102 protein-coding genes, 1 tRNA gene and 1 pseudogene (1 of these 104 cut by a window edge) are annotated in these 114,205 nt (G+C 64.6%); 73 read left to right on the top strand and 31 right to left on the bottom strand.

Annotated elements, in window-relative coordinates; all coding sequences use genetic code 11:
• A protein-coding gene (locus E4K65_RS09255; protein WP_135173886.1) for an efflux RND transporter periplasmic adaptor subunit crosses the window boundary here: on the top strand, window positions 1–660 show its 3' portion. The gene continues 207 nt to the left of window position 1, outside the view; 660 of the gene's 867 nt are visible here — the last part of the coding sequence; its start codon lies beyond the left edge, outside the window; its stop codon occupies window positions 658–660.
• Window positions 661–1,330: 670 nt separating this feature from the next.
• Here E4K65_RS09255 and E4K65_RS09250 read toward each other — a convergent pair.
• Both E4K65_RS09250 and E4K65_RS09245 read right to left on the bottom strand, forming a co-directional pair.
• A complete protein-coding gene (locus E4K65_RS09250; RefSeq protein WP_135173885.1) occupies window positions 1,331–2,542 on the bottom strand; it encodes an acyl-CoA dehydrogenase family protein in 1,212 nt (403 codons plus the stop codon).
• Window positions 2,543–2,597: 55 nt separating this feature from the next.
• Window positions 2,598–4,223: a long-chain fatty acid--CoA ligase gene (locus tag E4K65_RS09245; protein WP_135173884.1), complete on the bottom strand. Its 1,626-nt coding sequence runs from the start codon at window positions 4,221–4,223 to the stop codon at window positions 2,598–2,600.
• Window positions 4,224–4,397: 174 nt separating this feature from the next.
• Here E4K65_RS09245 and E4K65_RS09240 point away from each other — a divergent pair, with 174 nt between their 5' ends.
• From E4K65_RS09240 to E4K65_RS09165, 16 genes are all read left to right on the top strand, one after another.
• Window positions 4,398–6,215, top strand: a complete 1,818-nt coding sequence (locus E4K65_RS09240; RefSeq protein WP_135173883.1) for a flavin-containing monooxygenase — start codon at window positions 4,398–4,400, stop codon at window positions 6,213–6,215.
• Window positions 6,216–6,457: 242 nt separating this feature from the next.
• Window positions 6,458–7,270 (top strand): lytic murein transglycosylase, encoded by an 813-nt coding sequence (locus E4K65_RS09235; protein WP_135173882.1) that lies wholly within the window; start codon window positions 6,458–6,460, stop codon window positions 7,268–7,270.
• 110 nt (window positions 7,271–7,380) lie between these two features.
• A complete protein-coding gene (locus E4K65_RS09230; RefSeq protein ID WP_027543198.1) occupies window positions 7,381–7,602 on the top strand; it encodes a hypothetical protein in 222 nt (73 codons plus the stop codon).
• 12 nt (window positions 7,603–7,614) lie between these two features.
• Window positions 7,615–8,037, top strand: coding sequence for a hypothetical protein (locus E4K65_RS09225; RefSeq protein WP_027543197.1), 423 nt, complete (start codon window positions 7,615–7,617; stop codon window positions 8,035–8,037).
• Between the two features lie 387 nt (window positions 8,038–8,424).
• Entirely contained in the window at window positions 8,425–8,871 is a 447-nt protein-coding gene (locus E4K65_RS09220; RefSeq protein WP_135173881.1) for a MaoC family dehydratase, read from the top strand.
• Window positions 8,872–8,972: 101 nt separating this feature from the next.
• The gene (locus E4K65_RS09215) at window positions 8,973–9,470 is read left to right on the top strand and encodes a hypothetical protein (protein ID WP_135173880.1); all 498 of its coding nucleotides are present in this window, start codon (window positions 8,973–8,975) and stop codon (window positions 9,468–9,470) included.
• A 296-nt stretch (window positions 9,471–9,766) separates the two neighbouring features.
• Entirely contained in the window at window positions 9,767–10,921 is a 1,155-nt protein-coding gene (locus tag E4K65_RS09210; RefSeq protein WP_135173879.1) for a helix-turn-helix transcriptional regulator, read from the top strand.
• A 230-nt stretch (window positions 10,922–11,151) separates the two neighbouring features.
• The gene (locus tag E4K65_RS09205) at window positions 11,152–12,126 is read left to right on the top strand and encodes a helix-turn-helix transcriptional regulator (protein ID WP_135173878.1); all 975 of its coding nucleotides are present in this window, start codon (window positions 11,152–11,154) and stop codon (window positions 12,124–12,126) included.
• Between the two features lie 78 nt (window positions 12,127–12,204).
• On the top strand, window positions 12,205–12,738 hold the full coding sequence (locus E4K65_RS09200; RefSeq protein WP_235885542.1) for a DUF3455 domain-containing protein: 534 nt from the start codon (window positions 12,205–12,207) through the stop codon (window positions 12,736–12,738).
• 45 nt (window positions 12,739–12,783) lie between these two features.
• Window positions 12,784–13,032, top strand: coding sequence for a DUF6894 family protein (locus E4K65_RS09195; RefSeq protein WP_135173876.1), 249 nt, complete (start codon window positions 12,784–12,786; stop codon window positions 13,030–13,032).
• Window positions 13,033–13,332: 300 nt separating this feature from the next.
• Window positions 13,333–15,414 (top strand): autotransporter family protein, encoded by a 2,082-nt coding sequence (locus E4K65_RS09190; RefSeq protein ID WP_167770670.1) that lies wholly within the window; start codon window positions 13,333–13,335, stop codon window positions 15,412–15,414.
• 144 nt (window positions 15,415–15,558) lie between these two features.
• The gene (locus E4K65_RS09185; protein ID WP_135173874.1) at window positions 15,559–16,677 is read left to right on the top strand and encodes a helix-turn-helix transcriptional regulator; all 1,119 of its coding nucleotides are present in this window, start codon (window positions 15,559–15,561) and stop codon (window positions 16,675–16,677) included.
• 110 nt (window positions 16,678–16,787) lie between these two features.
• The gene (locus tag E4K65_RS09180; RefSeq protein WP_135173873.1) at window positions 16,788–17,906 is read left to right on the top strand and encodes a helix-turn-helix transcriptional regulator; all 1,119 of its coding nucleotides are present in this window, start codon (window positions 16,788–16,790) and stop codon (window positions 17,904–17,906) included.
• 225 nt (window positions 17,907–18,131) lie between these two features.
• Entirely contained in the window at window positions 18,132–18,389 is a 258-nt protein-coding gene (locus E4K65_RS47085) for a hypothetical protein (protein WP_167770669.1), read from the top strand.
• On the top strand, window positions 18,328–18,561 hold the full coding sequence (locus E4K65_RS09170; RefSeq protein WP_027543188.1) for a hypothetical protein: 234 nt from the start codon (window positions 18,328–18,330) through the stop codon (window positions 18,559–18,561). Before E4K65_RS47085 ends, E4K65_RS09170 begins: the two co-directional genes overlap by 62 nt.
• Before the next feature lie 14 nt (window positions 18,562–18,575).
• Window positions 18,576–19,304 (top strand): sulfite exporter TauE/SafE family protein, encoded by a 729-nt coding sequence (locus tag E4K65_RS09165; protein WP_135173872.1) that lies wholly within the window; start codon window positions 18,576–18,578, stop codon window positions 19,302–19,304.
• Here E4K65_RS09165 and E4K65_RS09160 read toward each other — a convergent pair.
• Window positions 19,301–22,504: an efflux RND transporter permease subunit gene (locus tag E4K65_RS09160; RefSeq protein ID WP_135173871.1), complete on the bottom strand. Its 3,204-nt coding sequence runs from the start codon at window positions 22,502–22,504 to the stop codon at window positions 19,301–19,303. The genes E4K65_RS09165 and E4K65_RS09160 overlap by 4 nt on opposite strands.
• A gap of 185 nt (window positions 22,505–22,689) precedes the next feature.
• On the bottom strand, window positions 22,690–23,934 hold the full coding sequence (locus E4K65_RS09155; protein ID WP_135173870.1) for an efflux RND transporter periplasmic adaptor subunit: 1,245 nt from the start codon (window positions 23,932–23,934) through the stop codon (window positions 22,690–22,692).
• 201 nt (window positions 23,935–24,135) lie between these two features.
• Between E4K65_RS09155 and E4K65_RS09150 the strand changes: the two genes are divergently transcribed.
• The gene (locus E4K65_RS09150) at window positions 24,136–24,741 is read left to right on the top strand and encodes a TetR/AcrR family transcriptional regulator (RefSeq protein ID WP_135173869.1); all 606 of its coding nucleotides are present in this window, start codon (window positions 24,136–24,138) and stop codon (window positions 24,739–24,741) included.
• Window position 24,742: 1 nt separating this feature from the next.
• On the opposite strand, the gene E4K65_RS09145 is transcribed toward E4K65_RS09150, so the two are convergent.
• Window positions 24,743–26,275 (bottom strand): amidase, encoded by a 1,533-nt coding sequence (locus E4K65_RS09145; RefSeq protein WP_167770668.1) that lies wholly within the window; start codon window positions 26,273–26,275, stop codon window positions 24,743–24,745.
• Between the two features lie 544 nt (window positions 26,276–26,819).
• Here E4K65_RS09145 and E4K65_RS09140 point away from each other — a divergent pair.
• The 4 genes from E4K65_RS09140 to rnz all read left to right on the top strand — a co-directional run bounded on the left by E4K65_RS09140 (window position 26,820) and on the right by rnz (window position 31,417).
• A complete protein-coding gene (locus E4K65_RS09140) occupies window positions 26,820–28,037 on the top strand; it encodes a multidrug effflux MFS transporter (protein ID WP_135173867.1) in 1,218 nt (405 codons plus the stop codon).
• Window positions 28,038–28,052: 15 nt separating this feature from the next.
• On the top strand, window positions 28,053–29,450 hold the full coding sequence (gene guaD, locus E4K65_RS09135; protein WP_135173866.1) for a guanine deaminase: 1,398 nt from the start codon (window positions 28,053–28,055) through the stop codon (window positions 29,448–29,450).
• Between the two features lie 10 nt (window positions 29,451–29,460).
• Entirely contained in the window at window positions 29,461–30,444 is a 984-nt protein-coding gene (locus E4K65_RS09130) for an antibiotic biosynthesis monooxygenase (RefSeq protein WP_135173865.1), read from the top strand.
• Between the two features lie 67 nt (window positions 30,445–30,511).
• The gene (gene rnz / locus E4K65_RS09125) at window positions 30,512–31,417 is read left to right on the top strand and encodes a ribonuclease Z (RefSeq protein ID WP_135173864.1); all 906 of its coding nucleotides are present in this window, start codon (window positions 30,512–30,514) and stop codon (window positions 31,415–31,417) included.
• Between the two features lie 9 nt (window positions 31,418–31,426).
• On the opposite strand, the gene E4K65_RS09120 is transcribed toward rnz, so the two are convergent.
• Window positions 31,427–32,260, bottom strand: a complete 834-nt coding sequence (locus E4K65_RS09120) for an IclR family transcriptional regulator (RefSeq protein WP_135173863.1) — start codon at window positions 32,258–32,260, stop codon at window positions 31,427–31,429.
• A 125-nt stretch (window positions 32,261–32,385) separates the two neighbouring features.
• Between E4K65_RS09120 and E4K65_RS09115 the strand changes: the two genes are divergently transcribed.
• From E4K65_RS09115 to E4K65_RS09090, 6 genes are read left to right on the top strand one after another with little or no spacing between them, the layout of a single operon-like run.
• Window positions 32,386–33,309, top strand: coding sequence for a dihydrodipicolinate synthase family protein (locus tag E4K65_RS09115; protein ID WP_167770667.1), 924 nt, complete (start codon window positions 32,386–32,388; stop codon window positions 33,307–33,309).
• Between the two features lie 27 nt (window positions 33,310–33,336).
• Window positions 33,337–34,782, top strand: a complete 1,446-nt coding sequence (locus E4K65_RS09110; RefSeq protein ID WP_135173862.1) for an FAD-binding oxidoreductase — start codon at window positions 33,337–33,339, stop codon at window positions 34,780–34,782.
• On the top strand, window positions 34,779–35,885 hold the full coding sequence (locus E4K65_RS09105) for a four-carbon acid sugar kinase family protein (RefSeq protein ID WP_135173861.1): 1,107 nt from the start codon (window positions 34,779–34,781) through the stop codon (window positions 35,883–35,885). The genes E4K65_RS09110 and E4K65_RS09105 overlap by 4 nt, the downstream gene beginning before the upstream one ends.
• Window positions 35,882–36,919 (top strand): 4-hydroxythreonine-4-phosphate dehydrogenase PdxA, encoded by a 1,038-nt coding sequence (pdxA, locus tag E4K65_RS09100; protein ID WP_135173860.1) that lies wholly within the window; start codon window positions 35,882–35,884, stop codon window positions 36,917–36,919. The genes E4K65_RS09105 and pdxA overlap by 4 nt, the downstream gene beginning before the upstream one ends.
• Window positions 36,876–38,063 carry an iron-containing alcohol dehydrogenase gene (locus tag E4K65_RS09095; protein WP_135173859.1) on the top strand — a complete coding sequence of 396 codons (1,188 nt, stop codon included), beginning with the start codon at window positions 36,876–36,878 and terminating at the stop codon, window positions 38,061–38,063. Before pdxA ends, E4K65_RS09095 begins: the two co-directional genes overlap by 44 nt.
• 56 nt (window positions 38,064–38,119) lie before the next feature.
• A complete protein-coding gene (locus E4K65_RS09090) occupies window positions 38,120–39,091 on the top strand; it encodes a Bug family tripartite tricarboxylate transporter substrate binding protein (RefSeq protein WP_135173858.1) in 972 nt (323 codons plus the stop codon).
• A gap of 22 nt (window positions 39,092–39,113) precedes the next feature.
• On the opposite strand, the gene E4K65_RS09085 is transcribed toward E4K65_RS09090, so the two are convergent.
• Window positions 39,114–39,500 (bottom strand): G1 family glutamic endopeptidase, encoded by a 387-nt coding sequence (locus E4K65_RS09085; RefSeq protein WP_135173857.1) that lies wholly within the window; start codon window positions 39,498–39,500, stop codon window positions 39,114–39,116.
• Between the two features lie 266 nt (window positions 39,501–39,766).
• Between E4K65_RS09085 and E4K65_RS09080 the strand changes: the two genes are divergently transcribed.
• The 7 genes from E4K65_RS09080 (at window position 39,767) to E4K65_RS09050 (ending at window position 45,302) form a co-directional block, all read left to right on the top strand.
• A tRNA-Gln gene (locus E4K65_RS09080) sits at window positions 39,767–39,840 on the top strand.
• A gap of 171 nt (window positions 39,841–40,011) precedes the next feature.
• Window positions 40,012–40,374 carry a DUF1428 domain-containing protein gene (locus tag E4K65_RS09075; protein ID WP_167770666.1) on the top strand — a complete coding sequence of 121 codons (363 nt, stop codon included), beginning with the start codon at window positions 40,012–40,014 and terminating at the stop codon, window positions 40,372–40,374.
• 300 nt (window positions 40,375–40,674) lie between these two features.
• A complete protein-coding gene (locus tag E4K65_RS09070; protein WP_135173855.1) occupies window positions 40,675–41,928 on the top strand; it encodes an ABC transporter substrate-binding protein in 1,254 nt (417 codons plus the stop codon).
• A 66-nt stretch (window positions 41,929–41,994) separates the two neighbouring features.
• Window positions 41,995–42,858, top strand: a complete 864-nt coding sequence (locus E4K65_RS09065; RefSeq protein ID WP_135173854.1) for a branched-chain amino acid ABC transporter permease — start codon at window positions 41,995–41,997, stop codon at window positions 42,856–42,858.
• Window positions 42,858–43,829 carry a branched-chain amino acid ABC transporter permease gene (locus tag E4K65_RS09060; protein ID WP_135173853.1) on the top strand — a complete coding sequence of 324 codons (972 nt, stop codon included), beginning with the start codon at window positions 42,858–42,860 and terminating at the stop codon, window positions 43,827–43,829. Before E4K65_RS09065 ends, E4K65_RS09060 begins: the two co-directional genes overlap by 1 nt.
• Window positions 43,819–44,586: an ABC transporter ATP-binding protein gene (locus E4K65_RS09055; RefSeq protein WP_135173852.1), complete on the top strand. Its 768-nt coding sequence runs from the start codon at window positions 43,819–43,821 to the stop codon at window positions 44,584–44,586. Before E4K65_RS09060 ends, E4K65_RS09055 begins: the two co-directional genes overlap by 11 nt.
• Window positions 44,583–45,302 (top strand): ABC transporter ATP-binding protein, encoded by a 720-nt coding sequence (locus E4K65_RS09050; protein WP_135173851.1) that lies wholly within the window; start codon window positions 44,583–44,585, stop codon window positions 45,300–45,302. The genes E4K65_RS09055 and E4K65_RS09050 overlap by 4 nt, the downstream gene beginning before the upstream one ends.
• On the opposite strand, the gene E4K65_RS09045 is transcribed toward E4K65_RS09050, so the two are convergent.
• From E4K65_RS09045 to E4K65_RS09030, 4 genes are all read right to left on the bottom strand, one after another.
• A complete protein-coding gene (locus E4K65_RS09045; protein ID WP_235885538.1) occupies window positions 45,284–45,589 on the bottom strand; it encodes a hypothetical protein in 306 nt (101 codons plus the stop codon). The genes E4K65_RS09050 and E4K65_RS09045 overlap by 19 nt on opposite strands.
• Before the next feature lie 37 nt (window positions 45,590–45,626).
• Window positions 45,627–46,199 (bottom strand): invasion associated locus B family protein, encoded by a 573-nt coding sequence (locus tag E4K65_RS09040; RefSeq protein WP_167770665.1) that lies wholly within the window; start codon window positions 46,197–46,199, stop codon window positions 45,627–45,629.
• Between the two features lie 64 nt (window positions 46,200–46,263).
• A complete protein-coding gene (locus E4K65_RS09035) occupies window positions 46,264–49,410 on the bottom strand; it encodes a multidrug efflux RND transporter permease subunit (RefSeq protein ID WP_135173850.1) in 3,147 nt (1,048 codons plus the stop codon).
• The gene (locus E4K65_RS09030) at window positions 49,407–50,579 is read right to left on the bottom strand and encodes an efflux RND transporter periplasmic adaptor subunit (protein WP_167770664.1); all 1,173 of its coding nucleotides are present in this window, start codon (window positions 50,577–50,579) and stop codon (window positions 49,407–49,409) included. The genes E4K65_RS09035 and E4K65_RS09030 overlap by 4 nt, the downstream gene beginning before the upstream one ends.
• Window positions 50,580–50,977: 398 nt before the next feature.
• Between E4K65_RS09030 and E4K65_RS09025 the strand changes: the two genes are divergently transcribed.
• From E4K65_RS09025 to E4K65_RS09000, 6 genes are all read left to right on the top strand, one after another.
• The gene (locus E4K65_RS09025) at window positions 50,978–51,217 is read left to right on the top strand and encodes a hypothetical protein (protein ID WP_027543164.1); all 240 of its coding nucleotides are present in this window, start codon (window positions 50,978–50,980) and stop codon (window positions 51,215–51,217) included.
• Between the two features lie 227 nt (window positions 51,218–51,444).
• The gene (locus E4K65_RS09020; protein ID WP_135174110.1) at window positions 51,445–53,847 is read left to right on the top strand and encodes a TonB-dependent receptor; all 2,403 of its coding nucleotides are present in this window, start codon (window positions 51,445–51,447) and stop codon (window positions 53,845–53,847) included.
• Window positions 53,848–53,849: 2 nt separating this feature from the next.
• Window positions 53,850–54,539: a Fe2+-dependent dioxygenase gene (locus E4K65_RS09015; RefSeq protein ID WP_135173848.1), complete on the top strand. Its 690-nt coding sequence runs from the start codon at window positions 53,850–53,852 to the stop codon at window positions 54,537–54,539.
• Window positions 54,536–55,516 (top strand): tonB-system energizer ExbB, encoded by a 981-nt coding sequence (gene exbB, locus E4K65_RS09010; RefSeq protein WP_135173847.1) that lies wholly within the window; start codon window positions 54,536–54,538, stop codon window positions 55,514–55,516. Before E4K65_RS09015 ends, exbB begins: the two co-directional genes overlap by 4 nt.
• Before the next feature lie 3 nt (window positions 55,517–55,519).
• On the top strand, window positions 55,520–55,984 hold the full coding sequence (gene exbD / locus E4K65_RS09005) for a TonB system transport protein ExbD (protein WP_135173846.1): 465 nt from the start codon (window positions 55,520–55,522) through the stop codon (window positions 55,982–55,984).
• Between the two features lie 20 nt (window positions 55,985–56,004).
• Window positions 56,005–56,832 carry a TonB family protein gene (locus tag E4K65_RS09000; protein ID WP_135173845.1) on the top strand — a complete coding sequence of 276 codons (828 nt, stop codon included), beginning with the start codon at window positions 56,005–56,007 and terminating at the stop codon, window positions 56,830–56,832.
• Here E4K65_RS09000 and E4K65_RS08995 read toward each other — a convergent pair.
• The 8 genes from E4K65_RS08995 to gntR form a co-directional block, all read right to left on the bottom strand.
• On the bottom strand, window positions 56,820–57,242 hold the full coding sequence (locus E4K65_RS08995) for a hypothetical protein (protein ID WP_135174109.1): 423 nt from the start codon (window positions 57,240–57,242) through the stop codon (window positions 56,820–56,822). The genes E4K65_RS09000 and E4K65_RS08995 overlap by 13 nt on opposite strands.
• A gap of 72 nt (window positions 57,243–57,314) precedes the next feature.
• Window positions 57,315–57,995, bottom strand: a complete 681-nt coding sequence (locus E4K65_RS08990) for a site-2 protease family protein (RefSeq protein WP_135173844.1) — start codon at window positions 57,993–57,995, stop codon at window positions 57,315–57,317.
• A gap of 151 nt (window positions 57,996–58,146) precedes the next feature.
• Window positions 58,147–58,539: a GFA family protein gene (locus E4K65_RS08985; protein ID WP_135173843.1), complete on the bottom strand. Its 393-nt coding sequence runs from the start codon at window positions 58,537–58,539 to the stop codon at window positions 58,147–58,149.
• A 3-nt stretch (window positions 58,540–58,542) separates the two neighbouring features.
• The gene (locus tag E4K65_RS08980; protein ID WP_235885537.1) at window positions 58,543–59,676 is read right to left on the bottom strand and encodes a serine hydrolase domain-containing protein; all 1,134 of its coding nucleotides are present in this window, start codon (window positions 59,674–59,676) and stop codon (window positions 58,543–58,545) included.
• A gap of 69 nt (window positions 59,677–59,745) precedes the next feature.
• Window positions 59,746–60,492, bottom strand: coding sequence for an SDR family NAD(P)-dependent oxidoreductase (locus E4K65_RS08975; RefSeq protein WP_135173841.1), 747 nt, complete (start codon window positions 60,490–60,492; stop codon window positions 59,746–59,748).
• A gap of 123 nt (window positions 60,493–60,615) precedes the next feature.
• Window positions 60,616–61,347: an SDR family oxidoreductase gene (locus E4K65_RS08970; protein ID WP_135173840.1), complete on the bottom strand. Its 732-nt coding sequence runs from the start codon at window positions 61,345–61,347 to the stop codon at window positions 60,616–60,618.
• 115 nt (window positions 61,348–61,462) lie between these two features.
• Complete coding sequence (locus tag E4K65_RS08965) at window positions 61,463–63,292, bottom strand: IlvD/Edd family dehydratase (protein WP_135173839.1); 1,830 nt, start codon at window positions 63,290–63,292, stop codon at window positions 61,463–61,465.
• Window positions 63,293–63,424: 132 nt separating this feature from the next.
• Window positions 63,425–64,525 carry an HTH-type transcriptional regulator GntR gene (gene gntR / locus E4K65_RS08960; RefSeq protein ID WP_167770663.1) on the bottom strand — a complete coding sequence of 367 codons (1,101 nt, stop codon included), beginning with the start codon at window positions 64,523–64,525 and terminating at the stop codon, window positions 63,425–63,427.
• A 200-nt stretch (window positions 64,526–64,725) separates the two neighbouring features.
• Here gntR and E4K65_RS08955 point away from each other — a divergent pair, with 200 nt between their 5' ends.
• The 12 genes from E4K65_RS08955 (at window position 64,726) to E4K65_RS08900 (ending at window position 76,318) form a co-directional block, all read left to right on the top strand.
• Window positions 64,726–65,793, top strand: coding sequence for an ABC transporter ATP-binding protein (locus tag E4K65_RS08955; RefSeq protein WP_135173837.1), 1,068 nt, complete (start codon window positions 64,726–64,728; stop codon window positions 65,791–65,793).
• Between the two features lie 42 nt (window positions 65,794–65,835).
• Window positions 65,836–67,155: an ABC transporter substrate-binding protein gene (locus E4K65_RS08950; protein ID WP_135173836.1), complete on the top strand. Its 1,320-nt coding sequence runs from the start codon at window positions 65,836–65,838 to the stop codon at window positions 67,153–67,155.
• A 64-nt stretch (window positions 67,156–67,219) separates the two neighbouring features.
• A complete protein-coding gene (locus E4K65_RS08945; RefSeq protein WP_027543148.1) occupies window positions 67,220–68,170 on the top strand; it encodes a carbohydrate ABC transporter permease in 951 nt (316 codons plus the stop codon).
• Window positions 68,163–69,086, top strand: coding sequence for a carbohydrate ABC transporter permease (locus tag E4K65_RS08940; RefSeq protein ID WP_027543147.1), 924 nt, complete (start codon window positions 68,163–68,165; stop codon window positions 69,084–69,086). Before E4K65_RS08945 ends, E4K65_RS08940 begins: the two co-directional genes overlap by 8 nt.
• A 64-nt stretch (window positions 69,087–69,150) precedes the next feature.
• On the top strand, window positions 69,151–70,137 hold the full coding sequence (denD, locus tag E4K65_RS08935) for a D-erythronate dehydrogenase (RefSeq protein WP_027543146.1): 987 nt from the start codon (window positions 69,151–69,153) through the stop codon (window positions 70,135–70,137).
• A gap of 29 nt (window positions 70,138–70,166) precedes the next feature.
• Entirely contained in the window at window positions 70,167–71,159 is a 993-nt protein-coding gene (locus E4K65_RS08930) for a sugar kinase (protein ID WP_167770705.1), read from the top strand.
• A 13-nt stretch (window positions 71,160–71,172) separates the two neighbouring features.
• A complete protein-coding gene (gene eda / locus E4K65_RS08925) occupies window positions 71,173–71,823 on the top strand; it encodes a bifunctional 4-hydroxy-2-oxoglutarate aldolase/2-dehydro-3-deoxy-phosphogluconate aldolase (RefSeq protein WP_167770662.1) in 651 nt (216 codons plus the stop codon).
• A 59-nt stretch (window positions 71,824–71,882) separates the two neighbouring features.
• Entirely contained in the window at window positions 71,883–73,052 is a 1,170-nt protein-coding gene (locus E4K65_RS08920) for an acetyl-CoA acetyltransferase (RefSeq protein ID WP_135173833.1), read from the top strand.
• A 115-nt stretch (window positions 73,053–73,167) separates the two neighbouring features.
• Window positions 73,168–73,374 carry a hypothetical protein gene (locus tag E4K65_RS08915; protein WP_027543142.1) on the top strand — a complete coding sequence of 69 codons (207 nt, stop codon included), beginning with the start codon at window positions 73,168–73,170 and terminating at the stop codon, window positions 73,372–73,374.
• A gap of 126 nt (window positions 73,375–73,500) precedes the next feature.
• Window positions 73,501–74,700, top strand: coding sequence for a CaiB/BaiF CoA transferase family protein (locus E4K65_RS08910; RefSeq protein WP_135173832.1), 1,200 nt, complete (start codon window positions 73,501–73,503; stop codon window positions 74,698–74,700).
• A 125-nt stretch (window positions 74,701–74,825) separates the two neighbouring features.
• Entirely contained in the window at window positions 74,826–75,962 is a 1,137-nt protein-coding gene (locus E4K65_RS08905; protein ID WP_135173831.1) for a thiolase family protein, read from the top strand.
• A complete protein-coding gene (locus tag E4K65_RS08900; protein ID WP_135173830.1) occupies window positions 75,959–76,318 on the top strand; it encodes a Zn-ribbon domain-containing OB-fold protein in 360 nt (119 codons plus the stop codon). Before E4K65_RS08905 ends, E4K65_RS08900 begins: the two co-directional genes overlap by 4 nt.
• A gap of 457 nt (window positions 76,319–76,775) precedes the next feature.
• On the opposite strand, the gene E4K65_RS08895 is transcribed toward E4K65_RS08900, so the two are convergent.
• On the bottom strand, window positions 76,776–77,522 hold the full coding sequence (locus E4K65_RS08895; protein WP_235885536.1) for a FadR/GntR family transcriptional regulator: 747 nt from the start codon (window positions 77,520–77,522) through the stop codon (window positions 76,776–76,778).
• 125 nt (window positions 77,523–77,647) lie between these two features.
• On the opposite strand from E4K65_RS08895, the gene E4K65_RS08890 reads away from it, so the two are divergent.
• From E4K65_RS08890 to E4K65_RS08870, 5 genes are all read left to right on the top strand, one after another.
• A complete protein-coding gene (locus E4K65_RS08890) occupies window positions 77,648–79,054 on the top strand; it encodes an aspartate aminotransferase family protein (RefSeq protein ID WP_135173828.1) in 1,407 nt (468 codons plus the stop codon).
• A 20-nt stretch (window positions 79,055–79,074) separates the two neighbouring features.
• Entirely contained in the window at window positions 79,075–80,679 is a 1,605-nt protein-coding gene (locus tag E4K65_RS08885) for an ABC transporter substrate-binding protein (RefSeq protein WP_135173827.1), read from the top strand.
• A gap of 13 nt (window positions 80,680–80,692) precedes the next feature.
• A complete protein-coding gene (locus E4K65_RS08880; RefSeq protein ID WP_135173826.1) occupies window positions 80,693–82,924 on the top strand; it encodes a N,N-dimethylformamidase beta subunit family domain-containing protein in 2,232 nt (743 codons plus the stop codon).
• A gap of 90 nt (window positions 82,925–83,014) precedes the next feature.
• Window positions 83,015–83,542, top strand: coding sequence for a carboxymuconolactone decarboxylase family protein (locus E4K65_RS08875; protein WP_135173825.1), 528 nt, complete (start codon window positions 83,015–83,017; stop codon window positions 83,540–83,542).
• Window positions 83,543–83,567: 25 nt separating this feature from the next.
• A complete protein-coding gene (locus E4K65_RS08870; protein WP_167770661.1) occupies window positions 83,568–83,870 on the top strand; it encodes a nucleoside triphosphate pyrophosphohydrolase family protein in 303 nt (100 codons plus the stop codon).
• 16 nt (window positions 83,871–83,886) lie between these two features.
• On the opposite strand, the gene glsA is transcribed toward E4K65_RS08870, so the two are convergent.
• The 4 genes from glsA to E4K65_RS08850 all read right to left on the bottom strand — a co-directional run bounded on the left by glsA (window position 83,887) and on the right by E4K65_RS08850 (window position 89,577).
• Window positions 83,887–85,728, bottom strand: coding sequence for a glutaminase A (gene glsA, locus E4K65_RS08865; protein ID WP_135173824.1), 1,842 nt, complete (start codon window positions 85,726–85,728; stop codon window positions 83,887–83,889).
• Between the two features lie 20 nt (window positions 85,729–85,748).
• Window positions 85,749–87,821 carry a TRAP transporter permease gene (locus E4K65_RS08860; RefSeq protein ID WP_167770660.1) on the bottom strand — a complete coding sequence of 691 codons (2,073 nt, stop codon included), beginning with the start codon at window positions 87,819–87,821 and terminating at the stop codon, window positions 85,749–85,751.
• Window positions 87,822–87,857: 36 nt separating this feature from the next.
• On the bottom strand, window positions 87,858–89,024 hold the full coding sequence (locus tag E4K65_RS08855; protein WP_135173822.1) for a TAXI family TRAP transporter solute-binding subunit: 1,167 nt from the start codon (window positions 89,022–89,024) through the stop codon (window positions 87,858–87,860).
• Between the two features lie 331 nt (window positions 89,025–89,355).
• Window positions 89,356–89,577, bottom strand: coding sequence for a biotin/lipoyl-containing protein (locus E4K65_RS08850; protein ID WP_135173821.1), 222 nt, complete (start codon window positions 89,575–89,577; stop codon window positions 89,356–89,358).
• Window positions 89,578–89,671: 94 nt separating this feature from the next.
• Here E4K65_RS08850 and E4K65_RS08845 point away from each other — a divergent pair, with 94 nt between their 5' ends.
• The 5 genes from E4K65_RS08845 (at window position 89,672) to E4K65_RS08825 (ending at window position 95,230) form a co-directional block, all read left to right on the top strand.
• Window positions 89,672–90,646, top strand: coding sequence for an IclR family transcriptional regulator (locus E4K65_RS08845; protein WP_167770659.1), 975 nt, complete (start codon window positions 89,672–89,674; stop codon window positions 90,644–90,646).
• Entirely contained in the window at window positions 90,576–92,135 is a 1,560-nt protein-coding gene (locus tag E4K65_RS08840; protein WP_135173819.1) for an acyl-CoA carboxylase subunit beta, read from the top strand. Before E4K65_RS08845 ends, E4K65_RS08840 begins: the two co-directional genes overlap by 71 nt.
• A gap of 431 nt (window positions 92,136–92,566) precedes the next feature.
• Window positions 92,567–93,994, top strand: a complete 1,428-nt coding sequence (locus tag E4K65_RS08835) for a TadE/TadG family type IV pilus assembly protein (protein WP_135173818.1) — start codon at window positions 92,567–92,569, stop codon at window positions 93,992–93,994.
• Between the two features lie 10 nt (window positions 93,995–94,004).
• Window positions 94,005–94,565 carry a TadE/TadG family type IV pilus assembly protein gene (locus E4K65_RS08830; protein WP_135173817.1) on the top strand — a complete coding sequence of 187 codons (561 nt, stop codon included), beginning with the start codon at window positions 94,005–94,007 and terminating at the stop codon, window positions 94,563–94,565.
• A complete protein-coding gene (locus tag E4K65_RS08825) occupies window positions 94,565–95,230 on the top strand; it encodes a TadE/TadG family type IV pilus assembly protein (protein ID WP_135173816.1) in 666 nt (221 codons plus the stop codon). The genes E4K65_RS08830 and E4K65_RS08825 overlap by 1 nt, the downstream gene beginning before the upstream one ends.
• A gap of 97 nt (window positions 95,231–95,327) precedes the next feature.
• On the opposite strand, the gene E4K65_RS08820 is transcribed toward E4K65_RS08825, so the two are convergent.
• Complete coding sequence (locus E4K65_RS08820) at window positions 95,328–95,969, bottom strand: glutathione S-transferase family protein (protein ID WP_135173815.1); 642 nt, start codon at window positions 95,967–95,969, stop codon at window positions 95,328–95,330.
• A 363-nt stretch (window positions 95,970–96,332) separates the two neighbouring features.
• Between E4K65_RS08820 and E4K65_RS08815 the strand changes: the two genes are divergently transcribed.
• Complete coding sequence (locus E4K65_RS08815; RefSeq protein WP_167770658.1) at window positions 96,333–96,878, top strand: hypothetical protein; 546 nt, start codon at window positions 96,333–96,335, stop codon at window positions 96,876–96,878.
• Window positions 96,879–96,995: 117 nt separating this feature from the next.
• Here E4K65_RS08815 and E4K65_RS08810 read toward each other — a convergent pair whose 3' ends face one another.
• Both E4K65_RS08810 and E4K65_RS08805 read right to left on the bottom strand, forming a co-directional pair.
• Window positions 96,996–98,072, bottom strand: coding sequence for a hypothetical protein (locus E4K65_RS08810; RefSeq protein ID WP_135173813.1), 1,077 nt, complete (start codon window positions 98,070–98,072; stop codon window positions 96,996–96,998).
• Between the two features lie 499 nt (window positions 98,073–98,571).
• A complete protein-coding gene (locus E4K65_RS08805; protein WP_135173812.1) occupies window positions 98,572–99,738 on the bottom strand; it encodes a patatin-like phospholipase family protein in 1,167 nt (388 codons plus the stop codon).
• Window positions 99,739–99,965: 227 nt separating this feature from the next.
• Here E4K65_RS08805 and E4K65_RS08800 point away from each other — a divergent pair, with 227 nt between their 5' ends.
• The 3 genes from E4K65_RS08800 (at window position 99,966) to E4K65_RS08790 (ending at window position 103,292) form a co-directional block, all read left to right on the top strand.
• Window positions 99,966–100,748: an acetoacetate decarboxylase gene (locus E4K65_RS08800; RefSeq protein WP_135173811.1), complete on the top strand. Its 783-nt coding sequence runs from the start codon at window positions 99,966–99,968 to the stop codon at window positions 100,746–100,748.
• 113 nt (window positions 100,749–100,861) lie between these two features.
• Window positions 100,862–101,878, top strand: a complete 1,017-nt coding sequence (locus E4K65_RS08795) for a transporter (protein WP_135173810.1) — start codon at window positions 100,862–100,864, stop codon at window positions 101,876–101,878.
• A gap of 10 nt (window positions 101,879–101,888) precedes the next feature.
• Window positions 101,889–103,292, top strand: coding sequence for a carbohydrate porin (locus E4K65_RS08790; RefSeq protein WP_135173809.1), 1,404 nt, complete (start codon window positions 101,889–101,891; stop codon window positions 103,290–103,292).
• 6 nt (window positions 103,293–103,298) lie between these two features.
• On the opposite strand, the gene E4K65_RS08785 is transcribed toward E4K65_RS08790, so the two are convergent.
• The 3 genes from E4K65_RS08785 to E4K65_RS08775 all read right to left on the bottom strand — a co-directional run bounded on the left by E4K65_RS08785 (window position 103,299) and on the right by E4K65_RS08775 (window position 107,009).
• Window positions 103,299–104,594: an MFS transporter gene (locus E4K65_RS08785; protein ID WP_027543118.1), complete on the bottom strand. Its 1,296-nt coding sequence runs from the start codon at window positions 104,592–104,594 to the stop codon at window positions 103,299–103,301.
• A 112-nt stretch (window positions 104,595–104,706) separates the two neighbouring features.
• On the bottom strand, window positions 104,707–105,903 hold the full coding sequence (locus E4K65_RS08780; RefSeq protein WP_135173808.1) for an acetyl-CoA C-acyltransferase: 1,197 nt from the start codon (window positions 105,901–105,903) through the stop codon (window positions 104,707–104,709).
• A 335-nt stretch (window positions 105,904–106,238) separates the two neighbouring features.
• A complete protein-coding gene (locus tag E4K65_RS08775) occupies window positions 106,239–107,009 on the bottom strand; it encodes an enoyl-CoA hydratase (protein ID WP_167770657.1) in 771 nt (256 codons plus the stop codon).
• A 153-nt stretch (window positions 107,010–107,162) separates the two neighbouring features.
• Here E4K65_RS08775 and E4K65_RS08770 point away from each other — a divergent pair, with 153 nt between their 5' ends.
• Window positions 107,163–107,696: a PaaI family thioesterase gene (locus E4K65_RS08770; RefSeq protein ID WP_135173806.1), complete on the top strand. Its 534-nt coding sequence runs from the start codon at window positions 107,163–107,165 to the stop codon at window positions 107,694–107,696.
• Window positions 107,697–107,760: 64 nt separating this feature from the next.
• Window positions 107,761–108,378, top strand: coding sequence for a TetR/AcrR family transcriptional regulator (locus E4K65_RS08765; protein WP_135173805.1), 618 nt, complete (start codon window positions 107,761–107,763; stop codon window positions 108,376–108,378).
• 129 nt (window positions 108,379–108,507) lie between these two features.
• Here the strand turns inward: E4K65_RS08765 and E4K65_RS08760 are convergent, their stop codons facing one another.
• Window positions 108,508–109,431: a LysR family transcriptional regulator gene (locus E4K65_RS08760; RefSeq protein WP_135173804.1), complete on the bottom strand. Its 924-nt coding sequence runs from the start codon at window positions 109,429–109,431 to the stop codon at window positions 108,508–108,510.
• Window positions 109,432–109,534: 103 nt separating this feature from the next.
• Between E4K65_RS08760 and E4K65_RS08755 the strand changes: the two genes are divergently transcribed.
• The 4 genes and pseudogenes from E4K65_RS08755 to mmsB all read left to right on the top strand — a co-directional run.
• Window positions 109,535–111,031, top strand: a complete 1,497-nt coding sequence (locus E4K65_RS08755) for a CoA-acylating methylmalonate-semialdehyde dehydrogenase (protein ID WP_027543112.1) — start codon at window positions 109,535–109,537, stop codon at window positions 111,029–111,031.
• A 22-nt stretch (window positions 111,032–111,053) separates the two neighbouring features.
• Window positions 111,054–112,199: an isobutyryl-CoA dehydrogenase gene (locus E4K65_RS08750; protein ID WP_135173803.1), complete on the top strand. Its 1,146-nt coding sequence runs from the start codon at window positions 111,054–111,056 to the stop codon at window positions 112,197–112,199.
• Window positions 112,196–113,263, top strand: coding sequence for an enoyl-CoA hydratase/isomerase family protein (locus E4K65_RS08745; protein ID WP_135173802.1), 1,068 nt, complete (start codon window positions 112,196–112,198; stop codon window positions 113,261–113,263). Before E4K65_RS08750 ends, E4K65_RS08745 begins: the two co-directional genes overlap by 4 nt.
• 21 nt (window positions 113,264–113,284) lie before the next feature.
• Window positions 113,285–114,181, top strand: a pseudogene (gene mmsB, locus E4K65_RS08740) (3-hydroxyisobutyrate dehydrogenase); the annotation flags it as partial.
• Window positions 114,182–114,205 lie beyond the last annotated feature (24 nt).

The raw sequence follows: 114,205 nt of genomic DNA, 5'->3' as shown, positions 1-114,205 counted from the left end.
CGCCGCGGTGACGTGCTGTTCCGGATCGATCGCGAACGTTTTGCGCTGGCGCTACGCCAGGCCGATGCGTCGGTGGCCGGTCATCAGGCAACGCTCGATCAGGCCAATGCGGACCTGAAGCGCTACAGCGCGTTGACGACGGATGCTGTGTCGCAGCAGAAGCAGGAACAGGTGCTGGCAACCCAGCTCCAGGCCAAGGCGGCCTTCGATCAAGCCGTCGCCGACCGTGCCGTCGCCCAGCTCAACCTCGATCGCAGCGAGGTCCATGCCTCCGTGAACGGCGTGATCACCAACATGGACCTGCGCCCCGGCGCCTACGTCACGGCCGGGAAGGGCGTGATGGCGCTGGTCGACACCGACACGCTGCATGTGGAAGGCTATTTCGAGGAGACAAAACTCGCGCGCATCCGCGTCGGCGACAAGGTGCGGGTCCGCCTGATGGGCGAGACGGCCACGCTGTCAGGCCACGTCGAGAGCATCGCCGCCGGCATCGAGGACCGTGACCGCGCCGACGGCGCCAACCTGCTCGCCAACGTCAACCCGACCTTCAGTTGGGTGCGCCTGGCCCAGCGGGTGCCGGTGCGCATCGCGCTGGATCCTGTTCCCGACGCGATGTCGCTGGTTGCGGGACGTTCGGCGACGGTGGAGGTATTGGACTAACGCGAGCGCAGATGGAGTCGCGTTTGGGTTGGGGAAAAACCGGCAACGACCGTTTCAATACCAAATGGTGGAGCTAATCCTGCCTCGCGTGTGTGAGTCGGGGGAGTTGCTTTGGGCGTTTGGTTTTTAGTCCTAGCGGCATGCGTGGTTGGCGCGTTGCTCCTTTTGGCGTTCTGCCGATAGGACCGACAGCGGATGCACTTGTTGCTGCGAAGCATCAGCGAGCCGCTGAATAGCGGTTCCGGTCGGATGGTTTTTGACTGTGCAAGGATGACCGCGTTCACTCCCGGCGTTGGAGGCGGACGTGAGTTGGTTGCTTGTGTTTCTCATCGCCGCGAGCGCGATGGTGTTGATCGCTCATGCGATTGACGCGATGCGTTCCTGAGACTCTTCGAGACTTGGTTTCGTCGGTAGCCAAGTAAGCCACGAGAATGTTCCGAGGCCGGCGAGTGTCAATTCGAGGAACTTGGCCCTGTAAGCCGAGGTTGTCACAGCAGGAGGAATACGATCATGCTTATGTTTTACCTGCCGATCATAATCTTCAACGCGTTGCTCGAAGCAGCTACGAAGCAGAAGGATGTGCCGGTATCCATCGATGAGCCGCCAAGCTTCGATTAGACGCCGATTCCATTGCGTTGGCTTCGATGCTTACTGATGGGCCAACGCCTGCTCAGGCATTTGAATATTTCCTCAACTCCAACCGCGCGATCTGGTTTCTGTGTACCTCGTCCGGGCCGTCGGCGAGGCGCAGCAGACGCGCGGTGGCATAGGCCTGCGTCAGGCCAAAATCGTTCGAGGTGCCGCCGCCGCCATGGGCCTGGATCGCCCAGTCGATGATCTGGCAGGCCATGTTGGGTACGGCGACCTTGATCATCGCGATCTCGCTCTTCGCGACCTTGTTGCCGACCGTGTCCATTGCGTAGGCGGCGTTCAGCGTCAGCAGCCGGGCCTGTTCGATCATGATACGGGATTCCGCGATGCGCTCCTGCGTCACCGTCTGCTCGGAGACCGGCTTGCCGAAGGCGACGCGGCTGCGGACGCGGCGGCACATCTTTTCCAGCGTGCGTTCGGCCAGTCCAATCAGGCGCATGCAGTGGTGGATGCGGCCGGGGCCGAGGCGACCCTGCGCGATCTCGAAGCCGCGGCCCTCGCCGAGCAGCATGTTCTCCTTCGGGACCCGCACATTGGTGAAGACGACCTCGGAAGCGCGGTCGGGCACGCCGTAGAAGCCGAACACGGGGAGGGGACGCTTCACCTCGATGCCTGGCGTGTCCATCGGCACGAGGATCATGGATTGCTGCTCGTGGCGGTCCGGATTGTCGGGGTCGGTCTTGCCCATGAAGATGCAGATCATGCAGCGCGGATCGGTCGCGTTGGTGGTGTACCATTTGCGCCCGTTGATGACGTAATGGTCGCCGTCGCGTACGATCGAGCTCTCGATGTTGGTCGCGTCGGACGAGGCGACCGCAGGCTCGGTCATGGCAAAGCAGGAGCGGATTTCACCCGCGAGCAGCGGCTTCAGCCAGCGCTCCTTGTCCTCTTTCGTGCCGTAGCGCTCCAGCACCTCCATGTTGCCGGTGTCCGGCGCCGAGCAGTTGAACACTTCGGGCGCAAGATGCGAACGGCCCATCACTTCGCAGAGCGGGGCATATTCGAGATTGGTGAGGCCCGCGCCGTGACTGGACTGCGGCAGGAACAGGTTCCAGAGGCCCTCCGCGCGTGCGAGCGGCTTCAATTCTTCGACGACGGGATAAACCTTCCAGGGCCCGAGCTCTTCGGCCTCGCGATAGAACCGCTCCTCATTGGGATAGATGTGCCGGTCCATGAAACTTTCGAGCTTGCGCTTGAGCTCGACGACTTTGGCCGACATCGGGTACAGCATCTTTCGTCTCCTTGAGCGATGGACGGCGCGGACGTCAGCGTGATCGCGTGCCGCCTCAAGCGACGCGGTAGTCCCTGAACTTCTCGCGCAACGCGGATTTGAGCACCTTTCCGGTGCCGGTCATCGGGAATTCGTCCAGGAACTCGACGGCATCAGGCATCCACCAGTTCGCGATCTTCGGGCGCATGTGGTCGAGCAGGGTCTTGCCGTCGACGGTCGCGCCCTTCTTGCGAACCACGAGGAGCAGGGGGCGCTCCTGCCACTTCTCATGCGCAATCGCGACCACGGCAGCCTGCAGCACGTCGGGATGCGACAAGGCGACGTCCTCGAGCTGGATCGAGGAAATCCACTCGCCGCCGGACTTGATCACGTCCTTGGAGCGGTCGGTGAGCGTGACGTGGCCCTGCGGGTCGATCACGGCCATATCGCCGGTGATCAGCCAGCCGTCGCGGTCGAGGCCTTCGTCGAGCTTCATATAGCCCGAGGCGACCCAGGGACCACGCGCGCGCAGATGACCGACGGACTTGCCATCACGCGGCAGCTCGTTGCCGCCATCGTCGACGATGCGCAAGGTGGTGCCGAAACAGGCGCGGCCCGAGACCTGGCGTCGGTCGAATTTCTCCTTGTCGCCGAGATGCTCGGAGCCCGGCCGCAAGCCAGGCATCGAGCAACCGAGGGCCTCGGTCATGCCCCAGGCCTGGACGTAGTCGATGTTGTAATCGCGCTTCAGCTTCTCGACCATGGCGCGCGGCGGGGCCGATCCTGACGACAGCGTTGCACGCAACGTGGAGAATTTGTTGCCGGTGCGGCCCAGCCAGTCGAGCAGGATCAGCCAGAAACTCGGCACCCCCGCCGACAGCGTCACCTTCTCGCCTTCGAGCAGTTCATACAGCTTGTCGGGCTCATAGTTGCGGCCGGGCAGCACCAGTTTCGAGCCGGTATAGGGCGCGGTGAACGGCATATTCCAGCCATTGCCGTGGAACAGCGGCGCCATCGGCATCATCACCTCGCGCACCCCTTCGGCGTGTCCCGGCAGGAAGTCGAAATTGCAACAGGTCATGGTCTGCAGGATCGCGGCGCGGTGCGAATAGATCACCCCCTTGGGATTTCCCGTCGTCCCCGAGGTGTAGCAGATGGTGGAGGCGGATTTTTCGTCGAACTCCGGCCAGGTGAAACCGGCGTCGTTCTCCCGTCCCAGAAGCTCCTCGTAGCAATGGACGTTCGCAAGCTTCGTCTCCGGCATCCGCTCGCGCGAGGACATCACGACGTAAGCCTCGATCGTCTTCAATTGCGGCGCGATCGCCTCGACGATCGGCAGCGTGGCGCGGTCGATGAACAGCAGGCGATCTTCGGCGTGGTTGATGATGTAGACGAGCTGCTCGGGAAACAGCCGCGGATTGACGGTGTGCAGCACATAGCCCATGCCCGGCGCGGCGTAGAACATCTCGAAATGGCGGTGGGTATTCCAGGCCAGCGTGCCGATACGGTCGCCAGGAGTCATGCCGAGACGCTTCAAGGCCAGCGCCATGCGCTTGATGCGCGGATGAGCATCCGCATAGGTGTAGCGATGGATGTCGCCCTCGATCTCGCGCGCGACGATTTCCGCCTCGCCATGATAGTCGGCGGCGTACTGGATCAGGCCGCTGATCAGCAGCGGCATGTCCATCATCAATCCCTGCATCATTTCCTCCGGATGGCCATGTCGTTGCATGGTGCTTGTGATTTGCGCGCGAGGTTACCGGAACGTCACGCGCCGTTCACGCAAAAAACGGCGGACGCGATTGCGTGCGTCACTTTTTCAGGGCTAACGTGAGGTGAGCTGCCGGCGAAGCAGCGTCTGCCGTGGAGGAAATGGATGTCAGCGGAAAGACACAAGACCGGCGCAGCCGGCACATCTACGATCGACATTTCCGCACTCCGCGCGCGCTATCGCGACGAGCGCGATCGCCGTCTGCGCGCCGAGGGCAAGGCGCAATATGTCGAGGTATCAGGCGATTTCGGCCGCTATCTCGACGATCCCTGGGCCGATCCGGGATTTGCGCGCGAGGCTGTCAGCGAAGAGACCGAAGTGCTCATCGTCGGCGGCGGCTTTGGCGGCCTTCTCTGCAGCGCGCGCCTGCGCGAAGCCGGCATCGCGGATTTCCGCATCGTGGAAAAGGCCGCCGATTTTGGTGGCACCTGGTACTGGAATCGCTACCCCGGCGCGGCCTGCGATACCGAGAGCTACATCTATCTGCCGCTGCTGGAGGAGACCGGCTACATGCCGGTGCGCAAATATGCGCGGGCGCCGGAGATCTACGAACATTCCCGCCGTATCGGCCGTCACTTCGGACTTTACGAGCGCGCGCTGTTTCAGACCGTCATCTCGCGGATGGAATGGCAGGAGCCGGAGGCGCGTTGGCTGGTCGAGACCGATCGCGGCGATCGCATCCGCGCGCGCTTCGTCATCCTGGCCGGCGGCCCGCTGAGCCGGCCGAAGCTGCCGGGCATTCCCGGCATCGAAAGTTTTGCCGGACACAGCTTTCACACCAGCCGCTGGGACTACGCCTACACCGGCGGTACGGCTGAAGGTGGTCTCGCCGGCCTTGCCGACAAGCGCGTCGGCATCATCGGCACCGGCGCCACCGCCGTGCAATGCGTGCCGCATCTCGGCCGCTCGGCGAAGGAGCTCTACGTCTTCCAGCGCACACCGTCGGCGATCGGCGTGCGCGACGACCGGCCGACGGATCAGAGCTGGGCGCAGAGCCTCAAGCCCGGCTGGCAACGAGAGCGCATGGACAATTTCACCGCCGTGATCTCGGGCGAGCCGTTCGAGCAGGATCTGGTGCGGGACGGCTGGACCGGCCTGCTTGGCGAGATCCTGCTGGCGCCGCGCCGCCAGCCGCAGCCGGTGACCTCGCTGGAGGAGGCGCTGAAGGTCATCGAGCAGGCCGACTACCGCAAGATGGCGGAGATCCGCGCGCGCGTCGATGCCGTGGTGAAGGACGAGGCAGCCGCGGCCGCGCTCAAGCCTTGGTACAAGGCGTTCTGCAAGCGGCCATGCTTCCACGACGAATATCTCGACACTTTTAATCAATCCAACGTGCATCTCGTCGACACCAGGGGGCAGGGCGTCGAGCGCATCACGGAGAAAGCCGTGATCGTCGATGGCACGGCCTATGAGCTCGACTGCCTGATCTATGCCAGCGGCTTCGAGGTCGGCACCGATTATGCCCGCCGCATGGGTTTTGAGGTCTATGGCCGCGACGGCATGAGCCTGTCCGAGCGCTGGCGCGACGGCGTCAAGACGATGCACGGCTTCTATAGCCGCGGTTTCCCGAACTGCTTCCTGATCGTCACGGTGCAGGCCGGCCAGAGCGCCAACTTCCCGCACATCATCGACGAGCAGTCGCAGCACATCGCCTATGTCATCGATCAGGCGCGCAAGCGTGGCGCCAGAACGCTGGAGCCGACGCTCGCTGCCGAGGGCGCCTGGGTCGACGAGGTCGTCAAGGCCGCGCTCGGTCGCCAGACCTATCTCGCCGAATGCACGCCCGGCTACTACAACAATGAAGGCGTGTTCGACCCGATTGCGGCAAGAAACAGCCAGTACTGGCGCGGGCCGGTGGCGTTCCTGCGGCTGCTCGACAAATGGCGCAAGGAGGGCAGCCTGGATGGATTGGAATTGACTTAGGGGACGGCCGCGGAGGCGGGCGGCGCCCCGTCCCGGCTTGAGCGGCGTGATCCAGCAGCACCAGAGCATCAAGGTGAACTTCCTGGCGGGAACGGGGGCTGCGTGACTTGCGGGCGTCGCGACTTGCCGGTGTCAAGAGCTTTGCTTGGATCGATTGTACCTGTCGGGACTTGAGCGATCGCAACCGACGTAGGATCATGCGCTCGCGCGAGCCGGTCGCGCCGTAAGGAGAGGAACGAGCAATGATCATGGGCAGGACAGTCGCGACGGCGGTGATCGGCGCGGCCGCGCTGCTTCTCTCTCTGCCCGCGGCCGAGGCGGCGCAATGCGGCAGCACGCCGGCCGGGTTCGAAGGCTGGAAGCGCGAGTTCAGTGCAGAGGCGCAGGGCAAGGGCATCGGCCAGACCGCGATCTCCGCCCTGATGCAGACGAATTACGCCAGCGCGACCATCGCAGCCGACCGCGGCCAGCGCAGCTTCTCGCTGTCGCTCGATCAGTTCCTCGCCAAGCGCGGGGCCACCACCATCGTCGCCAAGGGACGGCAGCTCAAGCAGTCGCAGGCGGCCTTGTTCGCCTCGATCCAGCAGCGCTATGGCGTCCCGCCCGGGCCGCTGATCGCGATCTGGGGCATGGAGACCGGCTTCGGCAGTCAGCGCGGCAACCAGAACATGCTGTCGTCGATCGCGACCCTTGCCTATGACTGCCGCCGCCCTGAGTTCTTCACCGACCAGCTCTATGCGGCGCTGAAGCTGATCGACCGCGGCACCCTGTCGGGAGCGACCCGCGGCTCCATGCATGGCGAGGTCGGCCAGACCCAGTTCATGCCCAAGAACATCCTGGCCTACGGCACCGGCAATCTAGAGGTTGCCGCCAATGCGTTGAACTCGACCGCGAATTTCCTGAAGGCCCATGGCTGGCGTGCGGGAGCCGGTTACCAGCCGGGTGAGCCGAATTTCGCCGCGATCGAGGCCTGGAATGCGGCCGGCGTCTATCAGAAGGCAATCGCGCTGATGGGACGGCAGATCGACGAAGGGGGGACCGCCGCTTCACGCTGACCAGCTCAGCAAGGCGTGATGCGCTCGCGCGAGAAAGTTGTTGCTATCAGGAACCGACGGCATGAGGTTTGCTTTGATCAGATTCAGGGCTGGGCATGAGGAGGCTCAACATGGCAACCCAGATCGTGATGGACCAGACTGGCGACACACGCCACGAGTTTGACCCCGACAATGCCGAAGCGCTGGCGCGGGCCGAACAGCGCTTTCGGGAGCTGACCGGAGCCGGCTTTACCGCCGCCTTCCGAACCGGGCCCGGCGAAGTAACCCGTATCAAGTCCTTCGACCCGACCGCGCAGGAAACGCTATTCTATCCCCGCTTGGTCGGCGGCTGATCTGAGCTGCTCATGTTCGCGGCACTCAGGTTCCGCGCGCCGGCGCGTGCGCGCTTGCATGCGCTGCGCGAACTCTACCGTCGCTTCTTCGGCGAGAATACGCCGGATGCGCGCGGTCGCCGGCTTCTGGCCGAGTGGCTGACACCGGAGCAGCGCGCCCAGTTCGAGCAGTACCGGTATTTCGACGTGATCGGCTGCGATACCGGCAAGAGGTATCGCATCCACTACGGCACGGCCGCCAATGTCCACGAAATCGACGATGCCGGCATGGCAATGATGGGGTGGTGCTTCGTCCCGTCAGGCTTCCTGGTACCCGGCGACGTGATGCTCGCGCAGAAGATTGCGCTCGAGACGGACGAAAAGTCCGCGCTGGCGCTAGCCAACAGGTTTCCGCCGGCAACGCATTCGGAGCATTTTTACCGGCGGCCGTTCTAACGCGACGAGCGCAGGGCGCTCAGGAATGCGTGGTGCGATAGGCATCCAGCGCATGCGCCGCGAAGACGCCGATGCTGCAAAGAGCGAGGATGGCGGAGATCAGCTCGATCATAGCTCATCCTCCCGCAGCGGCCGGGCGACGAGGTTTTGGCAGCAGGAATAATCCAGGATCAGATCAAGAAGGAATTGCATGGTGGCCGTCCCTGTATGATTTTGACAACTAGATAACCGGCCAACTGTTTCAGGCGTGTTTCGTCGCACCGGGAAAGGGGTTTCTTGGGGAACCCTGGGCTGGTTTGTGCGCCGCGGACCCGCTACATCGCGCATTTAGCTCAATTTCTTTGGCCGCGCGTCTTCGCAAGCGGTCTTGCATGACGAGGCAAAATCATGGCGCAGGTCGAGTGGTTCGACGATCTCAGCATCGGAATGCGGTTCAAATCCCCCGAAGTTCGGGTCACCGAAGCCGACATCAAGCGCTTCGCGGCCGAGTTCGATCCGCAGCCGATGCATCTTGACCACGAAGCCGCCAGGGGGACCCTGTTCAATGGGCTCGCCGCGTCAGGATGGCACACCGCCGCGATTGCCATGAACCTCGCGATCCAGACCCGTCCTTTCGGCCCGCATCCGCTGATCGGCGCAGGCGTCGACGGGTTGCGCTGGACCATTCCGGTGCGGCCCAATGACCGTCTGCATCTGGTCGGTGAGGTTATGAGCCTGACGCCGTCGAAGTCGAAGCCGCAGGGCATCGCGCTGGTGAAATGGACGATGTTCAACCAGAACGGCGAGGAGGTTTACACCTTCACTCCGATCGCGATCGTGCCGCGGCGGGGTTAGGATGGAAGCCGCTTGCCGCTGCCTTGCCCGCGGCCTGAAGCTCTTGCGGGCCGTCGGCAGAGGTGATCATCTCGGCTCCGGGGAATACGCCGGAGGCTGACATGAGACGATTCCTTCTCGTCGCCGGAATGCTCGCAGGCGCCTGGAGCGCCGGGCCCGCGCTAGCGCAACAATCCAAGGTCGGCGACTGGACCATCGAGAAGCGCACGCAGGATACGCATTGCAATGCGAGCCGCGGCTACAAGGACAAGGAGGACGAGAACCGCGACTACGTCATCGTCATCACCTATTCCGAGAAGGCCATCGTGATCGTGATGATCTACGACGGCTGGGAGTGGGACAAGGTCGGCGAGGTCCTCCGGGCCGACGTCGCCACCGATGACGCCGACATCATGAAGAAGGCGAAGTGGGAGGTGATGGACAAGACCACGGTACGCGGCATCTTCGAATTCGACCAGTCGATCATGGATCGCCTCTCGAAGGCCAAGCGCCTCACGCTCGATTTCGAGGACGATGACGACGACAGCATCGAGATGCAGGTCCCGCGCGCCGGCGAGGCGCTCGCTGCACTGAAATTTTGCGAGGAGAACCGGAAGTAGGCCGCGGAGGCGGGTCCGCAAGCCGGGCAGGCGACAGCAGCCGATCGTCGCGAGTGGGCGCGTGACGCTTCGCACACCGTCCGACTGCTGTTCGCATTAATCCTAGTCTTTGGCGAAAACGTCCAAGCCGCATCCTGCGGTTGACGTTACGCAAGGACGATGTTCGATATTCCAGCATTGCGCTGTCGCATTTTTTCCCCGTCCAAGGCGGCGATCGGCCGGCCGGCCTGCTTCAGTTCCCGACGCGCTCGCCCCTATCGCCACCGGGGTAATACGCAGATCCCGTCGTTCGTCCGATGACGATCCTCCAGGCAAACCGATTCTCGTCGCTCGTCGGCGAGATCTACGATGCAGCGGCTAATCCCGCGCTACGCAGCGCCGCATTGGAGCAGGTTTCGAATTTCGTCGGCGGATGTGCCGCCACCATCCTGTCCAGGGATGCAGCCGGGCTTTCAATCGAGATCCACGAGCATTTTGGCACGGATACCCGGTTCCGCCAGCTCTATCGCGACAGATATGTAGAACTTGATCCGTTGCTCGATCGTCATCTCGATCTCGCCGCAGGCCAGACGGTCGGCGTGACCGACGTCATGCCCCATTCCGACTTCGTGGCGACCAGTTTCTATCGAGAATGGGTGGAGCCGCAGGGAGCGATAGATCTCGCAACCGTCATGCTCGAAAAATCGGACGCGCGCACCACGATCTTGCAGGTGTTGCGTCACCGGTCCCGCGGGATCGTCGACGACGCGATGCGTGAGCGTATGTGCCTGCTCGCGCCCCACATCCAGCGATCGCGGGTGATGGGTCGCCAGATCAGGGCGCGCTCGCATACCGTAGACGATCTTGCCGATGTCCTGGACGGACTGAGCACGGCGATTTGCCTGCTCGACGCGGAGGGGAGAGTCGTCCATGCCAATGCGGCGTGCCGTCAGCTCTTCGCCGACGCCAATCTCCTCGCCATGGTCGGCGACAGACTCGTCGCCCGCAACACCCAGGTGGATAAAATATTCCGCAGCCTGTTCGAAATTTCCGCGGATGCAGGAATTCATTCGACCGGTCGTCGTCAGATCGAGCTCGTAACATCGTCCGAAGGACATCACTATCTGCTCCACGCTTTTCTCTTGAGGCGGGAACGCCATCTGCCGCGTGATGTAGCTGCCACCGTGCTGTTCGTTCAAAGGGCCACGATGGTGTCATCGCTCGTGCCCGATGCAATCGCGGCGGCGTTCAGGCTGACGCCGTCAGAATTGCGCGTTCTGATGGCGATTGTCGAGATCGGCGGGGTTCCCGACATTGCGGCCAAGCTCGGTATCGCCGAGACGACGGTGAAGACGCATCTCGGCCGGCTGTTCGAAAAGACCGGCGCCGGCAGGCAGGCCGACCTCGTCAAGATCGCCGCCGGATTTGCGGCACCGTTTGCCCAGCGGACCGGCGGCGACGACACGGTGTGATCCAATTCACATCGCGAAGCGCGCGAACGCGCAATCTCAATCCATTGTGATGAGCAAGGTGCGCGAGTCCTCCGAACGTATGACGCGTGTCATTTGATACTTTCGTATATGGCCGTCACTTGAAATGAGGAGGGCAGCGTGCGCCACGGAACAATGCGCGCCGGCACCGAACGCGGGTGCGGGAGACAACAGCGCGTGGTCGAGCCTGCTCGTTGGGTGGAGAGATTGCAGTGAGCGGCAAGGATGAATTTTCCATTTTCAATGTTTCAACGGACCACATTCCCGAAGACGAGCGCGTGCCGCTCCTGCGCGAATTCTACTGCCGCGGCGTGCTGAAGGCGGAGGTCGAGGCAAGGGACGGAAAGCCGGCCGCGGCGAGCTTCACGTCCCACGTCCTGCCGGAAGCCCAGTTGCTGATCGGGGGACTGTGCGGAGCGCGGGTCATTCGCACGAAGCAGCTGGTTGCAGATGGCGACGACAGTCTCGGCCTGATCGTGAACAGGTCCGGCGTTCTCGGCATATCCGAGCGCGGACACGATTTGAGGCTTCAGGCAGGAGAGGCGGTCCTGACCAGCGCGGAGGACGTCACGACCTTCGAGCGGCTCTCGCTGGGAAGTGGCTTCTCGCTGCGCGTGCCGCGACGGGTGCTGGCCCCGATGATCGTGGATGTCGACGATGCGGTGATGCGCGTCATCCCGGAGCGCACCACCGGGCTTCGGCTGCTCGTCGACTACGCGATGGCGCTGGTGCACGAAAAGGCGCTGGCGGTACCGGCGATGCGGCAGCTCGGCGTCGCGCATCTGCATGATCTGCTGGCGCTCGTTCTCGGTGCCACCGATCACGCCCGGGAATCGACCGGACGGCGCGGTATCAAGGCGGCGCGACTCCAGAAGGCGAAATTTCTCATCGTCAACAATTGCTGGCAGCAGGATATTTCGGTGGCAAATGTTGCGCATGAACTCGGCGTGACCCCGCGCTATCTCCAACGATTGTTCGAGGCCGACGGCAAGACCTTTTCGTCCTTCCTGACCGAGCAACGCCTCAAGCGTGCCCATCGCATGCTGCGCGAGCCTGACTTCGCCGAGCGGCCCGTGAGTTCGATCGCCTACGACGTCGGCTTCGGCGATCTCTCTTATTTCAACCGTTGCTTCCGTCGGGCCTATGGCGCGACGCCAAGCAACGTCAGGAGCGGCGAGGCGCTGTAACCGGCCCCGACCGAATTTCAAAGAGCTGCCATTTCAAACAGGCGAAAGGGATTTGACATGATCCTTGATCGAAAAGTCATGACCATGAAAAGGGCGTTGTACCGCAGTCTCGTTCTCGCAAGCGTGCTGCACGGATCGTCCGCGCTGGCGGGAATGCCCGACGAGATCGGGGTCCCGGGCGAAATTCCCGGCGCCGCGCTCCGCGCCGAGGGCGCGCAGATCTACGAGTGCCAGCTCGACGCCGCGAACCGGCTCGTCTGGCAGGCGCGCGAGCCTGCCGCCACGCTCATGGACGGCGACAATTCGGTGGGGCACCACTACGCCGCCCTGCGTTGGGAAGCGGTCGACGCGCGCACGCTGGTGTGGGAGCACAAGGACGGCAGCTCGGTCAAAGCCAGGATCGTGGCGCGCGCCGCGGGCCGCACGGAGGACGATCTTCCCTGGCTGAAGTTCGGTGTCATCACCCAGAGCGGCAATGGCCTGCTCTACGGCGTGACCCACGTCCAGCGCATCAACACGCAAGGGGGCGTCGTGAGAGGGCCCTGCAGCCAGGCGGGCACCTTTCGCAGCGTGCCGTATTCGGCCGACTACGTGTTCTGGCGCGCGGAATAGATCATGACCCAGTGTTGCGTGCGGCAACGGCGGCCGGAGTGTTGAATGCACCGTTTCTTCTTTGATCTCCTGGTCGGCAATATCGTGAAGATCGACCCGGGCGGCATGGTGTTCGAACATGCCAAGGCGACTTTCGTGGTGGCCGACGAGATGGCGCGGCATCTCTTCGTCTGGCGCGACGATCTGCGCGATCGCGATGCGTGGATCCGCGTCAGGGACAACACCGGGCGCGAGATCTATCGCGCAGCGGTGTGGGCCGAGAGCGCGGAGAGGGCGGGCTGGGACCAGGTGTAAGCGGCGCGGGTGGTGTCACAACTCTGCACCACCTCCCGGCGATGCGCGTTTGGTTCGTTCTGAGCCGCGACCCGGTCGCCTCCGTCCAAGTCCAATACGGCGGACATTTCTACTTTAGCGCTCGGCGAATCCAATTCGCAGCGACAGCCTCCTCCATTTGGAGGGGCTGCCGACAACGTGCCTGTGCGCCGGTGGGGCGAGATGGTGGCGACTGAGGGACTGGAAATGAATGTGACGGGTCTGGACGGTGTTTCACAATGGAGTTTGGCCTGGCGGTCGATGCGCCTTTTGGTGCCGGCCATGATCGCCATGCCATTCTTCGCGGTCGAGCGGGCCGTCGCCGCTTGCACGCCGGTGGCGCCCGTCAGCAACGCGACGATTGTCTGTTCGGGCGACGTCGACACGCAGCAGGGCGGCCGTACCGGCTATGGTACGGTCGTTGACGACAACAATACCTACAAGATCGAAGCTGGCGCCAACGTTCACGGTTTTGCGTTTGGCATCAAGAGCCGCGACGGCGGTGTATTCATCAATGCCGGCACGATCGACGGAGCTACTTCGGCCGGGATCGCGTCGGGGAGCGGTGTGACCGTCTCCAATCTTGCCAGGGCCACGATCGTGGGTTTCCACGGCATTACCGGGGCTTCCGCGACGATCGACAATGCAGGCACGATCAAGAGTGAGGCCGGCGGGCGCGGGAGCGGGATCGAGGTCAGGAATGTCACCGTGACCAATTCCGGCACGATCGCTGGAGTGGGTCCTGACACCGTCGGAATCAATGGCGACACGGTGAATCTGACCTCGAACACCGGAACGATCTCGGGAGATGCGAGCGGCATTACCGGCGGTACCCTCAACATCACCAATAATCGCTCCGGTGTCATCTCGCAGATCGCGGCAAGCGGAGGTGCCATCCAGGCCTCCGGTCTGGCGACAGTGGCAAACGCCGGCGACATCACCGGTCACGCGTTTGGCGTATCGGGACAGAACGTCAACCTGACTAATCTTGCCTCCGGCACCATCCTCGCCAGGATCGGCATCTCTTCGAGCGACGGATCGAACATCACGAACTCCGGCACCATCACCGGCACCAGCGGGACGGCGATCCAGCTTTCCAACAAGGCCGATACGCTGACGCTGCTGCCGGGCTCGAAGATCAACGGTGTGGTCGATTTCGGCTTCGGGGCCGACGTCGTCAACATCAATCTCGCGCCGAGCAGCAGGGTGTCGTCGTTGACGACGATCAGTCTGCCGACCTTCAGAAACTTCGAGGGCACCATCAATACAATCACGTCGGGAGGCGCCTTCAACGGTCCTTCGGTCGCCGCCGGCACGACCCTCGCGACGCTCGATCCGACCGCGCTTGCGCAGACCGACCGCACGCTGATGGATTTTACCAGCGGCGTCTCCTCGCTGGTGCAGGGGCGCCTGAACGGTGGCACTGGCACGGCCGGCAGCAACATGATGGCGATGGCCTATGCGCCGGAGACGGCACAGGCCGGCCCCTTCACCAAGGCGCCACGCAGCCTCTGGACCGATCCGGCGCCGATTACGGTCTGGGTCAACAGCTTTGGCGGCCAGCGCATCCAGGACGAGACGGCCTCGACCTTGCGCGCGACCTCGACGGCGTGGGGCGGAGCCGTCGGCATCGATCGCAAGGTGCAGCCGAACTGGCTGGTCGGCGCGTTCCTTGGCGGCGGGCAGGGCGGTCTCTCGGTTGCTCTCAACTCGCAGTCGGTCGACACCAACTACGTGTTCGGCGGCGCCTACAGCCGCCTCGAATGGGCCGCGCAGTTCTTCGACTTCACGATCCAGGGCGGCAATGCCGACAACAAATCGCGCCGCCTGGTGCTGAACAACGCCGCCGTCGGCGGCATGGAGACAGCGACGGCCAACTACAGCGGCTGGTACGTCAGCCCCGAGGTCGCCTACGGCTACAAGCTCGAGGTCGGCAACGGTTATGTGCTGACGCCGACGGCACGGCTGCGTTACGTCGCCGGCCGGTTCGACGGCTATAGCGAGACCGGCTCGGCACAGGGACTGTCGGTCGGTGGCCGCACGCTGCAGGATTTCGAGGAGCGCGGCGAGGTGGACCTGTCGCGCGTGACAAGCCTTGCCGGCGGCGAGCTCAAGACCAACATCCATGGCGGCGTCATCGCGCTCCAGCGCGTGGGCGACAGCACCGTCAACACCGTGCTGCTCGGACAGAACCTGTCGTTTGTCACGCCGGGCAGCCGCAGCACCGTCGGCGCGGTGGCGGGTTTCGGCTTCGATTACCGCACGACGAAGAACGTATCCGTGTTCGGCGCGGTCGAGGGCATGATGATGTCCGACCAGAGCCGCACCGGCACGGCGAAGGGCGGCGTTCGCGTCACGTTCTGAGCCGGCATTAGCCCCGGCGGCTTGAACGCGACGCCCGCCGGCCGGGCTCCATCCGCCCGGCCGGCGCGTCCTCCGATCGGAGGATGCCGCGTGTCGTGGCTGTGCTACGCTTGGTGATATTGATCACTCAGGCCATTTAAAGCGATGCACGGACCACGAAAGCTGCCCGACCTGGTCGAGTCCATCTACGACGCCGGGCTCGATCCCTCGTTGTGGAACGACGTCGTCACCGGCATCCGCGATTTCGTCGGCGGTCAGGCCTGCGGGCTGTTTTCCAAGGATTCCATCAGCAAATTCGGCGTCACGCACTACTATTGCGGGGCGGACCCGCACTACATCCAGCTCTATTCCGAGACCCACTCGAAGTTCGATCCGCTGACGGTGCTGCCGCCGCACGGCCGGATTGTCAGCATTCCGGACCTCGTCGATTTCGATGAGTATCGCCGCGGGCGCTTCTACCAGGAATGGATGCGGCCGCAGGGGTGCAGCGATGCGGCCAACGTCGTGCTCGACACGTCGAATGCGAGCTGCCCGGTGATGATGACGGTGCTGTCGGGGCGGCGCATGGTCGATCCCGCGATGAAGCGCCGTCTCTCGTTCATCGTCCCGCACGCCAGCCGCGCGCTGCTGATCAATCGCGCCATCGATGCAAAGCTGACCCTGGCGACGGCGCTGGCCGATGTTCTGGACAATCTGACATCCGGCGTCTTCCTGCTCGATGCCTGCTGCCGGGTGGTGCATGCCAATTCCGCCGGTCATGCCCTGCTCGCGGCGGACGACGTCGTCCGGTCCGTTGCCGGGCGGCTCGTAACCAGCAGCAATGAAGCCAATCAGAGGCTGCGCGAGGCATTTGCAACCGGCGGCGACATTGCCCTGCTGGCCGCAAGGGCCCACGCGATTCCGTTGATTTCGCTCCACGGCGAGCACTATGTCGCGCACATTCTGCCGCTGTCCTCGGTGCTGCGCAACGGCAGCGAACGCGTCGGTGATGCCGTCGGCGCGCTGCTGCTGCGCGCGGTGTCGCTTCGAGGGCAGTCCTACGGCGAACTGATCGCGCGGACCTTCGATCTCACGCCGGCCGAGCTCCGCGTGCTCCTGTCGATCGTGGAGGTCGGCGGTGTTCCCGAGACGGCGGCTGCGCTGGGTATCGCGGAAACGACGGCGAAGACGCATCTGCACCGCGTCTTTGCCAAGACAGGCGTGTCCCGGCAGGCCGACCTCGTCAAGCTCGCGGCGGGGTTCGCGAATCCGCTCATCAACTGATTGGTAAATCACGGTCGGAGTTGAACCTTTTGCTCCCGTGATAGACTCAACTAGGCCGCCGGGCATGAAGAACATTCCACGATCTCGATGTTTGACCACTGGCTCTTCCCATGCCCCGACCTCCGAAACATTCCGAGTTGATCGAGAGCATCTATGACGCCGGTCTCCACCCTGAGTTGTGGAGCGCGGTGATCGTCAAGGTTAATGCGTTCATCGGCAGCCAGGCCTGCGGCCTGATCTCGAAGGATCCCGTCAGCAAATCGGGCGCGACGCATTTCTATTGCGGGGTCGATCCGCACTACATCCAGCTCTATGCCGAGACCTACGCGCAGTATGATCCGCTCGCCAGGCTTCCCCGTTATGGCGAGGTGCGCAACATCCCGGATCTCGTGGACTTCGAGGAATATCGCCGCGGGCGCTTCTATCAGGAATGGTTGCGCCCACAGGGTTGTGCCGACGTCGCGAACGTGGTGCTGGAGCAGTCGCAGTCGCCGTGTCCGATGCTGCTGACGGTGATCCCGGGCAGGGAGATGCTCGATGCCGGGCAGCGCGCGCGAATGCAGTCACTGGTCGCACACGCAAGCCGTGCGCTGCTGATCAACCGGGCGATCGAGCGAAAGCAGCAGCGGGCGATCGCGCTGGCCGATGTCGTTGACCGGCTCAGTGCCGGCGTCATCCTGCTCGATGCCGCCTGCAATATCGTCCACGGCAATCCCGCCGCGAAGACGATGCTGGCCGCGGCCGACGTCCTGCGGTCGGTCTCGGGCCGGCTCGTGGCGCGATCCTCCGAGGCAAATCTGGCCCTGCGCGATATCTTCCGCGATGCGGGGCAGGTTGCAATGGCTGCGGCGGCCGGTCGAAAGATCTCGCTGATCTCCCATGGCGGTTCCTACTATATCGCGAACGTCATCGCGCTGCCGTCGCTGCTGCGCGACGGAGCGACGGAGCGGACGTCGGCCGTCGGAGCCTTGTTCGTCTGGAAGGCGGAACTCGACGGCCGCTCGTGTGCCGGCCTCATTGACCGCACGTTCGACCTCACTCCGGCGGAATTGAGGGTCTTGCAGTCGATCGTCGAGGTCGGCGGCGTGCCGGAGACGGCGATTGCGCTCGGCATCGCAGAGACGACGGTGAAAACGCATCTGCATCGCGTCTTCGCCAAGACCGGCGTTTCTCGTCAGGCGGATCTCGTGAAGCTTGCGGCGGGATTTTCCAATCCGCTCGTGCACTGACGCGCATTCGCGGCGCGGGACGAGTCGCTGCAGCCCGCAATAGGTTCAAACAGAGACATCATTAGAAAGTTATCGCGGGTCATTCGATCGAATGACGCGGTTTGCCGCGATCCCTTCTAGGAGATGTCACACGATCTCTTATTCGACGCGTTCGTATTCATGCGAAGCAACTCACAGCGGGCGCAAGTGAATCCAGTCAATGTGGAAGGTCGAGAGGAGATTGTCATGCGAATGACGTCACCGGCTCCGGCTCGCAAACTCCGCGACATCGCCGCGCGCATCGGTGCGGCGTTCCGTGAGCAGCGCGCGATCGACGCGCGGCGCGAGTTGCTGCGCTATCGCCATCTGCTGGAGCAGCCGCACGACCCATTGCCTTTGAATGAATTCATTCCGTTCAGCAGCAAAGAGGATATTTCAGGAAATGCCCACGGATCTGATGCGGGCGAGCGCGCCGCCGGCCACACCACGTTCGAATGTGCGTAACGTCAACATCGTCGCGATCGCCGTGACCGCGGCACTCGTCACTCTCCAACTGGTTGGCCTCGCGATGCTGGAACGCTCTCACGCGCACGCGATGCATGTGTCGTTTCCACGCGAACCGCAGGTTTGCTCCGAGAACGTCGACGCTGCCGTCTCGCAAATTCCCTACGATTGACCGGAGGTCGGTCCGTGCCTGATGTCACGACACTGGTTCTGCTCAGCGTTGCCGTATTCGCCGGCGCCTTCGTTTCGGGTCTGTCGGGATTCGCATTCTCGGCCGTAGCGGGCGCCATTCTGCTCCGGGTGTTTCAGCCGCTGGAGGCCGTGCCGCTGATGATGGCGTGCAGCATCGGCGTGCAGGCGACCAATCTGTGGGCGCTTCGGCGCAGCATCCGCTGGGAGGGCAGCCTGCTGCTGATCGTCGGCGGATTGATCGGCGTTCCCATCGCGGTGTCGCTGTTGCAGTCCACCGATACGCATCTGCTCAGGCGGGGCTTCGGCATCATCGTCGCGCTCTATGCCGCCTACATGATGCTGCGGCCGACGCTGGTGACGGCCGGCGAGGCCGTCGGCCGGCACTGGGTCGCGCTGATCGGGTTCGGGGGAGGGCTGGTCGGCGGGCTGACCGCCATGCCCGGCGCGATCCCGACGATCTGGTGCGACATGCGCGGCATGCCCAAGAGCGAGCAGCGTGGCCTGGTGCAGCCGTTCATCGCTGCGATGCAGGTCTTCGCCATCGCGCTGCTGGTCGGACACCAGGACCTGTCGTCAAAGGTCTTCGTCGATCTCGCGGTCAGCCTGCCGGCGCTGTTCGCCGGTTCCGCGCTCGGTGTGATCGCCTTTCGCCGCGTCAACGAGACGGTCTTTCGCAAGACCGTGCTCGCTCTGCTGCTGGTGTCGGGGATTTCCCTGATCTAGTGGCCGGCGCCTTCGTGATGAAGCCCCTGGACCGGCGCGGCGCTGATGTCGCTGCTGTGATGTACCAGCGGCTTGTTGCCGGTGATGGTTCTGAGCAGCACGTAGAACACCGGCGTCAGGAACAGGCCGAACACGGTGACGCCGATCATGCCGGAGAACACGGCAACGCCCATGGCGCGCCGCATCTCGGAGCCCGCGCCGGTCGAGAGCACCAGCGGCAAGACGCCCATGATGAACGCCATCGAGGTCATCAGGATCGGACGTAGCCGCAGCCGGCTCGCCTCGATCGCGGCCCGGATCGGCGTGCGCCCGGCGAATTCGAGCTCGCGCGCGAATTCGACGATCAGGATCGCATTCTTGGCCGAGAGTCCGACGAGAACGATGAGGCCGATCTGGGTGAAGACGTTGTTGTCGCCCTTGGACATCCAGACGCCGAACATCGCCGCCAGCAGACCCATCGGCACGATCATGATGATCGAGAGCGGCAGGGTCAGGCTCTCGTAGAGCGCGGCCAGCACCAGGAACACCAGCAGGATCGCCAGCGGGAACACCCAGAGCCCGGAATTGCCGGCGATGAATTCCTGATAGGTCAGGTCGGTCCATTCGAAGGCAAAGCCGGGCGGTAGCGTTTCCGCCGCGATCCGCGTCGCTGCCTCCTGCGCCTGGCCGGATGAGAAGCCGGGGGCAGCCGCCGCGTTGATGTCGGACGACAGGAAGCCGTTGTATCGGATCGCGCGCTCCGGACCCGCGCTCTGGCGGATCTTGAGCAGTGCGGACAACGGCACCATGTCGCCGGAGGACGAACGCACCTTCAGCTGCCGGATGTCGTCGGCCCGGGCGCGGAACGGCGCGTCGGCCTGGACGCGGACGGAGTAGGTGCGGCCAAACTTGTTGAAGTCGTTGACGTAGTAGGAGCCGAGGTAGATCTGGAGTGTGTTGAACACCTCCGTCACGGGCACCCCGAGCTGGAGCGCCTTGGTACGGTCGATGTCGGCGAAGAGCTGGGGCACGTTGACCTGGAAGCTCGAGAACACGCCGGCGATCTCCGGCGCCTTCTGCATCGCCGCCATGAACGCCTTGGTCGCCTCGTTCAGGGCCTCGTAGCCGAGGCCGGCGCGGTCCTCGATCTGCAGCTTGAAGCCGCCGATGGTGCCGAGGCCGTTGACCGGCGGCGGCGGGAACATGGCGATGAAGGCTTCCTGGATGCCGGCGTATTTCTTGTTGAGATCGGCCGCGATGGCATTGCCGCTCAGGGCCGGGCTCTTGCGCTCGTCGAACGGCTTCAGCGTCGAGAACACGATGCCGGCATTGGAGGAGTTGGTGAAGCCGGAGATCGACAGGCCCGGGAAGGCGACAGAGCTCTCGACACCGGGCTGGGTCAGCGCGACGTCGCTCATCTTGCGGATCACCTCTTCGGTGCGGTCGAGCGTTGCACCGTCAGGCAGCCGCGAGAAGCCGACCAGATATTGCTTGTCCTGGCCCGGCACGAAGCCGCTGGGCACCTGCTGGAACAGGAAGGCGGTGAGGCCGACCAGCACGATGTAAAGGCCCATCACCGCGGCCTTGCCGGAGATCACCTTTGTGACGGTGCCGCTGTAATTCTCGGATGAACGCGTGAAGGCGCGGTTGAAGCCACGGAAGAACCAGCCAAGGCTCTTTTCCATGATGATCGTCAGCCGGTCCTTCGGCTCATTGTGGCCCTTGAGCAGCAGCGCCGACAACGCCGGGGACAGCGTCAGCGAGTTGACCGCCGAAATCACGGTCGAGATCGCGATCGTCAGCGCGAACTGCTTGTAGAACTGCCCGGTGAGGCCGGAGATGAAGGCGAGCGGCACGAAGACCGCGATCAGCACCATCGCGATTGCGATGATCGGACCTGAAACCTCGCGCATCGCCTGATAGGTGGCATCGCGCGGCGACAGCCCGGCCTCGATGTTGCGCTCGACGTTCTCGACCACGACGATGGCGTCGTCGACGACGATGCCGATCGCGAGCACGAGGCCGAACAGGCTGAGCGCGTTGATGGAGAAGCCGAACATGTGCATCACGGCAAAGGTGCCGACGATCGACACGGGCACCGCGAGCAGCGGGATGATGGAAGCTCGCCAGGTCTGGAGGAACAGGATCACGACCAGCACCACCAGCGCGATCGCCTCCAGCAGCGTGTGGATCACAGCCTCGATCGAAGAGCGCACGAACTGGGTCGGGTCGTAGACGATCTGGTAGGACACGCCCTCCGGCATGTTCTTCTTGATCTCGGCCATGGTGGCGCGGACGTGGTCGGAAATCTGGAGCGCATTGGAGCCCGGCGCCTGGAAGATCGGGATCGCCACCGCCTGCTTGTTGTCGAGCAGCGAGCGCAGGCCGTATTCGGACGCGCCAAGCTCGATGCGCGCGACGTCGCGTAAGCGCACCACTTCGCCGCGCGCGCCGGTCTTGACCACGATGTCGCCGAACTGCTCCTCGTTCGCGAGCCGCCCTTCCGCGTTGACGGAGAGCTGGAGGTCGATGCCCTTGACGTTCGGGGAGGAGCCGACCACGCCGGCGGCGGCCTCGACGTTCTGCGCCTGGATCGATTTGACGATATCGCTCGCGGTCAGCCCGTGTTCCGCCGCCTTCTGCGGATCGACCCAGACCCGCATCGAATAGTCGCCGGCACCGTAGAGCTGGACGTCACCGACGCCGTCGATCCGCGCCAGCCGGTCCTTGACGTTGAGCACCGCGTAGTTGCGCAAATACGTCATGTCGTAGCGACCGTTCGGCGACAGCAGATGTACGACCATGGTGAGGTCGGGCGACGACTTCTTGGTGATGATGCCGAGCTGGCGCACCACGGCCGGCAGGCGCGGCTCGGCCTGCTGCACCCGGTTCTGCACCAGCTGCGTCGCCTTGTCGGGGTCGGTGCCGAGGCGGAACGTCACCGTCAGCGTCATGGCGCCGTCGGTGGTGGCCTGGCTCGACATGTAGAGCATGCCTTCGACGCCGTTGATCTGTTCCTCGATCGGGGTCGCCACCGTCTCCGCGATCACCTTCGGATTGGCGCCGGGATAGGTCGCGCGCACGAGGACCGAGGGCGGCACCACGTCCGGGTATTCCGAGATCGGCATCGCGAACAGCGAGATCAGGCCGGCAAGGAAGATCAGGACCGACAGCACGCCGGCGAAAATCGGACGATCAATGAAGAACTTTGAGAGATTCATGGCTTTGCCCCTGGGCAATATTCTGCGGTGCTCCGACCGCCCCACCGTCATCCCGGGGCGCGGGCGAAGCCCGCGAACCCGGAATCTAGAGGTGAAGTGGTCGGAGTTCAGTAACTTCGAGATTCTCAGGTGCACAATTGCGCACCGTAGTTCGCGCTACGCGCGCCCCGGAATGACAGAGGATGTCAGCGTTGCACGACGTCCTGGTTGCTGTGGTTGGATGCCTGCTGCGGCCCGCGCGCTCCCATCGCCGCCACCTCCGTCTTGAGGAGGGCGCCGGGACGCACGCGCTGGAGGCCGTTGACGACGATGCGGTCGCCCGGCTTCAGGCCCGCGGTGACGATGCGCAAGCCGTCGACGGCGCCGCCAAGCGTGACCGGACGGTAGACCGCGCGGCTGTCGTCGCCGACCGCCATCACGAACTTCTTGTCCTGGTCGGTGCCGATCGCGCGCTCGTCGATCATCACCAGCGTCTGCTGCTTCGGCTGGCCCATGCGCACGCGGGCGAACTGGCCGGGGATCAGGCGCCCGTCCGCGTTCTGGAACACCGCGCGGACGCGGATGGTGCCGCTCTGGCCGTTGACCTGGTTGTCGATGAGCTGGATATGGCCTTTCGCCGATAGACCGCCGGAGGTCGCCATCCCCACCGGGATCTGGTCGAGATTGCCGCGCTTGCCGGAAGCATCTGCGATCGAGTTCAGCGCGTGCAGCACGACCTCTTCATCCGCATCGAACGACGCGTAGATCGGATTAACGGAAACCAGCGAGGTCAGCACCGGGGAGGCGGTGCCGGCGGCGACGAGATTGCCGACGGTGACCTCGATCTTGCCGACGCGGCCGTCCACGGGCGCGCGCACCTCGGTGTAATCGAGATTGAGCCTTGCGGTCTGGAGCGTCGCTTCGGCCGCCTTGACGTTGGCGATGGCCTCGCGATTGGCATTGTCGCGCTGGTCGTAATCGCGCCGCGTGACGACGGCATTGCCGACGAGCTGCGCACCGCGCTCGAGCTCGCTCTGGGTGAACACCACGCGCGCCTTCGCCGCCTCGAGCTGGGCGTTGGCCTTGTCCACCTCGGCCGCGTAGGGCGCCGGATCGATCTTGAACAAGACGTCGCCCGCTTTCACCAGCGCGCCTTCGGTGAAGTTGGCCGACATGATCGCGCCCGCCACGCGCGGGCGAAGCTCGACGCGGTGGATGGCTTCGAGCCGGCCGGAGAAATCGTCCCACAGCACAGTCGGCCGCGGTTCGATCAGCGCGACCGTAACGGGGACGGCCTGCTCGGCCGCGGCCGCCGTTGCGGTTGCCTGTGCGGCACGGAAGTAATGGCCGGTCGCGATCGAACCGGCCACGGCGAGGGCGCCCACGATAGCGACGCCGCCGAGAAGGCGGCGGATACGGCCAGGGCGAGAGGTGTTTTGGGAGGGGGGCATTTGCGCGCTCCAGATATGTAGTGTTCACTACAGATGTGGAGCTGGATACCGCAGCGCAAGATACTTATGTACCGTTCGCTAAGAAAATTGTAGCCGCTTACCGCAAGAATTGGAAGGCGGAAGAGAAAATAAAGCCAGAACAAATAGATAGGATCAGGCGTTAAGCCTCAGGCAGAACGTGAATTCCGAGGAGACAGGCACATGGGCATGGGACGCCCCCGCGAGTTCGACGCCGATGTGGCGTTGGATCAGGCGATGGAAGTGTTTTGGCGCCATGGCTATGAGGGCGCCACGATTGCCCAGCTCACCGAGGCGATGGGCATCAACCCGCCGAGCCTTTATGCCTGTTTCGGCAACAAGGAAGGTCTGCTGAAGGCCGCGCTCGATCGCTACACCAAATTGCGCGACGTCTGGATGGACGAAGTGGTCGCGGCGCCGACCGCCCGCGACGTCGCCGAGCGGATGCTGATGGGTATCGCCGAGAAGCAGACCGATCCCGCCAATCCGCCCGGATGCCTGCTCGTGCAGGGCGGCATCGCCTGCGGCAGCGGCTCCGAGAACGTCCCCTTCGAACTCGCCGCCCGCCGCGGCCAGAACGAGGACCAGCTCCGAGACCGATTTGTCCGCGCCAAGGCGGAAGGCGATCTGAAGCCGAGTTCTGATCCCGCAGCGCTCGCGCGTTATGTGTCGGCGGTGTCCGTCGGCATGGGCGTGATGGCGTCTTCGGGCGCGGATCGCGAAGCGCTGCGGCAAGTGGCGAACGTCGCGGTACAGGCGGTCGAGGCGCAGTCGGCCGAGAGAACCTGATTCATTTCGCGGATGACGTTGCCGGCAGCGACGGCGGTGGGACAAACCCACCGATCTCGCGCTCGATCAGCCCGGCCAGCGCAATCGTTGTCCGGTCCTCGAGATAAGGCCCGATGATCTGCACGCCGATCGGCAGGCCCGAAGGCGTGCGCTCGATCGGAACGGCGGTTGCCGGCAGGCCGCAGGTCGATGCGGGATCAGCCCAGATGAAGCACGCATCGGAGTAATTGTAGAGCTTGCCATCGATGTCGAGCTGCCGTGCGTCGAACGGCTCGGACTGGTCATGTGGAAACGCCGGCACGGCGGCGGCCGGGTAGATCACCGCATCGAACTCGCGAAAGAGCTGCTGCCACTTCTGTTGCAGTTGCAGGCGGGCCGCGTCGGTCGCCAGCCACTCACGATGGATCATGCCCCAGCCGCGGGCGCGCTCGGCCTGCAGGCTGCGGTCGTCGGGCGAGAGTGTCGCGGCAACTTCTTGCGCCTCCGCGAGGGTGGCCTGGGTCAGGCGCGGACTTCGCGCGGCGTTCAACAGCTTCATGTACAGCCGCGCGGATTCGGCGAGATCAGGTAGCAGCGTGCTCGAGCGCGCGACCCGCGCCTCCGATTTGTCGAGCCGGTCTGCCAATCGTCCAATGGCTGAACGCACGGCGTCACCCGTCGGCATCAACGGATGCGTATCGATCACGAGGATCCTGAAATTCATGAGCTGGTCATGTCGCGGCGCCGGCAGTGCAAGGCGATAGCCGATCCCGTCCCGCGTCTCGTCGGGGCCGGCAATCACGTCGAGCGCCAGGGCGAGATCCGAGGCCGTGCGCGCCATCGGTCCAACGACAGCCAGATCGCCCTGACCAGGGACGGGTAGCGCCGGCGGCAGGCTGTATCCGCGCAGCGGGACCAGCCCGAGGCTCGGCTTGTGTCCGAACACACCGCAGAAATGCGAAGGCACCCGGATCGAGCCGCCGATATCCGAGCCGATCGAGAGCGGACCGAAGCCCGCGGCCAGCGCCGCCCCTGATCCGCCCGAGGAGCCGCCGGGTGATCGGCCGAGATCCCACGGGTTGTTCGTCGTGCCGTGGATGTCGTTGTAGCTCTGGAAATCCCGCAGCCCGATCGGGATATTGGTCTTGCCGATGATGACGGCGCCCGCCGCCTTCAACCGCGAGACGACGAGGGCATCCTCCGCCGGTTGGAAATCCCTGAAATGCGGAAAGCCCCATGTTGTCGGCAGGCCGGCGACGTTGAACGGTTCCTTGAGGGTCACGGGAATGCCGAGCAATGGCTGGCGCTCGCCGCGGCCAAGCGCCGCGTCGGCCGCGCGCGCGGCGTCTCTTGCGCGATCGAAATCGCGAACGATGACGGCATTGATCCGCCCGTCCAGCACCTCGATCCGCGCGATCGTATGCTCGAGCAGCTCCGACGCAGAGATCTTGCGGGCGTGCAGGGCAGCCAGAAGTGTGCTGATCGAGCCGTAGTCCAAGTCAACTTCCAAGTCAGCGGCATCCGAGGCCAGCCCGCGCTGCATCACGATCTCCATTGTGTGACTGCTGATACTTCGTAGCCCGGATGGAGCGTAGCGCAATCCGGGACATATCCCAATGCGGATGCAGGACCCGGATTACGCTGCGCTCCATCCAGGCTACGAAGCTGCAATTCGCGTGAGGAGGCCGCGCAGCGGTCACCAGACCTGCTTGCCAATTGGGGGGAGTACCGTCCGAAAACAGCGATGCCTTCCGAACGGTTAATGGCGTCGGCTCGACGGCGAGTTCCCAAGCGGCGATCATGCAATCCTGCGCCTGTCTTGCCCGACGTGTCAAACGTCTGCGCTGGCGGGGCTCGCGCCGCGCGGGGCGAAATTCTTCAATGATTTGTACTGTGCATGGGGTTGTTTTCGCGTTTTTTGTCTGAGCGTTCCAACAGAGACAGAACAACCCGCCAGAGTCCGTATTCAACCGGAACTCCTAAGAATTTTTACACACAGTTCTGGCACGCTCCGCGCGTCAATATCCGCAGCCTGCATCGCCGCATCGCATTGCGCGCACGAAAAGACAGGAGCCGCGGGCATCGAGGGGGCGTAACCCATGACTGCACTTGCATCTGACGCCGGTCGCGCGAAGGGTGGGATCGTGCCGATCCTGTTGTGCGTCGTGCCGTTCAGCCAGATTCCACTCGATGCCTACACGCCCGGCCTGCCGCAGATGGTGGTGGATCTTTCCGCCGATCCGGCGTCGATGCAGAACACCGTCACCGCCTACATGCTCGGCATGAGTCTGGCACTCGTGCCAGTCGGCATCGCCTCCGATACGCTGGGGCGCCGCAACGTCCTGCTCGCAGGGCTATCGGTGCTCATCGCGATGAGCATTGCCTGTGCGCTCGCCGCCAGCGCCTCGCTGCTGCTCGCGCTGCGCTTCCTGCAAGGCGTCGGCGGCTGCACCTGTCTCGTCGTCGCCTACGCGGTCGCGGCCGATTGCTTTCGCGGCCGCGAGCTCACCGCAATCTCCGGCCTGCTTGGCGCGGCTTGGGGGCTCGCGCCCGTGCTTGCGCCGGCGGCCGGCGGCTTCATCGTCGAGCTGACGTCGTGGCGCGGAGTGTTCGTCATCATCGCCATTGCCGCGGCGATCGTCGCCGCGATCGTCGTGCTGCTGCTGCCCGAAACCTTGCCGGCGGATCGCCGCGCGCCGTTCGATCCGCGCCGCACCGCCGGCATCCTCCGCGAGGCGCTGGTCCGTCCGGGCTTCCTGGCCTTCGTGCTGGTCTTTGCCGCTACCGCCAGCGCGCAGCTGGCGTTCGGCGTCGTCGCGCCGTTCTTCTACCAGACCGGCCTCGGTTATTCGGCGGCCATCTACGGCCTCGTCGCGCTCGGCCTTGGCGGCGTCAATCTCGCCGGCGAGCTCGGTTGCGCGCATTTCGCGCGCGTCATGCCGGCGCGCGCGCTGGGCTTCGGCGCCTTCGCGCTGTTTCTCGCAGGCTCCGCGGTCCTGACCGCGACCGGCATGACCATCGGTCTCGATTTCGCGTCGATCACGATTGGCGGCGCGCTGGTGCTCGGCGGCTGCGGCGTCCTGTGCCCGATGATGTACGGCATGGCGCTCGGCCTGTTCGAGCGTGATCACGGCCTGATCGGCGGCCTCATCAGCGCGCTCTGCTACCTCGCGGTGAGCGGTGCCATGGCGATCGCAGCTGTGCTGCCTGAAGCAACGCAGGCGCCGATCGGCTGGCTCTATCTCGGCCTCTGCACTGTTGCGGGCACGCTGCTCGCGATCTCGCTGCCCGCTGCGCGCCACGCCACACAGACTTAAGGAAGGAACCAGTTCATGACCACCGTCGGTATTCGCGGCACGTTCTTCGACTTCGTCGACGATCCCTGGAAGCACATCGGCAACGAGCAGGCCGCCGCGCGCTTTCACCAGGACGGCCTCATGGTCGTCACCGACGGCGTCATCAAGGCGTTCGGCTCCTATGACAAGATCGCCGCCGCTCATCCCGGCGTTGAGATCACCCACATCAAGGACCGCATCATCGTTCCGGGCTTCATCGACGGCCACATCCATCTGCCGCAGACCCGCGTGCTCGGGGCCTATGGCGAACAGCTGCTGCCGTGGCTGCAGAAGTCGATCTATCCCGAGGAGATCAAGTACAAGGACCGCAACTATGCGCGCGAAGGCGTGAAGCGTTTCCTCGATGCACTGCTCGCCGCCGGCACCACCACCTGCCAGGCCTTCACCAGCTCCTCGCCGGTCTCGACCGAAGAGCTGTTCGAGGAAGCGGCTCGCCGCAACATGCGCGTGATCGCGGGCCTTACCGGGATCGACCGCAACGCGCCGGCCGAATTCATCGACACGCCCGAAAACTTCTATCGCGACAGCAAGCGTCTCATCGCGCAGTACCACAACAAGGGGCGCAACCTCTACGCCATCACGCCGCGCTTCGCCTTCGGCGCCTCGCCGGAGCTGCTCAAGGCGTGTCAGCGCCTCAAGCACGAGCATCCGGACTGCTGGGTCAACACCCACATCTCCGAGAACCCGGCCGAATGCAGCGGCGTGCTGGTCGAGCATCCGGACTGCCAGGATTATCTCGGCGTCTACGAGAAGTTCGATCTGGTCGGTCCAAAATTCTCCGGCGGCCACGGCGTCTATCTCTCGAACAACGAATTCCGCCGCATGTCGAAGAAGGGCGCAGCGGTGGTGTTCTGCCCGTGCTCGAACCTGTTCCTCGGCAGCGGCCTGTTCCGCCTCGGCCGCGCCACCGATCCCGAACATCGCGTCAAGATGTCGTTCGGCACCGACGTCGGCGGTGGCAACCGCTTCTCGATGATCTCCGTGCTCGACGACGCCTACAAGGTCGGCATGTGCAACAACACGATGCTCGACGGCAGCATCGATCCGGCGCGCAAGGACCTCGCGGAAGCCGAGCGCAACAAGCTCTCGCCCTATCGTGGCTTCTGGTCGGTCACGCTCGGCGGCGCCGAAGGCCTCTACATCGACGACAAGCTCGGCAATTTCGAGCCCGGCAAGGAAGCCGATTTCGTCGCGCTCGATCCGAACGGCGGCCCGGTCGCTCAACCCTGGCACCAGTCGCTGGTCGCCGACGGTGCCGGTCCGCGCACGGTCGATGACGCTGCGAACATGCTGTTCGCCGTCATGATGGTCGGCGATGATCGCTGCGTCGACGAGACCTGGGTGATGGGCAAGCGTCTCTACAAGAAGAGCTGAAGCGGGCGCGATGAACGGATCACCCGATATGGCCGGCCAGCCGGTCGCCCTCGTCATCCAGCGCCGCATCGCCGACGAGGGCTTTGCCGCGTTCGCGCGGTGGAACGGCGAGGTCGGCGAGGTGCTCAAGGCGTGGCCCGGCTTCCTCGGCCAGGAGGTGGTGCCGCCGCAACCGCCGGCGCATTTGGACTGGGTGACGATCCTGCGCTTCGCCAGCCCGGCCGCGGCGCGCGCCTGGCTTCAGAGCGAGGTGCGGGCGAAGCTGATTGCGGAGATACAACGCTTCTTCGTCGGGTCGGAGGATGTCCATATTCTGCCGGACACCGGCGTGCAGCGCGACAGCGCGGTCTCCGCGGTCATCTCCTTCAAGGTACCTGACGGGCTCGAGGATGCATTCCTCAAATGGCAGCAGCGCATCCAGGCCGCGGAAGCCGAGTTCAAAGGATTTTTGCGGCACAAGATCGAGCGGCCCATTCCGGGCCTGCACGATGAGTGGATCGTCATCCTGTCGTTCGACAGCGACGCCAACCTCAATGCCTGGCTCGACTCGCCGTTGCGGCAGACCCTGCTCAAGGAGGGCGCGCGCTTCAACGCCGGCATGAACGTGAAGCGGGCGAGCTACGGCTTCAATTTCTGGTTCCCGGCCGGCAAGACGCCGGCGCCGGAGCAGGGCCCCGCGCTGATCTGGAAGAGCAACCTCATCGTGCTGCTGGTGCTCTATCCCGTGGTCTACCTCTGGGGCTATTTCATCAGCCGGCCGCTGATCGACAGCCATGGTGTGCCGGTCTGGCTGTCGCTGTTCGTCGGCAATCTCGTGAGCACCCAGCTGCTCGGCTGGTGGCTGGTGCCGGCCGCCTTCAGGGCGCTCGACTGGTGGGTGACGCCGAAGGCGGCGCTCGGCCGCCAGATCGCGGGATACGCACTGCTTGCCGCGCTCTACGCCGCGTCGATGGGCCTGTACGCGCTGCTGCTCGCGTGGCATTGGGGACGGTAAGACCGTCCACCGTGCGGGCCGCTCCGGTGCTGTCGGGAAGAGCGGCGGTCTCTGGACACTGACGCGCATGTTCGCCCTGACTTTTCTCGGGACCTCGGCCAGCGTTCCCTCGGCGGAACGCAACCATCCCGCCCTCCTGGTGGAGGCCGCGGGCAAGCGCATCCTGATTGATTGCGGCGAGGGCACGCAGCGCCAGTTGCTGCGCAGCGGCGCCGGCTTCCGGCGGCTCGATCGCATCCTGCTGACGCACGCTCATCTCGATCACGTGCTCGGCATCCCCGGTCTCTTCTCGACGCTGGGCTTGCGGCAGACCTCGGACGTGATGACCATTCATGGCGGCCCTGGCACGCTCGACATCGTCATGCGGCTGCTGGCGGGTCTGTGGGGCCCGGGCAGGGCGCCGATCCCCGTGGAGTTCGCAGCCCTGACCGAAGGCCAGGTCATCGATGCCGGCGACTTTACCATCGACTGCTTTCCGGTCCGCCATCGCGACACCGACAGCTTTGGCTTCTCCTTCCAGAGCCCAGCACGTCGCCACCTTCAGCCCGACCGCCTCGCGTCGCTCGGTGTTCCGGACGGTCCCTTGCGCGGCGAATTGGCTCAAGGCCGACCGGTCGTGATCGAAGGCGGCCGGACCATTGATCCGGAGGACGTCCTGGGGCCGCCGAGCGGCGGCCGGAAGCTCGTTGTGATCGGTGACACCGAGACCACCGAGGCGCTGTCGCAATACGTCGCTGACGCCGACATGCTGGTGATCGAGGCGACGTTCCTCGACCGCGACGCGCCGACCGCGCGGGACTATGGCCACCTCACCGCAGCAGAAGCGGCGGCCTTTGCGACCGCGAACAATGTCGGGCAGCTCGTGCTGACCCATATGTCGGGACGTTACGAGGACGAGGAGATCTTGGCCGAGGCGGCAAGGATCTTCCCGAACAGCCGGATCGCCGCCGACTTCGATCACGTCGTCGTCTAGTCGCAGCCCTCAGCCCGACAATCCCGACTTGATCGCGATGTCCTGCACTTGGCGCGTCACCTGCATCAGCCGCGGTAGCGCCTGGTCGCGAAAGGCCGGCATGTCCATGCGCATCGCGTCGATGGTGACGCTCAATCCCCCGATCACGACACCCTGGGCGTCGAAGATCGGCGTCGCAAGCGTACGCAAGCCATAGGCGTTCTCGCCGTCGGAGACGGCATGGCCTTTCTTCCTCACCAGATCGAGCCGGGCGAGCAGGGCATCGAGATCGGTCAGCGTTCGCTCCGACAGCTTGACGCGAGGGCGCGCTTCCAGTCGCTCGATCTGTTCGTCCCGCGCCAGATGCGCCAGCATGACATGGCCGAGCGCGGCGCTGTAGGCAGGAATGCGCGACCCCGGCCGCCGATCCATCTTGTGACGGTCGAGGCCGGCGCCGATGCGCGCGAGATAGATCACGTCGCCGCCGTCGAGGATGCCGAGCGAGGCCGCATCGCCCACCTCAGGCACGAGGTCGCGCAGCAGCGGCTCGACGATGGCTCGCAGTGACCCGTGCGACAGCACGGTGTAGCCGAGGTCGAGACAGGCGAGACCGAGGCGGAACCGACGGCTCTGCGGAACCGGCTGGAGATAGCCGAGCTCGATCAGGGTCTGGATCAGCCGGAACGCGGTCCCGCGATCGAGATCGGCGCGTGCGGCAACTTCACTCAAGGTGAGCTCGAAGGCCTCGCTGGTGAAACTCCTGAGCACGGCAAACGCCTTGCCGACGGAAGCGACATAATTCTTGGGATTCTTTGGGCTAGCTTCAGGTTTGCGCTTAGCGGCCCTCTTTTGGACCTTGGCCATGCTCGAATGCCCCCGTCATGACAGCATCACCCTTGACGCAGGGGCGCGCTGATTTTACTGACAGCATCAGCAAATAACAAATGTTCGCATTCCGAACAATATCGATTTGGCGACCGGAGGAAGTTTTGTCGACATCATCGCTGCACCCTCATGGCGTGTTCTGCGCCGCGCTGACGCCGCTCGACGCCGAGCTCACCCCCGATCATGCGCGCTTCGTGGAACATTGCCGCTACCTTCTGGATGAGGGCTGCGACGGCATCGCGCTGCTCGGCACGACCGGCGAGGCCAATTCCTTTTCCGTTGCTGAGCGCACCGCGCTGCTTGAAGCCGTGGTGGCCGCCGGCATCGCGCCGCAGCGGCTTCTGCCCGGCACCGGCGTTGCCGCGCTCACCGAGACCATCGCGCTGACGCGTCACGCGCTTTCGGTCGGCGTCGACACCGTGGTGATGCTGCCGCCGTTCTACTACAAGAACGTCAGCGATGACGGCATCTACGCCTCCTACAGCGAAGTGGTGCAGCGCATCGGTGATGCGCGCCTGAAAGTCGTGCTCTACCACTATCCGCAGATGTCGGCGCAGCCGATCTCGCATGCGCTGATCGAACGGCTGCGCAAGACCTATCCGGCCGTCTTCACCGGCATCAAGGATTCGTCCGGCGATTTCGCCAACATGACCGCAACGGTGGAGCGCTTCCCCGGGTTCGCGGTCCTGGGCGGCGCGGACCCGTTGATGCTGCCGTTGCTGCGCAAGGGCGGCGCGGGCTGCATCACAGCCACTTCCAATCTCGTCGCGCGCAGTCTTGCCTATGTCTACAAGCACTCTCGCGACAGCGACGACGATGCGGCGCTCAAGGCGGCGCAGGCGCGCATCGTGAAGGCGCGCGAGCTGGTCTCGCGGTTCCCGCAGATGGCATCGCTGAAGGCGCTGGTGGCCGAGCGTACCGGTCATTCCGGATGGCAACGGCTGCGACCGCCGCTGGAATCGCTGCCGCCGGCTCAGGTGAAAGAGCTGCTCGCGGATGCTGCTGCATTCGCCGCCGCCACCGTCTAGACTTGGCGCGGGCGGCGAGGCGATCCGATGTCCGATTCTTTCCAGGATGCGTTGGCCGGGCTCGCTGATATCGTCGGCGACAAGCACGTCATCGCGTCCGGGCCCGACCTGGAGCCCTATGTGATGGACTGGCGCGGGCGCTATCACGGCCGCGCCGTCGCGGTGGTGAAGCCCGGCTCGACCGCCGAGGTCGCCTCCGTCGTCAAATTCTGCGCGGCAAGGCAGCTCGCCATCGTGCCGCAGGGCGGCAACACCGGCATGTGCGGCGCGGCGACGCCGGACGATCGCGCGGGCAATGTCGTGATCCGGCTCGACCGCATGCGGGCCGTGCGCGACGTCAGCCCGCTCGCCAACACGATCACCGTGGAGGCCGGCTGCATCCTCGCCGAGGTGCAGAACGCGGCCCGAGACGTCGATCGCTATTTTCCCTTGAGCCTCGGTGCCGAGGGCTCCTGCCAGATCGGCGGCAACATCTCGACCAATGCCGGCGGCACCGCCGTGCTGCGCTACGGGCCGATGCGCGATCTCGTGCTCGGCCTGGAGGTCGTGCTGCCCGACGGGCGCGTCCTCAACGGCTTGCGCGCGCTACGCAAGGACAACACGGGTTACGCACTCAAGCAGCTCTTCATCGGCGCCGAGGGAACGCTCGGCATCGTCACCGCGTCGGTGCTGAAACTGTTCGCGCCGCCGCGCAGCTCGGCTTTGGCGTTGTTGAAGTTGCAGGGTGCGGAGCAGGCGCTCGAGATCATGCAGCGCCTGCGCGGTGCTGTCGGCGACCGGCTCGGCAGCCTCGAGATCATGTCGCGGTCGCAGATCGAGGCGATCGCGAAGACCGTGCCGCATGTCACGATCCCCTTCGAACTGACGACGCTGTGGTATCTGATCGTCGAGCTGACCGACACGCTCGCGGGCGTGGACCTGAACGAGCCGCTGGCCGCGGTGCTGGCGGAGGCGATGGAGGCGGGGCTTGCCGAGGACGCCATATTGGCCTCCAGCCTGGCGCAGGCGAGGGCCATCTGGGCGGTCCGCCACAGCGTGTCCGAAGGCAACAAGCGCAGCGGTTATGTGGTGTCGCATGACAGCGTCGTGCCGCTGGAGCGCCAGGCGGCCTTCGTCAACAATGTCGAGGCCCGGATCAAGGCCGCCGTGCCGCATGCGAATGTGGTCATGCACGGCCATATCGGCGACGGCAACATCCATGTCGTGGCCTTGATAGATCGCGTGCATTGCCAGCACCCGGATGCGACGGCCAGGCTGGTGGCCGAGATCAATGAGATCGTCGACGACGAGACCGCGGCGCAAGGCGGGGCCATCAGCGCCGAGCACGGTATCGGGATCACCAATCGCGGCCGGCTCGCCCGCGTTGCCGATCCCCTCGACATCGAGCTGATGCGCGGCATCAAGCAATTGCTCGATTCGAATGGCCTGATGAATCCGGGCAAGATTTTTGCCGCGGGAGGCGTACGGCGATGACGAGCGTTCGCCTGCTTGCCGACGACCTCACCGGAGCGCTCGACACCGCGGCGGAGTTCGTCGGCCTGTGCGGACCGTTCGACGTCACCTGGCCGGAAGCGCCAGCGGCGCAAGGCTCCCGGAGCCTTGCGATCGACAGCGGCACGCGGGAACGCTCCAGGGCCGAGAGCGTCGAGATCGTCGAGCGGCTGGCGCCGCAACTGCGCGGGGCGACGATCGGCTACAAGAAGGTCGATAGTCTCCTGCGTGGTGCGTGGGCGGCAGAGCTCGGCGCCTGCCTGCGCAGCGGCCATTGGGCATCTTGCGTGGTTGCGCCCGCCTTCGACTATCAGGGGCGCCGTACCGTCGATGGCCAGCAATTCGCGCGCACGGTGCAGGGCGAGTGGCATCGCGTCGGCGACAATCTTCTCGCCCAGTTGCAGCTCGAGGGTATCGAGGCGCGGCAGGGGCAGGCTGATACGCTGGCGCAGGCCGGCGTTCAGGTCTTCGATGCCGAGAGCGACATCGATCTCGATCGTGTCGTGGAGATGGGACGGCGCATGCCGGGGCCGGTGCTGTGGTGCGGAAGCGGCGGATTGGCCGGGGCGCTCGCCCGGAGCCACCGTGCCGATGCGCCGAGCCAGCTGAAGCTGCCGGTGCTGGGGCTGTTCGGTTCCGACCAGCCCGCCACGGCGTCGCAGCTCGCCGCATGCGGCGAGGCGACCATCGCGCTTGCGGAAGGCGAGGGCGCCGCGTGCGTCCAGCGCAAGCTCGCCGGTGACGAAATCGCATTGGTCAAATTCTCTCTCGCCGAAGGCCTGACGCGCGCCGAGGCGGCGCGGCGGATCGCGCGCGAAATGACGGCGCTGATCGCGGCGCTCGAACAGCCCGGCACATTGATCGTCGCCGGCGGCGAAACCCTGAAGGCCGCATGCGTCGCCCTCGGCGCGCATGCGCTCCAGGTGACGGGGCGTATCGTTCCGGGGTTGCCGCGCTCGATCCTGCAAGGCGGTCGCTGGGCCGGCGTTGACGTCGTCTCGAAGTCCGGCGCATTCGGTCCCAGCGAGCTGTGGCGCGACCTGCTCCGGGACAATCATTTGCTCAGAATGGAGAGTCCGACATGACCTCTCGTCATCTTGCCATCACCATGGGCGATCCGGCCGGGATCGGGCCGGAGATCATCGTCAAGGCCTGCCTCGGGCTGAAGGATCGGATCGCGACGGGCGATCTGCGCCTGCTGATCATCGGCAGCGGCGCGGCGCTGGATGGCGCGAAGGCCGCGCTCGGTACCGACGTTGCGATCCCGCTTGTGTCGGCGGACGATCGCGAATGGCCCAACCTCTGCTACCTGCAAGCCGACGCCGAGGGAGACCCGATCAAGCCGGGCGTGCTCAGCGCCGATGGAGGCCGCTTCGCCTACAAGGCGATCGAGCAGGGCGTGCGTCTGACCCAGGCGGGCCGCACCGCGGCCATCGTCACGGCTCCGCTCAACAAGGAAGCGCTCAACAAGGCCGGCTATCATTTCCCCGGCCACACCGAGATGCTGGCTCACCTGACCGGCGTGCGCGGCTCGGTGATGCTGCTCGCCCACGGCAACATGCGCGTCAGCCATGTTTCGACCCATGTCGCGCTGGAGGACGTGCCGAAGCGTCTGACGCCGGAGCGGTTGCGCCTGGTGATCGACCTCACCAACGATGCGCTGCGCCGGCTCGGCATTGCCAAACCGAAGATCGCGATCGCGGCGCTCAATCCGCATGCGGGCGAGGGCGGCCTGTTCGGCCGGCAGGACATCGATGTGTCGGCGCCGACGATCGCCAAAGCGGTCGCCGACGGCCTTGACGTCGTCGGCCCCGTGCCGGGCGACACCATCTTCGTCAAGCTGCGCGCCGGCCAGTTCGATGCGGCGGTCGCGATGTATCACGACCAGGGGCACATTCCCGTCAAGCTGCTCGGCTTCCAGGTCGATCCTGCGACCGGCCGCTGGCAGGAACTCTCCGGCGTCAACATCACGCTGGGCCTGCCGATCATCCGCACCTCCGTCGATCATGGCACCGCCTTCGACATCGCCGGCAAGGGCATCGCCAACGAGCACAGCCTGATCGAGGCCATCGACTATGCCGAACGGCTGGCCGCTGGCGCTTCCGCATCCAAATCATGAGATCGACCGCGCGATGACCAACGCCTTCACACCCATCGAAATCCAACGTCCCACCATCCTGGAGTTCGGCAACGGCACGATCACGGCTGCGGCACGCTTTGCCGAGCGGATCGGCGCCAGGCGGCCGCTGGTGATTTCCGATCCGTTCAATGCGCGCCGCATCGACATGCTGGCGTTGCCGGGTGCGGTGAAGGTGTTCGGCGACGTCAAGCCCGAGCCGGACCTGCCCAATCTCGAGAAGGCCGTGGCGATGGCGCGCGAGGCCAAGCCCGATCTCGTGGTCGGCTTCGGCGGCGGCAGCGCGATGGATCTCGCCAAGCTGGTCGCGGTGCTCTGCACTTCCGACGTGGCCTTTGCCGACATCGTCGGGCCGGAGAAGGTGGCCGGCCGCAGCGTGGCGCTGATGCAGATACCGACCACGTCGGGCACCGGCAGCGAGGCCGGCACCCGCGCGCTCGTCACCGATCCCGTCAGCCAGAACAAGCAGGCGGTGCAGAGCCGCTTCATGCTTGCCGATATCGCCATCGTCGATCCGGACTTGACCATGACCGTGCCGAAGGAGGTCACTGCGGCCACCGGCGTCGACGCGCTCGCGCATTGCGTCGAGGCTTACACCAGCCGCAAGTCGCATCCGACGATCGACCTCTATGCGCTCGAGGGTGCGCGGCTGGTCGGGCGCTATCTCAAGCGCGCGGTGGCCGACGGCGGCGACCGCGAGGCGCGCGCCGGTCTTGCCCTGGCTTCGCTCTATGGCGGCTATTGCCTTGGGCCGGTGAACACCACCGCCGGCCATGCGGTGGCCTATCCGCTCGGCACGCGCCATCATATCGCGCACGGGCTCGCCTGCGCGGTGATCTTCCCGCACACGTTGGCCTTCAACATGCCGGCGGTCGAGGCCAAGACGGTCGCGGTGCTCCGGGCGCTCGGACTGCGGGAGCAGGGCGATGCGAAACGCGCGTTCGACGCAACTTACGAGTTCTGCAAGAATCTCGGTATCGAGATGCGGCTGTCCGCGCTCGGCGTGCCCAGGAACGATCTCGGCGTGATGGCCGACGAGGCGCGCGCCATTCGCCGCCTGCTCGACAACAACCCGCGCGATCTCGGCCGGGATGCGATCCTGAACATGTACGAGGTCGCGTTCTAGCTATCCCTGCCGCGCGTGGCAGCCAATCAACAACACGTAAAACAGAGGAAACTTCGATGAGATCGATGTGGCTTGTTCTTGCCTCGGTCATGCTGCTGGCGACGTTGCCGGCGAAGGCGCAGGACGGCTATCCGTCCAAGCAGGTGACGGTGATCGTTCCCTTCGCCGCCGGCGGCACCGCCGACATCTTCGCGCGCATGGTCTCCAACCATTTGCAGATCAAGCTCGGCAAGCCCTTCGTGGTCGAGAATGTCGGCGGCGCCGGCTCGATCCTCGGCGTGACGCGGCTGGCGAAATCGGCGCCTGATGGCATCACGCTCGGCCTTGCCAGCACGTCGGCGCTCGCCATCAACCCCTCGCTCTATGGGCCGAAGCTCAGCTACCAGCCGGACAAGGATCTGGTGCCGATCGCCCAGATCAGCATCGTGCCCAACGTTCTCGTCGTGAACCCCAACAAGATCAAGGCGCGCACCGTGCCGGAGCTGATTGCCTATCTGAAGGCGAATCCGGACAAGGTCTCGTTCGGCTCGGCCGGCGTCGGCACCTCGCAGCATCTCGCCGGCGAGCTGTTTCAGCAGATGACCGGCACCAGGATGGTGCACGTGCCTTACAAGGGCTCCAGCCAGATGCTGACGGATCTGCTCAGCGGCCAGATCGATCTCGCCTTCGACAATGTGCCGCTGCTGCTGCCGCAGGTGAAGACCGGCCAGCTCGCGATGCTTGCGACCGCAACGCCCAAGCGTGCCGTGTTCGATCCGGAAGTCCCGGCCGTCGCCGAATTCCTGCCCGGCTTCGAGGCGGTCGCCTGGCACGGTTTCTTCGTCCCCGCGGGCACGCCGAAGCCGATCGTCGAAAAACTCTCGACCGAGATCCGCGCCTTCATGCAGCAACCGGAAACGGTGCAGAAGATGGCCGAGCTCGGTGCGGCTGCGGTGGCGGTGGATTCGGAGCCGTTCGCTGCCTACATCGCCGCGGAGACAGCGCGCTGGAAGAAGGTGATCGAGGCGGCGAACATCAAGCTGGAATAGGTGGGGACTCTCAAAGAGCCGACTACCCTTTCGGCTCCTTGTAGCTGCATGTGACGCCGACGGAACCATCCTTGTCGTGCCTGAGCTCCGGGCTCGAGACGGTCACGGTACGATTGGGATTCGCAAAAAGCTCGCGCATATGGATCATCAGCGCGCTGTCATCCAGCGTCAGCAAGCGTCCGGGCGCGAGTGGCCCACCGGATGATGCCCGCGCCATGCAGTATCTGAAATCTACCGAGCCATAGGCCGGAAGCGCGGACATGTTCCCGCTGGGCGGATCTGTCGGCCGCTCCACGATCCACTCCACCGACGATCCGAGTGGCCGGATCACGCCCGGTGGCCGGGCGAGAAATGAGCGAAATTCGCCGGTGCTCTGGTTCTTGATGAAGAAGAGAATGAACTGGTCCATCCGGGTTACGGGCAGGCCGGTCGTTCGCAAGCTTCATTTCCTCTTTCCGGAAGCCGATCGGTCCGCCGATCAGATCGACAACGTGGCCCCGGCGTAGAGCCGGGCCGATCCCTTTGGCGGTCAACAGCCCCGTGCACCGCCGCGCTTGCCAGCCCGGAGCCGAGCGGGTAGAACGCTGCCACGCCTGAGCCGTGATTTGCGCCAAACGCGCTTCCGGCCACAGTCGGACAAATCATTAAGTCATTGATTTTGTTCGACTATTCCGTTGGGGAATGGTGTAACGGTAGCACAACAGACTCTGACTCTGTTTGTCTTGGTTCGAATCCAGGTTCCCCAGCCAATTCCGGGCGCGTTTCCCAATGATTGCTCTGCTCGGGGGCCGCACCATTTGCGAAGCCCGGCTGGCCGCGCCGCCGCTCGCGACGGTTTGCCTCATCTGAAAGCGCATCGGCGGGGTCGGATCGCGGCGCGCTCCATCGTCCTTGGGACACACAACCCAAGGAGATCCGTGATGCCCTATGTCGATGGTTTCGTGCTGGCCGTGCCGAAGGACAAGATCGAGGCCTACAAGGCTCTGGCGAAAATGGCCTGCGCGGTCTGGATGGAGCACGGCGCGCTCGATTATGTCGAATGCATCGGCGACGACGTTCCGTATGGCGAGCTGACATCGTTTCCGCGCGCGGTGATGGCGAAGGAGGATGAGCTCGTGGTGTTCTCCTGGATCGTCTACCGCGACCGGGAGAGCCGCGATGCCGTCAACAAGAAGGTGATGGCGGATGCGCGGCTCAAGGGCGCCGACATGCCGTTCGACGGCAAGCGCATGATCTATGGCGGCTTCACGACTCTGCTGAGGGCGAACGATGTTATCAGTTGAGTGAGGCAGAGCAGGAAGACTCGTAGCGATACCCGTAGCCCGGATTAGCGAAGCGACATCCGGGAATGCTGCCGCCGCGATCCCGGGTATCGCTTCGCTCACCCGGGCTACGACTTCGCTGCTGCGCGCGAGCGGTGTAACCGCTGCTCATGCAGCATCGTGGCAATCCGTTTCACCTTGCCGGTACCCCGGCCGGCATGCCATCCTTTCATTGCCAGGCATAATCAAACGGAAGCGGGCGCCTAGCCCACGCATTCCAAAAAATCTTGGTTGGGGAAACCCTTGGGGAGGTCTGATTTCATGACATTGAAGCACATCAGCGGGCTGCTTTGCGCGGCCGCGATGTCCTTTGGGTTGGCTTCGGGCGCGCAGGCTCAGGACAAGGTCGTCAAGATCGGCGCGATCCTGCCGATGTCGGGTGGCACGGCCTCGATCGGCGCGCATGCCAAGGCGGCGCTCGAGGTCGCCATGGACATCATCAACAACGCTCACCCCGAACTCGGCAATCTGCCGCTGGCGAAGAACGCAGGCCTTGCCGGCCTCGGCGGCGCCAGGATCGAGGTCGTGTTCGCCGACAACCAGGGTAATCCGGCCACGGGGCAGAACCAGGCGTTGCGCCTGATCACGGAAGACAAGGTGGCGGCGGTGTTCGGCTCCTATCAGTCCGGGGTCACGCTGACCTCGAGCGCGATCGCCGAGAAATACGGCATTCCCTTTCTGAATTCCGAGTCGGTTGCCGCCAATCTCACCGAGCGCGGCTTCAAATGGTTCTTCCGCACCACGCCGATCGCCACCGACTTCGCCAAGATTTACACCGATTTCCTCGCCGACATGAAGGCGACAGGCGCCAAGACCGACGCGATCGCGCTGGTCCACGACAACACCGAATACGGCACCTCGGTCGCCAACACGATCAGCACCGCCTTCAAGGACAAGGGCCAGCCGATCGCGCTCGACGTCGCCTATCCCGTCAATGCGACCGATGTGCAGGGCCAGGTGCTCCAGCTCAAGGACAAGAAGCCCGACGTGATCATCATGATCAGCTACACGTCGGATGCGATCCTGTTCGCCAAGACCATGCAGTCGCTCGACTACAAGCCGGCGATTCTGCTTGCCGACGACGCGGGCTATTCCGATCCATCCTTCATCAAGGCGGTCGGCAAGATCTCCCAAGGCGTCTTCAACCGCTCGTCCTGGGCCGTGGGCCCGTCCGGCTCGCCCTCCGCCATCATCGCCGACATGTACAAGAAGAAGAGCGGCGAGGAGATGGACGACACCGTCGGCCGGCAGATGCAGGGCTTCTTCGTGCTGGCCGACGCGATCGACCGGGCCGGCTCGACCGACCCGGCCAAGATCCAGGCCGCGCTGAAAGCGACGGACCTGAAGCCCGAGCAGTTGATGATGGGCTACAGGGGCGTGAAGTTCGACGACAAGGGCCAGAACGTCCTCGCCTCCGGCCTCATCATCCAGCTCCAGGATGGCGAGAATTACGTCTCGGTGTGGCCGAAGGCGAATGCCGAAAAGGCGCCGATGCTGCCCTACAGGGGCTGGTGAGATGTTTGAAGGCGGGACCGCGCGTCCCGCCGATCCCGGGATGATCTGATCAGAGCAACGCAGCTCATGTCCTTTGTTCTCGTGCAGGTGATCGTCGGCGGGCTTCTGCTTGGCGCCGTCTACGCCCTGTTTTCCTCGGGCCTCACGCTGGTGTGGGGCATGATGAACATCGTCAATTTCGCGCATGGCGACTTCGTCATGCTCGGCATGTACGTCGCCTATGTCGTCTACACCCTGATGGGGGGAGGGCCGCTTCTCGGCGCGCCGCTGGCGACGCTGGTGCTCGCGACCCTCGGCGTCGTGGTCTACTTCGCCCTGATCCGCGACATCATGAAGGGGCCGATGCTGGCGCAGATCCTCGGCACCTTCGGGCTGGCGCTGCTGTTGCGCTACTCCGTGTTCTGGTGGTTCGGCGCCAACTTCCTGTCGATGCCGCAAAACATCGTCGGCGGCACCTTTGCGGTCGCAGGCTTGCGCATCGAGGCCTCGCGGCTGCTCGCCGGTGTCGTCGCGCTGCTTGTCACGCTCGGCCTGCATCTGCTGCTGACGCGCACCTCGCTCGGCTCCAGGATGCTGGCGGTGGCGGAGGACGCGACCGCGGCGCAGCTCATGGGCATCCGGCCCGACACCATGCAGGCCATCGCCTGGGCCATCGCGGCCGGCGCGACCGGCCTTGCCGGCGCGCTGATCGCGAACTTCTTCTACATCGTGCCGACGGTCGGCGAGACGCTCGGCATCGTCGCCTTCGTCACGGTCTCGCTCGGCGGCTTCGGCAGCGTGCCCGGCGCGCTCGTCGCCGGGCTCCTGATCGGCGTCATCGAGTCGCTCTCCGGCTATCTGATCGGCGCGATCTACAAGGACATCATCGTCTATGTCCTGTTCCTGTTCTTCCTCTGGTTCCGGCCACAGGGCCTGATGGGGAAGATGTGATGCGGCGCCTGGTCTGGCTCTCGGTCGTCGCAGCGATTGCGATCGCCTATCCGCTGCTGCTGTCCTCGCCGTTCCAGCAGCGCCTCGGTGCGCTGGTGCTGCTCTATGCGATTGCCGCGTCGGCCTGGAACATCGTCGGCGGCTATGCCGGGCAGGTGTCGGTGGGGCATGTCGTGTTCTTCGGCTGCGGCGCCTATGCCGCGATGGGCTCCTACGCCAAATTCGGCCTGTCGCCGCTGTTCGGCATCCCCGGCGGCATCGTGCTGGCGGTTGCCCTCGCTGCGATCATCGGCGTGCCGACGCTGCGGCTGTCGGGCCATTACTTCAGCATGGCGACGATCGCGGTCGCCGAGACGATGCGGCTGATCGTCACCAACACCGAATGGCTCGGCGCGGCCGTCGGCCTTTCGGGGCCGACCGTGCCGCGCAACGTGTTCGATCTCTCGTTCCTGTCGTCGCTGCCGTACTACTATCTCTTCCTCGCAGTCCTCGCGATCACGCTGCTCGTCACCTGGTGGATGACCAACAGCCGGATGGGATTTTACCTGCGCGCGATCAAGGATTCCGAGAGGGCCGCACGTTCCCTGGGTGCACCCGCGAGCCGGACCAAGCTCTACGCCTACATGCTGAGCGCGGCGCTGACCAGCGTCGCCGGCGCGCTCTATGCGATGATGTTCGGCTTCGTCGATCCGGAGTCCGGGCTCGGCATTCTGATCTCGGTCAAGATCCTGATCATGGCGGCGCTGGGCGGGGCCGGGCTGCTGTTCGGGCCGCTGGTGGGAGCCGCGATCCTCGTGCCGCTGGAGGAGATCTCCAACAGCTGGCTGGGCGGCAAGGGTGCGGGCCTCACCTTCGTGGTCTATGGCGCGATCATCGTGGTGATCGCGCGCTTCCAGCCCGGCGGCCTGCTTAGCCTGTTCACGGGACGACGCAAGCCCGGCGCAGATAAGGGAGCCGGCCATGCTCCTTGAGGCACGCGGAATTACAAAGGCGTTCGGCAGCTTCAAGGCGGTGGACGACGCCTCCGTGACGCTGGAGCGGGGCGACATCCTCGGCCTGATCGGCCCGAACGGCGCCGGCAAATCCACCTTCTTCAACTGCCTCACCGGCGACCTCAAGACCACCTCAGGCCGCGTCCTGTTCGAAGGGGGCAACATCACGGACTTCGCGCCGGAGCAGCGCGCCGGGCTCGGCCTTGCCCGCACCTTCCAGGTGCCGCAGACGTTCGAAGGCATGACGGTGCTCGAGAACGTCATGATCGGCGCTTTCCTGCGTACCGCGCATCGCAAGGAGGCCGAGACCAGGGCGCGCGCGGTGCTGGAGCGCGTCGGCATGACCAGGCTCGCGGATGCGCCGGCGCGCTCGCTCGGCACGCCCGGCCGCAAGCGGCTGGAGATCGCCCGCGCCCTTGCGACCGAGCCGAAGGTGCTGCTGCTCGACGAGGCCATGGCCGGCCTCAACGCCAATGAGGTGAAGCTCGCGATCGATCTCGTGCGCGACATCCACCGCTCCGGCATCACGCTCGTCATCGTCGAGCACATCATGGAAGTGATCATGTCGCTGGCGAGCCGCGTGATGGTGTTCCACCAGGGCAAGGAGATCGCCCGCGGCTCGCCGCGCGAGGTCACCTCGAACCCGGCGGTGATCGAAGCCTATCTCGGCAAACGCGCGGCGAAGGCCGCGGCCGGCCATACGCCGGTCGAGCTGATGGGCGGGCCGGACCTATGAGCGGCGCGTTGCTGCGGATCGAGCACCTCGAGGTGCGCTATGGCGACCTCATCGGCGTCTCCGACGTGTCGCTGGAGGTGCCGGAAGGCAATATCGTTGCGCTGCTCGGCTCCAATGGCGGCGGCAAGACCACGACGCTGAACGCGATCGCGGGGCTCATTCCCGTGCATGCCGGATCGATCAGCTTTCGTGGCGAGGAGATTGCCGGCCAGAAGGCGTTTGCGATCGTGCGCAAGGGTCTGGCGCTGTCGCCGGAAGGCTGGCGCCTGTTCGTGCAGCAGAGCGTCGAGAACAATCTCATGCTCGGCGCGACGCCGCTGCATGACAGATCGCGCCAGGCGGCGCTGCTCGAACGCGTTTACGAGATCTTCCCCCGCCTGAAGGAGCGCCGCAACCAGCGCGCCGGCACCATGTCCGGCGGCGAGCGCCAGATGCTCGCGGTCGGCCGCGCGCTGATGAGCGACCCGAAGCTGTTGATGCTGGATGAACCCTCGCTCGGCCTCGCACCGGCGGTGGTCGAGTCCATGTACGAGACCTTCGGCCGCCTGCATCGCGAGGGCCTGACCATCCTGCTCGCTGAGCAGTCGATCGAGCTGGCGCTGGAGGTCTCGGACTTCGCGACCGTGCTCCAGGTCGGCAAGAGCGTGCTGTCGGGCACCGCGGCGGCACTTGCGGAAGACCCGCAGGTGCAGAAGGCCTATCTCGGCGTCGAGTGACCCATCTCCGCCTGAAGCAGCAGCAACAGGCAACCGGCGAGCCGTGTCTCCATCTCTTTCGATGAAAGCGACAGCGGCCCGGGATCGTTGAGGATCGCGTTCACCAGCGTGCCCAGCACGACCTGGAAGCTGAAAGCGATGGTGCGGGCTTTTGCGGCCTTGCGGCGCTTGCCCATGGCCGGGAGCAGGAGAGGGGCGGCGCGTTCAGTCGTTGCCTTCGCGAGCGCCTTGAACGGCGTCCATTTGTCCGGGCGGGTGTCGTCATGCTGAAGCGCCGCGCGCAGCACGCCCTCGAGATGGCGCGGCAGTAGCGGAAGAAGCCCGTTACTTGATCTTGTCGTAGGCGGCCGCGAAATCGCCCAGCGGCATCGGGATCGCGATCGTCTCCTTGGCCATGTTCTGGAAGGAGACCTTCAGCTGCTTGCCCGACCGCAAGGCCGCGAGCAGGTCCGCCGCGATCGGCGTCGAGGCGTAGCAGCCGCGATTCTCGCAAGTCTGGATCTGGAGGTCGACGGTCTTGCCCTCGTCGACCTGGAGCTTGGCGCCGATCGGAAGGTTGAGGCCAAGCGGCAATTGCAGCAGCGCCACCGGCGTGCGGGTCTCGGGCGCGATGCGGATGTTGATCAGGACGATGGTCTGGCCGGTCTTGGTCAGCACCGCGTTCTGCTCCATCGCGCATTCGAGCGGCGCATCGCGGCTGACGCTGGTGCAGCGCACGACCCAGCCGGCCTGCTGCGCCGGAGCGCCGTCAGCCTGTGGCTGCGTCGGCGCGGGCGAGGGCTGTGCCGCCGGGGCAGAGGGAGCACCGTTCTTCTTGGCGCCCTGCTGGGCATACGCGGCACCGGTGGACAACAGGAGAGCGGCGGCGAAGGCGACAAGTCTGGATTGCATGGGCATGACGAGACTGCGTTGGCGTGAACCGGAAGCCTCGCTGTAGCGTCGCGAGAGCCGCGGCGCAAGCTTACTCGGCGGCTTGCTTGACGGTGCCGTGCGCGGACGTCTCGTGGCCTTCGCCGTCATCCGAACGGCCCCAGCCCGAGAACCAGTTGTTGAGCTCGTCGAGATAGAGATAGACCACCGGCGTGGTGAACAGCGTCAGCGCCTGGCTGACGATCAGCCCGCCGACCATGGCATAGCCGAGCGGCTGGCGGATTTCGGCGCCGGTGCCGTGGCCGAGCATCAGCGGCACGCCGCCGAGGAGCGCCGCCATCGTCGTCATCATGATCGGGCGGAAGCGCAGCAATGCGGCCTGGCGGATCGATTCCGCCGGAGTCTTGTGCTCGTCGCGTTCGGCGGCGATGGCGAAGTCGACCATCATGATGCCGTTCTTCTTCACGATGCCGATCAGGAGAATGATTCCGATCAATGCAATGAGGCTGAAGTCGAAGCCGGCCGCCATCAGGATCAGGAGCGCACCGACGCCGGCCGAGGGCAGGGTCGACAGGATCGTGATCGGGTGGATGTAGCTCTCGTAGAGGATGCCGAGGATCAGATAGACCACGACGAGGGCGGCGAGGATCAGCAGCGGCACGGTGCCGAGCGACTGCTGGAACGCCTGCGCGGTGCCCTGGAAGCTCGAATTCAGGGTCGGCGGCGCGCCGAGATCGGCCATCGCCTTCTGCACGGCCTCGGTGGCCTGGCCCAGCGCGACGCCCTGGGCGAGGTTGAAGCTGATCGTGATCGCCGGGAACTGGCCCTGGTGGCTGATCGAGAGCGGACGGACCGGATCGGTGGTCCAGGTCGCGAAGGTCGACAGCGGCACCTGGTCGCCGGTGAGCGGCGATTTCAGATAGAGCTTGTTGAGGCTGTCGAGATTGCCCTGCATCTCCGGCAGGATCTCGAGGATCACCTTGTAGGTGTTGAGCTGGGTGAAATACTGCGTGACCTGCCGCTGTCCGAAGGCGTCATACAGCGTGTCGTCGATCAGCTGCGGCTGGATGCCGTAGCGCGAGGCGGTATCGCGGTTGATCTTGAGCTGAACCGTGGTGCCCTGCGTCTGCTGGTCGGTCGCGACGTCGCGCAGCTCGGGCAGCGTCTGCATCTTGGCGAGGATCTTCGGCGCCCAGTCGTTGAGCTCGCCGAGATCGGCGTCCTGCAGGGTGAACTCGAACTGCGTGCGGGTCGGCCGACCGCCGAGCCGGACGTCCTGGGCCGCCTGCATGTAGAGGCGGGCGCCTTCGACCTTGTCGAATTTCGGACGCAGCCGCGCGATGATCTGCTGCGCCGATGCTTCGCGCTGGTCGCGAGGTTTCAGCGTGATGAACATGTTGCCGTTGTTGCCGGCGCGGCCGCTGCCGCCGATGTTCATCGCGATCGTGGCGACGTCGGGGTCTTCCATCACGATCTTGCCGAGCTCGACCTGGCGGCGCTGCATCTCCTTGAACGAGATGTCCTGCGAGGCTTCGGAGGTCGCCGTGATCAGGCCGACGTCCTGTTGCGGGAAGAAGCCCTTCGGGATCAGGACGAACAGGTAGATCGACAGGCCAAGCGTGGCGAAGAAGATCGTGAGCGTGGTGCGGCGCCAGGCCAGGGCATGGTCGAGGATGTATTCATAGCCCCGCAGCATCCCGTCAAAGGCGCGCTCGCTCCATTGGTAGAACTTGCCGTGGGTTACCTCGCCATGGGCGCGCAGGAAGCGCGAGGCCATCATCGGCGTCAGCGTCAGCGACACGAACATCGAGACGAAGATGGTCATCGCCAGCACGACGGCGAACTCGCGGAACAGGCGCCCGATGATGCCGCCCATCAGCAGCAGCGGGATCAGCACGGCGACCAGCGAGATGCTGATCGAGACGATGGTGAAGCCGATTTCCTTGGACCCCTTGAAGGCGGCCGCCATCGGCGATTCGCCTTCCTCGATGTAGCGGGTGATGTTCTCCAGCATCACGATGGCGTCGTCGACGACGAATCCGACCGCGATCGTGAGCGCCATCAGCGACAGATTGTCGAGTGAATAGCCGACGACCCACATCAGGGCGCACGCGCCCAGCAGCGCCAGCGGAACCGTGACGGTGGGAATGACGGTCGCCCAGAAGCTACGCAGGAAGATGAAGATGACCATGACCACGAGGGCGATGGTCAGCAGCAGCGTGAACTGGACGTCCTCGACCGCGGCGCGGATGGTCGTGGTGCGGTCGCTGATGAGCTCGATCTTGATCGCGGGCGGAATCGCCGCCACGAGGCGGGGCAAGGTCGCCTTGATCCGGTCCACGGTCTCGATGACGTTGGCGCCTGGCTGCTTGAATATCACCAGGAACACGCCGCGCTTGCCGTTGGCCCAGGCCGCCTGCTTGGCATCTTCAGCGCCGCTGACCGCCTGGCCGATGTCGCGGATCCGCAACGGGCCGCCGTTGCGATAGGCGATGATGACGTCGTTCCAGTCCTTGGACTGGGTCAGCTGGTCGTTGGCGTAGATCGTGTAGGCACGCTTGTCGCCGTCGATATTGCCCTTCGGGCTGTCGACCGTGGTGATCGCGATCTGGCTGCGCACGTCCTCCATCGACAGGCCCTTGGCGACGAGTTTCGCGGGGTCGATCTGAATGCGGATGGACGGCTTCTGCTGGCCGCCGATGAACACCTGCGCGACGCCGGCGAGCTGGCTGATCTGCTGGGCGAGCTGGGCGTCGACGGCGTCGCTGACGGTTGTCAGGGGCAGCGTCTCCGAGGTCGCCGACAGCAGCAGGACCGGCGCATCGGCCGGGTTGACCTTGCGGTAGGTCGGCGGCGAGGGAAGATTTTTCGGCAGTTGGCCACTGGCGGCGTTGATCGCACCCTGCACGTCATTGGCAGCGCCGTCGATATTGCGGTTGAGGTCGAACTGGATGGTGATCGACGCGGTGCCCAGATAGCTCGTCGAGGTCATCTGGGCGATGCCGGGGATCTGGGCGAACTGGCGTTCCAGCGGCTGGGCCACCGACGAGGCCATGGTCTCGGGGCTGCCGCCCGGCAGGTTGGCGGTGATCTGGATGGTCGGGAAGTCGACCTGCGGCAGCGGTGCGACCGGGAGCAGGGGATAGGCGACGAGACCGACAAAGAGGATGCCGGCCATCAGCAGCGAGGTGCCGATGGGATAACGGATGAAAGGTGCCGAAATCCCGCCCTCGGTCATTCCTGTCGTACCTTGTTCTGGGCCGGGTCCGAACTTGCCACCGCCGTCGAGACGAGGCTTCCGGGCTGTACCTTGAATTGACCGCCCGTGATCACCTGCTGCCCGGGCGTGAGGCCTTCGTCGACGACCGAACGTCCGTCGATCGCGTAGCTGACCTTGATCTTGTGCACTTCGGCCTTGTTGTCCCGGTTGACGGTATAGGCGTAGAGACCGCTGGTCGAATGCTGAACCGCGTCATCCGGGACCACGGTCGCATCCTTCAGCGTCCGCACCAGAAGCCGCGTCGAGACCGACTGTCCCGGCCACAGCGTGTGGTCCTTGTTGTCGAACACCGCCTTGAGCCGGATAGTCCCGCTGGTCGTGTCGACCTGGTTGTTGATGACGGCGAGCTTGCCCTCGGCCAGCGTCTTCTTGCCGTCGGTGGTGAACGCGATGACCTTGAGTGCCCCGGCCTTCTGGCCCTCGCTGATATAGGCGAGCTGATCTTCCGGCGCCGTGAAGATCACGGAGATCGGCTCGACCTGCGAGATCGTGACGATGCCGGTCTGCGTCGCGGCATTGACGATGTTGCCGACGTCGACCTGGCGCAGGCCGGCGACCCCGCTGATTGGCGCCTTGATCTGGGTGTAGTCGAGCTGGGTCTGGGCATTGGAGATCGCGGCGTCGTCGGCGGCGATCTGGGCGGTGAGCTGGGCGACGGTGGAGCGCTGGGTGTCGACCCGCTGCGCGGTGGCGAATTCGCCGAGCTTCATGGCGCGCTGGAGCTCGAGATTGGCGTTCGCCAGATTCGCCTCGTCCTGCGCCTTCTTGGCCTTGGCCTGGTCGAGCGCGGCTTGATAGGGGCGGGGATCGATCGAGACCAGAAGCTCGCCCTCTTTGGCGATCTGGCCTTCGGTGAAGGCGATCTTGTCGATCTGGCCGTCGACCCGGGGCCGGACCTGGACGGTGTTGAAACCCTGAACCGTGCCGAGGCCGGTCAGGTAGACCGGGAAGTCGACTTTCTGGACCGGCGCAACGCTCACGGGAACGGCCGGCGCGCGGGGCGGACCCTTTTGTGCCGTCTGGGTTTTTCCGGGGTCTGGCGAGCCGAATTTCTGCCAACCATAGTAACCCGCGGAGGCCACGGCCGCGATGATCAGAATCCAGAGGATCGGCCGTGTTGTTTTCATATCGGCTCGTGTCGGCTCTTGTGCCCTCAGCTACGAATTACCGGGCAATCATAGGGTTCCAGGGCGCTTGTATAATACACGCCAAGTTCCAGTGTAAACAGCACTATCGGTTGAGAATCCTAAACAATCGGAAAGCTTTGCACCCGTTAGGCAACCCTCTGGCGCGCCGGTGTGCAGTGCTGCATTTTCCCTGCGCGAGCGATCAGCGTGCAGAAATGAGGCAATGCTCGCAACCGGTGTGGGCGGGCGCGGCGAGTTGGGTGCAAGGCCGGCACGCGGCCGGCCAAAAGCGGTGGGACGAGCGCTTTCCGAGAACGGTTCTAAATCGCGCGGGCGGTGTTTCGGTTGTCAGGAAAATTCGCATCGTTCATATCGGCGCGCCACAACGGGAGCGCAGGATGGACGAATTGAACGGCAAGCTGATCGCGTGTCAGATTCTGATCACGGGATTGATCGCCCGCGTCGCCAACGAGCAGCGCGATCCCTTGCGCTTCCTCACCGACTTCCGCGACGAGATCAAGGCCGTGGTGAATGGCGTCAACATCGCCGGCATGGACAGCACCGATCGCGTGCGTGCCGTCGCGCACAAGACTGTCGACGAATTGTTCTCGCTGATGAAGCCGCCGAGCAGTGATTGACGCTGCGAGCGCGATCGCCGAATTAGCTGCTTTTTTCGCGCTCGCTTTAGAACGACTCCAATCTCTGTTTAGAACCGTTTGAAACTGTAGATTAGAATCGTTTTGATCTGGACTTATTCAAGCGTTCTCGCGGCTTGCCCGCATTGACCCACTATTTTGCCGTCGATACCAACAGCCCAATCGCTCATCGAAGTGAATGAGCGGATATGAAGATGGGGCGTGTTGTAATGGGTCAGGTGGTCGCACCGAAGTCGTTGCGTTCGGTGGCAGCATTCAATCCGGTGGATGAGAAGTCCGCGGGCATTTCCGGCAAGAAGGTCTCGGCAGTTGCGAGCCTGATCGCGGCGGCGTCGGTGTCGAGCGGCGCCGAGGCGCAGCAGTCGAACCTGCCGCCGGTGACGGTCGATGCTCCGGTCCAGCGTCCGCGCCCGACGGCCTCGAAGCCCACGCCGGATCAGGTCCGCGCGCGCAACGCGCTTCGCCGCGCCGCGCAGCGGCAGCAGGCTGCCCAGCAGGCCGCTCCCGCGGCACCGGCCGGCGAAGCGGACCGGAATCCCTATTCCGATCCGGTCGCGCCCTACAAGGTCGACCACGTCCAGGCCTCGGGCAAGTTTCCCGAGCCGATGTTGAACACGCCGAAGACCATCACGGTGCTCAGCAAGGAAGTGCTCGAGGACAAGAACGCCACGACGCTGAAGGAGATCGGGCGCTCGACCGCCGGCGTGACGCTGGGATCGGGCGAGGGCGGCAATGCGTTCGGCGACCGCTTCTTCATCCGCGGCTTCGACGCGCGCAACGACGTCTTCATCGACGGCATCCGCGATCCTGCGGTCTCCATCCGCGAGAACTTCTTCACCGAGCAGATCGAGATCCTGCGCGGTCCGGCGTCCTCCTATGCCGGCCGCGGCACCGCCGGCGGCGCCATCAACATCGTCACCAAGCAGGCGGGCGACGTCAACTTCAAGCGGATGGATACCGAGTTCGGCACCGACAGGACCAAGCGCGTCACGCTCGACGTCAACCAGGTCGTCGATCCCACGTTCTCGGTGCGCACGGGCGGCCTGTTCCAGGACGCCAACGTCGCGGGCCGCGACTATGTGACCGACAATCGCTGGGGTACCTTCATCTCGACCAGGTACACCCCGACCAACGACATCAAGATCACCACGAACTACGTTCACACCGACCTCAGCGGCTATCCTGATTTCGGCGTGCCTTATTACAAGCAGGGCAACGTTCCGGTGACGTCGGCCGGCATTCCGCGTGGAAACTGGTACGGCTTCCTGAACCGCGACTTCCAGACCGCACGGCAGGATTTCGGCACCGGCACGATCGAGTACAAGGTCAACGAGGCCATCACGCTGACCAGCAAGGTGCGCGGCGAGCACTCGCTGCTGAACTATATCGGCACGCTGCCGCAGAACCCGAACACGACCAGCCCCAATCCGCTGCTCTGGACCACGACGGCGAGCGCGCAGAGCCGCTACCAGAACGTGGACGTGTGGGCCAACCAGAACGAGGCCACGTTCAAGCTCGACAGCGGCGGGGTCAAGCATACCGCAGTGTTCGGCGTCGAATATTCGAACGAGAACATCTCGATCGACCGCTACGCCGGCCTCGCGTCGGAACTGGCCGGGAGCCCCTTCACCAGCAGTGGTGCCGTCACGGGGGTCAATCTCTACTCCCCGCAATACACCAACATTCCCTTCGGCATTCCGGGGCTCGCCGGAAACCCGACGCGCTACGGCGTCAACACCAGCAGTGTCTATGTCATGGACACCGCGAACTGGCAGGACACGATCATCGTCAATGGTGGCGTGCGCTATGACGGCTACAGCCAGAGCTCGTCCACGAACTCGGCCTACCTCAAGCAGAACAACGATCTCGTCAATTACAACGTCGGCCTGGTCTACAAGCCGATGTCGATCGGCAGCGTCTATGCGGCCTACGCGACCTCGGCCAATCCGTTCGGATCGGAGCTCGATGCGACCGCCACCGATTACGGTGGCATTCCGGCAAACACGACTGTTCTGCTTGGGCCCGAGCGCAACAAGGCGGCCGAAATCGGCACCAAGTGGGAGCTGGCGGATCGTCATCTCCTGGTGACCGGCGCGCTGTTCCAGACCACGAAGGACAACGCGCGCGAGACCGTCAACGGCCTGCTCACTTCGGGCGCCGCGTACAGAATCCAGGGCATCGACATCGAGGCCGAGGGCAAGATCACGGATCGCTGGAGCATCTTCGGCGGCCTCGTGCTGATGCAATCCAAAGTCACGCAGAGCGGCATCGCCTCCAATCTGGGGCTGCAGCTTGCCAACGTTGCCCACCAGTCGTTCAGCATGCTGACCAAGTACAAGTTCGACGGCGGTTGGGAGCTTGGCGGCCAGGCGGTGTACCGCTCCAAGGTCTACGGCGGCACGTTTGCGGCCAACACTGGCAACGAACTGCCGAGCTACTGGCGCTTCGACGCGTTCGTCGAGAAGAAGATCGACCAGAACTGGACCATGAAGTTCTACGCCCAGAACCTCACCAACAAGCTCTACTACGACACGCTCTATCGTAGCGCCGTGCCGTTCGTCGCGGTCGCACCGGGCAGAGCGTTCTATCTCGTGACAACGGCGAAGTTCTGATCATGTTGACGTGCCTGCCTCGCGTTCTCAGCAAGGATGATGTGGCGGATTTCCGCCGCATCATGGACGCCAGCGAATGGGAGGACGGCCGCTCCACCGCTGGGTCGCAGTCGGCCATGGTCAAGCGCAACGAGCAATTGCCGCCGGACAGCGAGGTCGCGCGCAAGCTCGGCAACCGTATCATCTCGGCGCTGGCGTCGAACCCGCGCTTCATCGCGGCGGCGATCCCGCTCCAGATCTTCCCGCCGCTGTTCAACCGCTATGCGGCGACCAGCGGCCACCATTTCGGCCTGCATGTCGACAATGCGATCCGCGGCGACCGCCTGACCGGCCTTCGCATCCGCACAGACCTGTCGGTCACGCTGTTCCTCGCCGAGCCGGACGAGTACGACGGTGGCGAACTTGTGATCGAGGACACCTACGGCTCGCACGAAGTCAAGTTGCCAGCCGGCGACTGCGTGCTCTATCCCTCGACCAGCCTGCATCTCGTGACGCCGGTGACCCGGGGAGCGCGGGTTGCATCTTTCTTCTGGCTTCAGAGCATGATACGGGACGATCAAGCCCGGAGCATGATCTTTGACCTCGACACCGCGATACAGGCGCTGGTGGAACGGCTCGGGCGTGACGATCCCGAAACGGTCAAATTGACGGGTATCTATCACAACCTCATTCGCTACTGGGCCGAAGTATGAAGATCATGTCCTTCCAAGCAAGCCTTGCCGCAGCTTTGATGCTGGCGGCCGTCTGGCTCGCATCGCCTGTTTCTGCCCAGACACAGACCCCGCCTGCGGCCCCGGCACCATCCATGGCCCGGCCGGCTCCGGCCAGCCCGGCCCCCGCGGCACAGGCGACAACCGCGCCTGCCGCCCCGGCGCCTGCGGCCTCGACGGCGACCGCTCCCGCGGCACCGACGGCGTCCCCCGCAGCCATCGCCCCGGCGTCTGCGAAGCCCGACACGGCATCCGCTGCCGCGCCGGCCATGAAGGAATTGTCGCCCTGGGTGATGTTCATGTCGGCGGACGTCATCGTGAAGGCGGTGATGATCGGGCTCGCCTTCGCTTCGATCGTGACCTGGACCGTGCTCATCGCCAAGTCGATCGAGCTGTCGGTCGCGTCCGGCAGGCTCCGTTCGGCACTGCGGAAGATCTCGGAGGCACGGTCGCTCGCGGAAGCGCAGATGGCGCTTGGCACCAAGGAGGGCATCCTGCCGTCCTTCCTGGCGGCGGCGCTGCGCGAGGCGCGGATGTCGGCCGGCCTGTCCAGCGATGCCGGCATCAAGGAGCGCGCAGCCTCGAGCTTTTCCGAGATCGTGCGCGCGGAGGCGCGGCGCATCCGCATCGGCATGGGCGTGCTCGCGACCATCGGCTCCACGTCGCCCTTCGTCGGCCTGTTCGGCACGGTCTGGGGCATCATGAACAGCTTCATCGGCATCTCGAAGTCGCAGACCACGAACCTCGCCGTGGTCGCGCCCGGCATCGCCGAGGCGCTGCTCGCCACCGCGATCGGCCTCGTCGCCGCCATTCCCGCGGTCATCATCTACAATCACTTCTCGCGCATGACGAAGGGCTATCTCGAGCTCGTCAGCCGTGCCTCGGGCGCGGCGGGACGGCTGCTCTCGCGCGATCTCGATCGCAGCCACGGCAGCCTGCATTCGCGCGCGGCGGAGTGAACCATGGCCGTTTCGCTCGCAGACAACGAGGACGACGACGACTTCTCGGAAACGCATGACATCAACGTCACGCCGTTCATCGACGTCATCCTGGTGCTGCTGATCATCTTCATGGTCGCAGCTCCGCTCTCGACCGTCGATCTGCCGATCGATTTGCCGACGTCGAGCTCGACGCCGCAGAAGAAGCCGGACAAGCCGACCTATCTCAGCATCAAGCGCGACCTGGGGCTTGCCATCGGAGAGGATTCCGTCCACCGGGCCGATTTGATCGCGACCCTCGACAGCATGTCCGACATGAGCAAGGACAAGTACGTCTTCCTGCGTGCCGATCGCTCCGTGCCCTATGGCGAGTTGATGGGCGTCATGGAGCTGCTGCGCTCCGGCGGTTACACGCGGGTGAAACTGGTCGCGCTCGAAGGGCCTCCCGCGGCGGCGGGAGCACCTGTTGCGGGCGCTGCACAGCCTTAGAGGTGCGCCAAGGAACTGCTATGCCTGACGTCGAACTCGAACCCAGACCAGCCAGGAGGCTTTGGATTTTGGCGGCGGTCGCGGCGCTCGCGCTCCATTTGGGCGGGGCCGCGCTCGCGCTCGCGAACTTGCGGGCCGACGATGGCGACGAGGGGTTGGGCGCCGCGGGGGCCGAGTTCGCGGTCGAGATGACTTCGCCGCCGGCTCAGGAGTCCGACAGGGCGCCCGGGCCTACGGACTCTGAGGAGCAGGAAGAGCGCCCGGCGCTGCCCGAGCAAAAGGCCGAGCTGAAGGAGACGGAGCTTCCCCAGGATCGGCCGCAACAGGCCGAGGATCCCGATCGCCTCGTCAGCGAAAACAAGGCGAAGAAGGAACAGGACGACGATCCGAAGGTGGCCGCCGTCGAAACGCCGGCCATGGAGGCATCGCAGAAGTCGATTGCCATGGACCGGCAAACCTTTGAAGACGCCACGCGCGAGGCCGAGAAGGCCATGGCGCCGGTTCTCGGCATCGGCAAGGACCTCCTGAAGCTGACGGCCGATTGGAACCGCAAGATCAGCGCGCACCTCGCGGCGCACAAGGTCAATCCGGAGGGCAAGGAGCCCAGGAACCAGGTTGCAAAGGTGAGCTTCGCGCTCAATCGACGAGGAAACGTGGTTTCGGTCGACGTCGTGGAGTCGTCCGGAGATGCGGCTTACGATGCCGCTGCGATCTCCATGGTCCACAAGTCAGATCCATTCCCGGTGCCGCCTACCGAGCTGATCGAGGATCGCTTCGAACGCACCGTCGAGATCAAGTTCAAGCCGCCGGACGAGAAGAAAAAGAAGAAGACGGCTCAGCGCCAGTAGAGCCGGATGCCGACATAGACCACGACCAGGCAGGCGAAGATCAGCGCCACCGGAAGGGGCCGTTTCTGGGCTCCAGCGGCCGTGCCAGCCCGGAAGAAGCTGGTCGTCTTCGGCTTCGGTGCCGGACGGCGGAAAGCGGTAACATTGTCCGCCGCCGGCTCTGCCGGGCGGGGGCGGACGTCGGGCGGAGCTCCCGCGCCCCCCATCTCGGCATAGTAGGCCCTGTAGATCGCGCCGATGGTGGCTTCGGTGGCCTCGCCCTCGCTCATCCGCGCCAGCAGGTTCTTGTAGCTCGCGAGGAACTCCTGGGCTTCCGGTGGCAGCGCGGACGAGCCGTTGAGCTTGGCCATCATCTTCCAGGTGGCAAAATCGGCACGGGCTCGGGTGTCGGCGCGTCGCGCGATCAGCATATCGGCAGCTTTGACCAAGTCGGCCTCTGGCCCTTCGGCTTGTGTTCGTTGTGTTCGGGTGTCGTTGTTCAACTACGCGTTGCCGGTCAGGAAGAGAACAGCTTGAATCACATAACCGGTCAACGTTCGCAGTATTGCTGAAATAACATCAAGATTTAGACCGAACTGCGAGCCCGCAAGCGGCAGCAGGATCAACAGGCCGATCAGGATCAGCATACCGAACGGCTCGAGCCGGGCCAGCGGCAGGGCGAGCGGTCGCGGCAGCAGCCCGACCGCGACGCGCCCGCCGTCGAGCGGCGGGATCGGCATCATGTTGAACACGGCCAGGATCGCGTTGATGAGGATCGCGTTCTTGAGGTTGTCGACGATCCAGTGCGCCGAACTGGCGGGGACCCAGGGCAGGGCGTGGACGGCGAGGGCCGCGGCGAGCGCCAGCAGGATGTTGGTGGCGGGCCCGGCAAGGGCCACCCAGACCATGTCGAGCCTGGGGTTGTTGAGGTTGCGAAAATTCACCGGCACCGGCTTGGCATAGCCGAACAGGAACGGCGAATGCGCAAACAGCAGCATTGCCGGCAGGATCAGGGTACCGAACGGGTCGATGTGGCGGATCGGGTTGAAGCTGACGCGGCCGAGCTGCCAGGCCGTGTTGTCGCCAAGCCGATGCGCGACGAAGGCGTGCGCGGCCTCGTGGAAGGTGATGGCGAGCACGAGCGGCAGCACCCACACCGACAGGTCATAGAAAGAAATGTTCACGGCTCGTCCGTTCCGGTTGTGCCTGCGGCCTTGCAGCCGTCCGGCCAAACCGGCGGTACAGCGACGCTTGCCCTGAACATAGGGTGGCCGATTCTGAAATGCCACGCTGCAATTGACCGGCGAGGCCCGCAGCCGCCGCGCCGGAACAAATTCACGCCGGGATCGTCGTCTGATATTGCGTGAGACCATCGTCGAGCTTCAGCCAGGCGAGCTTTTCCGAGACCCAGATGTGCTCGGTCGGCGTAAAGGCGTTGCGGTCGTCGAAGGTGGTGAGTGCCACACCGGCCAGCGTGCCGTTGCGCCGCCAGGCGAACAGCCGCGTGCCGCAGCGCTTGCAGAACACGCGGTCGATATTCTCGGACGACGCATAGCGCTCGGTGTCGCCCTCGACGGTCAGCGCGCGCTGGTCGAACTGCGCGCGCGCAAAATAGGGCGAGCCCATCGCCTTCTGGCACAAGCGGCAATGGCAGATGCGGACATTGAGCGGCTCGCCCTCCGCCTTGAACCGCACCGCGCCGCACAGACATCCACCTTCCCGGATCATGGCTCAGGCCACCCGCCATTCGCCGACCTGGCGCGCCATGTTCCAGTTGAGATTGTCGAGATCGCCATCCATGTCGGAATTCCTGCGTCTGGTGTTGGTGAAGGCGGCCCAGCAGAAGCCGCCATGGGTGCGCACGGCAATCGTGCTCGTGCCCGGCAGGCTGCCATTGTGCCACCAATTGCCCGACTTGTTGACGCAAAAACCCTTGGTGTAGTCCGGGCTGTAGCTGGGCGCGGTGGTCATGACCTCTATGGTGCGCGGCCGCAGGATATTCGCCGGCCTCGTGTAGCCGTCCACATGCATCAGGAACTGCACGAGATCCGACGGCGTCGCGATCCAGCCGCCATGGGAATCCATCCGCCGGACATTCATGCCGTAGGGATTTTCGCCCTGACCGTAATAGACGACTTCGCCGGCCTGGCGCTGCTCGCGCGTGTTGCCGACGATGGTCATGTCGGTGACGCCGCAGCGCGCGAGCACGTCGGTGCGGACATGCTCGGCATAGGGCTGGCCGGTGAGCTTCTCGATCACGCGGCCGAGCAGGCAATAGCCGAAATTGGAATAGGCGTAGCGCTGGCCCGGCGGCCGGTCCAGCGGCCGGTTGGCGAGCGTCCAGGCGATCAGCTCGGCATGATCCATCCGCGGGTGGGTGAACATGGGGTCGCGGTTGTCGTTGCTCCAGCCGCCGGCGGTGTGGGTCAGCAGATGTTCGAGCGTGATCTGGTCGATGCCGTCAGAGTACGGCGACTGTCCGTAATCGGTGCCGAGCAGCGCGCCCGGGCCGAACACGCGATCCGTCAGCTTGAGGCGGTTCTCCTCGACCAGGCGGAAGATCGTGACCGAGGTGATCGTCTTGCTGACGCTGGCGATCCGGAACAGATGCCGCGTCGTCACGGCCTCGTTCCGCTCGATATCGGCAAGACCGAAGGCGTCCTCATGGACAACGTTGCCGGCATAGCCGATCGCGAAGGACAGCGCCGGCACGCCGTACTTGTCCATGAAGCTGTGCGCGAGCCGTGCCATGGCGCCGCGCTCGGCCGGCGAGGGCGGCCGGATGTTCGGCGGGTTGGGTGCCAGTTGCGCGAGTGTCGTCGATGACAGCAGCGGCAGCGCGCCTGCGCCCGCTGCGAGCTTCACGAAATCCCGACGCCCAAAATCCCGACGACCAAGCCGCATGGTCTGCCCTTTCCAGGGGCGGCCACTGCTTCAGTAGGTCGCCCGTCCGCCGGAAATATCAAACACCGCACCGGTGGAGAAGGCGCAATCTTCGGATGCGAGCCAGCTCACCATCGCGGCGAGCTCTTCCACCAGCACGAAGCGACCCTTCGGGATTTTCGACAGCATGAAGTCGATATGCTGCTGCGTCATCTGGTCGAAGATCGCGGTCTTCGCGGCCGCCGGCGTCACCGCATTGACGAGGATGTCATGCGCGGCGAGCTCCTTGCCGAGCGATTTCGTCAGCGCGATCAGGCCGGCCTTGGACGCCGAATAGTGCGAGGCGTTGGGATTGCCTTCCTTGCCGGCGATCGAGGCGATGTTCACGATCCGCCCGTATTTCTGCTTGAGCATCACCGGCACGATCGCCTTGCAGACGATGAAAGGGCCGTCGAGGTTGATGCGCAGCACCTTGCGCCATTCCTCGAGGTCGGTCTCCCAGACCGGCTTGTTGACGCCGGCGATGCCGGCATTGTTGACCAGGATGTCGATCTTGCCGAAGGCGACCAGCGTCGCATCGCGCGCCTGCTCGACGGCCGCAGTGTCGGTGACGTCGACCTTGAAGACCTTGGTCTCGCTGCCGATCTCCTTGGCCGCCTTCTCGGCCAGTGCGGCGTCGAAATCCCAGATCGCGACCTTGGCGCCGGAGGTGGCGAAGCGCTGAACGATGGCGCGGCCAAAGCCCTGCGCGCCGCCGGTGACGACGGCGACGCGGCCGTTGAGATCGATCTTGTTCATCGACAAATCCCTCTATCTGTCCCTCACGGTGAGGAGCGCGCACTTGGCGCGCGTCTCGAATCATGAAGCCCGTGGCCCATCCCTCGAGACGGCGCTGTCGCGCCTCCTCGGGATGAGGAGTGATCAGAGCATGTAGCCGCCGTCGACGACGAGGTCGACGCCGGTGGTGAATGCGCTCTCGTCACTGCCGAGATAGACCGCCATGGACGCGATTTCGTCGGCGGTGCCGAGCCGGCCCATCTTCTGGCGGGAGACGAACATCTCCTTGCCCTGCGGCCCTTGCGCGGCGGCGCGGTCGAGCATCGAGGGCGTCTCGACGGTGCCGGGGCAGATCGAGTTGCAGCGGATGCCCTTGGTGATGAAGTCGAGCGCCACCGCGCGCGTCAGCAGCGACACCGCCGCCTTCGATGAGCTGTAGACGTAGCGGTTGGCCGGCGGCCGCAGCGCGGCGCAGGACGAGATGTTGACGATGCTGCCGCCGCCGCCCGCCAGCATCTCGGGCAGGAACGCCTTGATGGTCCGGTGAATCGACTTGACGTTGAGGTCGAACGAGAAATCAAAATCCTCTTCCGAACATTCCAGGATAGTGCCGTGGTGCACGAAGCCCGCCGCATTGAGCAGGATGTCGATCTTGCCGACGCGCTTGGCGAATGCATTGACGTCGGCGGTGTTGCGGACGTCGAGCTTGGCGACCTCGGCGATGCCTTCCTTCGTCAGGCCTGCGATGCCGGCCTCGTTGATGTCGGTGGCGATGACGGTTGCGCCTTCACGCGCGAATGCGATCGCGCATGCGCGCCCGATGCCTGCTGCCGCAGCCGTGATGACGGCGCGCTTTCCCTTGAGGCGGTCTGCCATTTTCTTGTTCTCCTCGATTTGCTCGGTGCCGTAGCCCGGATGAGCGCGCAAGCGCGACATCCGGGAGCGGACGTCCCGGGTGTCGCTTCGCTCACCCGGGCTACGTGTGCCTAACTCAGTGATTATCCCGCGCCACGCCAAACGCGCCGGCGACGTTCTGGTAACGGGTGGCGAGCTCCATGCAGGCGCCGGTCGATTGCTGGCCGACGGTGTTGCGGTAGATCTCCTGCCACGGCGTCTGGTTCGGCGGATGCTTGAAGCCGCCATTGGCCTTGAGCTCGGCGTGGCGCTGCTTCAGCTCCTCGTCCGAGATCAGGATGTTGGCGCTGCCCTTGTTGAGGTCGATGCGGACCTTGTCGCCGGTCTTGAGGATCGCGAGGCCGCCATTGGCCGCGGCTTCGGGCGAGGCGTTGAGGATCGAGGGCGAGCCCGAGGTGCCCGACTGCCGGCCGTCGCCGATGCAGGGCAGGGAGTGGATGCCGCGCTTGATCAGGGCCGCCGGCGGCTGCATGTTCACGACCTCGGCGCCGCCGGGATAGCCGATCGGCCCGGTGCCGCGGATGAACAGCACGCAGCGCTCGTCGATATCGAGCGAGGAATCGTCGATCCGCGCGTGATAATCCTCCGGACCCTCGAACACGATGGCGCGGCCTTCGAAGGCGTTGAGGTCCTTCGGGTTGCTGAGATAGCGGTCGCGGAATTCCTTGGAGATCACGCTGGTCTTCATGATCGCGGAATCGAACAGATTGCCCTTCAGCACCAGGAAGCCGGCGTCCTTCACCATCGGCTTGTCGTAGGCCCAGATCACATCGTTGTCGGGGACCGGCGCGTTCTTGCAATTCTCGCCGATGCCGCGGCCGTTGACGGTGAGGGCGTCCTCATGGATGCGCTTGTGCTTCATCAATTCGCGCACCACGGCCGGCACGCCGCCGGCGCGGTGGAATTCCTCGCCGAGATAGAAGCCGGCCGGCTGCATGTTGACCAGCAGCGGCACGTCGTGGCCGACCTTCTGCCAGTCGTCGATCGACAGCTCGACGCCGATGTGACGCGCCAGCGCGTTGATGTGGATCGGCGCGTTGGTCGAGCCGCCGATCGCAGAGTTGATCACGATGCAGTTCTCGAACGCCTTGCGGGTCAGGATGTCCGAGGGCTTGAGGTCCTCCCAGACCATCTCGACGATGCGTTTTCCGGTCTCGTAGGAGATCTGGCCGCGCTCGCGATAGGGGGCGGGGATCGCCGCACAGCCCGGCAGCGAGAAGCCGAGCGCTTCGGCAAGGCCGTTCATGGTCGAGGCGGTGCCCATGGTGTTGCAATGGCCGACCGAGGGCGCCGAGGACGCCACGATCTCCATGAACTCTTCATAGTCGATCTCGCCGGCGGCGAGCCGCTCGCGCGACTTCCAGACGATGGTGCCGGAGCCGGTGCGCTCGCCGGCATGCCAGCCGTTCAGCATCGGGCCGCCCGACAGCACGATCGCGGGCAGGTTCACGGTCGCCGCCGCCATCATGCAGGCCGGCGTGGTTTTGTCGCAGCCGGTGGTCAGCACCACGCCGTCGAGCGGATAGCCGTAGAGGATTTCGACGAGGCCGAGATAGGCAAGGTTACGGTCCAGAGCGGCGGTCGGCCGCTTGCCGGTCTCCTGGATCGGATGGGTCGGGAATTCCATCGCAATGCCGCCGGCCTCGCGGATGCCTTCGCGGACGCGGTGGGCGAGTTCGATATGGTGGCGGTTGCAAGGGGAGAGGTCGTTGCCGGTCTGGGCGATGCCGATGATCGGCTTGCCGGACTGCAGCTCGGCGCGGGTGAGGCCGTAGTTCAGATAGCGCTCCATATAGAGCGCGGTCATGCCCGGATTATGCGGGTTGTTGAACCATTCCTGCGAGCGAAGGTGGCGGCGGGCGCCGTTGCCGGCGGGCGCGTGCCCATTGGTTGGCCTTTTTGTCATCGGGTTCTCCTGCAATGCAAACGCACTGGCGTCGGTCTTCGTCAGTTTTGGGGTGTCGGCTTGTGCGATGCCCAGCGGCGCGAGCGATGATCTGCCTTCCCGCTGGCGGGGCGTTTCCTCACAATTCCGATATTAGTCATGGCTACTTGGTAACGCTACCATTTTGTTCGCCGTGCCCGCACCTGACGCGGCCGGCCTGCTGTCCGAACGCCGCGCCGACGAGCTTTGCCGCTCGATTACCTTGAAGCCGAGATCGAGCACCGGCTGCTCCGGGCGCCGTCCGTCGATCGCCTCGATCAGCATGGTGGCAGCCGTCCTGCCCATCTCGTAGCGGTTGGTGCGCACGCTGGTGAGTGTGGGGACGGCGGAGGCCATGAATTCGAGGTCGTTGAAGCCGACGATGGCGATCTGCTCGGGGACTGCGATCTCCCGGCGCCGGCATTCGAACAGCACGCCGAGCGCGAGGTCGTCGTTGGCGCAGAACACCGCATCGAGGTCGGGCTCGCGTGCCAGGAGGTCGGTGAACAGGGCGCCGCCGAGCGTCACGGATGTCGGCGTCGCGGTCGTGACGACGAGGCGTTGCTCGAACAGGGAGGCGTCCTTCATGGCCGAGACGTAGCCGTCCAGCCGCCGCTGCACCCGCGGGTCCATGCGCGCGCCGACGAATCCGACCTTGCGGTGACCTTGCCCGAACAGGTGGGCAATCGCTGCGCGCGCTGCCTCATAGTGGGAAAAGCCGATCATCATGTCGACCGGATTGGGGCCGATCTCCATGATCTGCACGATCGGGCAGTCGGCCGCCTCCAGCATCGCGCGCGATTCCTCGGTCTGGTCGATGCCGGTGACGATCAGCCCGGCCGGCTTCTGCGCAAGAAACAGGCGCAGCAGCTTCTCCTCCTGGAGGATGCTGTAGCGGGTGTTGGACAGCTGGATCGAGTAACGGCCGCCTTCGGAGGCGTCATAGATGCCGCGCAGCACGTCGGAAAATACGTTGTTGGTCAGTGACGGAATCAAGACACCGATCACCTCGGTGCGTTGCGAGGCGAGCGCGCGTGCCGCCAGGTTCGGCACATAGCCGAGCTCCTTGGCCGCGCTCTCGACCCGCGTCCGCTTGGCGACCGAGAGCGCCTCGGGATTACGGAAGAAGCGGGACGCCGTGATCGGGCTGACGCCGGCAAGCTCGGCGACTTCCGCCAGCCGGATTTTGCCTGACTTGGTGCGTTTTCGACCCATTGCTGCTCTTAACACAGTCATTGTCGCAAACAAAGGAACGTTGACAGCGCTACCAGCAACGACTAACCAAAGACAAATTGCCAAAACCGCACAAACTGCCGACAATGTCGCCTGTTAAGACCGGGCTTCGTTCGGCGAAGTTCAGAAAAAACAAGACGGTCACGGCGCGAGGCGCCGTGGACTTTCGAGGAGGGAGCTAGATGTCGTCTGTGCAAATCCGCGACGTGCGGAAATCGTTCGGCAACTTTGAAGTCCTGCACGGCGTCTCGATCCCGATCGAGGACGGCCAGTTCGTGGTCCTGGTCGGTCCCTCCGGCTGCGGCAAGTCGACGCTCCTGCGCATGCTCGCAGGCCTCGAGAACATCACCTCCGGCACGATCTCGATCGGCGACCGCGTCGTCAACAATGTCCAGCCCAAGGAGCGGGACATTGCGATGGTGTTCCAGAACTACGCGCTCTATCCGCATATGACCGTCGGCGAGAACATGGGCTTCTCGCTGAAGCTGCGGAACGCGAGCTCCGACGAGATCAACAAGCGCGTCAAGCGCGCCGCCGAGATCCTCGCGCTGTCGCCGTTGCTCGAGCGCTATCCGCGCCAGCTCTCCGGCGGTCAGCGCCAGCGCGTCGCCATGGGCCGCGCCATCGTGCGCGATCCGCAGGTCTTCCTGTTCGACGAGCCCTTGTCGAACCTCGACGCCAAGCTGCGCGTCGCCATGCGCACCGAGATCAAGGAGTTGCATCAGCGGCTCAAGACCACGACCGTCTACGTCACCCACGACCAGATCGAGGCCATGACCATGGCCGACAAGATCGTCGTCATGCATGACGGAATCGTCGAGCAGATGGGCACGCCGCTCGAGCTCTACGACAAGCCCGAAAACCAGTTCGTCGCCGGCTTCATCGGCTCGCCGGCCATGAACTTCCTCAAGGGGCATGTGCGCGTCAACGGCGCTGCGATCTTCGAAGGGCCGAACGGCGTCAAGCTGCCGCTCAGGAGCGCGCCGGCGGGGTCCGACGGCCGTCCCGTGGTCTTTGGCGTCCGGCCCGAGCATTTCACCATCGCCGACGACGGCGCGGAGGCCGAGATCGTCGTGGTCGAGCCGACCGGCTCGGAAACCCAGGTGTTCGCAAAGCTCGGTGGCGAGCAGGTCGTCGCCGTCTTCCGCGAGCGTCACCAGTTCAACCCGGGCGACAAGGTCCGGCTGAGGCCCGATCCGTCGGTGATTCACTTGTTCGACGAGGCGACCGGCAAGCGCCTCAACGCGTAGCCCAAGACGTAAGACAAGAAAAAGCATCACAGGGAGGACGACATGCAAGACTTTACCCGCCGGGCTCTGCTTCAAGGCGGAACGGCTCTGGCTGCCACCGGCGCACTGACCGGGCCGGCACTGTTCGACTTCGCAAGGGCTTGGGCGGCGGACTCGCCGTGGAAGGCGGAGTCCGGCGCCAAGCTGACGGTGATGCGCTGGAAGCGCTTCGTGCCGCAGGAGGACGAAGCATTCAACGCCATGGTCGCGGCGTTCAAGACCGCGACCGGCACCGAGATGAACGTGTTCAGCGAGTCTTTCGAGGACGTGCAGCCGAAGGCCTCCGTTGCGGCCAATACCGGCTCCGGGCTCGATCTCGCCTGGGGCTTGCACACGCTGCCGCAGCTCTTCCCCACCAAAGTGCTCAAGATGAACGACGTCGCCGATTATCTCGGCAAGAAGTATGGCGGCTGGACTGATGCGGCCGCCAAGACCTGCAAGCTCGGCGACGACTGGCTCGGCATCCCCGTGGCGACCAACGGCGGTTACATGACCTACCGCAAGTCGGCACTCGACAAGGCGGGCTTCAAGGAGTTCCCGAAGGATTTCCCCGGCTTCCTCGAGATGTGCAAGGCCCTCAAGGCAAACAACACCCCGGCCGGCTTCGCTCTCGGTCACGCGTCGGGCGACGGCAATTCGTGGCTGCACTGGGTGCTGTGGGGGCACGGCGCCTACACGGTCGACCAGAACGACAAGGTCATCATCAATTCGCCGGAGACGGCGAAGGCGCTGGAGTATTGCAAGGCGCTTTACGAGACCTTCATCCCGGGTACGCCGTCATGGAACGATTCCTCCAACAACAAGGCGTACCTGGCTGGCGAACTCTATTGCACGGCCAACGGCATCTCGATCTACGTGGGGGCCAAGACCGATCCGAGCAAGAAGGAGCTGACCGAGGACACCTATCACGCCCTGTGGCCGGTGGGTCCGATCGGCAAGCCGACCGAATTGCAGCTTGCGCTGCCCATCCTCGCGTTCAACTTCACAAAATATCCGAACGCAGCGAAGGCCTTCATCGCCTTCATGCTGGAAAAGGAGAACTACGAGAAGTGGTTGAGCGGTGCGCAGGGCTATCTGACGCAGACCTTGAACGCCTATGAGACGGCGCCGGTCTGGACTGCGGATCCCAAGAACGCCGTGTTCGCGCAGGCGTCCAAGCGTACGTTGCCGGCCTCGGGCATCGGCACCGTGGGCGAGAAGGCGGCAACCGCAATCGCCGACTTCATCGTCGTCGACATGTTCGCCAACTATTGCACCGGCACCAAGGATGTGAAGGGCTCAATGGCGGAAGCCGAGCGCCAGTTGAAGCGCATCTATCGTTAGCCGTCGCGGAGTGGGTGGTCTCGCCGGCCACCCACTCATCAACACTCCGATCAGGGATCCGAGCATGGCCGATATCGCAGTTGCTCCCCGCGCCAAGCCGCAGATTCAAGGCGCCTGGGACCAGCTCAAACACAACCGCAACTGGCTCGGCTTCTGGTTCATGGTGCCGGCCATGGCATTCCTGATCTTCTTCCTGGCCTATCCGCTCGGGCTCGGTATCTGGCTGTCCTTCACCGATACCCGCATCGGCCGCGTCGGGCACTTCATCGGCACCGAGAACTACGAATGGCTCTGGGACGATTCCATCTTCTGGCTGTCGGTGTTCAACACGCTGCTCTACACCTTCGTCGCCAGCGCCGTTAAATTCGCGGTCGGGCTCTATCTCGCGCTGCTGCTGAACGAGCACATGCCGTTCAAGGCGCTGCTGCGCGCAGCCGTACTGATCCCCTTCATCGTGCCCACGGTGCTCTCCGCGCTGGCGTTCTGGTGGATATTCGACTCTCAGTTTTCCATCATCTCATGGTCGTTGCGGCATCTCGGGTTGATCAGCCAGAACATCAATTTCCTCGGGGATACCACCTGGGCGAGGATCTGCGTTATCTTCGCCAATATCTGGCGCGGAGTGCCGTTCGTGGCGATCACGCTGCTCGCCGGCCTGCAGACGGTGTCGCCCTCGCTCTATGAAGCCGCGACTCTGGACGGCGCCACGCGCTGGCAGAATTTCCGCTTCATTACCTATCCGCTGCTGACGCCGATCATTGCAGTGGTGATGACTTTCTCGGTGCTGTTCACCTTCACCGACTTCCAGCTGATCTGGGCGATGACGCGCGGCGGCCCGGTCAATGCGACCCACCTGATGGCGACGCTGTCCTATCAGCGCGCGATCATCGCGGGACAGCTCGGCGAGGGCGCCGCGATCTCGAGCGCCATGATTCCGTTCCTGCTCGCCGCGATCATGGTCTCCTGGTTCGGCCTGCAGCGTCGCAAGTGGCAACAGGGAGAAAGCAATGACTGATCTTCCTGCCTCGAAAGTCGATCTCAAGTCCGTGCTATCGGCGCCGACGCGCGCCGATCACAGCGAGGGCATGAGCTATCTCCAGTCCGTGCCGCGACGCATGGTCACGCTCTATCTGCCGCTCACGATCATCGTCGTGGTCCTGCTGTTCCCGTTCTACTGGATGGCGCTGACCTCGGTGAAGCCGGACGAGCAGCTGCTCGATCTCGACAGGTTCAATCCGTTCTGGACCTGGAATCCGACCTTCAAGCACTTCTACAAGCTGCTGTTCGAGAGCTACTATCCGCATTGGCTCTGGAACACGATGTACGTGGCGATCTGCGCCACGGTGCTCTCGATCATCGCATCGGTGTTCGCGGCCTACGCCATCGTGCGGTTGCGTTACAAGGGCGCCAATCTCGTCGGCGGGCTGATCTTCCTTGCCTATCTCGTGCCGCCTTCGATCCTGTTCATCCCGCTCGCCACCGTCGTGTATCAGTACGGCCTTTTCGACTCGCCGCTGGCGCTGATCTTGACCTATCCGACGATCCTGATCCCGTTCTCGACCTGGCTGCTGATGGGCTATTTCAAGACCATCCCCTTCGAGCTCGAGGAATGCGCGCTGATCGACGGAGCGAGCCGTTGGCAGATCCTGATCAAGATCGTCGTGCCGCTCGCAATCCCGGGTCTGATCTCGGCCTTCATCTTCTGCTTCACCCTGTGCTGGAACGAGTTCATCTACGCGCTGACCTTCCTGCAGTCGACCAGCAACAAGACCGTGCCGGTCGCGATCGTCAACGAGTTCGTGGATGGTGACATCTACCGCTGGGGCTCGCTGATGGCGGGGGCGCTGGCCGGCTCGCTGCCGCTCGTCATCCTTTACGCCTTCTTCGTGGAGCATTATGTGTCGGCGATGACCGGCGCCGTGAAGGAATGATCGCGGGGCTTGCCGAGGGCGCGTCAGGAGCGGCGCGTTCCGGCCAATAAGAAGGAGTAGGCTCTTGCACATTCTGGTTCTGGGCGCCGCCGGCATGGTCGGCCGCAAATTCTGTGAACGGCTGTTGCGCGACGGCCGGCTCGGCAAGAGCGAGATCACCAAGCTGACCATGCACGACGTGGTCGAGCCCAAGAAGCCGGAGAAGGCCGGTTTTCCGGTCGAGACGGTGTCGGGCGATTTCGCCGTGCCGGGCGCGGCCGAAAAGCTGATCGCCGGACGCCCGGACGCGATCTTCCATCTCGCCGCGATCGTCTCGGGCGAGGCCGAACTCGATTTCGACAAGGGCTACCGCATCAATCTCGACGGCACGCGAATGCTGCTCGACGCGATCCGCCTCGTCGGCGGCGGCTACAAGCCGCGCGTGGTGTTCACGTCCTCGATCGCCGTGTTCGGTGCCCCGTTCCCGGATGCGATCGGCGACGAGTTCTTCCACACTCCGCTGCTCAGCTACGGCACCCAGAAGGCGATCGGCGAACTGCTGCTGGCCGACTATTCCCGCCGCGGCTTCCTCGACGGCATCGGCATCCGCCTGCCGACCATCTGCATCCGGCCCGGCCTGCCAAACAAGGCGGCATCGGGCTTCTTTTCCAACATCCTGCGTGAGCCGCTGGCCGGCAAGGAAGCGGTCCTCCCGGTGTCCGAGGACGTCCGCCACTGGCACGCCACGCCGCGTTCGGCCGTCGGCTTCCTGCTGCATGCCGGCACCATGGACCTCGCCGCCGTCGGCCCGCGCCGTAACCTGACCATGCCGGGCCTGTCGGCAACCGTCGGCGAGCAGATTGCCGCCTTGAAGCGCGTTGCCGGCGAAAAGGTCGCCGCCCGCATCAAGCGGGAACCCGATCCCTTCATCGTCGGCATCGTCGGTGGCTGGCCGCGCAACTTCAACGCAAAGCGGTCGCTCGAGCTCGGCTTCACCACCGCCGAGAAGAATTTCGACGATATCATCCGCATTCACATCGAAGACGAGCTCGGCGGCAATTTCGTCGCCTGACGCAATCGATGAACAGCGTGGATCTGGTGATGGCGAGCGTTGCTTGCATCGGCGAATGCATGGTCGAGCTCCGGCAGGCCCAAGGAGGACATTCCGCGGGACAATCTGCCGGACAGTCCGCCGGGCAGGGCGGCGGTCTCTATTCGCGCGGCTTCGGCGGCGACACCCTCAACACCGCGGTCTATCTGGCGCGGCTCGAGGTCAAGGTCGACTATCTCACCGCGCTCGGCGACGATGCCTTGAGCGATGAGATGATCGCGGCCTGGACCGGCGAGGGCGTCGGCACGAGGCGCGTCGTGCGGTTGCCGGGCAAGCTGCCCGGCCTCTACATGATCCAGACGGACGCGAAGGGTGAGCGCCAGTTCTTCCACTGGCGCGACAGTGCGGCCGCGCGCCAGCTGATGAGCCTGCCGGAGACGGACGAGCTGCTCAACTCGCTGATGAGCTACGACATCGTCTATCTCTCGGCGATCACGCTCTCGATCTACGACGCCCCCGGCCGCGAGCGCCTGTTCGCGGCGATCAAGCGCGCCCGCCTGCTCGGCACCCGCTTCGTGTTCGACACCAATTTTCGCGCGCGGGGATGGCCTGATCGCGATGTCGCCCGCGAGGCCTTCGCCACGGCGTTCGCGACCGCCGACATCGTGCTGACCTCGACCGAGGATCTGCTCGCGCTCTATCCCGGCGAGAGCCACGACCAGCTGATGGCGCGCATTCCTTCCCCCGAGCTGGTGTTCCGGCTCGCCGAGCCCGTCAGCCTGCTGCGCTTCCCCGGCGGGACGCGCGAGGTCCGTGCCGAACCAATGACCAAGCCCGTCGTTGACACCACGGCGGCCGGCGACAGCTTTGCCGCGGCCTATATCGCGGCCCGGCTCGCCGGTTCCGAGCCGGTCGAGGCGGCCCAGGCCGGCCATCGCCTCGCCAGCCTCGTGATCTGCTATCCCGGCGCCATCATTCCGGGCTATGCCATGCCGCCGAAGAAGCGGCACCGGCCGGCGACCACACGTCAAGCGACCAAGTGAAAAGATCCAAGAGATGACCACGACTGCCCAACAGAACCACCTCGTCGCGCTGTTCAAGGCCGCGACCGTCATTCCCGTTCTCACCATCGAGCGTATCCAGGATGCAGTGCCGTTGGCGCAAGCGCTGGTCGCCGGCGGCATCCGCACTTTGGAGGTGACCCTGCGCACCTCCATTGCGATCGAAGCAGCGAGGGCGATCATGGCCGAGGTGCCCGAGGCGGTCGTCGGCATCGGCACAATTCTCAATCCGGCGGACTTCACCCGTGTCGAGAAGCTCGGCGTCGCGTTCGGCATCAGCCCGGGCCTGACCCCGGACCTGTTGAAGGCCGCCACCGATAGCTCGTTGCCGTTCGCGCCGGGCATTGCCACAGCGTCCGAGCTGATGCTGGCGCTGTCCTACGGCTTCGACGTCGCAAAATTCTTCCCGGCCGAGCAGGCCGGCGGCATCAAGGGCCTGCGCTCGCTCGGCGGGCCGTTCCCGAACGTGCGGTTCTGCCCGACCGGCGGGGTGGGGGAGGCCAATGCGGCGACCTGGCTCGCCGAGCCCAACGTGGTCGCGGTCGGCGGCTCCTGGCTGTGCCCGACGGCCGAGATCAGGGCGGGGAACTGGGCCGGCATAACTGCCATCTGCCAGCGCACCCTCAAGGCCCTGAAAGGCGCGTGAAGTCTTGCCATCGCTGCGCTAAGACTTAGCTCAGTAAGAGACGCCAGGGAGAAAAGACCATGACCGCCAGCATCGTCGGATGGGCGCACACGCCGTTCGGCAAGTTCGACACCGAAACTGTGGAAAGCCTCGTCACCCGCGTGGCCAATGAGGCTCTGGCGGATGCCGGCATTTCGGCCTCCGACGTCGACGAGATCGTGCTCGGCCATTTCAACGCCGGCTTCTCGCCCCAGGATTTCACCGCCTCGCTGGTGCTCCAGGCCGACCCGAAGCTGCGCTTCAAGCCGGCCACCCGCGTCGAGAACGCCTGCGCCACGGGCTCTGCCGCCGTGCACCAAGGCCTGCGCGCGATTGCCGCAGGCGCTGCCAAGATCGTGCTGGTCGTCGGCGTCGAGCAGATGACGCGCACGCCGGGACCGGAGATCGGCAAGAACCTGCTCAAGGCCTCCTATCTGCCGGAGGACGGCGACACCGTCGGCGGCTTCGCCGGCGTGTTCGGCAAGATCGCCAGCTCCTATTTCCAGAAATACGGCGACCAGTCCGATGCGCTGGCGCTGATCGCGGCCAAGAACCACAAGAACGGCGTCGCCAATCCCTTCGCCCAGATGCGCAAGGATTTTGGCTTCGAGTTCTGCCGCGCCGAGAGCGAGAAGAACCCTTACGTCGCCGGACCCCTGAAGCGCACCGACTGCTCGCTGGTCTCCGACGGCGCCGCGGCGCTGGTGCTGGCCGACGCCGAAACCGCCAAGACCATGAGCAAGTCGATCGGCTTCCGCGCCACCGCGCATGCCCAGGACTTCCTGCCGATGTCCAAGCGCGACATCCTCCAGTTCGAAGGCTGCACGGTCGCCTGGCAGCGGGCGCTGGAGCAGGCGGGCGTTGCGCTCACCGATCTCTCCTTCGTCGAGACCCATGACTGCTTCACCGTAGCCGAGCTGATCGAATACGAAGCGATGGGCCTGACGCCGAAGGGGCAGGGCGCCCGCGCCATCAAGGAAGGCTGGACCCTCAAGGACGGCAAGCTGCCGGTCAATCCGTCCGGCGGGTTGAAGGCCAAGGGCCATCCGATCGGCGCCACCGGCGTTTCCATGCACGTGATGACCGCGATGCAGCTCGCCGGGCAAGCGCCCGAGGGCATGCAGCTCAAAAATGCAAAACTCGGCGGCATCTTCAACATGGGCGGCGCCGCGGTCGCCAACTACGTCTCCGTGCTGGAGCCGCTGAAGTAAGGCTGTAGGGTGGGCGAAGGCGCGACGCGCCGTGCCCACCTTCGTTGTTGCGCTAGATCATGGTGGGCTGATCTGGTCTCCTTAAAGCTCTTGATTGATTTGCAGGGAATATATCATGAGCAATGGTTACGAAGACTCGCTGTCGATGGACGCACTCAACGATCGCATCGCGATCCTCGAGGACAATATCCGGCAGCTCATCGAGCAGGCCGCGGCCGCATCCGGCGAGCAGAACGAGTCGCGCATCGCCGACCGGATCAGCCAGCAGAACGAAGAACTCGACCGGCTCCTGAAGATCCGCGAATCCCGCGAGAAGAAATAGCGGCCGATATTGCCGTGCGGCGCATGCGGCCATACGCCGGCCGCCCTTGCGCGCGCGACACCGCTGCCGTTAGCTGGACCGAAATCGCGGGCCGCGCTTTGCGCCCGCGCAATCGGGAGCGAACCAATGGGGCCGCTGAAGGGCATCAAGGTCGTCGACATGACCACCGTGCTGATGGGGCCCTACGCGACCCAGATGCTCGGCGACTACGGTGCCGACGTGATCAAGGTGGAGTCGCTGGACGGCGACGTCACCCGCCTGATCGGCCCGATGCGCCACGCCGGCATGGGCCCGGTGTTTCTCAACACCAACCGCAGCAAGCGTTCGATCTGCCTCGATCTGAAGAAGCCTTCGGGGCGTGATGCCGTGCTGCGGCTGCTGAGGGATGCCGACGTTCTCGTCTACAACGTCCGTCCGCAGGCGATGGCGCGGCTTCAGCTCGGCTATGACGTCGTCTCCGCGATCAACCCGCGCCTCGTCTATGCCGGTGTGTTCGGCTTCGGCCAGGACGGGCCCTATGCCGCCAAGCCCGCTTATGACGATCTGATCCAGGGCGCCACCGCGCTCCCCGCCTTGATGGCGCAGACCGGTGACGGCACCCCGCGCTATGTACCGAACGCGCTGGTCGACCGCATCGTCGGCCTCACCGCCGTCGGCGCGATCTGCGCCAGCCTCGTGCACCGCGACCGCACCGGGCGCGGCCAGCGCGTCGACATCCCGATGTTCGAGACCATGGCCGGCTTCGTCATGGGCGACCACATGGGCGGGCTCACCTTTGAGCCGCCGCTCGACAAGGGCGGCTATGCCCGCCACCTCTCGCGCGACCGCAGGCCCTACAAGACCTCGGACGGCTATCTCAGCGTCATCGTCTACAACGACAAGCAGTGGGAGAACTTCTTCAAGGCCACGGGCCGCGACGATCTGCGCGCCGACCCCAAATTCGCGACCTTCGCCGGCCGCGCCGGCAATATCGACGTCGTCTATGCCGAGCTCGCCCGCATCTTCGAGACGCGCACGACAGCCGAATGGATCGACCTGCTGACGAAAGCCGATGTGCCGGTCATGCCGATGCACGACCTCGCCTCGATGCTGCACGACGAGCATCTGGAGGCGACCAATTTCTTCCCGGTCGTGAACCATCCGACTGAAGGACCGATCCGCAGCATGAAGGTGACGGCGAGCTGGTCGGAGACCGAGGCCGAGCCTATCAGGCTTGCACCACGTCTCAACGAGCACGGCGCGGAGATCCTGAAGGAGATCGGCTATTCCGCGGACGAGATCGCCGCCTTGGTGCGCGATGGCGTGACGCGTGCAGCGCCGGAATAGGGGGAAGGGATGACGATGATTCTCCCATCCGTCATTCCGGGGCGATGCGTAAGCATCGAACCCGGAATCTCGAGATTCCGGGTTCGGTCCTTCGGACCGCCCCGGAATGACGAGGAGGAGAGAACATGAGCTTCATCACCGGCGTCGGCCTCACGCCGTACGGCAAGCACGAAGGCTCATCCTCGCTCGACCTGATGAGCAAAGCGGCGCAAGCCGCGCTCGACGACGCCGGGCTGAAGCGTTCGGACATCGACGGCGTCCTCTGCGGCTATTCCACCGTGTCGCCGCACATCATGCTGGCGACCGTTTTCGCCGAGCATTTCGGCATCCGCCCGAGCTACGCCCATGCCGTGCAGGTCGGCGGCGCCACGGGGCTGGCGATGACGATGCTCGCCCATCACCTCGTCGAAGCCGGCGTCGCGCGCAACGTGCTCGTCGTCGCCGGCGAGAACCGCCTCACCGGACAGAGCCGCGATGCCTCGATCCAGGCGCTGGCGCAGGTCGGCCATCCCGATTACGAGGTGCCGCTGGGCCCGACCATTCCCGCCTATTACGGCCTCGTTGCCAGCAGGTACATGCACGAATATGGCGTGACCGAAGAGGACCTTGCCGAGTTCGCGGTGCTGATGCGCGCCCACGCCTGCACCCATCCGGGCGCGCAATTCCGCGATCCCATCACGGTTGCCGACGTCATGGCCTCGAAGCCGGTCGCGATGCCGCTCAAACTGCTCGATTGCTGCCCGGTGTCGGACGGCGGCGCGGCCTTCGTCATCAGCCGCGAGCGGACGGGCGAGGCCGGTGTGCGCATCCGCGGCTGCGCCCAGGCCCACACCCATCAGCATGTCACGGCCGCGCCCGGCTTGAGCGAGCTCGGCGCCGAGATCTCGATCGCGCGCGCCAGGGAGGCCACCGGCCTTGCGATCTCCGACGTGCGCTACGCCGCGATCTACGACAGTTTTACCATCACCCTCGCGATGCTGCTGGAGGACCTCGGCCTCGCCGGCCGCGGTGAGGCGGCGGCCCGCGTGCGATCAGGCCATTTCGGCCGCGCCGGCGCGATGCCGCTCAACACCCATGGCGGTCTGCTCAGCTACGGCCATTGCGGCGTCGGCGGCGCGATGGCGCATCTGGTCGAGGCGCATTTGCAGATGACGGAGCGGGCGGCGAACCGCCAGGTACGCGATGCCTCGATCGCGCTCTTGCACGGCGACGGCGGCGTGCTGTCGTCCCATGTCAGCATGTTCCTGGAGCGGGTGCGATGAGTGAGCGTCTAGCCGACTGGACCAAGGGCGAAGGGGCCATCACCTACCAGACCTGCACGTCATGCGGTCACGTGCAGTATTTCCATCGCGCCTTCTGCGCGGCCTGCGGTGCGTCCGGCCCGTCCGAGCATCGCGCCAGCGGCAAGGGCAGGGTCTATGCGACCTCGCTGGTCTGCCGCGCCGCGACGCCCGAGACGCGCGCGCACGTGCCCTACAACATCCTGCTGGTCGATTGCGCCGAGGGTTTTCGCATGATGGCCCATGGCGAGAACGACCTCGCCATCGGCGACGAGGTCGATGCGGGCTTCAAGCCGTTCGCCGGGAAGCTCGTGCCGTTCTTCACCAGGAGCAGGTAGCGGGATTTCGTCATTCGGGGGCGGTCCGAAAGACCGAGCCTGGAACGGGTATTCTGAGCCTGGCCTGTGCGAGGGCCACCCCGGAACGACGAAAACTCTTACAACGCTTACAACTCTTACTAGCGCCCGTAGAACAAGATGCTGGCGATGACGAGCATCGCCGTCACCGCCAGCATATGCGCGAGCGCTCCCGAGGCCGCCCCCTTGGTGGCTTCCTTCATGCCTTTATCTCCCTAGACTTGGGCGTGACTCATCGCTGCGCGGCTAGCGCACCCGACGGCCAATTGTTTTTACTCGGAACACCCCTTGCGAGTATCCGCCGCGATTTGTCCCCACGCGGCGAATATCGACTGTGCCAAGGTCGATCAGCAATGCGGCGGGATTTTGACTCGATGATGTTGCTCTTGCGGTTGCGCAGCACAGGGTTTGCGGAAACTTTCTTCAACCGCGAAAAGTTTCACCGGACCTTCTTGGGAGCATTCGCGGGCGCCTTGGTCGTGGCCATCGATTTGGCATTCGAAGCCTCCATTAGCGCATCCCTGATGTTGGTGAGGTGGCGCGTCATGGCGAGGCTCGCCTTGCGTGGGTTCCTCGCTTGAACGGCTTCGAAGATGGCCTCGTGATCCCTGCGCCACATCGGGCGGTAATCCTCCATGCGCATATGGTTGTGAATTTCCTGCCAGATGCCGGACTCGGTTTGCGCGCGCCACAAGGAGTCGCTGATCGACACCAGCGTGCCGTTCCCCGTCGCTTCGGCCAACACGATGTGGAAACGGTGGTCCGACGTGTCGGCCTCGCGTCCCTGCGCATGTTCCCAGCGCATCATGGCGAGCGCTTCGGCGAGCTGCGCGAAGGTGGCTTCGGTGCCGCGCTGCGCCGCGATCGCCGCGATCTGCGGCTCGATGAGCTGGCGCGCTTCCAGATTCTCGAACGGCCCGAAACCTTCGAGCACATGCACGTCAGGCGCTTCCTGGCGACTGATCACGTAGACGCCGCTGTTGCTGCGCACCTTCAGCATGCCGGCCATCGCCAGCGACAGGATGGCCTCGCGCACCGTCGGCCGCGACACGCCAAAGGTCTTCGCGAGATCGCGCTCTGCCGGCAGGCGCTGGCCGATCCGGTAATTCGCCTGGATCATCGCAGCAATGCGCCGGGCGACGATCTCGAAGCTGCGTTCAGGCTTGGACGGGGGATCGTGCAACATCTTCGTGCTCATCAGCTCTTTATTTCAGTTTGACAAGCCGCCGCACGAAAGCCAAGCTGGTCAGACCAATTTGGACTGACCAGTTTCGCGCGACCGGGGGTTGGGAATGCTCCGTCGGCGGGACGATGGAGGCTGCGCGCGTGTTCGACAGCAAGCCCAATTCAGCCGAGGCGCGTGACATCGCGTTCCATCTGCACTCGCAGACCAACCCACAGCGTCATGCAGAAATCGGACCGCTGATCATGGCGCGCGGCGAGGGCGTCCATGTCTATGACGCGAGCGGCAAGCGTTATCTCGAAGCGATGGCCGGGCTCTGGTGCACCTCGCTCGGCTTTTCCGAGACGCGGCTCAAGGCGGCAGCAGCGGCGGCCTACGACAAGTTCGGCTTCTATCACAGCTTCAATCACAAGACGCCTGACAACACGATCGAGCTCGCCGAGAAGCTGGTCGAAATCTCGCCGATCCCGGATGCGCAGGCTTATTTCGCCACCTCCGGCTCGGAAGCCACCGAGACGATGGTGAAGCTCGCCTGGGTGTATCACGCGGTTCACGGCAAGCCCGGCAAGCGGAAGATCATCGCCCGCGATCGCGGTTTCCATGGCTCGACAATCGTTGCGGCTTCGATGTGCGGCCTGCCGCGCATGCACCGTGAATTCGGCCTCCCGCTCGACGGTTTCCTGCACACGCATTGCCCGGATGCCTATCGCGGCACCAGGCCGGGCGAGAGCGAACCGGCGTTCGTCGATCGCCTCGCCGCCGATCTCGAAGCGCTGATCGTGGACGAGGGGCCCGACACGATCGCAGCCTTCATCGCCGAGCCGATCAACGCCGGCGGCGGCATCGTCGTGCCGCCGAAGGGATATTTCGCTGCGATCGAGGCCGTGCTGCGCCGTCACGACATCCTGGTGCTTGGCGACGAGGTGGTCTGCGGCTTCGGCCGCACCGGCAACTGGTTCGGCTGCGAGACGGTCGGCATGAAGCCGGACATGGTGGCGCTCGCCAAGGGCATCACCTCGTCCTACTTCCCGATGTCAGCCGTGTTGCTGGGACGTCCGATCCGGGAAGCGCTCAGCGAGATGAACAAGGGCGGCGAGCTGTTCGGCCACGGTTTCACCAATTCCGGGCACCCGGTCGGCGCGGCCATCGCGCTCGAGACATTGAAGATCTATCACGAGATGGATGTGGTCCCGCATGTCCGCCGCATGGGCGGCCGGCTCCGCGCCGGGCTGGAACAGATCGCGCGGGATTCGCGCATCGTCGGCCAGGTGCGGGGCGAGGGATTGATGATCGGGGTCGAACTGGTCGCCGACCTCGCGACGCGGCAGGCCTTCGATCCCGCGCTGAAGGTCGGCGCGATGTTCGACGCCCTCGCGATCGAGAATGGCCTGATCATCCGCGCGATGGGCGACACGATCGGGTTCTGTCCGCCGCTGGTCATCGACGAAGCCGGAATCGACGAGGCGCTCGACCTTTTCGGGCGGACCTTGTTCAGCGCCGAAGCGAAGCTTGCCGAGAAACGTCCATCTGCGTAACGCCTTGAGGAGACCATAGCATGCGCCGTCGAGACCTGCTCCGATCCACACTGGGCGCCGGTCTCGGCGTCGCCTTGGGCTCGACTTTGCCGATGCCGCGGCTGGCCCGCGCGCAAGCCTCGCGCGTGCTGCGCTTCGTGCCGCAGGCCGATGCCGCAATTCTCGATCCGATGATCACCACCGGACTGGTCAACCGGAACCACGGCTTCCTGATCTGGGACACCCTCTACGGCGTCGATGAAAAATTCGAGGTTCAGCCGCAGATGGTCGCCGGCCATGCCGTCGAGAACGACGGCAAGCTCTGGACGATGACGTTGCGGGATGGCTTGAAATTCCATGACGGTGAACCCGTGCGCGGACGCGACGTGGTGGCGAGCCTGAAACGCTGGGCCTCGCGCGATGCTTTCGGCAATTCACTCTTCAATTTGGTGGACGAAGTCTCGGCGCCTGATGACAAGACCGTGCGCTGGCGTCTGAAGTCACCGTTTCCGCTGCTGCCGTTAGCGCTCGGCAAAGTGGGCGCCATCGTCGCCTTCATCATGCCGGAACGTCTTGCGCAGACGGACAGCGTCACGCCGGTCAAGGAGCTGATCGGCTCGGGTCCGTTCAAGTTCCAGGCCGATCAGCACGTGCCCGGCGCGCGTCTGGTCTACACGCGTTTCGACGGCTACGTGCCGCGCCCCGAGGGGACGCCGAGCCTGCTCGCCGGTCCGAAGATCGCGCATTTCGACCGGGTCGAGTGGCAGGTCATCCCGGACCCCGCGACGGCGGCGGCCGCGCTTCAGCAGGGCGAGATCGACTGGTGGGATCAGCCCATCGTCGACTTGTTGCCGAAGCTGAAGGGCAACAAGGCGCTGAATGTCGAGCTGCTCGACCCGATCGGCAATGTCGGCGTGCTGCGTTTCAACCACACGCAGCCGCCCTTCGACAACCCGGCCATCCGCCGCGCGGTGCTCTCCGCCATCAGCCAGAAGGAATTCATGTCCGCGGTTGCGGGAGAGGACAGCAGTCTCTGGCGGGACAAGATCGGCTTCTTCGCGCCCGGCGGCAACATGGCGAACGATGTCGGCATGGACGCGCTGACTGGCCCCCGGGATATCGCCGCCGCGGCCAAGGCGATCAAGGACGCCGGCTACAAGGGTGAGAAAGTGCTGTTGATGGCGCCGGGCGATTTCCCTGTCATCGGGCAGATGAGCGAAGTCGCGGCCGATCTGTTCCGCAAGCTCGGTTTCAATCTCGACTACGCGGCGATGGACTGGGGCTCGATGCTGCGGCGCATGGGCAACCGCGAGACGCCGGACAAGGGCGGATACAGCGCCTTCTGCACCTATTCCGCGGGTGTCACGCAGCTGAATCCTTCGGCGCATAACTTCATCCGCGGCAGCGGTGACAAGGCGACCTTCGGCTGGGCGAAGAGCGAGAAGCTGGAACAGCTGCGGGATGCCTGGTTCGCCGCTCCCGATGCCGCCGCGCAGGCCAGGATTGGCGTCGAGATGCAGAAGCAGTGCTTTATCGATGTTCCCTACGTTCCGCTTGGTGTCTTCTATCAGCCGACCGCTTACAAGAAGAGCCTGACGGGCATGCTCAAGGGCCTGCCGTTGTTCTGGAACGTGCGCGGCGCCTGAAGAAGGATTTTCGATGCTTCCGATCACCGGCTATGCGGACCGCTGGAGCGTGCGCTCCGGCGACGACATCAACTTCATGATCGCGGTCAAGGGCGGCAGCCGCTATTCAGCGCGGATCGCCCGCGTCATCTGCGGTGACCCGAACCCGAAGGGGCCCGGTTATCGCGAGATTCCGGTCAAGTGGGACCTCGAAGGCCAGCACGACGGGATCGAGCAGACCATCGCAAAGGGCTCATGGGTCGATGTATCAGCGCTGGCGTTGCCGGTAGGCCCGATCGCTTTTGCCGCGACCGTCTGGCCAACCCTGCTCGCCGCGGGCAGGCAGGCCGTGCTGAACTGGGCGGGCGTCGGCGGCTCGTTGACGCTTGGCGTCGGCGAAAGGGGCGCTTTCGTCCGGCTTGTCTCCGGCCAGGACACCGTCGAGGTCGAGACCGGCATCGCGCTGACAGAGCGGGCGTGGCACGATATCGCGTGCCTGTTCGACCCGGCGACCGGATCTCTGGCGATCGCACAGGCCCCCCGCAAGATCAGGCTCGACCGCGACGAGCGCGCGACGAAAATGCTGAGCGCGCCAAAGGCTGCGCTCGCCGGCATGGGGGCGGCGGCGATCGCGGCGGAGCGCGCAAGCCCGGGCGCAGTCCACCATTTCAACGGCAAGATCGAACGGCCGCGCATCACCGATGGCGCTGCGGGCCTTGACGGCGTCATCGCCGCGCAAGGCTCCCGAGCTGCGGCCCCGGCCATCGCCGAATGGGATTTTTCCATCGGCATTCCGACCGACATTGCGACCGATATCGGTCCTTCCAACGCGCACGGTGTTTGCATCAATTTGCCGACGCGCGCGATGACGGGATCGCGCTGGACAGGCGGCGTGACGCATCGCTGGACGGAGGAGCCGAAGCTCTGGGGCGCGATCCATTTCCACGACGACGATATCGGTGATTCCGGCTGGCAGCCGTCGCTGAGCTTCACCGTGCCGGAAGACTGGAAGAGCGGCGTCTATGCGCTGCACCTCGAAAAGGACGGAGCGCGCGACAACATCGTCTTCTATGTCCGCGCCAGGATACCGGGGTCGCAGGCCAAGGTGGCGTTCCTCGCCCCGACCTTCAGTTACACGGTCTATAGCCAGTTTCAGAAGAAGGGCAGGCAAGCCCTGATCACGGAGCGGTCGCTGGCCTGGGGCGCGCTGGCGCAGGCGCCGGACGGCCATCCCGAATACGGCGTCTCGCCCTACAATTTCCATTCGGACGGCAGCGGCGTGGTGATGTCGACCATGCGCCGGCCGCTGATCGACAAGCGCGTGAACCAGATCCATCTGGTCGATCCCAGCGATTACGGGTCCGGCCTCTACTGGATCTCCGCCGACAGCGCCATCACCGATCTTCTGACCCGCAAGGGCATCGACTTCGAAGTCATCACCGATCACGACGTTCATGCGGAAGGTGTCGGGCTGCTGTCGCAATACAGCGTCGTGCTCACCGGCCAGCATCCGGAATATCACACGCACGAGACGCTCGACGCGCTCAGTGCCTATCTCGGCAATGGCGGCCGCTTCATGTATCTCGGCGGCAACGGCTTCTACTGGAAAGTCGTGCCACACGGGACGGGCCCCTGGGCTTTCGAATTGCGACGCGCCGAGGGCGGCATCCGTCTCTGGGAAACGCTGCCCGGCGAGAGCTATCATGCTTTCGACGGCTCCTATGGCGGCCTCTGGCGACGGCTCGGCCGCCCGCCGCAGGCGCTGGTCGGCGTCGGCTTCAGTACGCAAGGGGAGTACATGGGCTTCCCCTACACCTTCCTCGACGGCATTCTCGATCCCCGCGTCGCATTCATGCGCGAGGGTATCGAGGATTTGGCAAGGCCGGGCGCCAAGCTCGGCGAGCGCGGCTTCATGGGCGGTGGCGCCGCAGGCCACGAGCTCGACCGCGCCGACACGCGCCTCGGCACGCCGCATCATGCGATCATCATCGGCCGGGCCGTGCTTACCGATCCGACCTATCAGCCGGTCAACGAGGAGCGCTACGACCATACCTGGCCGGCGTCGCGCGAGGAGATCATCCGTTCCGACCTGACCTTCTTCGAGACGCCGAATGGCGGCGCGGTCTTTTCCGTCGGCTCGATGAATTTCATCGGTGCGTTGCCGGTTGACGGCTACAACAACGTGGCGGCCCTGCTGGTGACCAATATCGTCCGCCGCTTCGCTGATTCCACGCCGTTTCAGGCGCCGAAACCTTCGACTGCGTAGCGATGCGTGATGATGTTGCGCTTGCGTCAGCGCAAGATTAGTCTTGGGAACTCCTAAAAACGACAACAAGACCAAGACCCAAGGTGACTGATGGCCCGTATCAACTACAGCGACCCGTCCAAGGCGTCCGATCGCACCCGCGAAATCCTCGACAAGAACCGCCACGCCAACATCTTCCGGATGATGTCGCATTCGCCGAGCTATTTTGAGCAGTACTGCCGGCTCGGCGGGGCCATCCGCCACAAGGGCGAGCTCGATCCGGTCGTACGCGAGCTCGCCATCACGCGCACCGGCATCTTGTGCGAGGCGCCCTATGAGATCGTTGCCCACAAACGCATCGGCAAGAATGTCGGCGTCACCGACGAGCAGAACGCGGCGCTGGAGAATTGGCAGGCGGCAAACTGTTTCAATGAGGTGCAACGCGCCGCGCTCGCCTTCACCGACGAGATCGTCAAGCTGAACAAGCCGACGGATGCGACCTTCAAGGCGATCGCATCGAAGCTGACGCCGGCCGCGCTGGTCGAGCTGCAGCTCTCGGTCGGCTTCTACATCATGACGTCGAAATTCCTGGAGACGTTCGAGATCGATCTTCAGCCGGTCACGGAAGTGGTGGGCTGATCCAAAACCGCGGCGAGGGATGCCGATGACGATCGATGAATACGCGGCCTGGGCCGCGAGCGTTGCGAAGGTCGACGAGCATCCGTCGAACGAGCGGCTGTCCTATCTCGGGCTCGGCCTCGCCGGTGAATCGGGCGAGGTCGCCGATCACATCAAGAAGCTGCTGCGCGATGACTGGCTCGATCAGGCGGGCCTCGTCGATGAGCTTGGCGACGTCATCTATTACTGGGCCTGCCTGTGCGCGGCGACCGGCCAGAAGCCATCCGAACTGCTGAAAGCAAGCGCGGCCAAGATCAATCGGCGACTGAGCGAGGCGGCGAGCCGCTAAGCGCGTATCGGCGAACTCACGTCGACGTCAGGATGTCCACCTTGGCATTGGCGACGATCAGACGGTCGGCGAGCAGCTGCGCCAGGTTGCGCATGATGCGCTCGGAGGCCCGCGGATGCTGCTCGCGGAAGCGCTCGAAATCCTTCAGCGGGGCTTCGAAGGCCGTCGCCGCCATGTCCGCGAACACGTCGGCGGAACGGGTCTGCTCCAGCAGGGCCATCTCGCCGAACGCCATGCCGGCGGTCAGCGTCGCCAGCCGCACGCCGTCAGGCAGCGTGACATGCACCGCGCCGCTACGCAGGAAGAACAGGGCGTCGGCGGGCTCGCCCGTGGTGAGGATCTTTGCGCCGGACTGATAGGTCCTGATGGTGCAGATCGCGCCAAGCTCCTTCAGCTCTTCCGCGCTCAGTCCGTCGAGCAGCGGCTGCTCGGCAAGCTCGGTGGTCTCGTGAAAATCGATCGAGCCGCCATGGCGGTAGACGATCTGGTCTTCGGCCCATTCGATCGCGGTGTCGAGCAGGTAGAAGTCGCGGACGTTCTTCAGCTCCGCGGTCCATTCCCGCAAGCTGTTCCACTCCTTGGAGGCACGCCTGACCCCTGATAGCACCACCGTGACGTTCAGCGCGGCGAGCTCCTCGAAAGCCTCGGCCACGAGCCGCGCGCCGGCGCGCGTGGTGGAGGTGACGCGGTGGAGGTCGAAGATCACGAATTGCGGCCGTGGCCGTCCCGCGAGCCGCCGCGACACGTAGTCGACCGCCGACAGCGACAGCGTGCCGACCAGCTCGATGATCCGCACCTCCTGCTCATGCGCCGCCAGAATCTCGCGCTCCTGCAGACGGCGGACGCGGCGGGACGGGCTCTTGCCGATGTCGTAGTCGGCGATGACGGCGTTGCGCGCGTCGTCGCTGCGATTGAGCATGTGCAGATCGTAATGCGAGGACAGCGCCTCGCAGACCTTGATGCCGCGCACGCTGTTGCCGTGCTTGTCGAGTTTTGGCGAATAGCTGCCGAGCCCGAGCCGGGCGGGGAGCGCCGCCAGAATGCCGCCGCCGACGCCGCTCTTGGCGGGAATGCCGATGCGGTAGATCCATTCGCCGGCATAATCGTACATGCCCGAGGACGTCATCACCGACAGCGTGCGCGAGATCGCGTAAGCGCTCATCACCTGCTCGCCGGTGACCGGATTGATGCCGCGATTGGCGAGCGTTGCCGCCATCACCGCAATGTCGCGCGCCGTGACCAGCACGGCGCATTGCCGGAAATAGACGTCCAGCACGGCGGCGACGTTGTCCGAGATCACCGCATTGGTCTTCAGGAGATAGCCGATGGCGCGGTTGCGGTCGCCGGTCTGGCTTTCGGAGGTGTAGACGGCCTCGTCCACGGCGAGATCACGTCCCGCAAAACGGCTGAGCGCAAGGCGGATCTGCTCGAAGGCCTCCGCGCCCTTGCTGTCGTAGATCAGTCCGGTGCAGGCGATCGCGCCGGCATTGACCATCGGGTTGAATGGATGGTTGTCGGAATTGAGCCGGATCGAGTTGAAGGGATCGCCCGACGGCTCGACGCCGATCGCGCTCTCGACGCGGCCGGCGCCCAAGAGATCCAGCGCCAGCGCGAACACGAACGGCTTCGACATCGACTGGATCGTGAAGGGCACCCTGGAGTCGCCGACCTCGTAGACATGGCCATCGAGCGTGGCGAGGCTGATGCCAAAATAGGCAGGGTCGGCCTTGCTCAGCTCGGGAATGTAGTCGGCCACGGCGCCGGACGTTTCGGCGGAGAATTCGTTGAGGCAGGTGTCGAGAAACCGCAGCAAAGGCGGCTTCGAGCGGGTCCAGGCGGAGGCGGGCGGCGGTGTCATCGCCCCCTTGTGCAACGCAATCAGGGCACGCGCAACCCGTCCGGTATCGGCCCCTGCCGTCGGATCAACAGAAGCGCGATCGAGATCGTTGGCGCGAGGATCGCAAGGCCCAGCATGGTGACCTGAATCTGCGACAGCGGCATGATCCCGCCGCCGGGAGTGGCCACCACGAAGCCGCCGATCACCAGCAGCACGCGGATCGGCCATTCCAGCGCGCCGGCGCCGCGGAGGTCGCCGGCGAAGGGCTGATAGCCCTGGATGCCGCCGCAGATGAACAGCGTGCCGAACGCGGCCAGCGCCATCAGGCCGAGACCGGCGAGATAGGGGCTCGGCCCTTGCAGCACCAGCGCCGGATTGAGCACGAAGAAGAACGGGATGAAGTAGATGATGCTGCCGACCCACATCGATTCCCAGCCCGTCTTCATCGCCGGCGAGCCGGCGATGCCCGCGGCGGCGAAGGAGGCGATCGCGACCGGCGGCGTGATCGACGACAGCATGCCCCAGTAGAAGATGAACATGTGCACCGCCATCCTGTTCAGCCCGAGCTTCTCCAGCGCGGGCGCGACCAGGATGGCGAGGAAGATGTAGCAGGCCGTCGTGGTCAGCCCGAGGCCGAGAATGAGGCTGGTGAGGGCGCACATGCCGAGCAGCAGGAAGGGATTGTCGCCGGCAATATGCAGGAGGTCGTTGGCGAGGCTCGACACCACGCCGGTCATCGAGAATGCGCCGATCAGCAGGCCACAGCCGGCGAGGATGCCGACCAGCTCGACGAAGGTGCGTCCGTTGACCTCCAGGAACTTGCCGATCGTGCCGAGTGTCCAGCGCGTGTCCCTGGAGAAGAGCTGGTTGAGCACCAGCAGCAGCGCGGTGGCGTAGAACGGCGCGTGGCTCTCGCGCTTGAAGTAGAGCAGCATCACGATCAGGAGCGCGATGACGAAGACGTAGTACCAGCCGTCCTTGATCGTATCCATGATCCGCGGCAGCTCGGCGCGCGGAATGCCCTTCAGCTTGTGGCGCGCCGCATAGGCATCGACCTGCATGAACAGGCCAATGTAGTAGAGCGCGGCTGGAATGATCGCGGCGATCGCGACGTCGGCGTAGCTGACATTGAGGAACTGCGCGATCACGAAGGCGGTCGCGCCCATCACCGGCGGGGCCAGCACCGCGCCCGTGGAGGCGCAGGCCTCGATCGCGCCGGCATAGGAGGCGCGAAAGCCGCTCTTCTTCATCACGGGGATGGTCATGGTGCCCGCGGTGAGCACGTTGGAGATGATCGAGCCCGACATCATGCCGAGCAGGCCGCTGGCAAAGATGCAGACCTTCGCCGCGCCGCCGCGGAACGTGCCGCACAGCGCGAAGGCGAGGTTGATGAAGAACTTTCCGGCCCCCGTCATCATCAGCGCGGTGCCGAACACGAGGAAGCCGATCACGGTGTCGGCGAAGGCCTGGATGGGAATGCCGAGCAGGCTCTCGCCCGACAGCACGTGATAGGCGGTGGCCTGCTCCAGCGTCGATTGCGTGCCGCGGAACGGACCCAACCAGCCGGATTCGGCGAACAGCGGATAGACGGTGAAGGGAAACACGCTCAAGAGCAGGCTCCAGCCGCCGGTGCGGCGCAGCGCCTCCATCAGCATCACCCACATCACGAGGCCCGCGGCGATCACGGTGTTCGGCGCGCCGCCGAATTCCCATCCGGCCTCCGCCGCCTTGCGCACGTTCGACATCAGGAGCAGCGCGGCCGCGAAGGTCACGACGAAGAAGACGAGGTCATACCAGGGAATGCGGTCGAGCGGCGCGCGCTCGGTCCCCGGGAAGATCAGGAAGGTGAAGGGCAGCATCAAGGCGATCAGGAGATAGAAATACTCCGTGTTGAGCTGGGTGTAGCCGATGAAGAACCGCAGCGAGAACTGCTGGTTGATGCAGAGCAGGATGGTCGCCGCGGTCGCGGCCACCAGTATCCAGCGCCAGGCGCCGTGCAGCGTGCGGACGCGCGTCACCTCCGCCTCCTGCATGTTGGCGGCGGCGCCGTGCGGATCGTCGAACACGACCCGCTTGGCCTCGTCCTTGGGGCCGGTGGAAACTGAAGCAGACATGATCGACCCCGTGCGCGGGCTGTAAAGCGCTGTAGACTAGTCCTCGAACCCGTTCGGCATGTCGGCCTTGGCCAGCGCCGTGGCGCGTGCCTTCATCCAGCCGTCGAGGAATGCCTTGTCGTCCGTAGGCGGATTGGACTTGCCGAACTCCGTCCATGCTGCGCCAAGCACTTCCTGGCGCTTGATCAGCTTGTTGTTGTGCGCGTCCTGCGCGTCGCTCCATTGCCCGGCTTCCTTCAGCGCCTTCACCGCGCCGAGATGCACCGGCACCACCCAGTTCTTGGTCTGCCGGTCGGCGGCGAGACCGCCCGCGCCGGGCGCGGAGTCCTTGTAGGCGTCGTAATTCACAACCATCGCCTTGGTGATGGCGTAGACCTGGTCGGCCGGTTGCGAGGCGTAGGTCACGAAGATCGGGTAGGGGTAGTTGCCGAGCTCGATCGGCTTGTCCGGCGAGATGCCGGCGCCGCAGGTCGCAAGTTGCGGGAAGAAGAACGAGCCGACCTTCTGCATCCGCGCCCAGCCCTCCTTGTCCTTGGCCGGCAGCGGAGGCCAGATCAGGCCGCGCGGCGACGTCTCGGCCTCCTTGGCGGGGCCGGTGATGGTGGTGCCGAAGGCGGCGTCGGTGTCGTTGTTGATCAGTCCCTTCCACATCGCGCCGTAGCTGGCGAACTCGACCACCTTGACGTCCTTCTGCGACAGCCCGGCGAAGGCAAGCACCGCGAGCGAGTTCTGGTTCAGCGCCGGCGAGCCCACGACGAAACCGACGCGCTTGCCTTTCAGGTCTTTCAGATCTTTCACACCGGTATCGGCGGCGACGCCAAGCGAACCGCAATTGCAATCGACGCTCGAGAGCAGGATCTGGAGCGGCTGCGGGCCCCATTCTTTCGCGCCGAACTCGAACACGCCTTCCTGCGCGAAATAGGTGCCCGATCCCATCGCCGCCGATACGGCACGTTTGGCGCGCAGCGGCGCAAGCCGCGCGACGTCGTTGCCTGCGGGGAGCACGCGCACGTCGGTGCCGTATTTGTCCTTCATCATCTTGCCGACGCCGACCGCGATGTTGAAGCCGGCGGTGCCGGTGTCATAGGCGGTAAACGTCAAGGTCGCCGGTAGCTTGACGTCTTCGGCGAACGAATAGCGTGTAGACGCAAAAGAAATGCCCGCAACCAAGGCAGGCGCGAGCACGAGCAGCCCACGAAGCATGTTTCCCTCCAACGATCATCGCGTTTGTCGCGAAGATTTTCTTACTTTGTTTGAAACAGATTTTGTTTGAAACAGATCATGTCATCCGTATCAGGCGATGGCAACGCCGTACCGCGGATACGAAGCGGGTCTGACAGATTGTCGCGGACCACTGACGGCGATAGCGCATCGCTCGGCCATGGTTCGAGACGCGCCGTGAGCGGCGCTCCTCACCATGAGGATTTGTGATTTGCTGCGAAAACCAGCCTCATTTGAGGAGCCCGCCAAAAGCGGGCGTCTCGAAGGGTGGCAGAGAAAGATTGCGCAACCACGTCAGGCGATGCGCATGCGCTCAACTCGCGACGATCGCGATCGCTTGTCCCTCGGCGACGATGTCGTCGAGCTTCACCAGAAGCGATGTGATCGTGCCGCTCGCGGGCAAAGGCACGGGTATCTCCATCTTCATCGCCTCGACCACCACAACGTCGTCGCCATCCGCGACGGTTCCTCCAACTTGCACGGGAGTTGCGCAGACGCGTCCCGCGACTTCGGTGACGATCTTAATTTCTGGCATGCCATCGCCTTTTTGTTGTGGTCGCAAAATGCCTGAGGTAGCTTCTTCTGCAAGCGGAATTTAATTCCGCAGAGCGGAACAACTGGTAGGGATCATGGGACGACGTTCGGAGCGGTTGAGTAGACAAGGTGCGCTCGCTGGCGAAGCCGGTGAGGGTGATGTCATCCAGGTGGTGTCGCGCGCGTTCGACGTGTTGCGATGCTTCGAGGGCCACGATAGCAGGCTCGGCAATCTCGAGATTTCAAATCGCTGCGGCCTGCCGCGCTCGACCGTGTCGCGGCTCACGCACACGCTGACGCGCATGGGCCAGCTCGTCTATCTGCCGCGCGATCAGAAATATCGCATCGGTCCGAGCGCGGTGGCGATGAGCGCCTCGATGATGAAGGGCGCGCAGCTGCGCAGCATGATCCGCCAGCGGCTCCAGGAAGTCGCAGAGCAATTGCCTGGTACGGTCGGCTTCGTCGTCCCCGATCGCTTCCATCTCGTCTATCTCCAATTCGCGCGATCGGCGACCGCGCTTGGCCTGCATGAAGGCACCGGCAGCCGCATCTCGATGGCCTCGACCGCCGCAGGCGCGGCCTACACCGCGGCGCTGGCGCCCGAGATCGGCGATGCCTTCATTGCGGACATGGAGCGCGAAGCTCCCGAGGCGGCCAAGATCCTGAAGCCCCGCATCGAGGCCAACCGTCAGTCGCTGCGCGAGCGCGGCTATGTCGTGGCCTGCGGTCTGTGGAGCCCGCACATCAATGGTCTCGCGGTGCCGATCTGGTCGCCGCAGTACCAGACCTTCGTCGTCATCACGATCGGCCTTCTGTCCGCGATGTATGACGAGCAGCGGCTGCATGCCGAAGTCGCGCCGCTGATGCTTGCGCTCGGCCGCTCGCTCGGCAGCCTGATGGAAGGCGCTGAAGGCGATGTCTTCAACAACCGTATCCCGCGTAAGCCGGTCGCAATGGCCGTGCACAACAATAACAAGCCGATCAATTCGGAGGGAGTGAATGAACTGGAAGCCGGAACTCGACGAGCTCGCCCGGCGCGAAGCCTTCGCGCGGGAGATGGGCGGCGTTGACAAGGTCAAGCGACAGCATGACCAGGGCCGGCTGACTGTTCGGGAGCGCATCGACAAGCTGATCGACAAAGGCAGCTTTCACGAGATCGGTGCCGTCTCCGGCATCGGTGAGTACGATTCCAGCGGCGAGTTGCAGAAATTGACGCCGGCGAACTGCGTGTTCGGCCGCGCGCGCGTCGACGGCCGCACCGTGGTCGTCGTCGGCGACGATTTCACCGTGCGCGGCGGCTCGGCGGATGCCTCGATCTCGGCCAAGCCCTTGATGGCGGAGGAGATGGCGCACGACTTCCGTCTGCCCATCGTCCGCATCATCGAAGGCTCCGGCGGCGGCGGCTCGGTCAAGACCATCGAGACCAAGGGCGCGGCGAACCTGCCGGGCGGCATCGGCGGAACGCGCTGGTATCGCTTCACGACGGAAAACCTGTCGCGCGTACCCGTGGTCGCGCTCGGCCTCGGCTCGGTTGCGGGTCTTGGTGCCGCGCGCCTCGCCGCCAGCCACTATTCCATCATGACCCGGAAGTCGGCGATGTTCGTCGCGGGGCCGCCGGTGGTGAAGGCGCTGGGGCAGGACCTCTCGAAGGAGGAGCTCGGCGGCGCCGACATCCAGACCCGCGCCGGTGCGGTCGATCATGCCGTCGACAGCGAGGAAGAGGCGTTCGCCTGCGCGCGGCGTTTCCTGTCCTATCTGCCGCCGTCGGTCTACGAGCTGCCGCCGACCTTGCCCTGCACCGACAATCCCGAGCGCACCGAAGAAGCGCTGATGAACGCGGTGCCGCGCAACCGCAAGCAGGTCTACAAGATGCGGCCGATCATCGAGCAGGTCGTCGACAAGGGCTCGTTCTTCGAGGTCGCGAAGAATTTCGGCAAGCCTGTTATCGTCGGCCTCGCACGGCTCGAGGGCAGGGCGGTGCTGCTGCTCGCCAGCGACAGTTTTCACTATGGCGGCTCGTGGACGGCGGATGCCTGCCAGAAGGTGGTGCGCTGGGTCGATTTCGCGGAAACCTTCCATCTGCCCGTCGTCTATCTCATGGACTGCCCCGGCTTCATGATCGGCCTCGATGCCGAGAAGGCGGCGACCATCCGCCACGGCGTCCGCGCCATGGCCGCGGTCAACCAGACCACCGTGCCCTGGTGCACGGTGATCCTGCGCAACGCCTTTGGTGTGGCCGGCGTGGTGCATCAGCCGGCCGACCGCTTCTCGATCCGCTACGCCTGGCCGTCGGCCTATTGGGGTTCGCTGCCGCTCGAAGGCGGCATCGAAGCGGCCTACCGCGCCGACATCGATGCGGCCGAGGACAAGGCGGCGAAGCTGAGGGAGATCGAGGAGCGGCTGAACAAGCTGCGCTCGCCGTTCCGCTCGGCCGAGAAGTTCTGGGTCGAGGAGATTATCGACCCGCGCAGGACAAGGTCCTTGCTCTGCGAGTTCGCGCGGCTGGCCGAGCCGCTCCGCAAGGCCGGACCTCCCGGAAACATGACGATCAGGCCGTAACGGCGACCGTCATCGCGAGCCGACGGGTCCGCGCGAGGCGCGGCCCGACGACGGGCTCCGCGAGGCAGCCCAGAATCCGCGGACGGTCCGGACAAGATCCGGGACCCGGCGCGAGCGTTTGCGCTCCATCGCCCGCCCGGGACGGGGCTCCGCGAAGGTTCGGGATTACCGGCTCGCCCCGAATTCGTGACCCGACCGGGCTCATCCTCGATGATCTCGTTTAAGCGGTGTTAATGATGCTTTCTCAATATGAGACATCTCATTGGTGCGGTCCCTGTTTATAGGGTTCCCGTAAGCGTTGATTAAGATGGCTGTCGCCATATTTCGCCCGTGACGATCGGGTGGCCGGCGGCAAGGCCCTGCCTATCTCCTCCCGTCACCGGTGTTTTGGAAAATTTCTTCGCCGCAACGACGGCAACCAGGGTGAAGGCATGCTCGGCCGCGTAGTGCTTCGTTTCGCGAGAGACCGGAAGGCCAACGTCGCCATCATCTTCGCGCTCACGATGATTCCCATCATCTTTCTGCTGGGCATGGCGCTCGACTATACGCTGGCCCTGCGCAAGCGGGAGCAATTGAACGCGGCTGCCGACGCGGCCGCGGTCGCGGCCGTGAGGCCCGCGATGCTGACGCAGACCGACACCACCGTCGTCAAGGCGACCGCGGAAGCCGTATTCGCAGCGAAGGCGAATCTTCCCGGGCTGTCCGTGACGCCGACACCGACGGTCACTGTCACCGATTCCGGTCTCGCGCGGACCATCACGGTTTCCTACGTCGCGCAGTCCATCAACAATTTCCCCGGCGTTCTCGGCAAGGCGACCTGGCAGGTCGCCGGTTCCGCGACGGCGAAGGCGTCCAGCGCGCCCAACATGAACTTCTATCTGTTGCTGGACGACTCTCCGTCGATGGCGATCGCGGCGACCCAGACCGACATCGACAACATGATCGCCGCGACGAAGAGTCAGCCGTCATACGCGGCGAATTGCGCGTTCGCTTGTCACGAGGCGCATCCCAACAACGCGGCTCCAAGCTCTACGAACAAGGACAATCTCACCATCGCCCGTGCGAAGAACGTCACGCTGCGCATCGATCTCGTGACCAATGCCGTTACGCAACTGATGGTCGGACCCTGGACGTGCCCGCAGTCGGGTGTGTCGGGCGGCGTCATGCAGTGCATGTCGGCGCTCAATAACACGACTTACAATGCTGCCATCTACACCTTCGACTACGCCCTGAACACGATCCAGACACTGACCACGCCGACCGCCGCCGGCACCAAGATCTCCAACATTCAGCTCCTGACGGTCGATCACCAGAATTGCCCCATTCTCAACAGCAAGGGCGCCTGCGTCTACACCACCGACTACGGCACGGATATTTCGGGCGGCCTCACGGGGGTCAACGCCGTGATGCCTGCGCCGGGCACCGGCACCAACCAGTCGGGCGATACACCGCAGGAAGTGGTCTTCCTCGTCACTGACGGCGTCGAGGACAAGCTCATCCCGAAGACGGGGGGCGCCTGCGACGCCAATGCCACCTATGCGCTTCCGTCTGCCAACTCGACGACCTTGCGATGCCAGCAACCGCTCGACACGACGGTCTGCACGACGATCAAGAACCGCGGCATTCGCATCGCGGTCCTCTACACCGAGTATCTGCCACTGCCGACCGAAAGCTGGTACAACACGCGCATCGCGCAGTTCAACAGCCCGTCCTCGTCGACCGGCACGATCGCAACGCGGCTGCAATCCTGCGCATCGCCCGGCCTGTATGCGAGCGTGCAGACGGGCGGCGACATTTCCGCGGCTCTGACCAACCTCTTCATCAAGGTTGCGTCCAGCACAGCCAGCCTCGTGCAGTAGAGAGCGCGTCATGACCGGACCGGACGTAGCAACCACAAAGAGACGCCGCAATCGCTGCGGCGCCTTCGCTCGAGATAAATCAGGAGCCACGGCCGTCGAATTCGCGCTCGTTGCCGCACCGTTCCTCGCCCTCATCATCGCGCTCATTCAGACGTTCCTCGTTTTCTTCGCCCAGCAACTGCTCGAATCCGTCGTGCGCCAATCGGCGCGCCTCGTCATGACGGGACAGGTTCAGTCCGCGCAGATGACGAAGGACGTGTTCAAGCAGAAGGTCTGCGACCAGGTCGTGATCCTGTTCAACTGCAGCGGCCTGATGGTCGACATGCAGGTGGCAACGTCGTGGTCCGCCGCCGATACGGGCATTCCGGCCTTGACCTTCGATGGCAATGGAGGGGTCACGAACACCTGGCAGTACGATCCCGGCAATTCCGGCGACGTCGTCGTTCTCCGGGTGATGTACCAATGGCCGGTGTTCCTCGGGCCGCTCGGTTTCAATCTCTCGAATCTTTCCAACGGCAACCGGCTGATCATGTCGTCCGCCGCGTTCCAGAACGAGCCAGGAGCTACCTGATGATCGCCGTCCTGTCGTCTTGCGTACGGCACCTGCGAACCGACGCTCGCGGCGTTGCAGCGACGGAGTTCGCCATCGTCGCCCCGTTCATGCTTCTGCTCTATATCGGCGGCGTCGAGCTGGGAAACGGGCTCGCCATGAACGTCAAGGTCAGCGCGACCGCGCACAGTGTCGCCGACATGGTTTCGCAGAACACGCAGGTGAGCGCGGATCGCATGCAAGCGATTCTTGGTGCCGCGACGGCAATCATGGCGCCTTATGCCGTCAAGAATGGCAGCACCTCCCTGATGACGATCACGGTCTCTGGAGTCTCGACCGACAGCAACGGCAATGCGACGGTGCAATGGAGCACGTCGACGAGCTCGTCGGGGGCGAGAACCGTGGGTCAGCAGATGCCCTTGTCCCAGTTCACCGCGACCAATCCGAGCAATCCCAACAACGCCAACATCTCGCTCATCCTGAGCGAAGTGTCCTATGACTACACGCCCAACCTCGGCTACACGATCGCCGGCACCGTCAAGTTGACCGACAGCTACTACCTGTTCCCGCGCTGCTCGACGAACAGCCCGGCCACGTCGAGCTTTCCATATTACGACGTGAAGTATTCCTCGACGATGACGACGACGTGCACATGCGTTCAGCATCTGCAGCAGAAGACCTGCTAGCTGAGCAAAGCGGCGGCGGTTAACCGGGATACAGGGGCAATCCTGAATCGGAAAACCACGCTCGTGGGAATCCCTTCCATGGATTCACGACTTGGCTCTACAACGTCGGTGATCGCTCCGCCCAAGCCTTGGTGGCTTGGCAGATTTCCAGCGCTCGGGCGTAGGCGGGGCGTGTCGTCGTGCGGGCGAGATAGGCACGCTCGACTGAACCCGGGGTATAGTTGCTGGTTCGCAGACCAAGCAGGAGAGCGTAGCTCACTGAAATGTCAGCAGCAGTGAACTGGTCTCCGGCGAGAAATGTTCGATCTGCGAGACGCTGGATGACCAATCCCAGCCGACTGTGAAAGGTCTCCAGTGCCCAGTTTGTGACCCGGGCGTTTCGCTCTGCTTCGGGCGCGAGTGCGCGACCGACGAAGACGGCGTTCATTGGTCCAGCGAGCCCAGCCTCTCCCAAATGGAGGAACTGCAGATAGGCGCCGAAGGCCGGATCGTCCGGGGCGACGGCGAGCGGGCTCGGCCCGTGGCGGGCAAGCAGGTATTCGAGGATCGCGATCGATTCGACCATGATCATCTCGCCGTCCTGTAGCGCCGGGATAAAGCCGGCGGGGTTGATCGCAAGAAAATCGGGATCATTCTCGACAGCGCGCAGATCGACCGGGCGCAGCCGATAAGCCACTCCCAATTCCTCGAGCAGCCAAACGACACGGAATCCACGACCTTCGCCATAGACAGTGAGCATAACTGAGCGTCCTTACGCTGGCTTTGGTGCCTAAATTCGCTGGAGCGAGATTTCCACTCTGACACGATATGTACAAGGCTCGTCGAATACTCCTGCGCAACGCCTTCGGCGTCGCCGGCGGTCGCGACCTCCCGCTTCCGTCGCAACGCGAGGCTCGTCGCTCGTCGCGAGCGCTGGAAGTGTCAAAGGCGGACGTTCGTACTCTGCGAGTTAATCATTTCAGTCGCAACGTGTGGCTTATTGGGATCGAGGAGAGCGGCCCGCAAATGCAGCCATTTTCGGCCGTTCTTTAGGCCCATTTCGGCCAAACTGTTATCAGTTGCTCATTTTCCGGGGCAGGACCCTTCAACTCGGAGTCCTGCAATGTTCAAGCTAGTTCTTTTTGCGTGTTTTTTTGTTGCCGTCAGCTCTATTGCTTCGGAAGCACGACCCTACCGCATTGATCACGCGCCCGAATGCAATGTCATCATGCCCTGCGACTTCTCGCATTCGCAAACGCGCCGCGAGCGCGTTTCCAGATACTCATCACAGGCGCCCAATTCAAGACAACTCACAATGTCCGTCGCTGGCAGCGCCGTTGCGGCGGTGAATGTCACTGGCGATCGGATCGTCGGCGGTCGACCGGCCGGTTGCCCTTCGTCCTTCTGCGGTTGCGGCGCGGCCCTGCGCGTGTTCGGTCGTTTGATGCCGGAATTGAATCTCGCGGCCAACTGGCTGCGTTTTCCGCGTACATCGCCAGCGCCGGGAATGGTGGCGGCACGACGCGGCCACGTGTTCGTCCTGGAGCAGCACCTCGGGGGAGACATGTGGATGGCGTATGACGCCAACTCGGGCGGACACGCAACAAGAATGCACGCGCGTTCCTTGCGGGGGTATACGGTCGTCAACCCGCGCGGCACGACGAGTTGAGGGAAACGCCGACATCAATCTCGATATGTGACGGAAGCAGGAGCGAGACCTCGGCGGGCCGCCAGACTATTGGCGGCTCGCCTTCGCGCACCCCAACTGTTGACAAAGACAGGCTTATCAGACGTACAGAACTTTGTTCAGTCGCTCGAGCTGAGCATTGAATTTGCTTGGGAAGTAGACCTCGTCGCTTGTGACGAAATCGCACATTTCTGCAAGGGCCGTGGTCCAGGCAAGGGCCCGGCCATGATTGGACTGTGCAAATGCGACCGGGTCCATCGCCGCCCGATCTGGCGTCCGTCTGTTGACTATCTGATCGTACTTTTCCCATTCGATGGCGTTGATGGCGCCACGACCGGCCAGCACACTCGTGGTGCCACCGCCCATGAGCTTGGCCATCGTTTGTTGCACCTCGTGCATCGCTGCGGCGGCAACGTTGAGCTCGGTGCCTGCCATGATGACGAGCTTCATCGACTCGCAAGCGAGACCGGCCCACATCGCGCGCCACGCCTGGAGATCGGCGACGGCTGCGGCAATACGGGCCGTTCCGCCATATTGTTGGATTTTTCTTTCAGCGAGCTTCTGGTCTATCAAGCCGCGCGCAATGTCGGCGGCCACGCCTATCCTGTCCGTGAACTCCACATGTGCCGCGACGATCGCGACCTTTCTGCCTTCCAGCCGCTTGAACTCTTTCGCAACGGCCGTTGAGGTTGCGGCGGATACCGCTCGCCGATAGGCGTCGACGGTGGATCTGCTGTTGTGGGCTGCGTTGAGTGCGTCAGCCAGAGCGTCGAGCATGACCTTGTGGTAGGCATAGTAGGGATGCGTCGTCAGCGAGGCGCCGAGCCATTTCTTGGCGAGGTCCATGGAGATCTTGATGCCGAGCTTAAGAAGCGCGCCGTCTCGCTTCGTCTCGTCAACTGCATCCTCTACTCTGCGGACGTACTCGTAGTACTTCTTGGCTTTGTCCGCCTTGGCGAGAACTTTCGACAGAGTGCCGGGTTTGACCGGGCTCTCGTTATGCTCGTGCAAGAGCGCTTGCGCCCTGGCGAGCGGCCCAGAGGCCGGGCTTCGCCGATATTTGTCGTAAGTCTTCAGTCCCTCGGACGCGAAGGTCCAGAAGCTAGCGGTGGTATCGAGGGATTTCTCTATCTTTTTATAGAAGCGTTCATCCTCGACACTAGCTCTAACCGCCATCTCTATCTCTCCTCGCAATCGAGACCAGGCGAAATCGTCTCGTCACTCGCTGTTGGTGAGGCGGAACCTGTCGCTGCTAAATTCATGGCCGCTCAGTGGTGACTCATTATCAAAGTCACGATCCGACGCCGTCATCCGATTGAAGGATATCGGCGCTGACATCTTCATGCAGGTCGGGCGGTCGAGGAGGGAGAGACGCCGACCTCGGCAGAAGAGTTCGTGTCAGCTACGAAGGCAAGCCGCGACACGTCCGTTCGCGTCGCAATGTGGTGCAGCCGAGTTGACTCTCGTGCAGGGGATTGCGTGGTCAGCCGATACCCTGCGAAGCATCCTTCATTGAGCATCGTACGGTTGCGGCAGGATGGCGTGATGCCGCTGTTTTGCCCAACGTGCCAAATGGTTTTGCAGATGCAGGAGGCATCTGCCGCCGGCCATCGGCTACATTGCATGGGGTTGTTTTCGAGTATATCGCGGAAGGCTTGCCGCGAGCGTCGCCGCGCTACGCGCGCTCCGTCTCCCGATGCACGTCGTGCACCACCAGCCCCATGCCTTGCTCGGGCATCTTGATCCAGTCGCGCCGCTTCAGCGTGCGCTTGGTGTCCTCGAAGCCGCTTGCCCAGTGCTCGCGCATCGAGGTGCCCGAGAATTCGTGGTCCTTGGCGTCGCCCTCATAAGCCTTCTGCTGGTAGATCAGATGCAGGATCGCGATCTCGGGCATATGGCAGAGGCTGGCCTTGAGATTGCGCTCCTCGTCGGTGAGTTGCTCCTCCGGCAGCTTCGCCAGGGCCTTGTAGAGCTCGACCTTGAGATTGTGCGTGCGGCGATAGACATCGGTGTTGTGGCGCGTGCGCGAGGAATACATGATGTCCTTGTGGCGGGCCATCACGTCCTGGATCGAGCGCGGCAGCACGCCGCGGGCGCTGAACAGGTCGACCTGGAACACCAGCGAATTGAGCGCGTCCTCCTGGTCGAGCAGATGCTGGAGCGGGGTGTTGGAGACGATGCCGCCGTCCCAGAAATGATCGGTGCCGATCCGCACCATCGGCAGCGCCGGGGGCAGGGCGCCGGAGGCCATGATGTGCTCCGGCCCGAGGGCGTTGTCGAAATAGATGAAGTTGCCGGAGAGCACGTTCACCGCGCCGACCGCGAAGCGGACCTTCTTCTCGTTGATGAGATCGAAGTCGACGAGCTCGCGCAGGCTCTCGCGCAGCGGCGTCGTGTCGTAATAGCTCGTCGCGGTCCTGGCGCCGATCGGGCTGAACCAGGGATTGACCTGGTGCGGGGTGAAGAAGCCGGGCTGGCCCATGGCTGACGTCATCCACGCGCTGGTGAGGTTGCGCCACTGGCGGAAGACGTCGCCATCCGGCGTGTAGTGCCAGACCTTGCGGTTGGTGATGCGCTCCCAGAAGACGCGCAGCGCATCGAGCCGCTTCTCCGGCCGGTTGCCGGCGATGATGGCGGAGTTGATCGCGCCGATCGAGACGCCGCAGACCCAGTCCGGCTCGATGCCGGCTTCGTGCAGCGCCTGATAGACGCCGGCTTGGTAGGCGCCGAGCGCGCCGCCGCCTTGCAGCACCAGTGCGACGCGATCGCAGCGCTCGGGACGCCAGCCCCGCGCGGGAGGCTGATGGGTCTGATAAGTCGGTTGCGACGTGCGGGCGTCCATGGCGATGCCTCCTGCCTTCACCGAACGATTGCGTCCCGCGGTGACGGCGTGATGACAAGGGTGGCAGCCGATGCATCGTCTGCATGCAGGTCAATCGCAACGGGAATGGCACGCGGGTCGTGCGCCTGACGGAAATCCTTCACATCGCGGTCAATGACGGCCGCTAGCAATCTGCATCACCGCCCGACACTGCCGGGCAGGCATCCACTGTCATGAGGAGACCAGCGATGCGCAGGGAAGACGTGCTGAGACTTCCGTCCATGCCGGCCGCTGGACCGAGCTATCCGGCCGGTCCCTATCGCTTCGTCAACCGCGAGTTCCTCGTCATCACCTACGAGACCGATCCGGACCTGATCCGCGCCGGCCTGCCCGAGCCGCTGGAGCCGATCGACCAGCCGATCGTGCATTACGAATGGATCAGGATGCCGGACTCCTCCGGCTTCGGCAGCTACACCGAGTCCGGGCTCGTCATCCCGGCGCGCCTGCATGGCGAGGAGGTCAATTTCGTCTCGCAGATGTATCTCGACGACGATCCGCCGATCGCCGCGGGCCGCGAGATCTGGGGCTTTCCCAAGAAATACGCCCATCCCAAACTCGAGATCGTCAAGGACACCCTGACGGGGACGCTGGAATATGCCGGCCAGCTCGTCGCCATGGGCACGATGGGCTACAAGCACGAGAGCATGGCCGGCAACGGTGATCTCACCCGCGCGACGCTGTCGAAGACGCAGGTGAATCTGAAGATGATCCCCGGCGTCGACGGCCGTCTCGAAGTCTGCCAGCTCGTCGCGATCAACCTCACCGATATCGTGCCGAAGGGCTCCTGGATGGGGCCCGGACGTCTTCACCTTGTGCCGCACGTCAATGCGCCGGTTGCCGATTTCCCGGTTCGCCGCGTCGTCGGCGCGCATCACTACATCGCCGATCTGACGCTGCCGTTCGGCCGCGTCGTCCACGACTACATCAGGGAGGCCGAGGCGACGGCCGCGACGGGACTGGCCGCGGAATAGGGCGGCGCCATCATCAAACTGTAACAGAGCCGTAATTGACTACCCGCGTGGGTCCGGAAGATGCCGTCAGCCGTCTTCCGGAGGCGGGGCATGTGTTGACGGTTGGGGCGACCATGGCTGAGCCGGCAAAGCTTGTCAGCGCGATATCGGGGTCTGAGCCTGCCATTCCGGGCCTGGTCTGGGCGTTCCGCCTGCACAGCGACGGCAGTGCCGAGGCGCTGCCGATCGACCAGCCGATCGAGTTCAGCCATGACGGCCGGCTCTGGCTGCATTTCAACCTGACCGACGCGCGGGCGCGGCCGTGGATTGCGGCATCAACGCTGCCGCCGCTTGCGCGCGAACTGCTGCTGTCGAACGACACGTTCCAGCAGCTCCATGTCATCGACCACTGCGTCTACGGCGTGTTCTCCGACCTCGTGCGCGACATCGACAGCGCCACGGAAGAGACCGCGTTCCTGCGCTTCGCCATGACCGAGCACCTGCTGGTCAGCGGCCGCCATCAGGCGCTGTGCTCGGCGGATGCGGCGCGCCGGGTGCTCGAAGGCGGCTACCGCGTCGACAACGTCGCCCATCTCCTGGAAAAGATCGTCGACGAGGTTGCCGACACGCTCGACAGGATGGCCGACAAGCTCGGGCAGGAGATCGACGGCATCGAGGAGCGCATCCTCGCCGACGAGGCGAGGCCCGAGATGCGCCGCACCCTCGGCCGGTTGCGCCGCACCTGCGTCAGGCTGCATCGTCAGCTCACCGGCCTGCGCGTGCTGTTTCACCGGCTCGACCAGAAGAACACCGATCACCTGTCGCCGGGCTTGCGGATCCACGCCGGCAAGCTGGCGCAACGGCTCGATGGCCTCGATCACGACATCGTCGAGCTGCGCGAGCGCAGCCGCCTGCTCGAGGAGGAGCTGCGCTTCAAGAACGAGGAGGAGAGCAACCGCCACCTCCACACGCTCTCCATCGTGACCTCGCTGCTGCTGCCGCCGACGCTGATCACCGGCATCTTCGGCATGAACACCAAGGGCCTGCCGCTGACCGACGTCGAGAGCGGATTTCTCTGGGCGGCGGTGCTGATGGCCTCGTCGGTCGGTGCCGCCTATTTGTTCATGCGGCGCACGGGCATTTTCAGGTAGCGCACCAGTCGTGAACGGCACTGCCGACAGATCTCCGCTGCGAAGCGTGGCTGCAATTGCGCTGGCATGCACCTTGGCCAGCACGAGTGCGCGCGCCGGCGCCAAGGACGAAAGCGCGGCCGAATGGCTGGCGCCAAAATGGTTCAACGAATGGCATGACGGGCTCGCCAGCAAGGGCCTGAATTTCGGCGCCACCTATATCGCCGACAACATCGGCAACGTCTCGGGCGGCGTTGCGCGCGGCGCCATCCATTTCGGTCGCCTCGATCTCTCGGTTGATGCTGATCTCGACAAGCTGGTCGGCTGGACGGGGGGACGCTTCTACGCCAACGCCTTCGTGATCTACGGCCGCGGGCTCTCGCGCAACTACGTGCAGAACCTCGCCACCATCAGCGAGATCGAGGCGCTGCCGGACCGGCGGCTCTACAACGCCTATTTCGAGCAGAGCTTCTTTGGCGACAGGCTGAACATCAGGGCCGGCCAGCAGGCCGCGGATGTCGAGTTCTTCGACAGCCAGACCGACGACCTCTTCATCAACGGCACCTTCGGCTGGCCGGCGATCAAGGCGAGCAATCTTCCGGCCGGCGGCCCCGCACCGCCGATCGCGGTGCCAGGCATTCGGGTCAAGGCCGCGCTGTCGGACCAGATCACCGCCTATGGCGCGGTGTTCAACGGCGATCCGTCCGGCCCGGGCGATGCCGATCCGCAGCTGCGCGACCATCACGGCCTCGCATTCCGCGTCAACGATTCGCCCTGGGTGATCGGGCAGGTCCGCTTCAACTACGACATCGATATCGGCGGCCGTCCGCTCGCCGGCAATTTCACGCCGGGTGCCTGGAAGCATAATGGCTCGTTCGACAGCCAGCGTTTTACGGCGGAGGGGCTCTCGATTGCCGATCCCTCTGGAAGCGGCGTTCCGGCCAAGCTTCGCGGCAACTACGGCATCTTCGCCGTCATCGAGCAGGTGCTCTACCGCCCGCCGGAGGTGAAGGACAACACCACCTCCGCGTCGATCCCGGGCGTCACCGCCTTCGGCCGCATCGCCTACAGCCCGCCAGACCGCAATCTGATCGACCTTTATCTGGATGGCGGCATCGGCTTCGTCGGGTTTGTCCCAGGCCGTCCGCTCGACCGCTTCGGCGTGGCGATGGCCTATATGCGGATTTCGAACACCGCCCGCAATCTCGATCTCGACGCGCAAGCCTTCACCGGCGTGCAGAGCCCGGTGCGCAGCAACGAGACCCTGATCGAGATGATCTACGAGGCGCATATCAAGCCGGGCTGGCTGGTGGCGCCGTATTTCCAGTACGTGTTCCGCCCCTCGGGCGGCATCCCGAATCCGAACGATCCGAGCGGCGTTTCGCGGATCGGTGACGCCGCAGTCTTCGGCGTCACCACCACGATCCGGTACTAGGTTGGCTTACGCCATCGCGGCCTGCGTCTTCGGCTTCGGCTGCCGCGACAGAGCCAGCACGATCAGCGAGGCGAACACGCAGAGCGCGCCGGCGATGAAGAAGGCGGGCAGGTAGCTCTGGAGCAGCGTTCGCGACAGGCCGGCACCAAAGGCGGCCGTGCCGGCACCGAGCTGATGCCCGGCAAAGATCCAGCCGAACACGAGATTGGCGCGCTCGGGGCCGAACTTCTGCGCGGTGAGGCGCACCGTCGGCGGCACGGTGGCGATCCAGTCGAGGCCGTAGAACATCGCGAAGATCGACAGGCCGTAGAACGAGAAGTCACTGAAGGGCAGGAAGATCAGCGAGAGCCCGCGCAGGCCGTAGTACCAGAACAGGAGCCAGCGATTGTCGTAACGGTCCGACAGCCAGCCCGACATGATGGTGCCGAAGAAATCGAAAATGCCCATCGCAGCCAGCAGGCTTGCGGCCTGCACCTGCGGGATGCCGAAATCGAGGCACATCGGGATCAGGTGGACCTGCACGAGGCCGTTGGTCGAGGCGCCGCAGACGAAGAAGGTCGCAAACAGGATCCAGAACGCGCTCGATTTCGAGGCATCGCGCAGCGTGCCGAGCGCCACCGCCGTGATCGAGCCGTGGTTGACGGGCGGGGCGGGCAGGGGCTCGCTGCCTTCGTCGCCGAACGGGCGCAGGCCGAGGTCGCTCGGACGGTCACGCATCGCGAGCAGCACTGCGAGTGCGGAAACGCCGAGCATGATGCAGACGAAGCCGAGCGCCAGCCGCCAGCCGAAGCGTTCGGTGAGGCTTGCGAGCAGCGGCAGGAACACGAGCTGGCCGGTGGCGACGCTCGCGGTCATGATGCCGACCACGAGGCCGCGCCGCGCCGCGAACCAGCGCGTGGCGATGGTGGCGCCAAGCACCAGCGCGGTCATGCCGGTGCCGATCCCGATCACGACGCCCCACAGGGCGATGAGCTGCCAGACCTCGGTCATGCCGAGCGATGCGACCAGCGCCGAGACCACGATCAGCTGCGCCGTCAGCGTGACGTTGCGCAGGCCGTAGCGGTTGAGCAGGGCGGCGGCGAACGGCGCCATCAGCCCGAACAGGATGAAGCGGATAGACAGCGCGGACGAAATCTCCGCCGTGCTCCAGCCGAACTCCTTCTGCAGGGGAACGATGAACACGCCGGGCGCACCGACCGTGCCGGCGCTGATCAGCGCGGCCAGGAAGGTCACGCCGACCATCACCCAGCCGTAGTGGATATTGCGGCGGCTGAGCGTTGCCGCGAGCCAGTTCGAGATCATTGGGCCTCAATCAGGGTTGGCGGTCCCTCGCGGGACTCGCATCATCGTCGTAGTCTGGCATATTTGCTGGAAGTCTAAAATGTCAGACTTCCCTCAAATTCGGACATGGCGGCTAGTGCGTCAGCCGCTCCACCGCGATGGCCGTGGCTTCGCCGCCGCCGATGCAGAGCGCGGCGACGCCGCGCTTGAGGTTCTGCGCCTCGAGCGCATGCAGCAGCGTCACGATCAGCCGCGCGCCGGTGGCGCCGATCGGATGGCCGAGCGCGCAGGCGCCGCCGTTGATGTTCAGCTTGTCGCGGGGAATGCCGAGATCGCGCTGCGCCGCCATCGCCACCACGGCGAAGGCCTCGTTGATCTCGAACAGGTCGACGTCACCGGCGGTCCAGCCGACCTTGTCGAGCAGCTTGCGGATCGCCGGGATCGGCGCCGTGGTGAACCATTGCGGCTCCTGGCTGTGGGTGGCGTGGCCCTTGATCACGGCAAGCGCCGGAAGGCCGCCCCGATCAGCGAGCGAGCGCTTGGTCAGCACCAGGGCGGCGGCGCCGTCGGCGTTGGCGGAGGAAGCTGCCGGCGTGATCGTGCCGTTGGCGCGGAACGCCGGCTTCAGGCCTGGGATCTTGGCGGGATCGACCTTCAGCGGATGCTCGTCATTGGCGATGACGCGCGGGCCGGCCTTCTCGGTCAGCGTGATCGGCGCGATCTCGGCCTTGAACGCACTGCCCTCGACCGCCTTGCGGGCGCGGCTCAGCGTCTCCATCGCATAGGCGTCCTGGTCCTTGCGGGTGAACTGATAGGCCTCGGCGGTGGCTTCGCCGAAATCGCCCATGGAGCGGCCGGTCTCGTAGGCGTCCTCAAGCCCGTCCATCATCATGTGGTCGATGATGCGGTCGTGGCCGGCGCGATAGCCGCCGCGCGCCTTGGCGAGGAGATACGGCGCGTTGCTCATGCTCTCCATGCCGCCGGAGACGACGATCTCGGCCGAGCCGGCGCGGATGATGTCGTGCGCCAGCATGGTCGCCTTCATGCCGGAGCCGCAGACCTTGTTGACCGTGGTGGCGCCGGTCGCGTCAGGCAGGCCGGCGGCGCGCGCCGCCTGGCGCGCCGGTGCCTGGCCTTGTCCCGCCGGCAGCACGCAGCCCAAGAAGACCTCGTCAACTTTTTCGGGCGCGAGGTTTGCGCGCTCCAGCGCCGCGCCGATCACATGCGATCCGAGCTTATGCGCGGCCAGCGGTGACAATTCGCCCATGAAGCGGCCGAGCGGGGTGCGGGCGGCGGAGACGATGACGACGGGATCGGCGGCTTCGGCCATGATGGGACTCCCTGCGATGACGGCTGAGTAAGATTACAGTCATCATATGATGCGACGCAAAAAATGCAACCGCGCGGGGCATGAGAAAATCTTGTGGTTCGCATGAGATTTCCTCCTGCGATCGGAGGAGGGCAGAGGAGCAGCCGCTGTTGGCACAGCGGCGTCCACACACAGCGCTGTCATCGCCCGCGAAGGCGGGCGATCCAGTATTCCAGAGGCGGCGCGTGGATACGGAGAAGCCGCGGCGTACTGGATGCCCCGCCCCCGTGCGCAATTGCGCACTAGGCGGGGCATGACACCTTTGGTGTGGCGACGGCCTGCTGATGCAGAGGCAGCTACCGCTTCCGATCCACGAACGCCTGCATCAGGCGCGTCGGCTCGTCCGTCAGGAACGACTCGCCGAACACCTTCACGCTCAGATTCACCGACTCCGTCAGCGGCAGTTCCTCCCATTGCCGCAGCAGCGCCTTCTGCGACCGCAACGCCTCGGGGCCGCATTCGAGCAGTGCCTTCACCGTGTGCTCGACGGCTGCATCCAACCCGCTCTCGGGTGCGACCTTGTCGACCAGGCCCCAGGCGAGCGCCGTCGGCGCGTCGATGTTCTCCGCCGTCATCACCAGCCAGCGCGCGCGGGCCCAGCCGATCAGGCGTGGCAGCAGCGCGGCGTGGATCACCGAGGGGATGCCGACGCGTACCTCCGGCATGCCGAAATGCGCATCATGCGCGGCGATCCGGAAGTCGCACGCGGCGGCTACCTCCAGCCCGCCGCCGAGGCACCAGCCGGGCATGCGCGCGATCACGGGGGCAGGGAACTGACGCACGGCCTCGCAGAGATCGCGCAGGCGGCTGATGAAGGCTTCGGCCGATGTCTGGTCGAGCCTGGCCATCTCCTTGATGTCGGCGCCGCCGATCATGCTCTTCTCGCTCTGGCCGCGCAGCACCACGACGCGGATGCTGCGATCGGTGGCGAGCTGTTGCAGGCCTTCGCGCACTGCGTCTGTCACGGGCGAGCCCAAGATATTCAGCGAGCCGGCGTTGCAGATCGCGACGTGAACGACGCCGCGCGCATCGCGCGTCACGCCGCAGTGGTTGTTGAGCATTTCCATCGTGGGATCTCGACGTTTGTTGGACGTGCGCGGGCGCACCGGTCGGGATCACTTCCGGGCCGAAAGGGGCGGCTTGTCAAGCGGGCCGGGAGACGGAGTTGCCAGCGCGAAGTTCGTGACATAGTATGATGAATGTAATACAAAGAGGCCGCCATGACCTGTAACGATCAACTCGACCTGTTTTCGCCCGCGCAACGGCGCGAGCGTGTGGTGGACTGGCAGGTCCCTGCGCCGGTCGCGAAAGCGGCGATGGGCTTGTCGGGCATGGACGCCATGCAGGGCATTCGCGACGGCCGCTTGCCGCCGCCGCCCTTCGCAAAGCTGATCGGCTTCACCATGGCGGTGGTCGAGCCGGGCCGGATCGTGATGGAATTGGAGCCGCGCGAGGATCTCGAGAATACCATCGGCCTCCTGCATGGCGCGACGGCCGCGGCGCTGATCGACACCGCCATGGGATGCGCCATTTCGACCCGGCTGGAGGCCGGGCAGTCGTCCGTGACCCTCGATCTGAAAATGACGTTCCTGCGCCCGCTGTCGGTCCGGTCCGGGCTGATCTCGGCCGAAGGCAAGGTCGTCAAGCTGGGACGGCAGACCAGTTACACCGAGGGTTTCGTCCGCGACGGCAAGGGCGCGCTCGCAGTCCATGCAACTGCAACCTTTTCCATGATCGGTAATACCTTAACGTGAATTAATCCACCGTCTGGTCCATTTCTGTGTTATGAGATGATCTCCGACATTCAATGAGACTGGCATGCGCTATTCCCGGGAACACAAGCAGGAAACCCACGACCGCATCGTGAAGAAGGCCTCGGTGCGGCTGCGGGAGAAGGGCGCCCACGGTATCGGCGTCGCCGACCTCATGAAGGAGGCCGGCCTGACCCATGGCGGCTTCTATGCGCATTTCGACTCGCGTGAGGCGCTGGTGATCGAGGCCTTTGCCTACGCCATGGACCGCTCGATGGAGCACTGGCGCAAGCAGTCCGATCAGGTCGCGCCCGAAAAGCAGCTCACCCAGATCGTCGAGACTTATCTTTCGACGCTGCATCGCGACAATCCCGGCCATGGCTGCTCGATTCCTGCGCTGGGCGCAGAGATCGCCCGCGAGAGCCCGAAGACGCGAAAAGCCTTCGCCGGCAAGCTCGACGAGATGATCGAGATGATGACCGACTACATCCCGAACCTGCCGCGCAAGGCCGCGCGCAAGCAGGCGATCGCGACGCTGGCGACGATGGCCGGCACCATGCTGCTGGCGCGCATCGCCGGCTCCAGCGAGCTGTCGGACGAGGTGCTGAAGGCGGGCAGGGATAGCGCGCTGGACGGCGCGAAGCGTGAGCCGAAGGTGGCGGCGAAGAAGCCGAAGCAGAATTAGCGAGATGCCGTTGAATGCGTAGGGTGGGTTAGCCTTGCGGCTGCGCGAAGCGCGGTCGCTGGGCGTAACCCACCACTGTGTTTATCTGCCGAGACAGAAGTGGTGGGTTACGCCTTCGGCTAACCCACCCTACGGGAGCGGTGTTTGCCGCCCCGCAAATAGCCCCCGCTCGCGCTCCACGATCTCGCCGATGTAGTCCGCCACCGCCCTGATCCGGGCGAGATCCTTGCTGTCGGCGTGCATCAGCATCCAGAACGTCCGGGTGATCGAGATCTCCTCGGGCAACACCGCGACAAGCTGCGGATAGTCGCTCGCCATGAAATGCGGCAGCACTGCGATGCCGAAGCCCGAGAGCGTGGCGTTGAGCTGTGCGATCAAATTGGCGCTGCGGAAGCGGGCGGAAATCCGCGGCGACACCTGTGGTAGATAATCGAGTTCCGGCGTGAACAGGAGCTCCTCGATGTAGCCGACGAAGCGGTGCTGCGGCAGCACCTCGCGCGAGACGATCGTCGGGAAGCGGTCGAGATAGGCGGGGGAGGCATAGAGCCCGAGGCGGTAGTCGAGCAGCTTGCGTCCGACGATGCGGCCTTCCTTCGGCATGGTCAGGCTGATGGCGATGTCGGCCTCGCGCTTGGAGAGACTGAACAGCCGCGCGGTTGCCACAAGTTGCAGGTCGAGATCGGGATACCGGTCCGCGAAGGGCGCCAGCCGCGGCGCCAGGAAGGCGGTGCCGAAGCCATCGGGCGCACCAATCCGCACCGTTCCGGTCAGCCGCGCCACGGAGCCGCCGACCTGTTCCTGGTTGGCGACGATGGTCGATTCCATCGCTTCGGCGCTGTCGGCGACGCGCTGGCCGGCCTCGGTGAGGAGATAGCCGGTCTTGCGCCGGTCAAACAGCTTTGCCGAGAGGTGCTTTTCCAGCCGGTCGACGCGGCGGATCACGGTGGCATGGTCGACGCCGAGCTGTTTTGCCGCAGCCGAAACCGAGCCGCCCCGCACGATGGCCAGCACGAAACGAAAGTCGTCCCAGTCGATGCTACCTTGATCCAGCATTTTCGCACATCTATGGTGCAATATAACAGACTTGAATCCTATAAAATGCAGGTCAATAGGATTTGTCAAAGCGATCAGGCTCGACTTCCAAGGAGATTATTCCATGCGTTCAATCGGACATTTCATCGGTGGCAAGGAGGTCAAGGGTACCTCTGGCCGCACCGCCGACGTCTTCGAGCCGATGACCGGTGACGTCCAGGCCAAGGTGGCGCTGGCGTCCAAGGCCGAGGTCCGCGCTGCCGTCGAGAACGCCCGCGCCGCGCAGCCGGAATGGGCCGCGACCAACCCGCAGCGCCGCGCCCGCGTCATGATGAAATTCGTCGAGCTGGTGCAGCGCGACTACGACAAGCTCGCCGAGCTGCTGGCGCGTGAGCACGGCAAGACCGTGCCCGACGCCAAGGGCGACATCCAGCGCGGCCTCGAGGTCGCCGAGTTCGCCTGCGGCATTCCGCACCTGATGAAGGGCGAGTACACCGAGGGCGCCGGCCCAGGCATCGACATTTATTCGATGCGTCAGGCGCTCGGCGTTGTCGCCGGCATCACGCCGTTCAATTTCCCGGCAATGATTCCGATGTGGAAGTTCGCGCCGGCGATCGCCTGCGGCAATGCCTTCATCCTCAAGCCGTCGGAGCGCGATCCCGGCGTGCCGATGCTGCTTGCCGAATTGATGATGGAGGCGGGCCTGCCGGCCGGCATCCTCAACGTCGTCAACGGCGACAAGGAAGCGGTCGACGCCATTCTCGACGATCCCGACATCAAGGCCGTCGGCTTCGTCGGCTCCACGCCGATCGCGCAGTACATCTATGAGCGCGCCGCCCAGACCGGCAAGCGCTGCCAGTGCTTCGGCGGCGCCAAGAACCACGCCATCATCATGCCCGACGCCGACATGGACCAGGCGGTCGATGCGCTGATCGGTGCGGGCTACGGCTCGGCCGGCGAGCGCTGCATGGCCGTCTCCGTTGCGGTGCCCGTCGGCAAGTCCACCGCCGACCGCCTGATGGAAAAGCTGATCCCGCGCGTCGAGTCCCTGAAGATCGGCACCTCGATCGATCCGTCGGCCGATTACGGCCCGCTGGTGACGCGCGAAGCCGTCGAGAAGGTCAAGGGCTACATCGACATCGGCATCAAGGAAGGCGCAACGCTCGCCGTCGACGGCCGCGGCTTCAAGATGCAGGGCTACGAGAAGGGCTTTTATCTCGGTGGCTCGCTGTTCGACAACGTCACCAAGGACATGCGGATCTACAAGGAAGAGATCTTTGGCCCCGTGCTCTCGGTCGTGCGCGCGCACGACTACAAGGAAGCGCTGGCGCTGCCGTCCGAGCATGACTACGGCAACGGCGTCGCGATCTTCACCCGCGACGGCGACGCTGCGCGCGACTTCGCGGCCAAGGTCAATGTCGGCATGGTCGGCATCAACGTGCCGATCCCGGTTCCGATCGCTTATTACACCTTCGGCGGCTGGAAGAAGTCGGGCTTCGGCGACCTCAATCAGCACGGCCCGGACTCGGTCCGCTTCTACACCAAGACCAAGACGGTGACCTCGCGCTGGCCGTCCGGCGTCAAGGAAGGTGCGGAGTTCTCGATCCCGCTGATGAAGTGATCCTCTCAAGAGCGAGGCACCCATGCAGTTCGCTCTGAACGAGGATCAGGTCGCGGTTCGCGACATGGCGTTGGCGTTTGCGGCGGAAAAGATCGCGCCGCACGCGTTGCGCTGGGACGAGGAGAAGCATTTCCCCGTCGACGTGATGCGCGAGGCGGCGACGCTCGGCATGGGCGGCATCTATATCCGCGAGGATGTCGGCGGCTCCGCCATGACCAGGTTCGACGCGGCGCTGATCTTCGAGGCGCTGGCGACGGGCTGCCCGACGACGTCGGCCTTCATCTCCATCCACAACATGGCGTCCTGGATGATCGATGCCTACGGCAGCGACACCCAGCGCCACAAATGGCTGCCGAAGCTCTGCACCATGGAGCTGATCGCCAGCTACTGCCTGACCGAGCCCGGCGCCGGCTCGGATGCCGCGGCGCTGCGCACCCGCGCGGTGCGCGACGGCGATCATTACGTCCTCAACGGCCAGAAGCAGTTCATCTCGGGGGCCGGCGGCACCGACCTTTTGGTCGCGATGGTGCGGACCGGCGGCGAAGGCCCCGGCGGCATCTCGACCCTCGTCATCGACGGCGACACACCCGGCGTCTCGTTCGGCGCCAACGAGCGCAAGATGGGCTGGAACGCGCAGCCGACCCGTGCCGTCATGTTCGAGAACGCCCGCGTGCCTGTTACCAACCGGCTGAGCGAGGAGGGCGTCGGCTTCAAGATCGCGATGGCCGGCCTCGATGGCGGCCGTCTCAACATCACGGCATGTTCTCTTGGTGGTGCCCAAACGGCGCTCGACAAGGCGCGCGCCTACATGAAGGAGCGCAAGGCGTTTGGAAAACGCCTCGACGAATTCCAGGCGCTGCAATTCCGCCTTGCCGACATGGCGATCGAGCTCGAGGCCGCGCGCACTTTCCTGTGGCGGGCCGCAGCGGCGCTCGACCGCAAGAACCCTGACGCCACCATGCTCTGCGCGATGGCCAAGCGCTTCGGCACCGATGTCGGCTTCGAGGTCGCCAACCAGGCACTTCAGCTCCATGGCGGCTACGGCTACCTCAGCGAATACGGCATCGAGAAGATCGTGCGCGATCTGCGCGTGCACCAGATTCTCGAAGGCACCAATGAAATCATGCGGCTCATCGTGGCGCGCAAACTGATCGAGGGCGCGCGATGAATGCAGCGGAAGAGGGCGATCTGGTCGCCCGCGTCGAGGGTGCGGTCGGCGTGATCAGGCTCAACCGTCCCAAGGCCATCAATGCCGTCACCCTGGAGATGTTTCGCGAGATCGAGACCGCGCTCGACCGTTTCGAGGCCGATCCGGCCGTCGCTGTGATCCTGTTGGAGGGCGCCGGCGAGCGCGGCCTCTGTGCCGGCGGCGACATCCGCACGCTCTGGGAAAGCTCGAAGGTCCATGGCGATCTCGGCAAGATCCTGTGGCGCGAGGAATATATCCTCAACGCCCGGATCAAGAAGTTCCCAAAGCCCTATGTCGCCTTCATGGACGGCATCGTGATGGGCGGCGGCGTCGGTCTCTCCGCGCATGCGAGTCATCGCGTCGTCACTGACCGCACCAAGCTCGCAATGCCCGAGGTCGGGCTTGGTTTCTTCCCGGATGTCGGCGGCACTTATTTGTTGTCGCGCTCGCCGGGCGAGATCGGCACCTATTTCGGTCTGACCGGCCAGACCATGAATGGGCCGGATGCGATCCACGCGAAGTTCGCCGATTGGGTGGTGCCGGCAGTGAAACTCCCGCAGCTGCGCGAGGCCCTGACGAAGCTGCGCTCCGGTGCGACCGCGGCCGAGGTCGGCAAGCTCATCAACGGCTTTGCGACCGGCGAGACCGCAGGACCGGTGGCGGCGAAGGAGCCGATGATTGATGCGCTGTTTGGTTTCGATCGCATGGAGGACATCGTCGCCGCCCTCAAGCGTGACGGTTCCGAATTCGCTCTGGCCACGCTGAAGACGCTCGGCGAGAAATCGCCGCGCGGCATGGTGGTGACGCTGAAGCTGTTGCGCCTGGCCCGCGCCGCGTCGAGCCTGGAAGAATGTCTGGTGCGCGAATATCGCGCCGCGCTTGAAGTGTTCCGCAGCGATGATTTCCGCGAGGGCGTGCGCGCCGCCGTGATCGACAAGGACCGCAACCCCACCTGGTCGCCGCCGCGGATCGAGGACGTGACGCCGGAGATGCTCGCGCCGTATCTCGCCGAGATTGGCGCCGACGAATTGAAGTTCAACTAATCAGCGAAACGTTCAGCGGAGGAAACGAAGATGGCCACGATCGCATTCATCGGTCTCGGCAACATGGGCGGCCCGATGGCCGCCAATCTGGTCAAGGCCGGCCACAAGGTCGTCGCGTTCGACCTCGTCGAGGCCTCGCGCGCGCAAGCCAAGGCTGATGGCGCCGGCATCGCCGACAGCGCGCCGGGCGCGGTGAAGGGCGCCGATGTCGTCGTCACCATGCTGCCGGCCGGCAAGCACGTGCTTGGCGTCTGGAACGAGGTCGTCCCCGTCATGACCAAGGGCGCGCTGATCATCGACAGCTCCACCATCGACGTCGAGAGCGCGCGGCAGGCCCACGCGCTGGCCGCCAAGAACGGCGTGCTGTCGGTGGACGCGCCGGTCTCCGGCGGGACCGGCGGCGCCAAGGGCGCGACGCTCACCTTCATGTGCGGCTGCGACGACAAGGCGTTTGCGGCGGCGAAGCCCGTGCTGGAAAACATGGGCAAGAAGATCGTGCATTGCGGCGGCGCCGGCGCCGGCCAGGCGGCCAAGATCTGCAATAACATGATCCTCGGCATTTCCATGATCGCGGTGAGCGAGGCGTTTGCGTTGGCGGAGAAGCTCGGGCTCTCGCATCAGGCGCTGTTCGACGTTGCCTCGACCTCGTCGGGCCAGTGCTGGTCGCTGACGACCTATTGCCCGGTGCCGGGTCCGGTGCCGACCTCGCCGGCGAACAACGATTACAAGCCCGGCTTTGCCTCGGCGCTGATGGTGAAGGACCTGACCTTGGCGCAGGACGCGGCCAAGGCCGCGGGCGCGGCCACGCCGCTCGGCCAGCATGCGCAGGAGATTTATCAGGCCTTCGATAGAGCGGGCCAGGGCGGGGTGGATTTTTCCGGAATTATCAAGCACGTTCGCAGCCTCGCTGGAAAATAGCGAGGCTTTGCCCGTAGCCCGGAT

Origin of the sequence: Bradyrhizobium niftali, from assembly GCF_004571025.1 — a bacterium.
GTDB classification, from domain to species: Bacteria; Pseudomonadota; Alphaproteobacteria; order Rhizobiales; family Xanthobacteraceae; genus Bradyrhizobium; species Bradyrhizobium niftali.
Note: the sequence above shows the minus strand (reverse complement) of the source record. Positions and strands in the feature narration are given on the sequence as shown.

Excerpts from the sequence above, each read along its gene's own strand:
- exbD (WP_135173846.1), top strand. The coding sequence starts at position 55,520 with ATGGCCGTTTCGCTCGCAGACAACGAGGACGACGACGACTTCTCGGAA.
- E4K65_RS09110 (WP_135173862.1), top strand. The coding sequence starts at position 33,337 with ATGTCCGATTCTTTCCAGGATGCGTTGGCCGGGCTCGCTGATATCGTC.
- E4K65_RS09105 (WP_135173861.1), top strand. The coding sequence starts at position 34,779 with ATGACGAGCGTTCGCCTGCTTGCCGACGACCTCACCGGAGCGCTCGAC.
- E4K65_RS08895 (WP_235885536.1), bottom strand. The coding sequence starts at position 77,522 with ATGTTGCACGATCCCCCGTCCAAGCCTGAACGCAGCTTCGAGATCGTC.
- E4K65_RS09220 (WP_135173881.1), top strand. The coding sequence starts at position 8,425 with ATGGCGCAGGTCGAGTGGTTCGACGATCTCAGCATCGGAATGCGGTTC.
- E4K65_RS08950 (WP_135173836.1), top strand. The coding sequence starts at position 65,836 with ATGCAAGACTTTACCCGCCGGGCTCTGCTTCAAGGCGGAACGGCTCTG.
- E4K65_RS08835 (WP_135173818.1), top strand. The coding sequence starts at position 92,567 with ATGCTCGGCCGCGTAGTGCTTCGTTTCGCGAGAGACCGGAAGGCCAAC.
- E4K65_RS09170 (WP_027543188.1), top strand. The coding sequence starts at position 18,328 with ATGCCCACGGATCTGATGCGGGCGAGCGCGCCGCCGGCCACACCACGT.
- E4K65_RS08770 (WP_135173806.1), top strand. The coding sequence starts at position 107,163 with ATGACCTGTAACGATCAACTCGACCTGTTTTCGCCCGCGCAACGGCGC.
- E4K65_RS08970 (WP_135173840.1), bottom strand. The coding sequence starts at position 61,347 with ATGGCAGACCGCCTCAAGGGAAAGCGCGCCGTCATCACGGCTGCGGCA.
- E4K65_RS09250 (WP_135173885.1), bottom strand. The coding sequence starts at position 2,542 with ATGCTGTACCCGATGTCGGCCAAAGTCGTCGAGCTCAAGCGCAAGCTC.
- E4K65_RS09040 (WP_167770665.1), bottom strand. The coding sequence starts at position 46,199 with ATGCCCATGCAATCCAGACTTGTCGCCTTCGCCGCCGCTCTCCTGTTG.
- E4K65_RS09155 (WP_135173870.1), bottom strand. The coding sequence starts at position 23,934 with ATGCCCCCCTCCCAAAACACCTCTCGCCCTGGCCGTATCCGCCGCCTT.
- E4K65_RS08780 (WP_135173808.1), bottom strand. The coding sequence starts at position 105,903 with ATGGCCGAAGCCGCCGATCCCGTCGTCATCGTCTCCGCCGCCCGCACC.
- guaD (WP_135173866.1), top strand. The coding sequence starts at position 28,053 with ATGACCACCGTCGGTATTCGCGGCACGTTCTTCGACTTCGTCGACGAT.
- E4K65_RS08900 (WP_135173830.1), top strand. The coding sequence starts at position 75,959 with ATGAGTGAGCGTCTAGCCGACTGGACCAAGGGCGAAGGGGCCATCACC.
- E4K65_RS09050 (WP_135173851.1), top strand. The coding sequence starts at position 44,583 with ATGAGCGGCGCGTTGCTGCGGATCGAGCACCTCGAGGTGCGCTATGGC.
- E4K65_RS08915 (WP_027543142.1), top strand. The coding sequence starts at position 73,168 with ATGAGCAATGGTTACGAAGACTCGCTGTCGATGGACGCACTCAACGAT.
- eda (WP_167770662.1), top strand. The coding sequence starts at position 71,173 with ATGACCACGACTGCCCAACAGAACCACCTCGTCGCGCTGTTCAAGGCC.
- E4K65_RS08875 (WP_135173825.1), top strand. The coding sequence starts at position 83,015 with ATGGCCCGTATCAACTACAGCGACCCGTCCAAGGCGTCCGATCGCACC.
- E4K65_RS09210 (WP_135173879.1), top strand. The coding sequence starts at position 9,767 with ATGACGATCCTCCAGGCAAACCGATTCTCGTCGCTCGTCGGCGAGATC.
- E4K65_RS08880 (WP_135173826.1), top strand. The coding sequence starts at position 80,693 with ATGCTTCCGATCACCGGCTATGCGGACCGCTGGAGCGTGCGCTCCGGC.
- E4K65_RS09185 (WP_135173874.1), top strand. The coding sequence starts at position 15,559 with ATGCACGGACCACGAAAGCTGCCCGACCTGGTCGAGTCCATCTACGAC.
- E4K65_RS08975 (WP_135173841.1), bottom strand. The coding sequence starts at position 60,492 with ATGAACAAGATCGATCTCAACGGCCGCGTCGCCGTCGTCACCGGCGGC.
- E4K65_RS09085 (WP_135173857.1), bottom strand. The coding sequence starts at position 39,500 with ATGGACCAGTTCATTCTCTTCTTCATCAAGAACCAGAGCACCGGCGAA.
- E4K65_RS08760 (WP_135173804.1), bottom strand. The coding sequence starts at position 109,431 with ATGCTGGATCAAGGTAGCATCGACTGGGACGACTTTCGTTTCGTGCTG.
- E4K65_RS09150 (WP_135173869.1), top strand. The coding sequence starts at position 24,136 with ATGGGCATGGGACGCCCCCGCGAGTTCGACGCCGATGTGGCGTTGGAT.
- E4K65_RS09235 (WP_135173882.1), top strand. The coding sequence starts at position 6,458 with ATGATCATGGGCAGGACAGTCGCGACGGCGGTGATCGGCGCGGCCGCG.
- E4K65_RS08920 (WP_135173833.1), top strand. The coding sequence starts at position 71,883 with ATGACCGCCAGCATCGTCGGATGGGCGCACACGCCGTTCGGCAAGTTC.
- rnz (WP_135173864.1), top strand. The coding sequence starts at position 30,512 with ATGTTCGCCCTGACTTTTCTCGGGACCTCGGCCAGCGTTCCCTCGGCG.
- E4K65_RS09245 (WP_135173884.1), bottom strand. The coding sequence starts at position 4,223 with ATGCAGGGATTGATGATGGACATGCCGCTGCTGATCAGCGGCCTGATC.
- E4K65_RS09070 (WP_135173855.1), top strand. The coding sequence starts at position 40,675 with ATGACATTGAAGCACATCAGCGGGCTGCTTTGCGCGGCCGCGATGTCC.
- E4K65_RS09065 (WP_135173854.1), top strand. The coding sequence starts at position 41,995 with ATGTCCTTTGTTCTCGTGCAGGTGATCGTCGGCGGGCTTCTGCTTGGC.
- E4K65_RS09020 (WP_135174110.1), top strand. The coding sequence starts at position 51,445 with ATGGGTCAGGTGGTCGCACCGAAGTCGTTGCGTTCGGTGGCAGCATTC.
- E4K65_RS09060 (WP_135173853.1), top strand. The coding sequence starts at position 42,858 with ATGCGGCGCCTGGTCTGGCTCTCGGTCGTCGCAGCGATTGCGATCGCC.
- E4K65_RS09225 (WP_027543197.1), top strand. The coding sequence starts at position 7,615 with ATGTTCGCGGCACTCAGGTTCCGCGCGCCGGCGCGTGCGCGCTTGCAT.
- E4K65_RS08910 (WP_135173832.1), top strand. The coding sequence starts at position 73,501 with ATGGGGCCGCTGAAGGGCATCAAGGTCGTCGACATGACCACCGTGCTG.
- E4K65_RS09160 (WP_135173871.1), bottom strand. The coding sequence starts at position 22,504 with ATGAATCTCTCAAAGTTCTTCATTGATCGTCCGATTTTCGCCGGCGTG.
- E4K65_RS08930 (WP_167770705.1), top strand. The coding sequence starts at position 70,167 with ATGGCGAGCGTTGCTTGCATCGGCGAATGCATGGTCGAGCTCCGGCAG.
- E4K65_RS09090 (WP_135173858.1), top strand. The coding sequence starts at position 38,120 with ATGAGATCGATGTGGCTTGTTCTTGCCTCGGTCATGCTGCTGGCGACG.
- E4K65_RS09195 (WP_135173876.1), top strand. The coding sequence starts at position 12,784 with ATGCACCGTTTCTTCTTTGATCTCCTGGTCGGCAATATCGTGAAGATC.
- gntR (WP_167770663.1), bottom strand. The coding sequence starts at position 64,525 with ATGGGTCGAAAACGCACCAAGTCAGGCAAAATCCGGCTGGCGGAAGTC.
- E4K65_RS08850 (WP_135173821.1), bottom strand. The coding sequence starts at position 89,577 with ATGCCAGAAATTAAGATCGTCACCGAAGTCGCGGGACGCGTCTGCGCA.
- E4K65_RS09215 (WP_135173880.1), top strand. The coding sequence starts at position 8,973 with ATGAGACGATTCCTTCTCGTCGCCGGAATGCTCGCAGGCGCCTGGAGC.
- E4K65_RS08995 (WP_135174109.1), bottom strand. The coding sequence starts at position 57,242 with ATGCTGATCGCGCGACGCGCCGACACCCGAGCCCGTGCCGATTTTGCC.
- E4K65_RS08945 (WP_027543148.1), top strand. The coding sequence starts at position 67,220 with ATGGCCGATATCGCAGTTGCTCCCCGCGCCAAGCCGCAGATTCAAGGC.
- E4K65_RS47085 (WP_167770669.1), top strand. The coding sequence starts at position 18,132 with ATGCGAATGACGTCACCGGCTCCGGCTCGCAAACTCCGCGACATCGCC.
- E4K65_RS08765 (WP_135173805.1), top strand. The coding sequence starts at position 107,761 with ATGCGCTATTCCCGGGAACACAAGCAGGAAACCCACGACCGCATCGTG.
- E4K65_RS09230 (WP_027543198.1), top strand. The coding sequence starts at position 7,381 with ATGGCAACCCAGATCGTGATGGACCAGACTGGCGACACACGCCACGAG.
- E4K65_RS08940 (WP_027543147.1), top strand. The coding sequence starts at position 68,163 with ATGACTGATCTTCCTGCCTCGAAAGTCGATCTCAAGTCCGTGCTATCG.
- glsA (WP_135173824.1), bottom strand. The coding sequence starts at position 85,728 with ATGACACCGCCGCCCGCCTCCGCCTGGACCCGCTCGAAGCCGCCTTTG.
- E4K65_RS08775 (WP_167770657.1), bottom strand. The coding sequence starts at position 107,009 with ATGGAAATGCTCAACAACCACTGCGGCGTGACGCGCGATGCGCGCGGC.
- E4K65_RS09035 (WP_135173850.1), bottom strand. The coding sequence starts at position 49,410 with ATGACCGAGGGCGGGATTTCGGCACCTTTCATCCGTTATCCCATCGGC.
- E4K65_RS08840 (WP_135173819.1), top strand. The coding sequence starts at position 90,576 with ATGAACTGGAAGCCGGAACTCGACGAGCTCGCCCGGCGCGAAGCCTTC.
- E4K65_RS09145 (WP_167770668.1), bottom strand. The coding sequence starts at position 26,275 with ATGGAGATCGTGATGCAGCGCGGGCTGGCCTCGGATGCCGCTGACTTG.
- E4K65_RS08800 (WP_135173811.1), top strand. The coding sequence starts at position 99,966 with ATGCGCAGGGAAGACGTGCTGAGACTTCCGTCCATGCCGGCCGCTGGA.
- E4K65_RS09000 (WP_135173845.1), top strand. The coding sequence starts at position 56,005 with ATGCCTGACGTCGAACTCGAACCCAGACCAGCCAGGAGGCTTTGGATT.
- exbB (WP_135173847.1), top strand. The coding sequence starts at position 54,536 with ATGAAGATCATGTCCTTCCAAGCAAGCCTTGCCGCAGCTTTGATGCTG.
- E4K65_RS09240 (WP_135173883.1), top strand. The coding sequence starts at position 4,398 with ATGTCAGCGGAAAGACACAAGACCGGCGCAGCCGGCACATCTACGATC.
- E4K65_RS08885 (WP_135173827.1), top strand. The coding sequence starts at position 79,075 with ATGCGCCGTCGAGACCTGCTCCGATCCACACTGGGCGCCGGTCTCGGC.
- E4K65_RS09015 (WP_135173848.1), top strand. The coding sequence starts at position 53,850 with ATGTTGACGTGCCTGCCTCGCGTTCTCAGCAAGGATGATGTGGCGGAT.
- E4K65_RS09095 (WP_135173859.1), top strand. The coding sequence starts at position 36,876 with ATGCCGAACGGCTGGCCGCTGGCGCTTCCGCATCCAAATCATGAGATC.
- E4K65_RS09030 (WP_167770664.1), bottom strand. The coding sequence starts at position 50,579 with ATGAAAACAACACGGCCGATCCTCTGGATTCTGATCATCGCGGCCGTG.
- E4K65_RS08825 (WP_135173816.1), top strand. The coding sequence starts at position 94,565 with ATGATCGCCGTCCTGTCGTCTTGCGTACGGCACCTGCGAACCGACGCT.
- E4K65_RS09055 (WP_135173852.1), top strand. The coding sequence starts at position 43,819 with ATGCTCCTTGAGGCACGCGGAATTACAAAGGCGTTCGGCAGCTTCAAG.
- E4K65_RS08870 (WP_167770661.1), top strand. The coding sequence starts at position 83,568 with ATGACGATCGATGAATACGCGGCCTGGGCCGCGAGCGTTGCGAAGGTC.
- E4K65_RS08860 (WP_167770660.1), bottom strand. The coding sequence starts at position 87,821 with ATGTCTGCTTCAGTTTCCACCGGCCCCAAGGACGAGGCCAAGCGGGTC.
- E4K65_RS08755 (WP_027543112.1), top strand. The coding sequence starts at position 109,535 with ATGCGTTCAATCGGACATTTCATCGGTGGCAAGGAGGTCAAGGGTACC.
- E4K65_RS09140 (WP_135173867.1), top strand. The coding sequence starts at position 26,820 with ATGACTGCACTTGCATCTGACGCCGGTCGCGCGAAGGGTGGGATCGTG.
- E4K65_RS08965 (WP_135173839.1), bottom strand. The coding sequence starts at position 63,292 with ATGACAAAAAGGCCAACCAATGGGCACGCGCCCGCCGGCAACGGCGCC.
- pdxA (WP_135173860.1), top strand. The coding sequence starts at position 35,882 with ATGACCTCTCGTCATCTTGCCATCACCATGGGCGATCCGGCCGGGATC.
- E4K65_RS09130 (WP_135173865.1), top strand. The coding sequence starts at position 29,461 with ATGAACGGATCACCCGATATGGCCGGCCAGCCGGTCGCCCTCGTCATC.
- E4K65_RS08845 (WP_167770659.1), top strand. The coding sequence starts at position 89,672 with ATGGGACGACGTTCGGAGCGGTTGAGTAGACAAGGTGCGCTCGCTGGC.
- E4K65_RS08890 (WP_135173828.1), top strand. The coding sequence starts at position 77,648 with ATGGAGGCTGCGCGCGTGTTCGACAGCAAGCCCAATTCAGCCGAGGCG.
- E4K65_RS09180 (WP_135173873.1), top strand. The coding sequence starts at position 16,788 with ATGCCCCGACCTCCGAAACATTCCGAGTTGATCGAGAGCATCTATGAC.
- E4K65_RS09075 (WP_167770666.1), top strand. The coding sequence starts at position 40,012 with ATGCCCTATGTCGATGGTTTCGTGCTGGCCGTGCCGAAGGACAAGATC.
- E4K65_RS08815 (WP_167770658.1), top strand. The coding sequence starts at position 96,333 with ATGTTCAAGCTAGTTCTTTTTGCGTGTTTTTTTGTTGCCGTCAGCTCT.
- E4K65_RS08830 (WP_135173817.1), top strand. The coding sequence starts at position 94,005 with ATGACCGGACCGGACGTAGCAACCACAAAGAGACGCCGCAATCGCTGC.
- E4K65_RS08905 (WP_135173831.1), top strand. The coding sequence starts at position 74,826 with ATGAGCTTCATCACCGGCGTCGGCCTCACGCCGTACGGCAAGCACGAA.
- E4K65_RS08750 (WP_135173803.1), top strand. The coding sequence starts at position 111,054 with ATGCAGTTCGCTCTGAACGAGGATCAGGTCGCGGTTCGCGACATGGCG.
- E4K65_RS08795 (WP_135173810.1), top strand. The coding sequence starts at position 100,862 with ATGGCTGAGCCGGCAAAGCTTGTCAGCGCGATATCGGGGTCTGAGCCT.
- E4K65_RS08810 (WP_135173813.1), bottom strand. The coding sequence starts at position 98,072 with ATGGCGGTTAGAGCTAGTGTCGAGGATGAACGCTTCTATAAAAAGATA.
- E4K65_RS09190 (WP_167770670.1), top strand. The coding sequence starts at position 13,333 with ATGATCGCCATGCCATTCTTCGCGGTCGAGCGGGCCGTCGCCGCTTGC.
- E4K65_RS09025 (WP_027543164.1), top strand. The coding sequence starts at position 50,978 with ATGGACGAATTGAACGGCAAGCTGATCGCGTGTCAGATTCTGATCACG.
- E4K65_RS09120 (WP_135173863.1), bottom strand. The coding sequence starts at position 32,260 with ATGGCCAAGGTCCAAAAGAGGGCCGCTAAGCGCAAACCTGAAGCTAGC.
- E4K65_RS08955 (WP_135173837.1), top strand. The coding sequence starts at position 64,726 with ATGTCGTCTGTGCAAATCCGCGACGTGCGGAAATCGTTCGGCAACTTT.
- E4K65_RS08820 (WP_135173815.1), bottom strand. The coding sequence starts at position 95,969 with ATGCTCACTGTCTATGGCGAAGGTCGTGGATTCCGTGTCGTTTGGCTG.
- E4K65_RS08805 (WP_135173812.1), bottom strand. The coding sequence starts at position 99,738 with ATGGACGCCCGCACGTCGCAACCGACTTATCAGACCCATCAGCCTCCC.
- E4K65_RS09200 (WP_235885542.1), top strand. The coding sequence starts at position 12,205 with ATGACCATGAAAAGGGCGTTGTACCGCAGTCTCGTTCTCGCAAGCGTG.
- E4K65_RS08985 (WP_135173843.1), bottom strand. The coding sequence starts at position 58,539 with ATGATCCGGGAAGGTGGATGTCTGTGCGGCGCGGTGCGGTTCAAGGCG.
- E4K65_RS08745 (WP_135173802.1), top strand. The coding sequence starts at position 112,196 with ATGAATGCAGCGGAAGAGGGCGATCTGGTCGCCCGCGTCGAGGGTGCG.
- E4K65_RS08855 (WP_135173822.1), bottom strand. The coding sequence starts at position 89,024 with ATGCTTCGTGGGCTGCTCGTGCTCGCGCCTGCCTTGGTTGCGGGCATT.
- E4K65_RS08785 (WP_027543118.1), bottom strand. The coding sequence starts at position 104,594 with ATGATCTCGAACTGGCTCGCGGCAACGCTCAGCCGCCGCAATATCCAC.